This is a genomic window from Pseudomonas sp. HMSC067G02 (genome assembly GCF_001813485.1).
Taxonomy (GTDB): domain Bacteria; phylum Pseudomonadota; class Gammaproteobacteria; order Pseudomonadales; family Pseudomonadaceae; genus Pseudomonas; species Pseudomonas aeruginosa.
In genome coordinates this window covers 54,753-145,296 of sequence record NZ_KV812729.1, presented here as the reverse complement: position 1 = coordinate 145,296, position 90,544 = coordinate 54,753, and the positions used below count along the sequence as shown (strand labels likewise).

Below are 90,544 nucleotides of genomic sequence, written 5' to 3'. Positions count from 1 at the left end.
GAAGCCGACCGCATGCTCGACATGGGCTTCATCCACGATGTGAAGAAGGTTCTCGCCAAGCTGCCGCCCAAGCGCCAGAACCTGCTGTTCTCGGCTACCTTCTCGAAAGACATCGTCGACCTCGCCAACAAGCTCCTGCACAACCCGGAACGCATCGAGGTAACGCCGCCGAACACCACGGTCGAGCGCATCGAGCAACGCGTGTTCCGCCTGCCGGCGCCGCAGAAGCGCGCCCTGCTGGCGCACCTGGTGACCGTCGGCGCCTGGGAACAGGTGCTGGTCTTCACCCGTACCAAGCACGGCGCCAACCGTCTCGCCGAGTACCTGACCAAGCACGGCCTGCCGGCCGCCGCGATCCATGGCAACAAGAGCCAGAACGCGCGGACCAAGGCGCTGGCCGACTTCAAGGCCAACGACGTGCGCATCCTGGTGGCGACCGACATCGCCGCCCGCGGCCTGGATATCGACCAGTTGCCCCATGTGGTCAACTACGAACTGCCCAACGTCGAGGAAGACTACGTCCACCGCATCGGCCGTACCGGCCGCGCCGGACGCAGCGGCGAGGCGATCTCGCTGGTAGCGCCGGACGAAGAGAAGCTGCTCAAGGCCATCGAGAAGATGACCAGACAGCGTATTCCCGATGGCGATGCCCAGGGTTTCGACCCCGAGGCCGTGCTGCCCGAGGTGGCCCAGCCGGAGCCCCGCGAGGCGCCACAGAAGCAGCCGCGCCGCGACAAGGAACGGCGCAGCAGCCGCGAGCGCAAGCCGAAAGACGCCCAGGCGAGCAACCCCGACAGCAATGTCGCTGCGGCCCAGGACGGTACCGAGAAGCCGGCTGGAAAGCGCCGCCGTCGTGGTGGCAAGAACAAGGAAAACCGCGAGGCCGGCCAAGCGCAGCAGCCGCGGCAGAGCCGCGAAGCGCGTCCGGCCAAGCCCAATCGGCCGCCGGAAGTCGACGGTAATCGCGATCCGGAAGAGTTCCTCGACGACGACTTCGACAATTTCGGCAACCGCGCCGACTACGTCAGCCCCTACCAGGGTCAGGAAAACAAGGGACGCGGACGCCGCGGTGGCCAGCAGAAACCCCAGGGCGGCACCGGCCAGCAGGGTCGTGGCCAAGGCCAGGGCCAAGCTCGCGGCAAGAGCCAGGGCGCCGCTCAAGGTGGCGCTCGCGGTCAGGGTGCCGGCCAGGGCAAGGCGAAGAAACCGCGCGCCGGCAAGCCGCGCGGCCAGGGTCGCGAGAATGCCTCGCGGATGAGCGACGCGCCGCTGCGCGAGCCGTCCGAGTACGGCACCGGCAAGCAGCCGAGCCGCCAGCCGGTGGTGATCAACAAGCGCGACCTGGTGCGCATGGATCGCTTCCCCACCGCCGAGCAGCTCGACGAGCTGGAGCCGCGGCGCAAGGGCGAGCGCCCCGCACTGCTGACCCGCAACCGCTAAGGCCGAGCGGGTCCGTGACGCGGACCCGCCGACTTCCGCGAGGATAAAAAAACGCCGACCCTAGGGTCGGCGTTCTTGCATGGCGCGGAAGGCGATCAGGCCTGCGGATCTTCCTTCTTCGCGGTCTGCTGCTGGGTCACGGTCTGCTGGTTCCAGCCGCCGCCGAGGGCCTTGTACAGGTTGACCTCGCTGGTCAGCTGGTTGAGGCGGTTGGTGATCAGTTGCTGCTGCGCGGTGAACAGCGAGCGTTGCGCGTCGAGCAGGGTCAGGTAGTTGTCCACCCCCGTGCGGTAGCGCTTGTCGGCGAGCTGGTAGTACTCGTCGCTGGCCTTGACCAGATCGCGCTGTGCCTGCAACTGCTCGGTGAAGGTACCGCGCGCGGCCAGACCGTCGGCGACTTCCTGGAAGGCGGTCTGGATCGCCTTCTCGTACTGCGCGACGTTGATGTCCTTCTGGATCTTCGCGTAGTCCAGGCTGGCGCGCAGGCTGCCGGCGGTGAAGATCGGCAGGTTGATCGACGGCTGGAACAACCAGGAGCCCGAACCGGCGTCGAACAGGCCGGACAGCTGGCGGCTCATGGTGCCGGCGTTGGCGGTCAGGCTGATGCTCGGGAAGAACGCCGCGCGCGCGGCGCCGATGCTGGCGTTGGCGGCCATGAGCTGGTGCTCGGCCTCAAGGATGTCCGGGCGCCGTTGCAGCAGGTCCGACGGCAGGCCCGCCGGCACTTCGGTCAGCAGGGTCTGGTCCAGGCCCAGGCCTTGCGGCAGGTTCGCCGGGATCCCGGAACCCAGCAGCAGGACCAGTGCATTCTGGTCCTGGGCTACCAGGCGGGTGTACTGCGCCAGGGTCGCGCGGGCGCCTTCCACGGCGGTCTGCGCCTGGCGCAGGTCGAGCGCGGAGGCGACGCCGACGTCGTAGCTGCGCTGGGTCAGGTCGAAACTCTTCTGGTAGGTGCCCAGGGTGTCCTTGGTCAGTTGCAACTGCGCTTGGTCGGCCTTCAGCGTCAGGTAGGCGGTCGCCACGCTGGCCACCAGGGTGGTCTGCGCGCTGCGCTGCGCCTGTTCGGTCGCCAGGTACTGCTCCAGGGCCTGGTCGCGCAGGCTGCGCAGGCGGCCGAAGAGATCGAGTTCCCAGGCGGTAGTGCCCAGGGTCACCCCGTACTGGCTGGAAATCGCCGGACTGCCGGTGGTCGACAGGTCGCCCGGCAAACGCTGGCGGGTGCCGCTACCGTCCACGCCGATCCGCGGGAACAGGTCGGCCCGCTGGATGCGGTACTGCGCCCGGAAGGCCTCGACGTTCAACGCGGCGACCCGCAGGTCGCGGTTGTTTTCCAGCGCCACGCCGATCAGTTGCTGCAACTGCGGGTCGCGGAAGAACTCGCGCCAGCCGATGTCGGCGGCCGGAACGGCCGCCGCGCCGGTGTTCTGCCCGTAGGCCTGCCCTTGCGGGTAGGCCGCGGCTACCGGCGCCTCGGGGCGCTGGTAGTCGGGAATCAGCGAGCAGCCGGACAGAACGACAGCGGCTACCGCCAGAGAAAGGAAGGACCTTTTCATATCATTGCCCCTTTTCGACGGACGCTTGCTGCTTGGACGCCTCGTCCTTGAACAGCGTGCTGACCGCCACGTAGAACAGCGGTACCCAGAAGATCGCCAGGACGGTCGCAGTGACCATGCCGCCGATCACGCCGGTACCGATCGCATGCTGGCTGCCCGAGCCGGCGCCGGTGGAGATCGCCAGCGGAACCACACCGAGGATGAACGCCAGGGAGGTCATCACGATCGGCCGCAGACGCATGCGGCAGGCCTCGATGGCCGCCTCGACGATGCCCTTGCCCTGCTCGTGCAGCTCCTTGGCGAACTCCACGATGAGAATGGCGTTCTTCGCCGACAGGCCGATGGTCGTCAACAGGCCCACCTGGAAGAACACGTCGTTGGACAGGCCGCGCATGGACGTCGCCAGCAGCGCGCCGATCACGCCCAACGGCACCACCAGCATCACCGAGAACGGAATCGACCAGCTTTCGTACAGGGCCGCCAGGCAGAGGAACACCACCAGCAGCGACAGCGCATACAGCGCCGGCGCCTGCGAGCCGGACAAGCGCTCCTCGTAGGACAGGCCGGTCCAGGAGTAGCCAACGCCTTTCGGCAATTGCTTGACGATCTCCTCGACCGCCGCCATGGCGTCACCGGAACTCAGGCCGGGCGCCGGCTCGCCGAGGATCTCCATCGCCGGCACGCCATTGTAGCGCTCCAGCTTCGGCGAACCGTATTCCCACTTGCCGGTGGCGAAGGCGTTGAACGGCACCATCTCGCCCTTGTCGTTGCGCACGTACCACTTGCTCAGGTCGTCCGGGTTCATCCGCGCGTCCGGCCTGCCCTGCAGGTAGACCCGCTTGACCCGGCCACGGTCGATGAAGTCGTTGACGTAGCTGGAACCCCAGGCGATGGACACGGTGCTGTTGATGTCGGCGAGGGACACGCCGAGGGCGCTGGCCTTCTCGTCGTCGATCTCCAGCTTGTACTGCGGTTCGTCGCTCATGCCGTTGGGGCGCACGCGTTGCAGCGCCGGGTTCTGCGCGGCGAGCATGAGGAACTTGTTGCGCGCCTGGAGCAGGACCTCGTGGCCGACGCCCGCCTGGTCCTGGAGGAACAGGTCGAAGCCGGTGGCGTTACCCAGTTCCAGTACCGACGGCGGCGCGAAGGCGAACACCATCGCGTCCTTGAAGCTGAAGAAGTGCATCTGCGCGCGCTTGGCCAGCTCGAACACGCTGTTCTCGCCACCGGGACGCTCTTCCCAGGGCTTGAGCATGATGAACGCCATGCCCGAACTCTGGCCGCGGCCGGCGAAGTTGAAGCCGGTCACGGTGAACACCGAGCTGACCGAAGAGCTTTCCTTCTCCAGCAGGTATTCGCGCATCGAGTCCACCACCACCTGGGTACGCTCGGCGCTGGAGCCCGGCGGGGTCTGTACCTGGGCGAACAGTACGCCCTGGTCCTCGTCGGGGAGGAACGCGGTGGGAATGCGGGTGAACATCCAGATCATCCCGGCCACGATCACCACGTAGATCAGCAGGTACGGCGCGCGATGCTTGAGGATCGACGCCACGCCCCGCTCGTAGCCGTGGGTGGTGGAAAGGAACATCCGGTTGAACCAGCCGAAGAAGCCGCCCTTGTGCTCGCCATGGTCGCCTTTCTCGATCGGCTTGAGCATGGTCGCGCAGAGCGCCGGGGTGAGGATCAGCGCCACGATCACCGAGAGGGCCATGGCCGACACGATGGTGATGGAGAACTGCCGGTAGATCACCCCGGTGGAGCCGCCGAAGAACGCCATCGGCAGGAATACCGCCGAGAGCACCATGGCGATACCGACCAGCGCGCCCTGGATCTGGCCCATGGACTTGCGCGCCGCCTCCCTTGGCGACAGGCCTTCCTCGGCCATCACCCGCTCGACGTTCTCCACCACCACGATGGCGTCGTCCACCAGCAAGCCGATGGCCAGCACCATGCCGAACATGGTCAGGGTGTTGATCGAGAAGCCGAACGCGGCGAGCACGCCGAAGGTCCCCAGCAGCACCACCGGTACGGCGATGGTCGGGATCAGCGTGGCGCGGAAGTTCTGCAGGAACAGGTACATCACCAGGAACACGAGGAGGATCGCCTCGCCGAGGGTCTTCACTACCTCATGGATCGAGGCCGAGACCACCGGGGTGGTGTCGTACGGGTAGACCACCTTCATGCCCTGCGGCATGAACGGTTCCAGGTTGGCGATGGTCTGGCGGATCGCCTTGGCGGTATCCAGCGCGTTGGCGCCGGTGGCCAGCTTGATCGCGATACCGGACGCCGGGCTGCCGTTGAACTGCGCGTTGATGCTGTAGTCCTGGCCGCCCAGGCCGACATCGGCGACGTCCTTCAGGCGCACCTGGGAACCGTCGGGATTGACCTTGAGCAGGATGTTCTCGAATTGCTCCGCGGTCTGCAGGCGGGTCTTGCCGATGATGGTGGCGTTGAGCTGCTGGCCCTTGACCGCCGGCAAGCCGCCGAGCTGGCCGGAGGAAATCTGCACGTTCTGCGCCTGGATCGCGCTGCTCACGTCGCCGGGGGTCAGCTGGTAGCTGTTCAGCTTGGCCGGATCGAGCCAGATGCGCATCGAGTACTGCGAGCCGAACACCTGGAAGTCACCGACGCCCTTGGTCCGCGAGAGCGGGTCCTGGATGTTGGAAACGATGTAGTTCGACAGGTCTTCCTTGGTCATGCTGCCGTCGGTGGAAACCACACCGACCACCATGAGGAAGTTCTTCACCGCCTTGGTCACCCGGATCCCCTGGCGCTGCACTTCCTGCGGCAGTAGCGGGGTGGCCAGTTGCAGCTTGTTCTGCACCTGGACCTGGGCGATGTCGGGGTCGGTGCCCTGTTCGAAGGTCACGGTGATGGTCATGCTGCCGTCGGAGTTACTCTCCGAGGAGATGTAGCGCAGATTGTCGATCCCGTTCATCTGCTGCTCGATCACCTGGACCACGGTGTCCTGCACCGTCTCGGCCGAGGCGCCCGGGTAGCTCACCTGCACGGCGATGGCCGGCGGGGCGATGGCCGGGTACTGGTTGACCGGCAGACTGAGGATCGACAGGCCGCCCGCGAGCATGATCACCAAGGCGATCACCCACGCGAAAATGGGCCTATCAATGAAAAACTTCGACATTACGAATCCCCTTGATCAGCCCTTGCTGTCGGTTTTCGCCGGAGCGGCGTCGGCCTTCTGCGCGGACGCGACATTCTTCGCCGGCACGGTCTTCACCTCGACACCCGGCTGCACGAACTGCAGGCCTTCGGTAATGATCTTGTCGCCGGCGTTCAGGCCTTCGGTGACCAGCCACTTGTCGCCGATCACCCGGTCGGCCTTGATCACCCGCAGCTCGACCTTGTTCTGCGCGTTCACCACCAGCGCGGTAGCCTGGCCCTTGAGGTCGCGGGTCACGCCTTGCTGCGGAGCGAGGATGGCCTTCTGCTTGACGCCTTCCTGCAACTGCGCGTGAACGAACATGCCGGGCAGCAGCTCGTTGTTCGGGTTGGGGAACACGGCGCGGATGGTGACCGAGCCGGTGCCTTCGTCGACGGAAACCTCGGAGAATTCGAGGCGGCCTTCCAGCGGGTATTGGCTACCGTCCTCCAACTTCAGGGAGACCTTCGCAGCGTTGTCGCCGGCGCGCTCCAACTGGCCGCTGGCCAGTTCGCGGCGCAGGCGCAGCAGGGCGGTGGACGGCTGGGTGACGTCGACGTAGATCGGGTCGAGCTGTTGCACGGTGGCCATCGCGTTGGCCTGGCCGTTGGTCACCAGGGCGCCTTCGGTCACCGCGGAACGGCCGATGCGGCCGGAGATCGGCGACAGCACCTTGGTGTAGCGCAGGTTGATCCGCGCCTGTTCCACCGCCGCCTTGGACTGCAGGTAGGCGGCATTGGCGTCGGCGTACTGCTGCTTGCTCACGGCCTGGTCGGCGACCAGCAGCTTGTAGCGCTGGGCCTGCTCCTGGGTCGAGGCCAGGTTGGCCTGGGCGCTCTGGTAGTCGGCCTCGTAGGTGGCGGGGTCGATCTGGTAGAGCTGCTGCCCGGCCTTGACGTCGCTGCCTTCCTTGAACAGGCGCTTGAGGATGATGCCGTTCACCTGGGGACGCACCTCGGCGATGCGGAACGCATTGGTCCGGCCCGGCAGCTCGGTATTCAGGGTCACCGTCTGCGCTTCCAGGGTCACGATTCCGACCTCCGGCGTTTGCGCCGGCGGCGGCGCCTCGCTTTTTCCGCACCCGGAAAGGGCCGAAATCGCGACCAGCAGGGCCGGAACCAGTACACGCATGGCTGGCGTTCGTTGCATAGCGTTGTCCTCATGAGCGAAAGCGGCCGATGCAGCGTGAAGGCGCTGCACCGGCTCGAAGAAGGCAGGCAAAATACTTACATTCATAGGTGTTTGTAAACGTCCGAAAGCCTCGCGTGAAAACACCTGAAACGTTTTAGCTCGATGGCCGGTTATCCACCCGGCGCCATGGCCCATATTCAGAACCTGAAACAAGGTTGATAAGGTCAACTAAAATAAGCAAAATAGTTGACTGGATCAACCACATTTACATTAGGTTTACTCGGCCAAACCAATGAACTACCCCGTGAATCCCGACCTGATGCCCGCGCTGATGGCGGTCTTCCAGCATGTGCGGACGCGCATCCAGAGCGAGCTCGATTGCCAGCGACTCGACCTGACCCCGCCCGACGTCCATGTATTGAAGCTTATCGACGAACAACGCGGGCTGAACCTGCAGGACCTGGGACGCCAGATGTGCCGCGACAAGGCACTGATCACCCGGAAGATCCGCGAGCTGGAGGGAAGAAACCTGGTCCGCCGCGAGCGCAACCCCAGCGACCAGCGCAGCTTCCAGCTCTTCCTCACCGACGAGGGGCTGGCCATCCACCAGCATGCGGAAGCCATCATGTCACGCGTGCATGACGAGTTGTTTGCCCCGCTCACCCCGGAGGAACAAGCCACCCTGGTGCATCTCCTCGACCAATGCCTGGCCGCGCAACCGCTTGAGGATATTTAAGAACATTCTTTTCGAAGCACAATGAAAAACGCCGGCGATCGCCGGCGTTTTTCGTTTCAGGTATCCGCTTACTGGCGAATGCCTTCGACGGAGAGCAGCAGCTCGACTTCCTGGGATGCCGGGCCGAGGTCCATCTTGATGCCGAAGTCTTTCAGCTTCAGGGTGGCGCTGCCTTCGAAGCCGGCACGGTAGCCGCCCCACGGGTCGTCGCCCTGGCCGATCAGCTTGGCCTTGATGGTGACCGGCTTGGTCACACCGTTCAGGGTCAGGTTGCCGGTGATGTCGGCGCTGTCGCCGTTGGCCTTCACTTCGGTGGATTCGAAGGTAGCGGTCGGGTTCTTGCTGACGTTGAGGAAATCACCGCTGCGCAGGTGCTTGTCACGCTCGGCATGGTTGGTGTCCACGCTGTTGGTGTTGATGGTCACCTTGACCTTGTCGGCCGACGGGTTCTTCTCGTCGAAGGTGAAGCTGCCGTCGAAGTCGTTGAAGCGGCCGTACAGCCAGCTATAGCCCAGGTGCTTGATGCGGAACTCGATGAAGGCGTGCTGGCCTTCCTTGTCGATCTTGTAGTCCGCGGCCATTGCCTGGCCGGCGGTGAACAGTGCGGAGCCGAGCGCCAGCGCGGCAAGGGTCTTCTTCAGCATGGACATTCTCCTTAACGTGGTTGTTGATCATTCGACGAGCGACCGAGCATGCGCTTTAGGGTCGGGTCGCGGTCGACGAAGTGATGCTTGAGGGCGGCCAGGGCATGGAGGGCGGCGAAGACCACCAGCGCCCAGGCCAGGTAGAGATGGATTTCACCCGCGACGTCCGCCTGGTCGGGCAGCCCGCTGAGGGTCGCCGGCACGGAGAACCAGCCGAATACGCTGATCGGTTCGCCGTCGGCGGTGGAAATCAGGTAGCCCGCGACGATCACCGCCAGCAGCAGCCCGTACAGCGCGAGGTGGCCGAGCTTGCTCGCTACCCGCGTGAGCGGACCGTGGTTGACCGGCGCCGGCGGCGGCGGGCTGACGAAACGCCAGACGATCCGCACCAGCAGGGCGATGGCCAGCAGGATGCCGATGCTTTTATGCAGCGCCGGCGCGGGGTGGTACCAGGGGTCGTAATAGCTCAGTTCGCGCATCCACAGGCCCAGGCCGAACAGGCCGAAGACCACCAGCGCGCTGCCCCAGTGCAGGAACAGGCTGAATACGCCGTAACGGGATGAGGTATTGCGCCACTGCATGAAAAACTTCCTTGAAAAGCGAAGCCTCAAGACTAGCGGCAAATCCATCGAGTTAAAGCAGAAAATTCTGCTTTGAAACATCGATTCACAAGATAGGTTCGCAGGCTAAGAAAAAACCCTGGATTGCGCTGCGAACCGGGAAGCGCAAGGCGCCGGAGCTTCCGGCGCCGGCGAAGGGGATCAATCGAACAGGCGGGTGAACCAGGCGAACGGGTTCTTCTTCTCGCCGCCGGTCGTCGGTGCGGCTACCTTCTCGGCCTTCGCCACCATCGGCGCGCCCTCGATCACCGGCGTCTTGCCGGCGTACAGGTCGCGCACCTGGCTGGCGGCGCGCTTGCCGCTGCGCAGCGCCCCCTCGATGGTGCCGGGGTACAGCGCATCGGTGTGCTCGCCGGCGAAGGCGACCCGCGACAGCGGCTGTTCCCAGATCCGCCAGAAGCGCGTCACCTGGCCCGGACCGTAGGCCAGGTAGGAACCGCCGGTGCCCGGGTCGGCGCTGTAGCGACGAATTTCGTAGCCGGCGAAGGCACCGCGCATCTTCGGATAGAACTTGTTCATGCGGATCAGCACCTGGTCGACCATCTGCCGGTCGCCGAAAGCCTGCAGCACGCGGGCGTTGTCGCCGGACAGGTTGATCAGCACGTTGGCGCCGCCTTTCAGCGCCGGCTCGACCCAGATCATGCCCAGGCCCTGGTCGCTGAAGATCTCGCCGGAGAGGCGCGACTTGTCGTCCCACACCGGGCGCTTGAACTTCAGCAGGATCTGGTCGCGCCAGCCATAGTTGGTGCCCTTCAGCGCGGACATCTGGGTACCGCTCAGGGACGGGGTCATCTGGATCTGGCCGAGCGCCTTCAGCGGCACGGCGAGAACCACGTAGTCGGCCTTGTAGGTCTCGCTGCCGGCCTTGACGGCGACGCCGTCCTTGGCCTGGACGATGCTCGACACCTTGGATTTGGTCTTGATCGTCTTGATCTGCTTGACGAAGGCTTCCGCCAGCACCTGGCTGCCGCCGGGCAGGCGCGCCGCGCGCAGGTCGCGGTCATCGACGCCACGGTAGGCGCGGCCCTGCTGGGCGAGGTAGAGCAGCGACAGGCGCGACGGTTCGTCGTAGCGCGAGCGGATACGCTGGTTGACCAGCAGGCGCGCGGTCGGCGACAGGTTCAGCTTGTCCAGCCAGCGCGCGGCGTTCATCTGGTCGAGGGCGAACAGGGTATTGCTCGAGGCGGGGTTGAGCGGATCGGAGATCGATGCCGAGAGATCGTCCAGGGTCGACTCGAAGCGCTTGAGGTCGGCGGCGACGTTCGGCTGCTTGAGCGCGAGATCGCTGCTGCTGTAGTACAGGCCGTCGATCAGGTAGCTGGGGGTGCGGACGAAGTCCGGCGCCGGCACCGGCTTCAGCTTGAAGGTGTCCAGGTAGGCATTGAGCGTGGGCTGGACCTTCTGGTTGCCGACCCATTCGCTGGTGGCCAGGCCGGAACGCCCGCCCACCTGCGGCCGCGCCTCGAGCACCGTGACCTGCCAGCCGTTCTTCTGCAATTCGTAGGCCGCGCTCAGGCCTGCCAGGCCCGCGCCGACGACGATCGCCGTAGGCTGTTTATCCTTGCCCAGCGCCACCGCGCTGAACACCCCCAACATGAGAAACGCCGCGGCGCGCAGCCACCTTAACGACATACCGGACTCCCCAGGAAAAAAGCAAAGACGCAACGGCGCGCAGCATACGCCAGAGCCGTTTGGGCCACCATAGGAGTCCGTCGGCGGCTGCTGTCGGATGTGTCCCAACCCACCGGGTTGTTCATCTCACCCCCATTGCATAGGCTTTGCCGATCGATCCGAGGAGACAGCCCATGGGCCTTAACGCCGACTGGATGCAGCGCGACCTGAACGTACTCTGGCATCCCTGTACCCAGATGAAAGACCACGAACGCCTGCCGGTGATCCCGATCCGCCGCGGCGAAGGCGTCTGGCTGGAGGATTTCGAAGGCAAGCGCTACATCGACGCGGTCAGTTCCTGGTGGGTCAATGTGTTCGGCCACGCCAACCCGCGCATCAACCAGCGCATCAAGGACCAGGTCGACCAGTTGGAGCACGTGATCCTCGCCGGATTCAGCCACCAGCCGGTGATCGAGCTGTCGGAGCGACTGGTGAAGATCACCCCGCCGGGGCTCGACCGGGTGTTCTACGCCGACAGCGGCTCGGCGGGCATCGAGGTCGCGCTGAAGATGAGCTACCACTTCTGGCTCAATAGCGGCAGGCCGCGCAAGAAGCGCTTCGTCACCCTGACCAACAGCTACCACGGCGAAACCATCGCCGCGATGTCGGTGGGCGACGTGGCGCTGTTCACCGAAACCTACAAGTCGCTGCTGCTGGACACCATCAAGGTGCCCAGCCCGGACTGCTTCCTGCGTCCGGACGGCATGTGCTGGGAAGAACATTCGCGGAACATGTTCGCCCACATGGAGCGCACCCTGGCCGAAGGGCACGACGAGATCGCCGCGGTCATCGTCGAACCGCTGATCCAGGGCGCCGGCGGCATGCGCATGTACCATCCGGTCTACCTCAAGCTGCTGCGCGAAGCCTGCGACCGCTATGGCGTGCACCTGATCCACGACGAGATCGCGGTGGGCTTCGGCCGCACCGGGACGATGTTCGCCTGCGAGCAGGCCGGCATCGCCCCGGATTTCCTCTGCCTGTCCAAGGCCCTCACCGGCGGCTACCTGCCGATGTCCGCGGTGCTGACCAGCGAGACCGTCTATCGGGGCTTCTACGACGACTACCAGACCCTGCGCGCCTTCCTCCACTCGCACACCTATACCGGCAACCCGCTGGCCTGCGCCGCCGCCCTGGCGACCCTGGACATCTTCGAGGAAGACAAGGTGATCGAGGCCAACCGCGCGCTGTCCACCCACATGGCCAGGGCCACCGCGCACCTGGCCGACCACCCGCATGTCGCCGAGGTGCGCCAGACCGGGATGGTCCTGGCCATCGAAATGGTCCAGGACAAGGCGTCCAGGACGCCCTACCCCTGGCAGGAGCGCCGCGGCCTGAAGGTCTTCCAGCATGGCCTGGAGCGCGGCGCGCTGCTGCGCCCGCTGGGCAGCGTGGTGTATTTCCTGCCGCCCTACGTGATTACCCCGGAGCAGATCGACTTCCTCGCCGAGGTGGCCAGCGAAGGCATCGACATCGCCACCCGCGACGCGGTCAGCGTGGCGGTCAGCGACTTCCACCCGGACCACCGCGATCCGGGCTGAACGTCGCCGCCCCTTCGTCCCGAGGGGGCCGGTTCCAGCGCCCCGCGGCAGGCAGTAAACTGCGCGCCTGTCGCCACTACCCTCGAATCGCCATGCGCCTGTCCCGCTTCTTCGTCGACCAGCCCCTCGCCCTCGGCCAGCACGACCTGCCCGAGACCCAGGCCCACTACATCGGCCGCGTGCTGCGGCACGCCACGGGCGACGCCGTGCAACTGTTCGACGGCAGCGGCCGGGAATACCTCGGCGAGCTGGTCGAGGTCGGCAAGAAGAATGTCCGCGTCGAACTCCGCGAGCAGTTCGCCGGCCAGCCCGACTCGCCCCTGCGTATCCACCTGGGGCAAGGCCTGTCGCGCGGCGAGCGGATGGACTGGGCGATCCAGAAGGCCACCGAGCTGGGGGTGGCGGAAATCACCCCGATCGTCAGCGAGCGTTGCGAAGTGCGCCTGAAGGACGAGCGCGCCGACAAGCGCCTGCAACACTGGCGCCAGGTGGCGATCAGCGCCTGCGAGCAGTGCGGCCGTTCGAGCCTGCCGCTGATCCATTCGCCGCTGGCCCTGGAGGACTGGCTGCGCGGGCGGGACGATGACCTCAGGCTGGTCCTGCACCCAGTAGCCGCCCCCCTGGCCAGCCATGCGCCGCCGTCGCGCCTGGCCTTCCTGGTGGGTCCCGAAGGCGGCCTGAGCGATGCCGAGGTGGAGCAGGCGCAGGCGGCCGGTTTCCACGCCGCGCGCCTCGGCCCGCGAGTGCTGCGCACCGAGACCGCGCCGGTGGTGGCGTTGGCAGTGGCCCAGCAACTCTGGGGCGACTTCGCCTGATATCTCTCCCGCCGCTTTACAACGGCGACAGCCAGTGAATACCGTTGCGCAACCCACTTCGCAACGGATCGCACGCATGGACACGCCCGTTACCTTCGATTGGAAGATCCGCCTGCCCGACGTGCTCGGCGTACTCCGCCGAGACTATGCCGGACGCTTCCCGCAGTTGGCCTCCGCCGCACTGGAGACACTGCTGGAGCGCCTGCGCGACGACCTTCCCGAGGATTTCCTGCCAGCCCTCGGCCAGGAGCTGGAATCCCTGGGACTGGCGTTGGTGGAGCGCCTGGACGAAGACGACAGCCTGAACCTGTACGTGGTCGGCGCTCCCCACAGCCGGCGCCTCCTCGATGCGCTCGCAGCGCAGGGCCACAACGCCCGCACGCTGCGCCAGGAAGACGCCCCTGAGGGCGCCCGGGCGGCCCTCCCCGCCGCCGCGCCGGCCGGCCTGGCGCCGGCTTCGGCCTACATCTGCCTCGAACACGCCGAGCACCTGGCGCCCGGCCTGGCCATCGCCCGCCTGCCGGGCGAGGACAGCCGCAACCTGCTGGACCTGCGCCAATGGCCCAGGCTGCAACGCCTGCCCGATGGCGCGGAGGAAACCCAGGGCGCGTTGCTCTGCCGGGCCAGTTCGGCGGACGGCCTGCACGCCTGGGTCAGGATGACCCGTTCGGGAAGCCCCTACGCCTGGCTGCATCGCTCCCGCGACCTCGCCTCGTTGACGCCCGAACTACCGCCCTTGCCGCTGCCGCCGGCGCAGTCGTTGCGCCAACGCCGCACCCCGGAACTTGCCATCGGCCTGGCCGGGGACGACCTGCTCCTGGCCGACCGCGGCCTGTTCTTCCTCTATCCGGGCTTCGCCCAGGGCAACGACGAACCGCGGTTGCTCTTCGAGGTGCCGCAAGCGCGGCGCTCCATCGAGAATCCGCCGGCGGTCTTCACCACTCCGGACCAGCGCGTCTGCCTGCTCTCCCGCGGGCAGTTCTTCGAATGGCGCGAGGCACGCATCCAGCCCCTGCCGTTCCCCGTCGGCAAGGATCTGCCCGCCGATCCGGCGCAACCGACCTCGGCGGCGCCCGGGACCATCGTCTGGCTGGAGCGTGAAACGCTCTGCGAAGGCCGGCTCGACAGCGGCGAGATCCGCAGCCACTCGCTGGACGGCCTGGCCGAAGGCCCCTACCTGAAGCTCCAGGCCCTGGACGGAGGCTGGCTGCTCCTGGCGCCGTGGCTGGAACCGCATCGCTCGCGGGACCTCGCCCAGCTCTGGCACCTCGAATCCGGCCGGGCGCTGCGCATCCGCTACGGCGAACTGGACCTGGAGGGCGGACTACAGCACTGGGCGGAGCTGCCCGACGGCCGGATCGTCGTCGGCGACCATGCCCGGCATGTCGACCTCGGCAGGTTCGAAAGCCTGCGCCAACGCCTGCTGCGGCGGCGCCTGGCGCCGGCCTGAGGCGCGGCTACAGCCCGCGCAGCGCCAGTCCCGCCAGGCCGAGCAGGAGCACGCCGCAACCGGCGTAGCTGACGCGGTGCCAGAACAGCGAGGTGTTGCGCCGCAGCCAGTCCACCAGCGCCGCGCAGCAAAAGCACCAGATCAGCGACGAGAGCATGAAACCGGCGAAGAACACCAGCGACTGCGCCTGGTTCGGCGTGCCGTCGACGATCCCCGCCAGGGCGCTGCCGAGGGCGCCCCAATAGACCACGTTCTTCGGGTTGGACAGGGAGATCGCCGCGCCGGCGCCGAAGGCGTTGCGCCCCTGCTCGCCGGCATCCTCCGCCGCCAGCGGCGGACTCCAGGCGTCGCGCAAGCCTTGCACGCCGAGCCAGGCCAGGTAGGCGGCACAGGCCAGGGTCAGAGGAATCCGCACCTGTTCGTAGCCCAGCAGCAGCGCCAGCCCGGTGAGCCCGAGCAGGGCCCAGACGGCATCGCCGATCAGCGACCCCAGTTGCACCAGCAACGCCGGGCGGAAGCCGCCGGTCAAACCACGGCGCAGCGTTTCGCTGAACACCGCGCCAGGAGAAACATTGAAGGCGAAACCGAACAGCAAGGCCGCGAGGAAGATGGCGAGCATGGGACGACGACTCCGTGGGTGGGTCGTCGGATTATCCCGGCCGGCAGCGAAGCGGACTTGAACCGGATTGCGCAGTTCAGCCGCGCACAGCGCGCTGGTAGCGGCCCGGCGAAATGCCGTAGGCGCTGGTGAAGTAACGGGTCAGGTGGCTCTGGTCGGCGAAGCCCAGGGCGTGGGCCACCTCGCCCACCGCCAGGCCACGGCGCAACAGGCCGAGGGCGCGGCGGGTGCGCAGTTGCATGCTCCACTGGCGCGGGCTGAGCCCGGTGGCCTTCTTGAACGCCCGCAGCAGGTGGTATTTCGACAGGCCCACCTGCTCCGCCATCCCATCCAGGTCCGGCGGCTCGGCCAGGCGCTCGGCGAGCAGCGCCTGCAGGCGGGCGACAGCCGGGCGCCCAGGATCGGCCCTCTGCGGCAGGCGGGTGCCGCTCGCCGCCAGCAGGCGGCCGAGGAACTCCAGCAGGCGCTCCTCGCCCCGTTCGCGGGCGAAGCGGTCGCTGGCCAGCAAGGCTTCGATGCTGGCGGCCAACTCGCGGCCCAGCGCCGGATTGCGCAGCAGCGGGCGGTCGAACTCGACGGAGGAAAGATCCAGGCTGCTCGCCAGTTCGGCGGCAGGCAGATAGAGGCTGGCGAAGCGCCAGGGCTGGCCGTCGCGGACGCCGCCGCCCTGGATCTGCCCCGGGTTGTAGAGGGTCAGGTCGCCGCTGTCGGCCTGGAAGGTACGGCCATCCAGCCAGACATCTTCCAATCCGCAGAGGTTGGCGCTGATGACGAACTCGTCGTGGCTGTGCTTCTCGAAGCGGTGCCCGGCCAGGCTGGCGCTGGCGACCTCGAGGGAGGCGCCGATCCGCGCGTGCTGCAGGCCGGCCATGGACGGCTCAGATCAGGCCGGCGTCGGCGAGCTTCTCTTCGAGCCCGGCCAGGTCCGGAATCCGCGCGGTTTCGCCGCCGATGTCCACCGCCGCCAGTTCCAGCGCCGCCAGCGGCGCGGCGGTGCTCGCGAGATTGGCGTCCAGCCGCACCGAGCGCGGAATGCCCTGCACCAGCAGGGCGAGGAATTTCACATGGGGTCGTCCGCCGAGGGCGTTGATGACCACCACCCGCGCGCTGCTGCCGAGTACCGGCTGCTGTTCGCCGCTGGAGGCCGCCTCGAAGGACAGCAGCGGCAGGCGCAGGTCGCGCCAGGCCACCTGGCCCAGGTACCACTGCGGCACGCCGGCGGCGACCTGCGGGTTGCGATAGGCGATCAGTTCGGCCACGGCGACGTTGGGCAACAGCAGGGTGCGGTCGCTCAGCGGCAGGAGCAGCCCGGTGAGGCTGTCCGGGGTCGGGTTGGCTGGGGTGTTCCGGCTCATGCCATCCTGCTCGATCACGGCCTGGTTCATGTTTCGACTCCTGTCGGCGCGCAGCGTGCGGCCAGATGCTTGACCAATGCCTCGGCCAGTTCGCGGGGGCTGGCATTGAAACTGCTGTAACCGGCTTCGCGCAAGCTGTCCGGCATGCTCGAACAGACGCAACTGTCGGCGCGCTGGGTCCATACCTCGCCACCCTGGCGCCGCACGTAGGCGGCAGCGGCGCTGCCGTCGCTACCCATGCCGCTGAAGACGATCACCCCGCAGTCGGGCCCGAACTGCTGGGCCAGGTTGAGCATCATCTGGTCGATGGACGGGGTGTAGGGTTCCGGCCAGGGACGCTGGCTGCATTTCAGCCGCCCGTCGTGGTGGAAACCGAGTTCGTGCAGCACCGGCACCACCATGACCTCGCCGCAACGCAGCGCTTCGCCGTCGCGGACGTTCTTCACATGCCACTGGCTGTGCCGGCCGACTGCCTGCGGCAGGTTCTGCTCGAAGCTGGCGTCGATGTGCTGGGCATAGAGGAAGCCGATCGGCAGGCCGCCGGGCAAGGCGTCGAGAAATGCCTTCACCGCCGCCGGGCCGCCGAGCGAGGCCGCCAGCAGCCACACCTCGCGGGCCGCTTCGCCGGCCTGCAGCGGCATCGCCGCGAGGTCGCCGGGAATCTCCAGGCGCGGCGGACGCTCCTCGTCGAGCAATGCGCCGAGGCTGTCGCCAACGCCATCGCTGGGGTCGCCGATCAAGCGCTTCAGCTTGCCGATCAGCCGCCGCTCCCAGCGCGGGTAATGTTCGGTATGCCGCTCCGGTGCGTGGCCCTCGCCGAACAGCACCGGCGCACGGTCCTGCTCCAGCAGGCTGTCCAGCAGCGGCGAGTCGTCCTGCTGGGTCAGGTCCACCAGCCACAGGTCGGGCGCGCACTCCAGCGCGGCGTCGTCGACCCTGGCCGGGTCGGCGTTGAGCACCACCTCGTAGCCATGGCCGAGCAGCGCCTGTTGCAACACGTGGCGCTGCAACGAGGTGTCGGCGATCACCGCGACCCGTGGCGTGGCGCGCTCACTCATGCTGGCCGACCAGGGACTGGATGGCTTCGAGCAGCTCGGTTTCCTGGTAAGGCTTGCCGAGGTACTGGTTGACGCCGATGCCCAGCGCGCGCTCGCGGTGTTTCTCGCCGGTCCGCGAGGTGATCATGATGATCGGCAGGTTGCCCAGGCGCTCGTCGTGGCGCACCAGGGTGGCGACCTCGAAACCGTCCATGCGCGGCATCTCGATGTCCAGCAGGAGGATGTCCGGACGGTGCTCCTGGAGCTGGGCGATGGCGTCCACGCCGTCCTTCGCGGTCAGCACGTTCATGCCGTTGCGCTCCAGCAGGCGGGTGGTGACCTTGCGCACGGTGACCGAGTCGTCCACCACCATGACCAGCGGCGGCCGCTGCTGCTCGCTTTCGCTCGCCGCCATTTCCTGGCGCAGCGCCAGGCGTTCGCGACGGTTTTCCTGGCCGAGCAGCGCGTGCCGGGAGCGGATGGTCGCCAGCAGGTCGAGGATCACCACCACCCGGCCATCGCCGAGCAGGGTCGCCCCGGAAATCCCGGCGACCCCGGCGAACTGCGGTCCGAGGCTCTTCACCACGATCTCGCGGGAACCGGCCAGCGAGTCGACCTGCACCGCCACCGCATGCTCCGAGGAGCGCACCAGGATCACCGGCAAGGGCAGCGACTGGCCGACCAGCTTGGGTTCCTGGCCGTTGTTCAGCAGCTCGCCGAGATACTTCAGTTCGTAGGACTGCCCGGCGTATTCGAAGCTGGGCGTATCCAGCCCCGCCTCGCCGCGCTGGTCGTAGAGCGCCTCCAGTTCGTAGGGCGAAACCCGCACGATACCCTCGATGGTGTTCAGCGGCACCGCGTAGAGATCCTCGCCGGATAGCACCATCAGCGCCCGGTTCACCGACACGGTGAACGGCAGCCGCACGTTGAAGCGGGTGCCCTGGCCCGGCTCGGTCTGGATGCTCACCGAGCCGCCGAGCTGCTTGACCTCGGAGTTGGCCACGTCGAGGCCGACGCCGCGCCCGGAGATCTGGGTGACCTTTTCGGCGGTGGAGAAACCGGACTCGAGCACGAACTGCAGCACTTCACGATCGCTGAGGTCGCTGTCGGAGCTCATCAGGCCACGCTCGATGGCCTTGCGCCGTACCGCGTCGAGGCGGATGCCGGCACCGTCGTCGGAGAGGGTGAGGAGGATGTCGCCGCCCTCGCGGCCGATGTTCAGGCGGATCGTACCGTGCTCCGGCTTGCCCGCCGCGCGGCGCGTCTCGCCGGACTCGATGCCGTGGTCCACGGCGTTGCGCAGCATGTGCTCCAGCGGTGCGACGATGCGTTCGAGAACGGTACGATCCATCTCGCCGTCGGCGTTGCCGACCACGAACTCGACCTGCTTGCCGAGTTCGCCGGCCACCTGCCGGACGATCCGCCGCAAACGCGGTACCAGCCGATCGAACGGCACCATGCGGGTGCGCATCAGGCCTTCCTGGAGTTCGGTGTTGACCCGCGCCTGTTGCAGCAGCAGGGTCTCCGCGTCGCGGTTCTTCGCCGCCAGGGTTTCCTTCAGGTCGAGAAGGTCGGAGGCCGATTCGAAGAGTGCGCGCGAGAGCTGCTGCAACTGCGAATAGCGGTCCATTTCCAGCGGGTCGAATTCTTCGTAGCCGGCGCGTTCGGCATCGGCCTGGTGACGCGAGAGGATCTGCGCCTGGGTCTCGGTGTCGAGGCGGCGCAACTGGTCGCGCACCCGCTCGATGGTGGACTCCATCTCGCCGAGGGTGAAGCCGACGTCGCTCACCTGCTGCTCGACCCGGCCGCGGAAGATCGAGGTCTCGCCCGCCAGGTTGACCAGGTTCTCCAGCAGTTCCGCCGGCACCTTCACCAGTTCCTGCGGGGCACGCCGGGAAGCGGCCTCCTGGGCCGCCTCCTGGGCCTTGCGCACGAACGGCAGGGTGGTGGCCGGGGCAGCCGGAGGCGCCGCCTCGGCCGCCATGATCGCGCCGGCCGCCGGGGCCAGGCGGGTCAGCTCGGCCAGCGCGGAGGCCACCGCGCGGTCGGTATCGTCGGCCTGGACCAGCGCCTGGGCGGGCTCGGGCCGTTCACCGGCCTCGTCGTCCTCGGCCAGCCGCTCGCGCAACAGGTCGACCTGCCGCTGCAGGCCTTCCAGCCCCGACTGCGCATCCAGCAGCAGGCTGTCCGGCCACGGCGCGCCCTGTTGCTGCGCATCGGTGAGATGCTGCTCGAGGTCGTGGGCCAGGTTGCCCAGCTCGGTCTGCCCGGCCAGGCGCGCGCCGCCCTTGAGGGTGTGCAGGATCCGCAGCAGGTCGTCCAGCGGCTGGGCGTCGCCGTTGCCGCCGTCCCAGCGGCCGAGCGCCAGTTCGAGGTTCTCCAGCAGGTCGTCGGCTTCCTCGAGGAAGATGTCGAGGATCTCGCTCTCGTCGGCCGCCGCACCCTTCGCCGCCAGCGGCTTGAGGCTGACGCTGGTGGGTACGCTCAGTTGCTCGTCGGGATCGCTGCGCAGGCGCCTGATCTCCGCGATCAGCGCCTGCCCGTCGGGCAGCGTGCGATGGCCACGCACCGCCTCGAGCATCTCGGCCAGCTCGTCGTGGCAGCGCTGCAGCAGGCCGAACAAGGCCGGGCTGGCGCGCAGGCGTCCGCCGCAGAGGCCTTCGTAGAGGAATTCAAGCTCATGGGCGAGGTCGCCGATCTCGCCGATCTCGGCCATCCGCGCACCGCCCTTGAGGGTATGCAGGTCGCGCTGCAAGGCTTCCAGTTCGATGGTGTTGTCGACGTCGTCGATCCAGCGCTGCAACGCGGCGGCAGCGCTGTCGAGGATATCGAAGCCTTCCTCGAGGAAGATCTCCACCAGTTCGGGATCGCGCTCTTCGAACGCCTCCGCAGCGGGCGGCTGCGTCGCGGCAGGCGCGGCGGGCACCTCGACGGCCGGTGCAACGAGTTCCTCGACGGGGCTTTCCGCCTCGCCCGGTGTCGCGGCCTCGGCCAGAGGGCCCTGGCGGAACCGGCGGATCGCCTGGATAAGGTCGTGCGGGTCGGCCAGGGGCTGGCCGGCGCTCAACTGGTCGAGCTGTTCGGCCAGGCGGTCGTGACAGGCTTGCAGCAATCCGGCCAGTTGCGGGGAGTGCTGGTAACGGCGGTCGACCAGTCCTTCGTAGAGGGCCTCCAGCTCGTGGGCCAGGTCGCCGATCTCGGCGATCTCGGCCATTCGTGCGCCGCCCTTGAGGGTGTGCAGGTCGCGCTGCAGGGCGCTGAGCGAAGACAGCGCGCCCGGCTCGGCCTGCCATTGGGCCAGTGCCTGGCCGGCGCTTTCGAGGATGTCCACCGCCTCTTCGAGGAAGATCGACACCATTTCCTCGTCCAGCTCGCGGCCGGGAGCCGGTGCAGGCGCTGCCGGTACGGTCTCCTCGGCAGGCGTCCCGGCCTCTTCGAAGACCGCCTCGGGGAGGGCCAGCTCTTCGTCTTCCGGGGGGAAATCGTCGGCGCCGAGGCTCTCCGGGTCGATGAACGGAACGGCCTCGGCGGCGGGCGCTTCCAACAGTTCCTGCAGGGCCGCGACCCGCTCCGGACGCGGCGTGACCTGCAGGCCGGCGGCGACCTGGTCCATCATCCCGATCAGCGCCTCATGGGCCTGGCGGGCTTCCTCGAAGAACGCCGGGCTGACCGCCAGGCGGCCTTCCTCGACGGCATCGTAGAGCGCCAGCAAGGCCTGGCAGAGTTCTTCCACCTGCGGCAGCTCGGCATGCCGGGCGCCCTGGTCCAGAGCGCTGAGTTCCTCGCGCAGCGCGCTCAGCTCCTGGCGCTCCTGCGGATGCTCGTGCCAGCGCTCGAGCAAGTCCTCGGCGTCCAGCAGGATGTCCATGCCTTCGACGAGGAACGCCTCGATCAGCAACGGATCGCGGCGCTCGCCGGCATCGCTGTAGCGCTCGGCCTCGAGCGAGGCGATGCGCTCCTGGTGCAGTGCCTCGATACGCTCCAGCAGCGCATCGCTGCCGGGGATCGGGTTCAACGGCCGGTGCGCACCGACCTGTTCCAGGCCGATGCGGAACAGTTGCTCGGCGTCGTGCAGCAACTCGGCTTCGCGCAGGTCGAAGGCGAGCAGGTTGGACTTGTATTCCTTGACCAGTTTTTCCAGCGGCGTGGCGATCTCCGCGATCGGCAGGATGCCGGCCATGTGCGCGCTGCCCTTGAGGGTATGCAGGGCACGCTGCAAGGCATCGGTGACCGGCTGCGGCAGTTCGCGGGCGCAGTCGGCGAGGAAGCCGACCAGGGCCTCGAGATGGGTCTCCGCCTCGTTGGTGAAGATCTCCAGCAGTTGCGGATCGAGCAGTTCGACGTCGCTCTGCGCCTCGGCAGCGGCCTGCGGCGCGTCGGCCAATGGCGGCGCCTGGACGCCGTTCTCCAGGCTCGGCGGCTGCTCCGCCCCGGCCTCCGGCGGTACTCCGCCGTCGTCCGGCGCCGGCGGTTCCGGCAGCGGCTCGCCCTTGGCCAGGGCATGCGCGGTGGCCGCCAGCAGGTCGACATCGTCGCGCTGGCGCTGGGCATTGGCGGCGAACTCCTCGACCAGCTCCGGCAACAGGGCCACGACCTGGTCCACCACTCGCTGCACCGGCTCGCTGGCGGCGATGCTGCGATCGAGCACGCGGTTGAACAGGTTCTCTATCGACCAGGCCAGTTCGCCGATCACCAGGGCACGGACCATCCGTCCGCTGCCCTTGAGGGTATGGAAGGCACGGCGTACCTCGGTCAGCGCGTCGCGGTCGTCGTGGTCGGCTTTCCAGGCCGGCAGGTAGCGGCCGATGGTCTCCAGGACCTCGCCGGCCTCCTCGATGAAGACCTCGCGCAGTTCCTCGTCCACCGGCTCCTCGTCGGCCGGCGGCGGCAGCAGGCTGACCGGAACGTTCTGCGCCGGCGGGTTGATCGGCTGCACCGGCGCAGCCATCACCTCGGCCAGAGACAGGGCCGGCGCTGCGCTGGCGAGCGCCTCGGCGGCAGGCGGCGCCTCGGCCTCGGGCAATTGCACCTCGGGGAGATCGAGGTCGGAAAGATCCAGTTCCTCCAGGCTCGAGCCCTCCCAGGCGGACACCTCGCCCTCCACCTCCGGCAAGGCTACATCCAGCGGCAGCGGATCGAGCGCATCGAGAACCAGCTCCTGTTCAGCGGAGCCGTCGAAAGGCTCCAGCGCCGGCAACGGCTCGAGGCTTTCCAGCGGTGCGTCGAAGGACAGCGCCGGCTCCTCCAGGCTCAGATCCAACGTCTCGTCGGCCTGCGCCGGCTGCGCCAGGTCATCGCCGAGCCCCCACTGCTCCGGCAGCGACCAGTCCGCCAGGGCCGCCGGCCCGGAGGCCGGGGCCGCATCGGCGGGCAGGTCGAGGCCGGAGAGATCGATCTCGTCGAGGCTGAAATCGTCCAAGCTGCGGGCAGGCGCCGGGGTCGACTGCGGCTGGCCGCTCTCCTCGACCACCTCCGGCAACGCCGGCGGCACTTCGGCGGAATCGTCCAGCGGCAGGTCCAGGGCCAGGTCGAGGGACGGCTCGCCGGCGTCGGGCGCGACTTCGCCAAGGGTCCAGTTGTCGTCGCTGGCCAGCAGCGGGGCATCTTCCCTCGCCGCCTCGGCAGGAGCCGTGTCGGCGGGCGGTTGCTCCGCTGTCTCGGCGACCTCGACGACCGCCTCCGGCCTCACCGGCTCGGCAGCCGGGGACTCGATGGCAGCGGGCCCGGACAGGCCGGGCTCGGCCGGGGCCGACGAATTCGGTTTCAGCGTATAGCCGAGGTTCGCCAGGCTGTCCTCGGCGACGTCGAGGATCAGGTCGCTCTGGCTGGCATGGTCCTCGCTCAGGCGCTCCAGGTAATACTCGACGCTGGTGATGGCATCGGCCAGGGTATCCAGGCTCTGCCAGTCCGGCACCGCCTTGCGCGCCAGCAGCTGTTCCTGGATATAGCGGTTGCAGGTTTCCAGCAGGGTCGCGGCGCGCTCCAGCGGGATCATCGCCAGGCCGCCGCGGACTTGGGTCAGCAGCTCCGGCACGCGGGCCAGGTGCTCGTGGTTCCACTGCGAGGCGATGAACTCGATGATCGCGTCCTTGGCCTGCTCCAGACCGTTGCGCGCTTCCTTGATCACCAACTGGTGGATTTGCGCCACATCGGTGGTGGGCAGGCGGCTTTCCTCGCTGTTGCGCTCGTCGCCGGGACCGGCCATGCCGGCCAGGGTGGCCTCGACGTAGAGCAACGCGCCGGCGACGTCCATCAGGATCGCGTCGCTCGGCTCGCGGCGGCCCTGGGCCAGGGCGTGGATGACGTCCAACTGGTCGAGGATTACCTTGCGCGGTTGGCCGAAGCCGAGTACCGCCAGGGTATCGGCGATCTGCTTGAGCGGCGCCAGGAGGGCGTCCAGTTCCGAGGGGTGGCCACGGTCGCTGCGCACGAACAGGTCGAGGCTGTCCTTGATCCGCACCAGTTCCTCGCACAACGCACCGACCACCGAACGCATCGCGTCGCGGTCGGGTCCGGCGAGGCGGGCGCGCTCGGCATCCACCGTCTCGTGGTCGGGCAGCGCCTCGTCGAGGCGGTACTGTTCCTTCAGTGCGCGGATTCGCGGCGACTGCGAAGGCGCCTTGGCCACGTAGAACAGCAGGTTCTTCACCAGCTCGTCCGGCGCGGCCTGGTTCAGGCCGTCGGCGCCCTGCTCGACCAGGCGCTTGAGTTCGCGGTCGAGCTGGCGCAGCAGGGTGCGCACCGAGGCGCTGTTGACCACGCTACCGTTGGCCAGGCCCTCGACCAGGCCGGAAGCGATGCTCCACAGCGGCCCCAGCGGTGCCTCGCGGCACAGGCCCTCCAGGCGCGCATAGACACGCGCCAGGTAGCCGAGGCTGGTCGCCACGTCCTGGTTGCGCAGCAGGCCGACCAGGGCCATCTGCTGGGTCTGGCGCAGCTTGCGCAGCAAGCCGCCGAGTTCGTCGGTGCGCAGTTGCGCGATGGCCTCGCCGTCCAGTTGCGGCTGGCGCTGCGACAGGTCGGGCGCGAACAGGCTGGTTTCCGAGAGCAGCTTCTCGCCGCGCGCGGCGCGCAGGTCGTTGAGCAGCGGCAGGACCACCATCGGCAGGTCGCGCCGGGCGGTCTGGATCCGGTCGAGGTAGACCGGCAGTTGCAGGATCGCCTGCATCAGCACTTCCAGGGCCTCGCCCTGGTTCGGCACGCGACCGTCCAGCAAGGCCTGGACCAACTGCTCCATTTCCTCGGCGAGCAGGGCCGCGCCGTAGAACTCGACCATCTGCAGGGTGCCCTGCACCTGGTGCACGTAGGTCAGGCAGAACCGCATGCGGGTCGGGTCCTGCGGGTTCTCGACGAACGCTTCCAGCGCCTGGCGCGCCTGTTTCAGGGTTTCGGCGATCTCGCCTTTCACCCATTCCAGAGCGACGTAGTCGTGCCGGTCACCCATAGCCACTCCATTCATGTGCCTGAGTACCCCTTACGGGTAAAGGCCAGGACCCGCTCGTCGGCGACCGGCTCGAGCTCCGGATGGCTCCAGTCGACCACTTCGCCGACCCCGATCACCAGCAAGCCTCCCGGCGCCAGCCGTTCGGCCAACCGGTTGAGGATCTCGCGCCGTCGCCAGCGACGGAAGTAGATCAGCAGGTTCTGACAAAAAATCACGTCCATGCCGGACCAGGGCGCCTTCGCCAGGTCCAGCACATTCAGCCGGGCGCAGCAGACGCGCTCGGTCAGTATCGTTTTCACGCTGAAGCTGCCGTCGGCCTGGCGTTCGCAATAGCGTTCGACCAGTCCGGCCTCCAGTTGCTCCAGCTTGCGGGCCGGATAGTTCGCCTGCCGCGCCCGCTGCAGGGCGTGAAGGCTGATATCCGTCCCGGTGACGCCGAAAAAATCTTCCCGTTCCTGCCCGCGCAACGCCTGCGCGGCGCACATCGCCAGCGAGTAGGGTTCCTCGCCGCTGGAGCAGCCGACGCTCCACAGGGCCCAGGGCCGCGGCATGCCTTCGCGGCGCAGGCGCTCGCCCAGGTAGCGCTCGAGCAGCTCGAAAGACGGGGGATGACGGAAAAAACGGGTTTCCTGGACGGTCAGGCGGTCCAGCAGGGTCGCCCACTCCACTGCGCCACGCGGACCGTCGGTCACTTGGCGGTAGTAGCTGTGGTAGTCGCCGATGCCCAGTTCACGCATGCGCGCGGTCAGGCTGGCCTGCAGGAACGTCCGGCGCTGCTCGTTGAGCACCACGCCGGTGCGGTTCTCCAACAGGACCTGCCAGTCGCGGAACTCCGCTGCCGACATATCGGCCAGCGGCTGCAGTGACCAGACGCCGTTCGCCTGCATGCCGTGCCCCTCGTCCAAGGTGTCGACGCGGCGCCCGCCAGGCGGCCGCCGCGCCTATGCTCAGGCCTGCTCCACGCCCTCCGGCAGTTTGAAGCCGGATACCGAGTTGCGCATCTCGCTCGCCATCTTCGCCAGGTTGCCGATGCTCCGCGCGGTGGCGGTGGTACCGGCGGAGGTCTGCGAGGTGATCTCCTGAATGACGTTCATGGTGTTGGAAATGTGGCCGGCCGACGATGCCTGCTGACGGGCGGCGTTGGAGATGTTCTGGATCAGTGCCGCGAGGGTCTTGGATACCTTCTCGATCTCCTCCAGGGCCACACCGGCGTCCTGGGCCAGGCGCGCGCCGCGGACCACCTCGGAGGTGGTCTGCTCCATCGAGATCACCGCTTCGTTGGTGTCGGTCTGGATGGTCTTCACCAGCGCCTCGATCTGCTTGGTCGCCGCCGAGGAACGTTCCGCCAGTCGCTGTACCTCGTCCGCTACCACGGCGAAGCCGCGGCCCGCGTCCCCAGCCATCGACGCCTGGATCGCGGCGTTCAGGGCGAGGATGTTGGTCTGGTCGGCGATGTCGTTGATCAGGCTGACGATGTCGCCGATCTCCTGGGACGATTCGCCGAGGCGCTTGATTCGCTTCGAGGTGTCCTGGATCTGCTCGCGGATGTTGTCCATGCCGGTGATGGTGTTGTGCACCACCTCGTTGCCCTTGTTGGCAATGGCTACCGAACGTTCCGCTACCGCCGAGGATTCCGAGGCGTTCGCCGATACCTGGTCGATCGACACCGCCATTTCGTTGATCGCCGCCGAGGCGCCGGCGATTTCCTGCGCCTGGTGCTCGGAGGCTTCGGCCAGGTGCATCGCGGTGGACTGGGTTTCCTGGGCCGCTGCGGCCACCTGCACGGCGGTCTGGTTGATGGTCTCCACCAGTTCGCGGAGCTGGTCGATGGAGTAGTTGATCGAGTCGGCGATGGCGCCGGTGAAGTCCTCGGTCACGGTCGCGGCCACGGTCAGGTCGCCGTCCGCGAGGTCGGCGATCTCGTCGAGCAGACGCAGGATCGCGGCCTGGTTGCGGTCGTTCTTCTCAGCGGTCTCGGCCAGCCGGCGGTTGGTCTCGCGCACCATCACCAGGCCGATCAGGATGATCGAGGCCAGGGCCAGGGCGCCGAGGACGTAACCGGCGAACAGGTTGATGCTACGCCCGCCGGCCAGGTTCTCGAAGCCGTCGGCCAGTTGCGAGGCTTTGTCCAGCAGGGTCTGCGAAACGCTGAAGATGTTGTTCGCCGCTTCCCGGACCTGGAACAGGTCGGGCGAGGTCTCGAGGATCTCGTCCACCGAACCGGAGACGAACTCGAAGAGTTCGGCGATCTCGTTCAGGCGATCCACCGCCTCGGCGTTGGTCACCTTGGAGATGCTCATCGCCGCGTTGCCTTCCTGCATGCCCTTCAGTACGCGGCCGAACAGGCTGGCGTCGCGGCCGAAGCTGTCGGCGGCCTGCACCGAGTTCTCGTCGCCGGCCAGCACCTTGTTCACCGAGCCGAGGATACGTTCGGCGAGCAGCGACTGGCGCTGGGCGACCGCGACCTGGTCGGCCGGGGCACCGTTCTCCAGCAGGATGTCGACCACCTCTTCGTATTCCACCTGCAGCTGCGGGATGGTTTCGGCGAGGGTCGAGGCCACCTGGTGCAGGGACAGTACGGTCTGTTCGCTGGCGAGGATGGAGTCGGCGTTCTTGCGCAGGCCGTCCCAGTCCTGCTGCACCACGTCCATCTGCGGCTTCACCGCTTCGGGGCTGGGCGGCAGGGATGTGCTCTCGTCGCCGTTGACCAGGATGTTCCAGCGTTTCTCGAAGTCGTTGCGCGCATCCTTCAGGAGCTTGAACGCCTCGCCCTTGCCCGCCGCCGCTTCGGTGGCGTTCTTCGCGATCCGCTGCGACAGGACGCGCAGTTCGCCGGCATGGCCGATGTACTGCTTGTCATGGTTCGACTGGGTGTTGAGGTAGGCAAAGTTGGCGAACAGCAACACGATCGAGACGATGAGGACGATGAACAGCCCCGCGATCACCGAGCTGCTGCGCATGCCCGCGAAAAGATTGCCTGCGTTGATTTTCTTCATATTTGGCCCCCGCCCGGACCGACCACGATTACGATTTCCATGTCACGACACGGGCCGGCAGACCGGCCCAACCGGTGAAGCTGTTTATACGGCGACGTCGAGGAAGCCCTGGTGTTGCGCCAGCGCATGCGGGCTGAACACCAGCCACGGCTGCTCTCGATGGAAGACGCCATGAATGAAGGGTTGCAGTGCCGCTTCTAGTGGCGGCAGCTGTTCGCTGAAGGTGTCCACCGGGAAGTGCTGCATGCCGAACACCTCATCGACGATGAGGCCGGCGAACACGTCCAGGTGCTCCACCACCAGCACCCGCCGCTGCTTGCGCAAGGGCGACAGTTCGGTGCCGAGGAAACCGCAGAGGTCCATGATCGGCAGCAGGCGGCCACGTACGTTGGCCACCCCCTTGACCCAGGTCTTCACGCCCGGCAGCTGGGTGTAGCGCGGTTCGTGCAGGACTTCGCCGACCTCCCCCATGGGGGCGACGAAGAACCGCCCGCCCATGCGGAAGCCGATCCCGCTCCAGCTCTGCACCGCCTCCTGCTGGGCCGGCAGGCCGGCGGCCAGGCGTCGGCAGCGCTGATCGATGTCGACGAGGAGCTGGAAGGGGGTCTGAACGTCCGACATGCGGGGCCTGGTCTTTCCGGGGTCAGGGTGAGCGATGCGCTGCGACGGGCTCAGCCCGCCAGCACCGCATTGATGGTTTTCAGCAGGGTCTCTTCGTCCACCGGCTTGGTCAGGTAGTCGCGAGCGCCCTGGCGCTTGCCCCAGACCTTGTCGGTCTCCTGGTCCTTGGTGGTGACGATGATCACCGGGATGGCGCTGGTCTCGGCGTCCTTGGTCAATTGACGGGTCGCCTGGAAGCCGTTGAGGCCGGGCATGACGATGTCCATCAGGACCACGTCGGGCTTTTCCTGGCGGGCCAGGGCGACGCCGTCGCCGCCGTTCTCGGCCTTGAGTACCTGGTGACCATGCTTTTCCAGCATGGCGGTCAGCTTGTACATCTCGGTCGGAGAGTCATCAACAATCAAAATACGAGCCATGGGATCCCCATCACGAAATAAGCATCAACGGCCATGCGGCCGGATATCAGGAAACGGCGTCCACCGGGGTGAAGCTGGGTACGTGTGCCTTGATCGCGCCCAGCAGCTCTTCCTTGCTGAACGGCTTGGTGAGGTACTGGTCGGAGCCGACGATGCGCCCCTTGGCCTTGTCGAACAGGCCGTCCTTGGAGGACAGCATGATCACCGGGGTGGACTTGAACGCGCTGTTGTTCTTGATCAGGGCGCAGGTCTGATAGCCATCCAGGCGCGGCATCATGATGTCGACGAAAATGATGTTCGGATGGGTATCGGCGATCTTCGCCAGGGCATCGAAGCCGTCGATTGCCGTGATCACGTCGCAACCGACCTTTTTCAGCAGTGTTTCGGCGGTGCGACGAATCGTTTTCGAATCGTCGATCACCATCACTTTCAAACCGTCGGATTGCTGTTCCATGTTCGCCCTATATCGACTCGGTGAATCATTCTTCTGTGTTTTCTTCAGTGCGCTAACGCCCTGTCACCGACGGGCTGCGACCCAATCGCGGGCCTTTTTAGCACACTCGACGCAACTCTATCCATAATGCCCGGAACAGGCCGGCTTTTTCCTTGACCAAGCGCAAACGGGGCGCCAACCTGAGCGTCAAACCCGCTTGCCACGCGGCCTCCCCGCCGCGACCGGACAACCCACCCCCTTTCGGAGGAATTCCCATGAGCGTACGCCTCGGGATCGTCATGGACCCCATCGCGCGCATCAACTTCAAGAAGGACAGCTCGCTCGCCATGCTGCTGGCTGCCCAGGCCCGCGGCTGGTCGCTGTTCTACATGGAACAGCAGGACCTCTACCAGAAGGCCGGCGTCGCGCGTGGACGCATGCGCCCGCTGAAGGTCTTCAACGATGCCTCCCGCTGGTTCGAACTGGAAGCGGAAAGCGACCAACCGCTGCACGAACTGGACGTGATCCTGATGCGCAAGGACCCGCCCTTCGATAACGAATTCGTCTATTCGACCTACCTGCTGGAACAGGCCGAGCGTGCCGGCGCCCTGGTGGTGAACCGGCCGCAGAGCCTGCGCGACTGCAACGAGAAGTTCTTCGCCACGCAGTTCACCCAGTGCACTCCGCCGACGATGGTCAGCCGGCGATCCGATATTCTGCGCGAGTTTGCCGCCGAGCATCGTGACATCATTCTCAAACCCCTGGACGGAATGGGCGGTTCGTCGATATTTCGTCACCGCGAAGGCGACCCGAACCTCTCGGTGATCCTCGAGACCCTCACCCAGCATGGCAGCCAGCAGATCATGGCGCAGCGCTATCTGCCGGAAATCAAGGACGGCGACAAACGCATCCTGATGATCGACGGCGAACCGGTGCCCTACTGCCTGGCGCGCATCCCCGCCCAGGGCGAGACCCGCGGCAACCTCGCCGCCGGCGGCCGCGGCGTGGCCCAGCCGCTGAGCGAGCGCGACCGCTGGATCGCCGCCGAGGTCGGCCCGTACCTGCGCGAGCGCGGCCTGCTGTTCGTCGGCCTCGACGTGATCGGCGATTATCTGACGGAAATCAATGTCACCAGCCCGACCTGCATCCGCGAGATCGACCAGGCCTTCGACACCCGAATCGGCGACAAGCTGATGGACGCCATCGCCGCCCAGCTGGCTGCCCGCTGAATCGCGCGGGCGGGCCTCGGTCCGCCCGCCTCGGCCCGGCCGATGCGCCACGGCGAGCGACCGCGTGTCCAAGGCGCGGAGTGCGTCATAGACTTTTCCGCCCCCCATCGGCAGACTTCGCCCCACGCCAGCCACCACGATCCGCAATGAACGCCGCCGTCCTCAAGTCCCCCTCCGCCGCTGCCGGCGTCCGCCCGGCGGACCGTTTGGGCTTCACCCTGTTCATCGCAGCCATCCTGCACGTCGCCTTCATCCTCGGGGTGGGCTTCTCCATGCCCGCGCCGAGCCAGATCAGCAAGACCCTGGAAATCACCCTGGCCACCTTCAAGAGCGACAAGGCGCCGGAGAAGGCCGACTACCTCGCGCAGATGAACCAGCAGGGCAGCGGAACCCTGGAGCACAAGGCCGCGCCGAAGACCACCGAGGTCGCGCCGTTCCAGGACAACCAGGTGAAGAAAGTCGCGCCGCCGGCTACGCCGAAGCAGGCCAGGAGCGAAGAGGCGCCCAAGGCCGCGGTGACCACCACCCGCCAGCGCCAGCAGAAGGCACCGAGCAAGACCCAGGCACAGAAGGCCGAGCAGGTCGCCAAGCCGGCGCCGCATTTCGACTCAACCCAGCTGTCGGCGGAAATCGCCAGCCTCGAGGCCGACCTGGCCAAGGAGCAGCAGGCCTACGCCAAGCGCCCGCGCATCCACCGCCTGAGCGCCGCCTCGACCATGCGCGACAAGGGCGCCTGGTACAAGGAAGACTGGCGCAAGAAGATCGAACGCATCGGCAACCTCAACTACCCCGACGAGGCCCGCCGGCAGAAGCTCTACGGCAGCCTGCGGCTGCTGGTGTCGATCAACCGCGACGGCACCATCTACGAGGTGCAGGTGCTGGAGTCTTCCGGCGAGCCGATCCTCGACCAGGCCGCCCAGCGCATCGTCCGCCTGGCCGCGCCCTATGCGCCGTTCAGCGGCGACCTGGCCGACATCGACCGGCTGGAGATCATCCGTACCTGGCGCTTCGAACGCGGCGACCGGCTGTCCAGCAAGTAGCGCCGGCAAGGCTGGCTTTCTCGCGTCCGAAGCAGGACACTAGCGGCCATGAAACAGAGCAGCCCAACCTACCTCAAGCATCATTTCCTGATCGCCATGCCGCACATGGCCGACCCCAATTTCGCCCAGACCGTGACCTACCTGGTCGAACACAACGAGCAGGGCGCCATGGGCCTGGTGATCAACCGTCCCAGCGGCCTCAACCTGGCGGAAGTCCTCGAACAGCTCAAGCCGGACGCCCTGCCGCCGGCGCGCTGCCAGCACATCGACATCTACAACGGCGGCCCGGTGCAGACCGACCGCGGCTTCGTCCTCCATCCCAGCGGCCTGAGCTACCAGTCGACCCTGGAACTGGGCGAGCTGGCGATGTCCACCTCGCAGGACGTGCTGTTCGCCATCGCCGCCGGCACCGGCCCGGAAAAGAGCCTGATCAGCCTCGGCTATGCCGGCTGGGAAGCCGGCCAGCTGGAGGCCGAGCTGAGCGACAACGCCTGGCTGACCTGCCCGGCGGACCCGGCGATCCTCTTCGACCTGCCGGCCGAGGAGCGCCTCAGCGCCGCCGCCGCGCGCCTGGGCGTCAACCTCAGCCTGCTCACCGCCCAGGCCGGTCACGCCTGATGGCCAGCGACAAGCCGCTGCGCCTGCTGCTGGGCTTCGACTACGGCACCCGGCAGATCGGCGTCGCCGTCGGCCAGGCGGTGACCGGCCAGGCCCGCGAGCTGTGCGTATTGAAGGCGCAGAACGGCGTGCCGGACTGGAACCGGGTGGAAGCGCTGATCAAGGAATGGCAGCCGGACGCCATCGTCGTCGGCCTGCCGCTGAACATGGACGGCAGCCCAAGCGAGATGAGCGAGCGCGCGGAAAAGTTCGGCCGCCGCCTCAACGGCCGTTTCAACCTGCCGGTCTTTACCCACGACGAACGCCTCACGACCTATGCCGCCAAGGGCGAGCGCCTGGCCCAGGGCCAGCGCGACGGCTACCGCGAGCGACCGGTGGACGCCCTGGCCGCCGCCCTGCTGCTGGAAGGCTGGCTGGCCGAACACCCGGATTGACCCATGGCAGCCGGCACGCCGCCGGTTGCCATTATGCTTTCGCCACCGCGGGCGCCTCCCTACAGCGGGCTCTCCCGGCGGCCATCCCATCGATGTCAGCGAGGAGCCACCATGAGCCTACCCAATCCCGCCGAACTCCTGCCGCGCATGGCCAGCGACCTGCGCGCCCATCTCGCCGAGCGCGGCATCGAGCGGCCGCGCTTCGTCGGCATCCATACCGGCGGCATCTGGGTCGCCGAGGCGCTGCTGAGGGAACTGGGCAACCAAGAGCCGCTGGGCACCCTCGACGTCTCCTTCTACCGCGACGACTTCACCCAGAACGGCCTGCATCCGCAGGTCCGCCCGTCGGCGCTGCCGTTCGAGATCGACGGCCAGCACCTGGTACTGGTGGACGACGTGCTGATGAGCGGCCGCACCATCCGCGCCGCGCTCAACGAACTGTTCGACTACGGCCGTCCGGCCAGCGTGACCCTGGTCTGCCTGCTCGACCTGAACGCCCGGGAGTTGCCTATCCGCCCCGACGTGGTCGGCCAGACCCTGTCCCTGGGTCGCGATGAACGGGTAAAATTGGTCGGTCCCGCACCGCTCGCCCTCGAGCGCAAGGTCCTTTCCTCCGCTTCCTGATCCTCTTCACTAGGGCCTGCCCCATGCCGACAGACGCCAAGCGCCCGCTGCAGCTCAACGACCAGGGCCAGCTGCGCCACTTCATCTCGCTCGACGGATTGCCCCGCGAGCTGCTCACCGAAATCCTCGATACCGCCGATTCCTTCCTGGAGGTCGGCGCCCGCGCGGTGAAAAAGGTCCCGCTGCTGCGCGGCAAGACCGTCTGCAACGTGTTCTTCGAGAACTCCACGCGCACCCGCACCACCTTCGAGCTGGCCGCCCAGCGGCTGTCGGCCGACGTGATCAGCCTGAACGTATCCACCTCTTCCACCAGCAAGGGCGAGACGCTCACCGACACCCTGCGCAACCTGGAGGCGATGGCCGCCGACATGTTCGTGGTGCGCCACAGCGACTCGGGCGCGGCGCACTTCATCGCCGAGCACGTCAGCCCCAACGTGGCGGTGATCAACGGCGGCGACGGCCGCCACGCGCACCCCACCCAGGGGATGCTCGACATGCTGACCATCCGCCGGCACAAAGGGAACTTCGAGCAGCTATCGGTGGCGATCGTCGGCGATATCCTGCATTCGCGAGTAGCCCGTTCGAACATGCTGGCGCTCAAGACCCTGGGTTGCCCGGACATCCGCGTGATCGCCCCGCGCACCCTGTTGCCGATCGGACTGGAAGAGCAGTACGGCGTGCGCGTGTTCACCAACGCCGACGAAGGCCTGAAGGACGTCGACGTGGTGATCATGCTGCGCCTGCAACGCGAGCGCATGCAGGGTGGCCTGCTACCCAGCGAGGGCGAGTTCTTCAAGCTCTACGGCCTGACCGAGAAGCGCCTGAAGCTGGCCAAGCCGGATGCCATCGTCATGCACCCTGGCCCGATCAACCGTGGCGTGGAGATCGAGTCGGCGGTGGCCGACGGTGCCCAGTCGGTGATCCTCAACCAGGTCACCTACGGCATCGCCATCCGCATGGCGGTGCTGTCCATGGCCATGAGCGGCCAGAACACCCAACGCCAGCTGGAACAGGAGGACGCCGAATGACCATCAGTATCCGAGGCGCCCGCGTCATCGACCCGGCCAGCGGCCTGGACCAGGTCGGCGACCTCCACATCGAGGCTGGCAAGATCGTCGCCATCGGCGCCGCGCCGGCCGGCTTCAGCGCCCAGAAGACCCTCGACGGCGCCGGCCTGGTGGCCGCGCCGGGACTGGTCGACCTCAGCGTCGCCCTGCGCGAGCCGGGCTACGGACGCAAGGGCAACGTCGAAAGCGAGACCCGCGCCGCCGCGGCCGGCGGCACCACCAGCCTGTGCTGCCCGCCCTACACCCGGCCGGTGCTGGACACCCCGGCGGTGGCCGAGCTGATCCTCGACCGCGCCCGCGAGGCCGGCAACGCCAAGGTCTACCCCATCGGCGCGCTGACCCGCGGCTTCGGCGGCGAGCAACTGTCGGAACTGGTGGCCCTGCGCGACACCGGTTGCGTGGCCTTCACCAATGGCCTGCATGGCTTCGCCAGCAACCGCATCCTGCGGCGCGCCCTGGAGTACGCGGCGACCTTCGACCTGACGGTGATCTTCACCTCGCAGGACACCGATCTCGCCGAAGGCGGCCTCGCCCACGAAGGCCCGACCGCCAGCTTCCTCGGCCTCGCGGGGATCCCGGAAACCGCCGAGACCGTGGCCCTGGCCCGCAACCTGCTGCTGGTGGAACAGAGCGGCGTGCGCGCGCACTTCAGCCAGTTGACCAGCGCCCGCGGCATCGAACTCGTCGCCCAGGCCCAGGCCCGTGGCCTGCCGGTGACCTGCGACGTGGCGCTGTACCAGTTGATCCTCACCGACGAAGCGCTGGTGGGCTTCTCCAGCCTCTACCACGTGCAACCGCCGCTGCGCACCAAGGCCGACCGCGAAGCCCTGCGCGAGGCGGTGAAGAACGGCGTGGTACAAGCCATCGCCAGCCACCACCAACCCCACGAGGCGGACGCCAAGAACGCGCCGTTCGCCGCCACCGAGCCGGGCATCAGCGGCGCCGAGCTGCTGCTGCCGCTGGCGATGACGCTGGTGCAGGACGGCCTGCTCGACCTGCCGACCCTGCTCGCCCGCCTCTCCCACGGCCCGGCCCAGGCCCTGCGCCTGCCTGCCGGGCGCCTGGCGGTGGGCCAGGCCGCCGACCTGGTGCTGTTCGACCCGCAGGGTTCGACCCTGGCCGGTGAGAGCTGGTACTCGAAGGGGCAGAACAGCCCGTTCGTCGGTCACTGCCTGCCGGGACGAGTGCGCTACACCCTGGTGGACGGACACCTGACCCACGAGGGTTGATCCCTGCCACCATGAAAGAGCCCGCCATCCGGCGGGCTTTTTCATCTTCGCGTTCGCGATTCCGGGGGCGTATCCGTTGCCGGGGCGGGCGCCCTATCCCAGCCTCTGCCACCAACCCGCCTCAACGGCAGGGCGAATAACGCGGAGCGTTATCCGCCGAGGCATGCTCGCCGGGAACACCCGATGGCCGGCAGCCGTGCCGGTCGGCGCCGCTCCCTGCGGAGCCTCAGATCTTCGCCAGCGCCTGCGCGAGGTCGGTCTGCAGGTCCTCCAGCGCCTCGACGCCCACCGACAGGCGGATCAGTGAGTCACCGATGCCCAGTTCGGCGCGGGTTTCCGCCGGGATGCTGGCGTGGGTCATGATCGCCGGATGCTCGATCAGGCTTTCCACCCCGCCCAGGCTCTCCGCCAGGGAGAAGATCCGCACGTTCTCCAGGAAGCGCCGAGAGCCGGCCAGGTCGCAACGCAGGTCGAGGGAGATCATCCCGCCGAAGCCACGCATCTGCCGTTTCGCCAGCTCATGCTGCGGGTGCGAAGCCAGGCCGGGGTAGTAGACCCGCGCCACCTGCGGCTGGCGCTCCAGCCACTGGGCCAGGGCCAGGGCGTTGCTGCAATGGCGCTCCATGCGCAGCGCCAGGGTCTTCACCCCACGCAGGGTGAGGAAGGCGTCGAACGGCCCGGAGATGGCGCCCACCGAGTTCTGCAGGAAGCCCAGGCGCTCGCGCAGGTCCGGGTTGTCGCCGACGATGGCGATGCCGCCGATCACGTCGGAATGGCCGTTCAGGTACTTGGTGGTGGAGTGCACCACCACGTCGAAGCCCAGTTCCAGGGGGCGCTGGATGTAGGGACTGGCGAAGGTGTTGTCGGCCACGCTGATGATGCCGCGGGCGCGGCAGAGCTGGGCGATGGCGCGCAGGTCGGTGAGGCGCAGCAGCGGGTTGCTCGGGGTTTCCACCCAGACCATGCGGGTTTCCGGGGTCAGCGCGGCCTCGAAGGCCTGCAGGTCGGTCGGGTCGACGAAGCTGAAGCGATGCCCGGCGCTGCGCCGGCGGACCCGCTCGAACAGGCGGAAGGTACCGCCGTAGAGGTCATTGCCGGAAACGATGTGGGAACCGGCGTCGAGCAATTCCAGCACCGAAGAGATCGCCGCCAGGCCGGAGGCGAAGGCGAAGGCCTGGGCGCCGCCCTCGAGGTCGGCCACGCAGCGCTCCAGGGCCCAGCGGGTCGGGTTGTGCGAGCGGCCGTAGTCGAGCCCCTTGTGTACCCCGGGGCTTTCCTGGATATAGGTGGAGTTGGCGTAGATCGGCGGCATGATCGCGCCGGTCGAGGGATCGGGGGCCTGCCCGGCGTGGATGACCCGGGTCGCAAAGGCCTGGGCCGGGGCGTCGGGATGCTGGTCGTGCTGGCTCATGCGAGCTTTCTCCGCAAATGGTTCAACAGGTCGAAACGGGTGATCAGGCCGTGGAAGCCGCTGGCATCGGCAACGATCGCCACCAGGCCGCGGTCCAGGACCGCCTGCAACTGGGCCAGGCTGGCGCCGGGCGCGAGGGTCTCCGGCGCGGCGTTCATCGCGCTGCTTACCGCATCGCGGAAGCGTGGCGCGTCGGCGTGGACACCGAGCAGGATATCCGACTCGTCGATCACACCGACCAGTTTTCCATCGTCCAGCACCGGCAATTGCGAAACATCGGCCAGGCGCATGCGCTGGAAGGCGGTGAGCAGGGTGTCGTCCGGACCGACGCTGATCACCCGGCCCTCCTCGAAGCGCCGCGCGATGATGTCGCGCAGGTCGCCGTAGTGCTTGCGTTGCAGCAGGCCCTGGTCGGTCATCCACTGGTCGTTGTAGATCTTCGACAGGTAGCGGGTGCCGGTGTCGCAGACGAAGCTGACCACCCGCTTCGGCTCCTTCTGCTCGCGGCAGAAGCGCAGCGCCGCGGCCAGCAGGGTGCCGGTGGAGGAGCCGCCGGGAATGCCCTCGACGCGCAACAGTTCGCGGGCCATGGCGAAGCTTTCCTCGTCGCTGATGGAATAGGCATGGCGCACGCTGGAGAGGTCGGCGATGGCCGGTACGAAGTCCTCGCCGATGCCCTCCACCGCCCAGGAACCCGGCGTACCCAGGGTGCCGGAGCGGGAGTACTCGGCCATGATCGAGCCCTCGGGGTCGGCGAGCACCATCTCCAGCTCCGGCTGGACCTTCTGGAAGAACCGGGTAAGGCCGGTCAGGGTACCGGAGGAGCCGACGCCGACGACGATGGCGTCGAGATCGTGGCCGGTCTGCGCCCAGAGCTCCGGGCCGGTGCCGCACTCGTGGGCCAGCGGGTTGGCCGGGTTGTTGAACTGGTCGGCGAAGAATGCGCCGGGAATGTCCTGCGCCAGGCGCGCGGCAACGTCCTGGTAGTACTCCGGATGGCCCTTGCCGACGTCCGAGCGGGTGATGTGCACCTCGGCGCCCATGGCGCGCAGGTGCAGGACCTTCTCGGTGGACATCTTGTCCGGCACCACCAGCACCACCCGGTAGCCCTTGGCGCGGCCGACCAGGGCCAGGCCGAGACCGGTGTTGCCGGCGGTGGCCTCGACGATGGTGCCACCGGGCCGCAGGCGGCCGTCACGCTCGGCGGCCTCGATCATGGCGACACCGATGCGATCCTTGATGGAGCCGCCGGGGTTCTGCGATTCGAGCTTGAGGAACAGGGTGCAGGGGCCGGTATCGAAGCGCGTCACGCGAACCAGCGGGGTGTTGCCGATCAGGTCGAGCACGGCGGGGCGTGAGTCGGAAGTCATCTTTTCTCCTTTCGGTGTTTCCGCACGGAGCGATACGGTGCGCGGCCTCGTGAGCCATTGCACCTATCCGTTCTGGGGCTTGCAGACCATAGGGGCTGGCGCGCGCGGGCGCCAATAACCTACAGATAGAACGTTAGAACCTTTGGTTCCTTAAGTCCCGCCGGAGGAATTCCCTGCCGACCGCGGCGACACCCATGAAAAAGCCCGCCGGATGGCGGGCTTCTCGCGTCTGGCGACGAGCCTCAGATGCGCTGCGGCCCGTTGCGCTCGGACACCTGTCCGTTGAGGGTCCAGAAGTCGTAGAGCACGCCGAGGAAGAACAGGCCGCCGGTGAACAGGTAGATGATCCCGGTGATCCACTTGCCCATGTACATCCTGTGCACGCCGAGCACGCCGAGGAAGGTCAGCAGGATCCAGGCCACGTTGTAGTCCAGGTTGCCGCCCTGGAAGCGCCGGTCGGCCTCGCGGTCCATCGACGGGATGAGGAACAGGTCGATGATCCAGCCGATGAAGAACAGGCCGAAGGTGAAGAACCAGATCGTCCCGGTGATCGGCTTGCCGTAATAGAAGCGGTGCGAACCGGTGAAACCGAAGATCCACAGCAGGTAGCCGATGGCCTTGCTATGGGTGTCGTGCTGTTGAGTCATGCGTCCCCCCTCGTTCCGTGCGCGGCTGCGGCCGCGCCTGAGCCGCAGGTTAGCGGAGCGGCGGACGCCGCGCCAGAGCGGCCCGGCGCATGACAGTTTTGCAATTGCCTATCCTGTAGGCTGGTGCTGCCGCCACCGCCCCACAGGAGCCGCCATGAGCGCCGGACACGAGCACAGCTTCGCCCAGACCAACTCGACCCGCCTGAAATGGGCGTTGCTGCTGACCGGAAGCTTCCTCGTCGCCGAGGTCGTCGGCGGCATCCTCACCGGCAGCCTGGCGCTGATCTCCGATGCCGCGCACATGCTCACCGACGCCGTGGCCCTGGCCATCGCCCTGGCCGCGATCAACATCGCCAGGCGCCCGACCAACGATCGCCTGACCTACGGCTACCACCGCTTCGAGATCCTCGCCGCGGCGTTCAACGCCTTCCTGCTGTTCGGCGTGGCCTTCTATATCCTCTACGCGGCCTACGAGCGGCTCAACCAGCCGGCGGAGATCCAGTCCGTGGGCATGCTGGTGATCGCCGTGCTCGGTCTGCTGGTGAACCTGGCCAGCATGCGCCTGCTGGCGCCGGCCCAGGGCAACAGCCTGAACGTCAAGGGCGCCTACCTGGAGGTCTGGAGCGACATGCTCGGCTCGCTGGGGGTGATCGTCGCCGCGATCGTGATCCGTTTCACCGGCTGGGCCTGGGTCGACTCGCTGGTGGCGGTGCTGATCGGTTTCTGGGTCCTGCCGCGCACCTGGATCCTGCTGCGCGAGAGCCTGCATGTGTTGCTCGAAGGGGTGCCGAAGGAAATCCAGTTGGCCGAGCTGCGCGAAGCGCTGCTGGGGATTCCCGGCGTGACCGGGCTGCACGACCTGCATGTGTGGTCGATCACCAGCGGCAAGATCAGCCTGACCAGCCATCTGGTCTACGACCCGGCCCTGGTCGACGCCGAGGCGCTGCTGGGAACGGTGAAGGCGCTGCTGCACGACCGCTACGAGATCGAACACAGCACCCTGCAACTGGAAACCTCGGCCTGCGCCCAGGCCGAGGAGCCGCTGGCCTACTGAAGACGGTTCAGCGGAAGCGCCGGCCGGCAGGGTCGTCGTCGGTGATTTCCAGGCTCAGGCCCTGGGTCAGGTTCGACAGGTGGTCGGCGTCGCTTTCCGAACCGAGCTTGATCATCAGGCGCAGGTCGTTGGCCGAGTCGGCGTGGGCCAGGGCGTCCTCGTAGGTGATCTCGCCCTGGGTGTAGAGCTGGTACAGCGCCTGGTCGAAGGTCTGCATGCCCTGCTCGGTGGAGCGCTTCATCAGCGGCTTCAGCTCGTGCACCTCGCCCTTGCGGATCAGGTCGGCGGCCAGCGGGGTGTTCAGCAGCACCTCGATCACCGCCCGCCGCCCCTTGCCGTCGGGGGTCGGCACCAGTTGCTGGGCGACGATGGCCTTGAGGTTCAGCGACAGGTCCATCCACACCTGGCCATGACGGTCGGCCGGGAAGAAGTGGATGATCCGCTCCAGCGCCTGGTTGGCGTTGTTCGCGTGCAGGGTCGCCAGGCACAGGTGGCCGGTCTCGGCGAAGGCCACGGCATGGTCCATGGTCTCCCGCGAGCGCACCTCGCCGATCATGATCACGTCCGGCGCCTGGCGCAGGGTGTTCTTCAGCGCCACCTCGAAGGAGTCGGTGTCCAGCCCCACCTCGCGCTGGGTGACGATGCAGCCCTGGTGCTGGTGGATGTACTCGATCGGGTCCTCGATGGAGATGATGTGCCCGGTGGAGTTCTTGTTGCGGTAGCCGATCATCGCCGCCAGCGAGGTGGACTTGCCGGTGCCGGTGGCGCCGACGAAGATCACCAGGCCGCGCTTGGTCAGCGCCAGCTTCTTGAGGATTTCCGGGAGCTTCAGCTCTTCCAGGGTCGGGATGTTGGTCTCGATCCGGCGCAATACCATGCCCACCAGGTTGCGCTGGTAGAAGGCACTGACCCGGAAGCGGCCGATGCCGCGGGCGCTGATGGCGAAGTTGCACTCATGGTTCTCGGCGAAATCGCGGCGCTGCTGCTCGTTCATCACGCCTAGCACGGTCTCGCGGGTCTGCTCCGGCGACAGCGGCGTCTTGGTCACCGGCATCACCCGGCCGTTGACCTTCATCGACGGCGGTACGCCGGCGGTGATGAACAGGTCGGAGCCGCCCTTTTCCACCATCAGGCGCAGCAGCTTTTCGAATTCCATGATGTTCTCGCTCACTCAGGGGCGCGCCGCGACGGCGAGCCGGATGCGGGCGAGCGGGCGCTGGACGCGCTCGCCGGCAAGGATAGGTAGGAATGCGCCTACGGTACCGCTCTCCCGCTCTTGAATCCTAGACGCAGTTCCGGGATTCGGGCGAAGCGCGGCGGATCGGCGCCAGGATCAGAAGTTTTCCGGGATCTTCGCCTTCTCGCGGGCATTCTCGCGGCTGATCAGGCCCTTGGCGACCAGGCCCTTGAGGCACATGTCGAGGGTCTGCATGCCCAGCGAGCCGCCGGTCTGGATCGCCGAATACATCTGCGCGACCTTGTCCTCGCGGATCAGGTTGCGGATCGCCGGGGTGCCGATCATGATCTCGTGGGCCGCCACCCGGCCGCCGCCGATCTTCTTGATCAGGGTCTGCGAGATCACCGATTGCAGCGACTCGGAGAGCATCGAGCGAACCATGGCCTTTTCCTCGGCCGGGAACACGTCGACCACCCGGTCGATGGTCTTCGCCGCCGAGGTGGTGTGCAGGGTGCCGAATACCAGGTGGCCGGTCTCCGCCGCGGTCAGGGCCAGGCGGATGGTTTCCAGGTCGCGCATCTCGCCGACCAGGATGATGTCCGGGTCCTCCCGCAGCGCCGAGCGCAGCGCTTCGCTGAAGCCGAGGGTGTCGCGATGCACCTCGCGCTGGTTGACCAGGCACTTCTTCGATTCGTGGACGAATTCGATCGGGTCCTCGATGGTGAGGATGTGGTGGTACTTGGTGTTGTTCAGGTAGTCGAGCATCGCCGCCAGGGTGGTGGACTTGCCCGAACCGGTCGGCCCGGTGACCAGTACCAGCCCGCGCGGGACGTCTGAAACACGTTTGAACACTTCTCCCATGCCAAGCTCCTCCATGGTCAGTACCTTGGAGGGAATGGTCCGGAATACCGCCCCGGCGCCACGGTTCTGGTTGAAGGCGTTGACCCGGAAACGCGCGACGCCCGGCACCTCGAAGGAGAAGTCGGTCTCGAGGAATTCCTCGAAGTCCTTGCGCTGCTTGTCGTTCATGATGTCGTAGATCAGCGCATGCACCTGCTTGTGTTCCAGCGGTGGCAGGTTGATCCGGCGTACATCGCCATCCACCCGGATCATGGGCGGCAGGCCGGCGGAGAGGTGCAGGTCCGAAGCGCCCTGTTTGGCACTGAAGGCGAGCAGCTCGGTAATATCCATGGGACTCCCCAATTACAAGCAAGCAGGTAGAATGCCGCCAAAGCCGCCGTCTCGGACAAGGAAAACACCGGATGAACCAGGGTGCTTCCAGGACACGCGTGGTGTCCTGCGCCAGACGCGGAACCTCGACACTGGAACAGGAAGATGGCCATCGAGGCCGGCGGTTTCGAGGGCGTCTAGCCGACGCCGACCGCACTTCCATAGGGCGCAGGTAATGTCCACGATAGCAGAGAATATTGCAAAGGTTGCCGCACGCATCCGTGAGGCAGCGCAAGCTGCGGGGCGCGATCCGGCCACGGTCGGCCTGCTCGCCGTGAGCAAGACCAAGCCCGCCGCCGCGGTGCGCGAGGCGCACGCCGCCGGCCTTCGCGACTTCGGCGAAAACTACCTGCAGGAGGCCCTCGGCAAGCAGGCCGAACTGGCCGACCTGCCCTTGAACTGGCACTTCATCGGCCCCATCCAGTCGAACAAGACGCGGCCCATCGCCGAGCATTTCCAGTGGGTGCACTCGGTGGACCGGTTGAAGATCGCGCAGCGCCTGTCGGAGCAACGCCCGGCCGGGCTGCCGCCCCTGAATGTCTGCCTGCAGGTCAACGTCAGCGGCGAAGCCAGCAAGTCCGGCTGCGCCCCCGAGGACCTGCCGGCCCTGGCCGAGGCCGTGAAGCAACTGCCCAACCTCCGATTGCGTGGCCTGATGGCCATCCCCGAACCCACCGCCGAACGCGCCGCGCAACACGCCGCGTTCGCCCGCCTGCGCGAACTGCTGCTGGACCTGAACCTTGGCCTGGACACCCTGTCCATGGGCATGAGCGACGACCTCGAGGCAGCCATCGGCGAAGGTGCGACCTGGGTCCGCATCGGTACCGCCCTGTTCGGCGCCCGCGACTACGGCGCGCCGGCTTCTTGAAGGAATCCCCTATGAGCACACCCCGCATAGCGTTCATCGGCGCCGGCAACATGGCCGCCAGCCTGATCGGCGGCCTGCGCGCCCAAGGCGTGCCGGCGGCGCAGATCCGCGCCAGCGACCCGGGCGCCGAGCAACGCGCGAAGATCGCCGGCGAGTTCGCCATCGACGTGGTCGAGTCCAACGCCGAGGCCGTGGCCGACGCCGACGTCGTGGTCCTGTCGGTCAAGCCGCAGGCCATGAAAGCCGTGTGCCAGGCCTTGGCGCCGGCGCTGAAGCCGGAGCAACTGATCGTCTCCATCGCCGCCGGCATCCCCTGCGCCAGCCTCGAAGCCTGGCTCGGCCAGCCGCGCCCGGTGGTCCGCTGCATGCCCAACACCCCGGCGCTGCTGCGCCAGGGCGCCAGCGGGCTGTACGCCAACGCGCAGGTCAGCGCCGCGCAACGCGAGCAGGCCGGGCAGTTGCTGTCCGCGGTAGGCATCGCCCTGTGGCTGGACGACGAAGCGCAGATCGACGCGGTGACCGCGGTGTCGGGCAGCGGCCCGGCGTATTTCTTCCTGCTGATGCAGGCCATGACCGACGCCGGCGAGAAGCTCGGCCTGTCCCGCCAGACAGCCTCGCGCCTGACCCTGCAGACCGCCCTCGGTGCGGCGCAGATGGCGCTGTCCAGCGAGGTCGAGCCGGCCGAACTGCGGCGCCGGGTGACTTCGCCCAACGGCACCACCGAGGCGGCGATCAAATCCTTCCAGGCCAACGGCTTCGAAGCACTGGTGGAGCAGGCCCTGAACGCCGCCAGCCAGCGCTCCGCCGAGCTGGCCGAACAGCTTGGCCAATAAGGAGTAGTCGATGATCGGCCTCAACACCGCTGCTATCTATATCCTCCAGACCCTCGGCAGCCTCTACCTGCTGATCGTGCTGCTGCGCTTCATCCTGCAGCTGGTCCGCGCGGACTTCTACAACCCCCTCAGCCAGTTCATCGTGCGCGCCACCAAGCCGCTGCTGAACCCGCTGCGGCGGATCATCCCCGGCTTCGGCGGGATCGACCTGGCCTCGCTGGTGCTGGCGATCCTGATCCAGCTGGTGCTGATGATCCTGATCCTGATGCTGATGGGCTACGGCGTCGGCGGCTTCATCATGCAACTGCTGATCTGGTCGATCATCGCCGTCACCTCGCTGTTCCTGAAGGTGTTCTTCTTCGCCCTGATCATCAGCGTGATCCTTTCCTGGGTCGCCCCGGGCAGCTACAACCCCGGCGCGCAACTGGTGAACCAGATCTGCGAACCGCTGCTGATGCCGTTCCGCAAGCTCCTGCCGAACCTCGGCGGACTGGATCTCTCGCCGATCTTCGCGTTCCTCGCGCTGAAGCTGATCGACATGCTGGTGATCAACAACCTGGCGGCCATGACCGGCATGCCCCAGCAGTTGAGCATCTTCCTCTGAGCTTCTACCGCTGGGACGGCGAGGACCTGCTCCTCGATTGCCACCTGCAGCCCAAGGCGAGCCGCGACGAGTTCGCCGGGCTGCACGGCGAACGCCTGAAGATCCGCCTCACCGCACCGCCGGTGGAGGGCAAGGCCAACGCCCATCTGCTGGTCTTCCTCGGCAAGGCCTTCGGCGTGGCCAAGAGCCTGGTGAGTCTCGAAAGCGGCGAGCTGAACCGGCAGAAACGGGTGCGCATCCGCCGTCCGACCCGATTGCCGGAGGAACTGGGGATCGCCGCTCGACCCGCTTGACCGACCTTACGTGCAGGAATGTGAAGCAGGCCAATTGACGCTCCCCCGCTCCCCCGCATAATCCACGCCATCCTTCCCCCGCCGGTCCCGCGCCCTGGAGCCCCTGGATGAGCATGGAAAGACTCAGCCATCAAATCGACGCCTACGTCGCCTGGAAGCGCGAGCTGATGCGGGAAATCACCCGCTATCGCGGCTGGCTGGAGCGCAGCCGGCTGAACAGCCCGGCGGTCGAGGCCAAGCTCGAACGCGCCCTGCGCCAACTGCGCGCGGACCACATCACCCTGGCCTTCGTCGGCGAGTTCTCGCGTGGCAAGACCGAGCTGATCAACAGCCTGTTCTTCGCCGGCTACGGCCAGCGCATGCTGCCGTCCCACGCCGGGCGCACCACCATGTGCCCCACCGAGCTGTTCCACGATCCGCGCGCCGAGCGCAGCTACATCCGCCTGCTGCCGATCGAGACGCGCCTGGCCGACGCCAGCGTCGCCCAGTTCAAGCGCGTGCCGCGCCACTGGGTGAACATTCCGCTGGACACCGGCGACCCGGAGGGCATGGCCCAGGCCTTCGCCCAGGTCGCCAAGACCAAGGCGCTGCCGGTGGAACAGGCGATCCAGCTCGGCTTCCATCCGGATGCCCTGGAAGCCGCCGACGAACCCGACCAAGTGCGCGTCCCGGCCTGGCGCCACGCCCTGGTCAACTTCGACCACCCGCTGCTGCGCCAGGGCCTGCGGATCCTCGACACGCCCGGCCTGAACGCCCTCGGCAGCGAGCCGGAGCTGACCCTGTCGATGCTGCCCAACGCCCAGGCGATCCTGTTCCTGCTGTCCGCCGACGCCGGTGTCACCGCCTCGGACATGGAAATCTGGCAGAAGTACATCCAGCCACTGCGCGAGGACGGCCACAGCAGCCTGTTCGCCGTGCTTAACAAGATCGACGTGCTCTGGGACGACCTTTCCGGCGAGCGCTTCGTACAGAACGCCATCCGCCTGATCCAGGACGGCACGGCCCGCCAGCTCGGCCTGCAGCGCGGCGACGTGCTGCCGCTGTCGGCGAAGCAGGCGCTGCTGGCCAAGGTCCGCGGCGAACCGGCGCTGCTCGAACGCAGTCGCCTGGATCGGCTGGAAGCACTGCTCTGCGAGCGCATCGTCGCGCAGAAGGAAGCGCTGCTGGAGAACGCCGTGCTCGGCCAGGTCCTCGGCCTGCTGCACAACAGCCAGCATCTGCTGCGCCTGCGCCTGGAGAAGGTCGAGGAACAGCGCGCGCTGCTCGACGACAAGCAGCGCGACAGCGGCCAACTGCTGTTCGAACTGACCGCGAAGACCAAGGACGACCACGGCCGCCACCACCGCCGCCTGCTCAACCTGAAGACCAACCAGCGCCTGTTGCAGCACCAGGGCGCGACGCTGCGCGAGACGATCCGCAGCGAACGCATGGAACAGCACCTGCAGAAGGTGCGGCGCAACCTCAACGGCAGCCTGACCACGGTCGGCATCAACCAGGCGATCCTGGCGTTCTTCCGCGCGGTGGAGCACGACCTCGACAACCTCGAGCACGAGGCCGGCATGGCCAACCGCATGGTCGCCGCCATCTACCGCCGGCACAACGAGGAGAACCCGCTCTACGCCCTCGACGCGCCGCAGCTGCGGGTCCAGCGCTACCAGCGCGAACTGTTGCAACTGAAGAAGAAGGGCGACCAGTTCCGCCTGCAGCTGAAGACCGTGCTTACCGAGCAACGCCTGCTGACCCGGCGCTTCTTCGCCACCCTGGTGCAGGAGGTGGTCGGCCTGCACCAGCGCTTGCGCGAGGAAACCGAGCGCTGGGCCAACGACGCGCTGATGCCGCTGATGCAGCACACCCTGGAAAACAAACAGTTGCTCGAAAGCCACATGCTCCGCCTCAAGGGCCTGGCCCAGGAGACCCAGCAGGTACGCCAGCGCAGCCAGGCCTTCGCCGGGTTCGCCGAGGAATTGCAGGAACAGTTGCGCGAAGCCGGCGACATCCTCCGCCAGTTGCGCCGCCCCTCGCCCCTGCAGCGCCAGGCCAAGGTGGTCAACCTGCCCGGCTCGCAGCGCGCCTGACCCCGCTCCCACGGCGCGCGCCAGCGCGCTTGCCGCTGGGGGCGACGCTCTTTAGACTGGCGCCCTCCTTTGTTCGAGAGCAGGGTCGATGCCCACAGTCTTCCCCGACGACTCCGTCGGTCTGGTCTCCCCCCAGACGCTGCACTTCAACGAACCGCTCGAGCTGACCAGCGGCAAGTCCCTGGCCGAGTACGACCTGGTGATCGAAACCTACGGCGAGCTGAATGCCACGCAGAGCAACGCGGTGCTGATCTGCCACGCCCTCTCCGGCCACCACCACGCCGCCGGCTACCACAGCGTCGACGAGCGCAAGCCGGGCTGGTGGGACAGTTGCATCGGTCCGGGCAAGCCGATCGACACCCGCAAGTTCTTCGTCGTCGCCCTCAACAACCTCGGCGGTTGCAACGGATCCAGCGGCCCCGCCAGCATCAATCCGGCGACCGGCAAGGTCTACGGCGCGGACTTCCCGATGGTTACGGTGGAAGACTGGGTGCATAGCCAGGCGCGCCTGGCAGACCGCCTCGGCATCCGCCAGTGGGCCGCGGTGGTCGGCGGCAGCCTCGGCGGCATGCAGGCGCTGCAATGGACCATCAGCTACCCCGAACGCGTCCGTCACTGCCTGTGCATCGCCAGCGCGCCGAAGCTGTCGGCGCAGAACATCGCCTTCAACGAAGTCGCCCGGCAGGCGATTCTTTCCGACCCTGAGTTCCTCGGCGGCTACTTCCAGGAGCAGGGCGTGATTCCCAAGCGCGGCCTCAAGCTGGCGCGGATGGTCGGCCATATCACCTACCTGTCCGACGACGCCATGGGCGCCAAGTTCGGCCGTGTACTGAAGACCGAGAAGCTCAACTACGACCTGCACAGCGTCGAGTTCCAGGTCGAGAGCTACCTGCGCTACCAGGGCGAGGAGTTCTCCACCCGCTTCGACGCCAATACCTACCTGCTGATGACCAAGGCGCTGGACTACTTCGACCCCGCCGCCGCCCACGGCGACGACCTGGTGCGCACCCTGGAGGGCGTCGAGGCGGACTTCTGCCTGATGTCCTTCACTACCGACTGGCGTTTCTCGCCGGCCCGCTCGCGGGAAATCGTCGACGCCCTGATCGCGGCGAAAAAGAACGTCAGCTACCTGGAGATCGACGCCCCGCAAGGCCACGACGCCTTCCTCATGCCGATCCCCCGGTACCTGCAAGCCTTCAGCGGTTACATGAACCGCATCAGCGTGTGAGGACCCGATGCGCGCCGATCTCGAAATCATCCAGGAATGGATTCCCGCCGGCAGCCGCGTCCTCGACCTCGGCTGCGGCGACGGCGAACTCCTGGCCTGGCTGCGCGACCACAAGCAGGTCAGCGGCTACGGCCTGGAGATCGACCCCGACAACATCGCCCGTTGCATCGAAAACGGGGTGAACGTGATCGAGCAGGACCTCGACAAGGGCCTGGGCAACTTCGCCAGCGACAGCTTCGACGTGGTGGTGATGACCCAGGCGCTACAGGCCGTGCACTATCCGGACAAGATCCTCGAAGAGATGCTGCGGGTCGGCAAGACCTGCATCATCACCTTCCCCAACTTCGGCCACTGGCGCTGCCGCTGGTACCTGGCGCGCAACGGCCGGATGCCGGTCTCCGAGTTCCTGCCGTATACCTGGTACAACACGCCGAACATCCATTTCTGCACCTTCCAGGACTTCGAGCGCCTGTGCCGCCAGTTGCGCATGCGCGTGCTCGACCGCCTGGCCGTGGACCGTGACCACCGGCATGGCTGGGCCAGCCGGCTGTGGCCTAATCTATTGGGTGAGATTGGAATCTACCGGGTCACCGGACCCGGAGTGCAGACCCGCAACCTCGCCGTCTAGGAACGCGCCAGGCTGCGGGCCAGGGCCGGGCGCCCCTCCGCTCGTCCTCGGGAGAGCGCTGCCGAAGCCGGCCAAGGCCGCCGGCAGCAGACCATGGACAACGTCCATGCCACCTTTCAGGAGAAACCACCATGCGCCGCTTCACCGCTTTCGTCCTCGGCCTCTGCCTGAGCCTGCCGGTCCTCGCCGAGCAGGTGCAGCGCTTCGGCGACCTGGACGTCCACTACAACGTGTTCAACTCCAGCTTCCTCCAACCCAACGTGGCCAGCGCGGTCGGCCTGGTACGCAGCAAGGCGCAGGGCGTGATCAACGTGGTGCCGATGGAGAAAGGCAAGCCGGTGGAGGCCAGCGTGACCGGCTCCGCCAAGGACCTGACCGGCAAGGTCATCCCCCTGGAGTTCCGCCGGGTCAGCGAGGAAGGCGCCATCTACAACCTGGCGCAGTTCCCGATCAGCCAGCGCGAGACCCTGGTCTTCACCATCAAGGTCGAGGCCAAGGGCGAACCTGCGCAAACCTTCAGTTTCAACAAGGAAATCTTCCCGGACGAATGATCAAGCTCGAACAGCTGGTGCTGGCCAGCCACAATGCCGGCAAACTCAAGGAACTCCAGGCCATGCTCGGCGCCAGCGTGAAGGTGCGCTCGATCGGCGAGTTCAGCCAGGTGGAACCGGAGGAAACCGGTCTTTCCTTCGTCGAGAACGCCATCCTCAAGGCACGCAACGCCGCACGCCTCTCCGGCCTGCCGGCGCTGGCCGACGACTCCGGGCTGGCGGTGGACTTCCTCGGCGGCGCGCCGGGCATCTACTCGGCGCGCTATGCCGACGGCCGGGGCGACGCGGCGAACAACGCCAAGCTGCTGGAGGCCATGAAGGATGTCCCGGACGCCGAGCGCGGCGCACAGTTCGTCAGCGTGCTGGCGCTGGTGCGCCACGCCGACGACCCGCTGCCGATCCTCTGCGAGGGCATCTGGGAAGGCCGCATCCTTCGCGAAGCCCGCGGCGCCCACGGCTTCGGCTACGACCCGCTGTTCTGGGTGCCGGAACGCGACTGCTCCAGCGCCGAGCTGGCGCCCGAGGAGAAGAACCGCCTCAGCCACCGGGCCCGCGCCATGGCCCTGCTCAAGCAGCGCCTGGGCCTCTGAGCCGCAGCCGCCGGCGCCGCCCCCGGGCGGCGTCGGCACGGCGTTTCGTCCGGCCGCCTTGGAGGTTGGCCGAACTCATGCCACGATAGCGCCCCGAAACCGCCCCCACCCCGCCCCGCCCGTGACCCAAGCCACCCCGTTCCAGCTCCCGCCCCTGGCCCTGTACGTGCACATCCCGTGGTGCGTGCGCAAGTGCCCGTATTGCGACTTCAACTCCCACGCCGCTGGCCCGGAGCTGCCCGAAGAGGCCTATGTCGACGCCCTGCTCGCCGACCTGGAGCAGGACCTGCGCCATGTCCACGGCCGGCGCCTGGGTTCGATCTTCTTCGGCGGCGGCACGCCCAGCCTGTTCTCGGCCAAGGCCCTGGGCCGGCTACTGGAAGGCGTCGAGCGCAGGGTCGGCTTCGCCGACGGCATCGAGATCACCCTGGAAGCCAATCCCGGCACCTTCGAACAGGTCAAGTTCGCCGACTACCGGCGCCTCGGCATCAATCGCCTGTCCATCGGCGTGCAGAGCTTCCAGGCCGACAAGCTGCAGGCTCTGGGGCGCATCCACGACGGCGCCGAGGCAGTGCGCGCCGCCGACATGGCGCGCCAGGCCGGCTTCGACAACTTCAACCTCGACCTGATGCACGGCCTGCCCGGGCAGAGCCTCGACGACGCCCTGGCCGACCTGCGCCAGGCCCTCGCCCTGGCCCCCACGCACCTCTCCTGGTACCAACTGACCATGGAGCCGAACACGGTGTTCTGGAGCCAGCCGCCGGAGCTGCCCGAGGACGACATCCTCTGGGACATCCAGGAAGCCGGCCAGGCCCTGCTCGACGAGCACGGCTACCGCCAGTACGAGACCTCCGCCTACGCCCGCGACGGCCTGCGCGCCCGGCACAACCTGAACTACTGGAGCTTCGGCGACTTCCTCGGCATCGGCGCCGGCGCCCACGCCAAGCTGAGCGCGCCGGACGGACGCATCGTGCGGACCTGGAAGACCCGCCTGCCGAAGGACTACCTCAACCCGCAAAAGGCCTTCCAGGCCGGCGAGCGCCCGCTGGAAGCGGCCGACCTGCCATTCGAGTTCATGATGAACGTGCTGCGCCTGGTCGACGGCGTCCCCGCCGCGCTCTACCCGCAGCGCACCGGCCAGCCACTGGCGGCGATCGCCGATGCCTGCGCCGCTGCGCGCGACGCCGGGCTGCTCGCCGACGACCCGCAGCGCCTGCGCCCCAGCGAACGCGGCCAGCTGTTCCTCAACGACCTGCTGCAACATTTCCTGCCGTGACGACGGATGCACGCCCATCCGTGCCGGCAGGCAGGTAAACTCCGCCGACCGACACGCCGATTCGTTACAAGGAACCCTCGATGGATTACGCGCTGGACCTGATCGCCACCCTGTCGCGCTGGAGCCGCAGCCACCTGTCGGACATCTCCCTGGCCATCATGGCCACCCTGCTGGTGCTGTTCGGCCCGGCGATCAACGCCTGGGTACAGCAGCGCATCGGCAGCCTCAACTTCGTCTTCCGCACCCTGCTGTTCGTGCTGATCTGCGCGGTCGGCTACGGCCTGGCGATGGTCTTCGTCACCCCCTGGCTGGCCAAGGGCCTCGGCTACTTCAACAACTACACCCTGGCGCCCGTGCTCCTGCTAGTGTTCTTCGTGATCGGCATGATCGCCGATCGCAGCTGAGCCCCCGGTCTCCCGGCGGCCAGCACCGTCCCCAAGAGCGTCATGGCCTCCGGGAGCCCGCATGAAACCGATCAAGCACCTCTACCTGCATTTCACCGACGGCCAGCGCCTGTCGCTGCGCTTCCCGCGCCAGCAGGACGACCCGGCCGAGGTCGCCCGCAGCATCCGCCAGCAACTGGACACGCCCTATCTCAGCGTCGAGGTCGACGGCGACCTGCTGCTGATCCCGCGGGACAGCATCAAGTACCTGCAGATCAGCCCGGCGCCGGCGCGCCTGGACGACGACGGCACGCTGCGCGGCGCCGAGCTGATCGTCTGAGGGCCGTCCGCCTCAGTTACCCTCCCGGCGCAGCGCCTGCGGGGTGAAGTCGCGCGGCCCGACCTGTACGCCGAAGTCGTACATCGGCTCGTTGTTGTCCAGCCCATCGACGAAGTAGCGGCCGCCCTTGAAGTCGTAGATCGCTTCCAGGGTGCTGGAGACCAGCGGCACATCGTAGTAGTTGATCGGATGGACCTCCTGGGCCCGGGTCAGCACGCCATCCTTGTCGTAGATGTCGGCGGCGAGGATCTGCCAGCTGTCTTCGTCGAGGTAGAAGCGGCGCTTGGCGTAGGGATGGCTGAAGCCCTTGCGCAGGGTCGCCTCGACCACCCAGACGCGATGCAGCTCGTAGCGCAGCAGGTCGGGATTGATGAAGCGGCTCTTGAGGATGTCGCCATAGGCGAGGCCCTTCTGGTGCACCGCGTAGCTGTTGTAAGGCACCAGCATCTCGCGCTTGCCGAGCAACGCCCACTCGTAGTGGTCCGGTGCGCCGTTGTAGACATCCACGGTGTCCGCCGTGGCCATGCCGTTGGTATCCGGCTGCAGGCTGTCGTAGGCCAGGGTCGGCAAGCGCCGCACGCGCCGCTCGCCACGGTTGAAGCGCCAGGCCTTGCGGATCGACAGCACCTGGTCGAGGGTTTCCTGCACCACCAGCGCCGAACCGGCCAGGCGCGCCGGCGCGACCACCTTGTACTTGTAGTAGAACAACGTGTTGTCGAGGTTCTCCGGGATCATCCCCTCGCGGCCATAGACGAAGTACAGGTAGCGGTCGAGCTTGAGCAGGTTGTAGCTGCCGTTGGCCAGCACCGCCGCCTGGTTGGTCTGCAGGTGCAGTTGCTCGCCGCGGTAGCGCATGATGTGGTTCCAGATCGCTTCCTGGCCGCTCTGCGGCAGGGGGAAGGGCACGCCGGCGGCAGCGCCCTGCACGCCGTTGCCGTCGGCGATCAGCTCGGCGCGGCTGGCGTTGGCGCGGGTAGCGTCGTACAGGCGCTGCGGCAGGGATGCGCTGCGGCGGGTGGGGAAGACCCGCAGGTGGTAGTCCGGGTTGGCCTGCAGCAAGGCCTGGGTGCCCGGCGTCAGCAGCGCCTGGTAGGCGGCCATGTTGCGGCTGTCGACGACCAGGCGCGGACGATCGGCGGCGAACGGGTCGAGGTGATGCATGCCGGGCCGGTAGCCGGCCGGCGCCTGGGTGATGCCGCCGGTCCAGGGCGGGATGCTGCCATCGGCGTTGCCGGCCCGCTCCGCTCCCAGCGGGGTCAGGTCCTGGTCCAGGCGTGCGGCCTGGACTTCGTCTACCTTGGCCTGCGCCGCCCAGGCGCAACCGGCCCCGAGCAACAGGATGCCCAGTTTCTTCAACACAGCAGTCTCCTTTGCAGCCGGCCGAGCCGTGCCGCTCTTATTATTGGATCCGGCCGAAGCCGGGAAACGTGCAGCTTGAAGGTGAGGTCCGCCGGGTGTGCCCGGTCTGCTTGGAGTCCCGGCGCCGGTTCGGCGCCAGGGGTACGTCGCTGGTGCGGTGGGTCAGTCGATGCGCTCGAACTTGAGGTCCCAGACGCCATGTCCCAGGCGCTCCCCGCGCCGTTCGAACTTGGTCACCGGACGCTCTTGCGGGCGCGGTACGAAGCGGCCGTCTTCGGCCTGGTTGCGGTAGCCCGGCGCCGCGCTCATGACGTCCAGCATATGCTCGGCATAGGGCTCCCAGTCGGTGGCCATGTGCAGCACGCCGCCGACCTTCAGCTTGCGCCGCACCAGTTCGGCGAATTCCGGCTGGACGATCCGCCGCTTGTGGTGGCGCTTCTTGTGCCAGGGATCGGGGAAGAACAGCAGCAGCCGATCGAGGCTGGCGTCGGCCACGCAGTGGCGCAGCACTTCCAGCGCGTCGCAGCTATACACCCGCACGTTGCCCAGGCCCTGGGTCAGCAGGCCGTTGAGCAGCGCGCCGACGCCCGGCTTGTGCACCTCGACGCCGATGAAGTCGATGTCAGGCGCGGCGGCGGCCATTTCCAGGGTGGAATGGCCCATGCCGAAACCGATCTCGAAAGTCCGCGGCGCCTGGCGACCGAAGATCGCGTCGAAGTCCTGAACCTCATCGCTCAGTTCCAGGCCGAACTTCGGCCAGCCCAGGTCGAGGCCACGCTGCTGGCCTTCGGTCATGCGCCCGGCGCGCATCACGAAGCTCTTCACGGTGCGCATCGGCCGTGCTTCGTCGTGTTCCGCCAGGGAGTCCTGGGCCGGGGATTGCGGGGTATCGCTCATGGAAAAGAAAACCTTGCTAGAGACAGAAGGGCGGGCTGCCTGCCGGACGCTTCCCGCATCCGGCGGACAGCCCGCCCCAGGTAGTCGGTATCAGTCGATCAGGCCGTCCAGCGGCGACGAGGCGCTGGCATACAGCTTGCGCGGCATGCGTCCGGCCAGGTAGGCGAGGCGACCGGCGACGATCGCGTGCTTCATGGCCTCGGCCATCATCACCGGGTCCTTGGCATGGGCGATGGCGGTGTTCATCAGCACCGCCTCGCAACCCAGCTCCATGGCGATCGCTGCATCGGAAGCGGTGCCCACGCCGGCGTCGACCAGCACCGGGACCTTGGCTTCCTCGAGGATGATGCGCAGGTTGTAGGGGTTGCAGATGCCCAGGCCGGAGCCGATCAGGCCGGCCAGCGGCATCACCGCGATGCAGCCGATCTCGGCCAGTTGGCGGGCGATGATCGGGTCGTCGCTGGTGTACACCATCACGTCGAAGCCGTCCTTCACCAGTTGCTCGGCGGCCTTGAGGGTCTCGACGACGTTGGGGAACAGGGTCTTCTGGTCGGCGAGGACTTCCAGCTTGACCAGGTTGTGCCCGTCCAGCAGCTCGCGGGCCAGACGGCAGGTGCGCACGGCCTCGACCGCGTCATAGCAGCCGGCGGTGTTCGGCAGGATGGTGTAGCGATCCGGCGGGATCACATCCAGCAGGTTCGGCTCGTCGGGATTCTGCCCGATGTTGGTGCGCCGCACCGCCACCGTGACGATCTCCGCTCCGGAGGCCTCGATGGCCCGGCGGGTCTCGTCGAGGTCCTTGTACTTGCCGGTCCCCACCAGCAGGCGCGAGCCATAGGTACGGCCGGCGATGACGAAGGGGGTATCGGTACTGGATGCTTGGCTCATCGGATGACTCCTGGATGGAAAGGCTTGCGGGGCCGATGGAAGGGTTCGGGGGCCAGGCCTAGCCGCCGCCGATGGCGTGGACGATCTCCACGCGGTCGCCATCCTTGAGCGCGGTGCTGGCGTGCTGGCTGCGCGGCACGATATCCAGGTTCAGCTCGACGGCCACGCGGCGGCCGCCAAGCTCCAGGCGGGCCAGCAGGTCCGCGACGCTCTGCGCGTCGGGCAGCTCGAAGGGCTCGCCGTTCAGTTGAATCTGCATGGCTGGACGGTCACGAAAGTGAAAGGGAGCGGCATTCTAGCCCGATCCACCCCGATGACCAAGGCGCCTTGTCGACAAGTGCGCCGCCTGAGGCAACCGGTCTCAGGCGTTGCCCAGGCGCCAGGCGGCCAGCCCCAGGCACAGCCAGCCGGCGAGGAAGGAGACGCCGCCGAACGGGGTGACGATGCCGAGCTTGCCGATGCCACTGAGGGTCAGCAGGTAGAGGCTGCCGGAGAACAGCAGGATGCCCAGCGTGAACAGGCCACCCGCCGCGCTCACCAGGCGGCCGTCCAGGCGGGTGGCGAGCAGCGCCACGCCGAACAGCGCCAGGGCGTGGATCAACTGGTAGTGCACGCCGGTCTGGAATACCGCCAGGTACTCGGCGCTGAGCTGCTTCTTCAGGCCGTGGGCGGCGAACGCCCCGAGGGCCACGCCGGTGAAACCGAAAAATGCCGCCAACAACAGGAAGGGACGAAGCATGGACAAGACTCCGGTGATAGCATCCAGCCCGCTATAATGGCCGCCCCCTTCTTCCAAGCCAAGCCGCGCATGTTGCGATCCCTGTTCCGCCGCCTGTTCAAGTACCTGCTCTGGTTCATGGCCGCCAGCGTCGTGCTGGTCGCGGTCCTGCGCTGGGTGCCGCCACCGGGGACCATGGTCATGGTCGAACGCAAGGTCGGCTCCTGGGTCGACGGCCAGCCCATCGACCTGCAACACGACTGGCGCTCCTGGGAGCAGTTGCCGGACAGCCTGAAGGTCGCGGTGATCGCCGGCGAGGACCAGCACTTCGCCGAGCACCACGGCTTCGACCTGCCGGCCATCCAGCAGGCCCTCGCGCACAACGAGCGCGGCGGCAGTATCCGCGGCGCCAGTACGCTCAGCCAGCAGGTGGCGAAGAACGTCTTCCTCTGGTCCGGGCGCAGTTGGCTGCGCAAGGGCCTGGAGGCCTGGTTCACCCTGTTGATCGAGACGCTCTGGACCAAGCAACGGATTCTCGAGGTCTACCTGAACAGCGCCGAATGGGGGCCGGGCGTCTTCGGCGCGCAGGCTGCGGCACGCTATCACTTCGGCCTCGACGCCGAGCGCCTGAGCCGCACCCAGGCCAGCCAGCTCGCCGCGGTGCTGCCCAGCCCGCTGAAATGGAGCGCGGCCAAGCCGGGCCCCTACGTGCGCCAGCGCGCGGCCTGGATTCGCCAGCAGATGTGGCAGTTGGGCGGCGACGACTACCTGCTGCGCCTGGAGCGCTGAAAGCTCAACGCGGCGGTTTTTCCAGGGCCTGGCGCGGCACCGCGAGCATCAGTCGCAAGTCGTCGTCCGGCAGGTGCGCGGTCAGGCCCAGTTGCGGATAGACCCAGGCCTCGCCCTGGGCCAGTTGCAGGCGCAGGCGCGGCTGGCCGAGACTGGCCAGCAGCCGCTCGGCACCGACCCTGCCTTCGGGAATCATGCTCAGCGCCACGATCGGCTTGTCGCCCAACTGTCCTTCCAGCCCGGCGCTCAATGGCTGCGGCGCGCTGCCAGGCTGCAACGCGGATGCCCGCTGCAGGCTCAGTTGCTCCTCGGCGCTCAGGCCCAGCTCGCCTTCCACCTGCCAGGGGCCGCCGTCGCCCAGCAGGCGGCCACGGAAGGCCAGGCGCACGCCATCCAGGCGCGGGTCCACCCACAGCTCGCCATCCACCGCGTCGTGCAGCTGGCGCAGGGTCAGGGCGTTGTCCGCCAACGGCGCCAGCACCTGCTCCTGCCAGTCGGCCAGCCACGGCAACGGCCGTGCCGGTTCCGGCGTACGGACCAGCAGGCGCCGACGACGAAGGTCAGGACCGCCAGCGACAGGTAGAACAGCCAGCGGGTATTGCGCGGCATGGGATTCCTCCGGGCAGAAAAAAACCGCACCCTTGCGGAGTGCGGTTTTCGCGAGGCGCGGCGATCAGGCGAGAATCCGCCCTTTCAGCTTGCTCATGGCGTTCTTTTCCAGCTGCCGGATACGCTCGGCGGAGACGTTGTACTTTTCCGCCAGGTCGTGCAACGTGGCCTTCTCCTCGGACAACCAGCGCTGCTGGAGAATGTCGCGGCTGCGCTCGTCGAGGCCTTCCAGCGCCTCGTGCAGGTTGGCGCTGGAGCTGTCGCTCCAGTCGGCGTCTTCCAACTGGCGCGCCGGGTCGTAGCGGTGGTCTTCGAGGTAATGCGCCGGCGACTGGTAGGCGCTCTCGTCGTCCGCGTCGGCGGCCGGGTCGAACGCCATGTCCTGGCCGGTCAGGCGGCTTTCCATCTCGCGCACTTCGCGGGGCTCGACCCCCAGGCTCTCGGCGACGCGATGGACTTCCTCGTTGTTCAACCAGGCCAGGCGCTTCTTCTGGCTGCGCAGGTTGAAGAACAGCTTGCGCTGCGCCTTGGTGGTGGCGACCTTGACGATCCGCCAGTTGCGCAGGATGAACTCGTGGATCTCCGCCTTGATCCAGTGCACGGCGAAGGACACCAGGCGAACGCCCATTTCCGGGTTGAAACGCTTCACGGCCTTCATCAGGCCGACGTTGCCTTCCTGGATCAGGTCGGCCTGGGCCAGGCCGTACCCCGAATAACTCTTGGCGATATGAACAACGAAGCGCAGGTGCGCCAACACCATCTGCCGCGCCGCTTCCAGGTCTTGCTGATAGAAGAGGCGTTCGGCCAGTTCACGCTCCTGTTCCGGCGACAACAGCGGAATGCTGTTCACCGAGTGCACGTAGGCTTCCAGGTTTGCGCCTGGAACCAAGGCATGTACAGGTTGCAAAGAAGTGGTCATGCGAATCCTCCGATTCACGAAACTCGCGCAGTGTAGCACTCGGATATCTGACTGCAAGCGGGTGTATAAGTTCCTTTACAGCGACCCGCTGACCGGTCGTGATTCCCCTGTCCTCAGCGCGGCGCCAGCTCGCGCAGGTGGCGGGCCACAGCCAGCCAGGCGCCGACCCAGCCAAGCAGCACCGCGCCGACGGTGAGCGACAGGCCGTCGTCCAGCGGCACGCCCTGCAGGCCGAAGTCGCTGCCGTACAGCCCTGAAAGGTTGACCACCGAACCGTTCAGCCAGTTCAGCGAATAGGCCAGCAGCGCCCAGGACAGGATGCCCGCGCCCAGGCCGTACAACGCGCCCATGTACAGGAATGGCCGGCGCACGTAACCGTCCGTCCCGCCGACCAGCTTGATCACCTCGATTTCGTTACGGCGATTTTCGATGTGCAGGCGGATGGTGTTGCCCACCACCAGCAAGAGGGTCAGCACCAGCAGGATGGTCAGGCCGAAGACGAAGCGTTCGCCGAGCTTGAGGATCGCGCTCAGGCGCTCGACCCATACCAGGTCGAGCTGCGCCTGCTGCACATGAGGCAGCTCCGCGAGCTGCTGGCGCAGTGCCTCCAGGCCGGCCCGATCGATCTGCTTGGGCGTGACCGAGATCACCGGCGGCAGTGGGTTCTCCGGCAGCTCCTTGAGCGCTTCGCCCAGGCCGGACTGTTCCTGCAATTCGCTGAGCGCCTGCTCGCGGCTGATCAATTGGGCCTCGATCACATCCGGCAGGCGCTCGATCTGCTCGCGCAGGTCCTGGCCCTGGTTTTCGCTGGTCTTCAGGTCGAGGAACAGGGAGATCTGCGCGGCGCGCTGCCAGGAGCCGCCGAGCCGTTCGACATTGTTCAGCAGCAGCGAAAGGCCCATCGGCAGGCTCAGGGTGATACCCATCACCAGGCAGGTGAAGAAGCTGCCGAACGGGTGGCCGAACAACCGGCGCAGGCTGTCCACCAGGCTGGCGCGATGGCTTTCCAGGTAGGCGCTGAACGAGCCGCTCCAGTCGGTCTGTTCCTGGCTCGGTTTCTCGCGGGTCTTGCGTTCCGGTGCGCCCTCTTCGGGGCCACGGGGAAGATCGTTGGCGCTCATCAGGCCTCGTCCTCACGGTCAGCGATGATCCGGCCACGCTGCAGGGTCAGCATGCGATGGCGCATACGGGCGATCAGGGCCAGGTCGTGGCTGGCGATCAGTACGGTGGTGCCCAGGCGATTGATATCCTCGAACACGCCCATGATTTCCGACGCGAGTCGCGGGTCGAGGTTGCCGGTGGGTTCGTCCGCCAGCAGCAGGGCCGGCTGGTGGACGATGGCGCGGGCAATGCCGACCCGCTGCTGCTGGCCGGTGGAAAGGTCGGAAGGCAACGCCTCGCCCTTTTCCTTCAGGTTCACCCGCTCCAGGGCCGAGGCCACGCGCTTGGCGATCTCCGGCTTGGGCATGCCGAGGATCTGCAGCGGCAGGGCGATGTTGTCCGCCACCGTACGATCGGTGAGCAGTTGGTGGTTCTGGAACACCACGCCGATCTGCCGGCGCAGGAAAGGGATCTGCGCGGTAGTGATGCGCCCCAGGTCCTGGCCGCCGAGCAACAGCTTGCCGCTGGTCGGTCGCTCCATCGCCAGGATGAGGCGCAGCAGGGTGCTCTTGCCGGCGCCAGAGTGGCCGGTGACGAAGAGGATCTCGCCACGGTGCACGCGGAAGGACACCTCGTGCAGGCCTACGTGGCCGTTGGGATAGCGTTTGCCGACCTGCTCGAAGCGGATCATGCGTTCTCCCGCTCTGCGAAGAGTGCCTGGACGAAGGCGTCGGCCTCGAAGGTACGGAGATCGTCGATCCCCTCGCCGACACCGATATAGCGGATCGGCAGGCCGAACTGCTTGGCCAGGGCGAAGATCACCCCGCCCTTGGCGGTGCCGTCCAGTTTGGTCAGGGCCAGGCCGGTCAGCTCCACCGCGAGGTTGAACTGCTTGGCCTGGTTGATGGCGTTCTGCCCGGTGCCGGCGTCGAGCACCAGCAGGACCTCATGGGGCGCCGTCTCGTCCAGCTTGCCGATCACCCGGCGCACCTTCTTCAGCTCCTCCATCAGGTTGTCCTTGGTATGCAAGCGTCCGGCGGTATCGGCGATCAGCACGTCGATGCCGCGGGCCTTGGCGGCCTGCACCGCGTCGAAGATCACCGAGGCGGAGTCGGCGCCGGTGTGCTGGGCGATCACCGGGATGCGGTTGCGCTCGCCCCAGACCTGCAACTGCTCCACGGCGGCAGCGCGGAAGGTGTCGCCGGCGGCCAGCATGACCTTCTTGCCCTCGAGTTGCAGCTTCTTCGCCAGCTTGCCGATGGTGGTGGTCTTGCCCACGCCGTTCACCCCGACCACCAGGATCACATAGGGCTCGCGCGCGACGTCGACCTGCAACGGCTGCTCCACCGGGCGCAGCAGGCTGGCCAGCTCTTCCTGCAGCGCCTTGTACAGCGCGCCGCTGTCGGCCAGCTCCTTGCGCGCCACGCGCTTGGTCAGGTTCTGCACGATCAGGGTGGTGGCCTCGACGCCGACGTCGGCGGTCAGCAGGCGCGTCTCGATGTCGTCGAGCAGGTCGTCGTCGATTTCCTTGCGACCGAGGAACAGGCTGGCCATGCCTTCGCCGATGCTGGCGCTGGTCTTGGACAGCCCCTGCCGGAGGCGGGCGAAGAAGCCCGGCCTGGTCGCCGGCTCGCTGACTGCCGGAGCGGCGGCCAGCGGCGCAACGGGCTCGGGCTCGGGCTCGGGCTCGGGCTCGGGCTCGGCAGCCAGGATAGGCTCGGGTTGCGCGACGGGCGCCTCGGACCGGGGCGAATGCTCCTCGGCCGACGCTGGCTCGTCACCGGCGAGCGGCGCTTCGGCAACCGGCGCCGGCGCCGGCGGCTCGGCCGGCTCGGCAGCGGAGGGCTGCTGCCGACCTGGCTGTTCTGTCAGGGATTGCGCTACGTCATCGGCGGGCGCGCGCTGCTCGGCGGCCGCTGTCTCGGAGACCGGCTCGACAGGCTGATCGGCAGGCTGCTCGCCGGCTTGCGGCTTTTTCCGCCACCAGCCGAACAGACCTTTCTTTTCCCCGCCCTGCGGGGCCTTCTTGTCGTCGTTGGAACCAAACATGAATGCTTGTATCTCAAGGGAGCGGCACGGGACGTGGCCGCCCGGAAAACGGATGGGTATCCTAGCATCTCCTCGCCCGACGGGGCTAAGGGTCCTGCCCCGCAGTGACCTGAGACCCCGGTGGCGGCACGAAAGGTCCAGATCACCATGAAAACCCCAGCTCGCCGCCGCGTCGGCCTGCTCCTAGCCAGCCTTTGTCTCCCGCTTTTCGCCCAGGCGGCGGAAACCCAGCCCACCCACGAGTTCAGCCTCGACAACGGCCTGAAGGTCATAGTGCGTGAAGACCACCGCGCCCCGGTGGTGGTTTCCCAACTCTGGTACAGGATCGGCTCCAGCTACGAGACACCCGGGCTCACCGGCCTGTCCCACGCCCTCGAACACATGATGTTCAAGGGCAGCCGCAAGCTCGGCCCGGGCGAAGCCTCGCGGGTGCTGCGCGACCTGGGTGCGGAAGAGAACGCCTTCACCACCGACGACTACACCGCCTATTACCAGGTCCTGGCCCGCGACCGCCTGCCGGTGGCGCTGGAGATGGAAGCCGACCGCATGGCCCACCTGAGCCTGCCGGCCGACCAGTTCAAGAGCGAGATCGAGGTGATCAAGGAGGAGCGCCGCCTGCGCACCGACGACAATCCCAACGCCCTCGCCTTCGAGCGCTTCAAGGCCGCCGCCTACCCGGCCAGCGGCTACCACACCCCGACCATCGGCTGGATGGCCGACCTGCAGCGCATGACCATCGACGACCTGCGCCACTGGTACGAATCCTGGTACGCGCCGAACAACGCCACCCTGGTAGTGGTCGGCGACGTCACCGCCGACGAGGTCAAGACCCTCGCCAAGCGCTACTTCGGCGAGATCCCCTGGCGCCAGCTGCCGCCGGCGCGCAAGCCGCTGGAACTGGCCGAGCCCGGCGAGCGCCGGCTCAAGCTGTACGTACGCACCCAGCTGCCGAACCTGATCATGGGCTTCAACGTGCCCAGCCTGGGCAGTAGCGAGAACCCTCGCGAAGTCAACGCCCTGCGCCTGATCGGCGCGCTGCTCGATGGCGGCTACAGCGCCCGCCTGGCCTCGCGCCTGGAGCGCGGCGAGGAGCTGGTCGCCGGCGCCTCCACCTACTATGACGCGTTCAACCGCGGCGACAGCCTGTTCGTCCTCTCGGCCACGCCGAACGTGCAGAAGGGCAAGACCCTCGAGCAGGTCGAGGCCGGTCTGTGGAAGCAGCTCGATGACCTCAAGCAGAACCCGCCCAGCGCCGCGGAGATCGAGCGCGTGCGCGCGCAGATGATCGCCGGGATGGTCTACGAGAAGGACTCCATCGCCGCCCAGGCCAGCAGCATCGGCCAGCTGGAAAGCGTCGGCCTGTCCTGGAAGCTGATCGACCAGGACCTGGAGGCCCTCAAGGCAGTGACTCCGGACGATATCCAGAAAGCCGCCCGCACCTATTTCACCCCGTCGCGCCTGACCCTGGCGCAAGTGCTGCCTGTGAAGGCCGAGGAAAAGGAGGCCCGTCATGAGTGAGCGCACAGGGCTGCGTTATGGCCTGCTCGGCCTGATCGTCATTGCGTTGCTGGCCGCGCTGGCCTATTTCGTCGCGCGTCCCACCCAGACCCCGGCGGCGGCCCATGCCGCGGCGGTCGAGGAAAACCAGTTGCAGTCGCTGAAGGACGTCGCCAAGCAGCCGCCGGTCCATCGCAAGCTGGACATCCAGGAATGGAAGACCGCCGAAGGCGCCAAGGTGCTGTTCGTCGAAGCCCATGAACTGCCGATGTTCGACCTGCGCCTGACCTTCGCCGCCGGCAGCAGCCAGGACGCCGGCACCCCCGGCCTGTCGATGCTGACCAACGCCATGCTCAACGAAGGCGTGCCGGGCAAGGACACCACTGCCATCGCCGCCGGCTTCGAGGACCTCGGCGCCTCGTTCAGCAACGGTTCCTACCGCGACATGGCGGTGGCCGGCCTGCGCAGCCTGTCCGACGCCGACAAGCGGACCCAGGCGCTGAAGCTGTTCGAACAGGTGATCGGCCAGCCGACCTTCCCCGAGGACGCCCTGGCACGCATCAAGAACCAGGTCCTGGCCGGTTTCGAGTACCAGAAGCAGAACCCCGGCAAGCTGGCCGGGCTGGAGCTGTTCAAGCGCCTCTATGGCGAGCATCCCTACGCGCACTCCAGCGACGGCGACGAAAAGTCCGTTCCACCGATCAGCCGCGAACAATTGCAGGCGTTCCACAAGAAAGCCTACGCCGCCGGCAACGTGGTCATCGCGCTGGTCGGCGACCTCTCGCGGCAGGAGGCCGAAGCGATCGCCGCAGAAGTCTCCAAGGCGCTGCCCCAGGGCCCGGCGCTGGCCAAGACCGCCCAGCCGGAAACGCCCAAGCCCGGCCTGACGCACATCGACTTCCCCTCCGAGCAGACCCACCTGATGCTCGCCCAGCTTGGCATCGACCGCCAGGATCCCGACTACGCGGCGCTCTACCTGGGCAACCAGATCCTCGGCGGCGGCGGCTTCGGCACCCGCCTGATGGACCAGGTGCGAGAAAAGCGCGGCCTGACCTACGGCATCTATTCCGGCTTCACCGCCATGCAGGCACGCGGTCCGTTCATGATCAACTTCCAGACCCGCGCCGAACTCAGCGAAGGTGCGCTGAAGCTGGTCCAGGACATCGTCCGCGACTACCTGGCCAACGGCCCGACCCAGAAGGAACTGGACGACGCCAAGCGCGAACTGGCCGGCAGCTTCCCGCTGTCCACCGCGAGCAACGCCGACATCGTCGGCCAGCTCGGCGCCATCGGTTTCTACGGCCTGCCGCTGGACTACCTGGAAAGCTTCCTCAAGCAGGTCGAGGGACTCAGCGTCGAACAGGTCAGGACCGCCATGGCCAAGCACCTGGACGCCGACGCCTTCGTCATCGTCAGCGCCGGCCCGAGCGTGCCGCAGAAACCCCTGCCGCCACCCACCGCCAAGCCGGCCCAGCAACCCAGCGGCGTTCCGGAGCATTGATGAGCAAACCTACTGCGAAAGCCCCCGGCCGCCACGGCGGCCAGGGACAGCTGCGGATCATCGGTGGCGAATGGCGCAGCCGGCGTTTCGTCTTTCCCGACGGGCCCGGCCTGCGACCGACCCCGGACCGGGTCCGCGAGACCCTGTTCAACTGGCTGGCACCCTATGTCGAAGGCGCACGGGTGCTCGATCCCTTCGCCGGCAGCGGCGCGCTGTTCCTCGAGGCGTTGTCGCGCGGCGCCCGCGAAGGGCTGGCCCTGGATACCAACGGCGAAGCGGTGGCGGCCCTGCGCAACCACCTCGACGCGCTCAAGTGCGGCACCGCCCAACTGGTCCTCGGCGATGCCGTGCGCTACCTGGGAAACCAGGCTCCGAGCGCCTTCGACCTGGTGTTCCTCGACCCGCCGTTCCATCAGAACCTGCTGCAGGACGCCTGCCGCCTGCTCGAAACCCGCGGCTGGCTGAACCCCGACGCCTGGATCTATACCGAGAGCGAGAGCGTCCCCTCGTCCCTCGGCCTGCCCGGAAACTGGCGGCTGCACCGGGAAAAGAAAGCCGGCAACGTACATTACGCGCTCTGGCAGCGGGGAGCCTGAGGATGAGCCCGGCTTCCGCGAGCATTCGCCAACGCCTGCTGGCGCTTGGCGAGCCTTGCGCGGCGCAACCCGCCGCCGACTGGCAGGGCGATATCGCCCTGCCCGCCGAGCTGGAGCGTTTCTACCGCGAGGTCGGCCCGCTCGACTGCACCCTGGAGAGTGCCGGCAACCCATTTTTCCTGCCGTCCCTGGCCCGCCTCTGGCAGCGCCAGGCCGGCTATCGCTGGCACGGCATCAGCGGCGAGCGCCTGTCGGGCTGGCAGGACGACTGGCTGGTGGTGGCCGACCAGGGCGCCGACCCGTTCATCCTCGAGACCGGCAGCGGGCGCATACTCTTCGACCTGCATGGCGGCAGGGGCTGGGACCCGGCCCCGTGCTTCGACGACCTGTGGCAGATGGCGGCCAGCCTGGCCTGCTTCGGCGAGGTCTGGAGCGGCGCCGGCGAGGACATCCTGCTGGACGACTGCAGCGTCGCGCCCCGCTATCGGCAGCAGCTCGTCGACGAACTGCAACCGATCCTCGGTTCGCGCCAGCGGGCGGAGGACCTCGCCGACGAGTTCGGCTGGTAAGCTGGTGACCACACCACCACCGCCCATGACCTGCGCATGACCGCGTCCCCGACCTTCCAGCCCGCCTGGTGGCTGCCCAATCCGCACCTGCAGACCCTGTGGAGCCCGTTTTTCCGCCGCGGGCCGACCCTGGAACGGCAGCGCGAACGCCTGTGGCTGGCCGATGGCGACTTCATCGACCTCGACTGGGCCGGCCCGCACGATGCCGAAACCCCGCTGGTGCTGGCACTGCACGGCCTCACCGGGTCATCCTCGTCGCACTACATCCTCGGTCTGCAGCGCGCCCTGCTGGAGCGCGGCTGGGCCAGCGTGGCGCTGAACTGGCGCGGTTGCTCGGGGGAGCCGAACCGCCTGCCGCGCGGCTACCATTCCGGGGTCAGCGACGACCTCGCCGAGGTGGTCGCGCACCTGCGCGCCAGGCGCCCGCAAGCGCCGCTGTACGCGGTCGGCTATTCGCTGGGCGGCAACGTGCTGCTCAAGTACCTGGGCGAAACCGCTGGGGACTGCCCGCTGCTCGGCGGCGTCGCGGTGTCGGTGCCGTTCCGCCTGGACGAGTGCGCCGACCGCATCGGCCTGGGCTTTTCCCGGGTCTACCAGGCGCACTTCATGAAGGCCATGCTGGCCTACGTGCAGGACAAGCAGCGGCTGTTCGGCGAGCAGGGCCAGGCGGAAGGCCTGGCCGCCCTGCAACGCCTCGGTCCGCTGGAGGGCATGCGCACCTTCTGGGACTTCGACGGCCGGGTCACCGCGCCGCTGCACGGCTTCGCCGACGCCAGGGATTACTATCGGCGCGCGTCCAGCCGCTACTACCTGCCGGACATCCGCACGCCGAGCCTGATCATCCATTCCAGCGACGACCCCTTCGTGTTCGCCCGCAGCCTGCCCGATCGCAGCGAACTGGCACCCTGCACCGAGCTGGAACTGCACGCCCGCGGCGGTCACGTTGGCTTCGTCGACGGCTCTCCGCGCCAGCCCACCTACTACCTGGAACGACGCATCCCCGACTGGCTGGAGGCCCGCCTGCGGCAGCACTGAGCTGGCCGGCGTCCGGCGACGGGCGGCAGAATAGGAACAGGCTGAAGGAAAAAGGGGGGCGAATGGAACTGACGCTGCGGCACAACCCGATGCTCGACGACGCCGACTGCGAGGCGATCCTGGCGATCCACGCGGCGGTCGGCTGGGACCGGCGCATGCCGCCTGCCGAGCTACGCACGCTGTACCAGCATTCCGGCTATTCCCTGCTGGCCGCACGCGACGGCCGCCTGGTCGGCCTGCTGCGCGCCGAGGAAGAAACGCCGATTCGCGTCTGGCTGGCGGAAATCGCCGTGCTGCCCGGCGCACAGCGCAGCGGCGTCGGCGCAGCCCTGCTGCGGCGCTTCGCCGAGGATCACCGCGGCGCCTACCTGTTCACCGACGCCACCCTCGGTACCGAAGCCTTCTTCCGCCGCCACGGCATCCACATCCAGCAGGTGCTGGAGAAAACCCTGCGCGATCAGAGCGGCACGTAGAGCCGCTCGGAAATCCCGTCCACCGCATCCTGGGCCTGCGCCTCGATGTGCCCGCTCTCCAGCGCCAGCACCTGGTAGATGCCGCGACGCAGTTGCGCCTCGCTGAGGTCGCCGTCGAGATCGAGGGTGGTGCAGAGGAAGCGCACCCAGGAGGTGAGGATGATCCAGGCGTTGAGGGTCAGGGCCTCCAGCTGGGTCTCGTTCATCCGCAGGATGCCGGCCTCGGTGAAGCCCCGGTAGATCGCCTTGGCGTTGACCAGGCAACGCTGGGCGAAGGCGCGGTAGCGCGCCGCCAGCTCCGGGTCGCTTTCCAGCAGGTGCTCGAGGTCGCGGTGGAGGAAGCGGTAGCGCCACATCGCGGCCAGTAGCGCTTCCAGGTAGAAGGTCTTGTCGTCCACCGTCAGACCCCGCCCTTCGGGCAGGCGCAGGAAACTCTCGACGTGGCTTTCGTACTCGGCGAACAGCTCGGCGATGATCGCCTGCTTGTTCGGGTAGTGGTAGTAGAGGTTCCCAGGCGATATACCCAGGTGGGTGGCGATATGGTTGGTGGTGACGCTGCGCTCGCCCTGGGCGTTGAACAGTTCCAGGCTGGCCTGGGCGATGCGATCGCGGGTCTTGATGCGTGGTGCCATGGGGACGACGGGCTCGTTCGGGTAACAGTGCGGGGCGCGCCCCGCCGTGACAGCGTAGAAGGTACACAAAGCTGGCCGCCCGGGTCAGCCCCCGGGGTGGCGGCCGGCGACCGGCCCGCCTTTCGTTGGGTACGCAAGCGGCGGGCTGGCAGGCATGCTGTTTGACACTTTAGAGTATTTACTCTAGAAATCCAGCGACGTAGCGAAATTCATCGGACCGAGCCAGGTCCGCCATAACGACAGACGTGCGGCCACGCAGCCGCCCACGCTTCGCCGAGGAGCCAGCCCATGGTCGCCGATATCGCCTACCTGCAGCAGAGCCAGCAGGAAATCAACCAGCTCGAAGCCCTCTTCGCCCGCCAGCGCGCCGCCTACCTGGCGCAGCCGATGCCCGACGCCACGCAGCGCGTGCAGTGGCTGAAGGCCCTGCGCGAGCTGCTGTTCAAGGAGCAGCAGGCACTGATCGAGGCCATAGACCAGGACTTCAGCGCGCGCTCCGCCGACGAGACCCTGCTCGCTGAGATCATGCCCAGCCTGCACGGCATCCACTACGCCGCCAAGCGCGTGAAGAAATGGATGAAGCCCGCGCGCCGCGCGGTCGGCCTGCAATTCCAGCCGGCCTCGGCCCAGGTGGTGTACCAGCCGCTGGGCGTGGTCGGGGTGATCGTGCCTTGGAACTATCCGCTGTTCCTCTCCATCGGCCCGCTGACCGGGGCCCTCGCCGCCGGCAACCGGGTGATGATCAAGATGAGCGAATCGACCCCGGCCACCGGGCGCCTGCTCAAGGACCTGCTGGCGCGGATCTTCCCCGAGGACCAGGTCGCCGTGGTGCTCGGCGAGGTGGACGTCGGCGTGGCCTTTTCCAAGCTGCCGTTCGACCACCTGCTGTTCACCGGCGCCACCAGCGTCGGCAAGCACGTGATGCGCGCCGCCGCCGAGAACCTGACCCCGGTCACCCTGGAACTGGGCGGCAAGTCGCCGGCGATCGTCTCCGACAGCGTGCCGATGAAGGACGCCGCCGAGCGGATCGCCTTCGGCAAGAGCCTCAACGCCGGGCAGACCTGCGTCGCGCCCGACTACGTGCTGGTACCGAGCCGGCGCGTCGAGGAATTCGTCAGCCAGTACAAGGAGGTGGTCCAGGGCTTCTTCCCGCGCCTCCCGGACAACCCCGACTACACCGCGATCATCAACGAGCGCCAGCTCGGCCGCCTCCGGGGCTATCTCGACGACGCCCGCGAGAAGGGCGCGACCCTCGTCCCGCTGTTCGCCGAGGGCCAGCAGCGGCGCCTGCCGCAGACGCTGCTGCTGAACGTCAGCGACGACATGAAAGTGATGCAGGAGGAAATCTTCGGCCCGCTGCTGCCGGTGATCCCCTACGAGCGCCTGGAAGACGCCCTGGCCTATGTCAACCAGCGCCCGCGACCGCTGGCCCTGTACTACTTCGGCTACGACAAGGCGCAACAGCAGCGCGTGCTGCACGAGACCCACTCGGGCGGCGTGTGCCTGAACGACACCCTGCTGCACGTCGCCCAGGACGACATCCCGTTCGGTGGCGTCGGCCCCTCCGGCATGGGCCACTACCATGGCCACGAAGGCTTCCTCACCTTCAGCAAGGCCAAGGGCGTGTTCAGCAAGCCGCGCTTCAACGCCGCGCGAATGATCTACCCGCCCTACGGCAAGTCGATCCAGAAGCTCGTCTACAAGCTGTTCGTGCGCTGAACCGGGGCGCGTGCGGCGCCCCCTCATTCCTACGCTGCAGGTGACATAACAACAATGAGCGACACCACTCTCGAAAGCGCCGGCCTGTCCCGACGCAGCCTGATGAAAGTCGGCCTGATCGGCGGCGCGTTCCTCGCCACCGCGGGCGTCACCGCCAGCCTCACCGGCTGTTCGGCGGAGAAACCGGCGAGCGGCCTGGAAAAGGTCCGCGAATCCGACCTGCCGTTCCTCCGTGCGCTGCTGCCGGTGATGCTGCTCGGCGCGGTTTCCGCCGAGCAGATGCCGAAAGCCGTGGAGGGCGCGATCCAGAGCCTCGACCATAACCTGGCGCGGCTCTCCCCGGAGATGTTCAAGCTCACCCAGCAACTCTTCGACGTGCTCGCCCTGCCGCTCACCCGTGGCCCGCTGACCGGTATCTGGGGCAGTTGGGAGAACGCCAGCGGCGACGACGTGCGGGCATTCCTTTCGCGCTGGGAAAACAGCTTCATCGGCCTGTTGCGGATGGGCCACAGTTCGCTGATGCAACTGGCGATGATGGCCTGGTACGCCCGCCCCGAGGCGTGGCCCCATTGTGGCTATCCCGGACCGCCGAAGATCGCTTGAGCCGCCCCCGGAACAATACGAAGAGCCCGAAGCCGCCTAGCCTGAGAGTGCATTCATGCCTGTACCCGATCTGTTCGCCGAGGGCCTCGCCCGCGGCTGGAAAACCTACAACGGCTCGCGCCTGGACGACGACCTGGAGCTGGAGGCCGACGTGGTCGTGGTCGGCACCGGCGCCGGCGGCGGCACCACCGCGGAAATCCTCAGCGCCGCCGGCCTGAAGGTGCTGCTGGTGGAAGAGGGCCCGCTGAAGACCAGCAGCGATTTCAAGATGCAGGAGGCCGACGCCTACCCCGAGCTGTACCAGGAAGGCATCGGCCGGATGAGCAAGGACGGCGCCATCACCATCCTCCAGGGTCGCGCCGTGGGCGGCACCACCCTGATCAACTGGACCAGCAGCTTCCGCACCCCGGAACCGACCCTGCAGCACTGGGCCCAGGTCTACGGGGTCAAGGGCCACAGCGCGGAGGACATGGCGCCCTGGTTCGAGAAAATGGAGCAGCGCCTGCACGTGGCGCCCTGGGCGCTGCCGCCGAATGCCAACAACGACGTGATCCGCCTGGGCTGCGAGAAGCTCGGCTATCACTGGAAGGTCATCCCGCGCAACGTCCTCGGTTGCTGGAACCTCGGCTACTGCGGCATGGGCTGCCCGGTCAACGCCAAGCAGTCGATGCTGGTCACCACCATCCCGGCGACCCTCGACAAGGGCGGCGAGCTGCTCTACCTTGCGCGCGCCAACCGCCTGCTGCTGGATGGCGACAAGGTGACGGGCCTCGAATGCCTGGGCATGGATGAGCGCTGCGTGGCGCCCAACGGCCGCCGGATCAGGGTCCGGGCCAGGCACTACGTGCTCTCCGGCGGCGGCATCAACACCCCGGCGATTCTTCTCCGCTCGAAGGCGCCTGATCCGAGCCAGCGGGTCGGCAAGCGCACCTTCCTGCACACGGTGAATTTCAGCGCGGGGCTGTTCGACCGGGTGATCAACCCCTTCTACGGCGCACCGCAGTCGATCTACTCCGACCATTTCCAATGGGACGACGGTGTCACCGGACGCATGTCCTACAAACTGGAGGTGCCGCCGCTGCAACCGTCGCTGGCCTCGGTGCTGCTCGGCGGCTTCGGCAGCGACAACGCCCTGCGCATGGAACAGCTACCGCATACCAACATGATGCTCGCCCTGCTCCGCGACGGCTTCCACCCGGACAGCGCGGAGGGCTCGGTCGGCCTGCGCGGCGACGACACCCCGGTGCTCGACTACCGGATGACCGACTACACCTGGGACGGTATCCGCCGTGCCTTCCATACCATGGCGGAGATCCAGTTCGCCGCCGGCGCCCGGGAAGTGCGGCCGGTGCACAGCGACGCGCGTAGCGCGAAGAACCTGCAGGAGGCGCGCGGGATCATCGACGGCCTGCGCCTGGAGATCTACCGCACGCGCCTGGGCAGCGCCCACGTCATGGGCGGCTGCGCCATGGGCGAAGACCCGGCCGTGGCGGTGGCCGACAGCCTCGGCCGCCATCACCACCTGCGAAACCTGTCGATCCACGACGGCTCGCTGTTCCCCACCAGCATCGGCGCCAACCCGCAGCTCTCGGTCTACGGTCTTACCGCGCAACTGGCCAGCGCGCTGGCCGAACGCCTGGCCAGGGCCTGAACCGCCGCCGGGCCGGCCGCGCGCCGCGGCAGCCGGCCCGGCGCCATCAGACCTATGGGCTAAAGGCCGATGGCCCGTGCGTCTTGGCCGCACGGGCATCCCTGCGCTACCATCCGATTCCCTTACGAAACCCTGCCAGGACGTAGCGATGAACCGAGTGCTGTACCCAGGCACCTTCGATCCCATCACCAAGGGTCACGGCGATCTGATCGAACGTGCTTCACGGCTTTTCGACCATGTGATCATCGCGGTCGCCGCCAGCCCCAAGAAGAACCCCCTGTTCAGCCTGGAACAGCGGGTGGCGCTGGCCCAGGAGGTCACCAAGCACCTGCCGAACGTCGAGGTGGTGGGCTTCTCCACCCTGCTGGCGCACTTCGTCAAGGAGCAGAAGGCGAATGTCTTCCTCCGCGGCCTGCGCGCGGTTTCCGACTTCGAGTACGAGTTCCAGCTGGCCAACATGAACCGCCAGCTCGCCCCCGACGTGGAAAGCATGTTCCTCACCCCGTCGGAGAAGTATTCCTTCATTTCCTCGACGCTGGTCCGGGAAATCGCCGCTCTCGGCGGGGATATCAGCAAGTTCGTGCATCCGGCCGTGGCAGACGCCCTGGCGGAACGTTTCAAGCGCTGATCCGCGTCTCTTCGCCGGCCTCCCGTCGGCGCCCCGCGTGCACTGCGGGCGCCGATGCGGCACAATTCCGCTATTCCCGTTACCGATGCCGTGGCTGTCCGTCGCGGTTGGAGTTGTTAGATGTCCCTGAAAATCACTGACGATTGCATCAATTGCGACGTCTGCGAACCCGAATGCCCGAACGGCGCGATCTCGCAAGGCGAAGAAATCTATGTGATCGATCCCAATCTCTGCACCGAGTGCGTCGGCCACTACGACGAGCCGCAGTGCCAGCAGGTCTGTCCGGTGGACTGCATTCCCCTCGACGACGCCAATGTCGAGAGCAAGGACCAGTTGATGGAGAAATACCGGAAGATCACCGGCAAGGCCTGATCCCCGCCGGCGCCTGTCCTTCAGGGACGGTTCGCGCCCCGTCCGACGCGCTTTTGGCTATCCTTGGCAATCCAGTCTGAGGCGTTCGCGGTCCCGTCCCGCGAACGCCGCTGAACAGTGAGCCGCCATGTCCTTCCTGAACCTGCCCGTCCGTACCCTGGTCGCCGCCTGCTGCCTGTCCCTGCTCAGCCTCGCGGCGCATGCCGACAGCTTTCGCGGCGACGCCCACGCACCGCAGCAGGCCGCCGTCGCCACGCCGCATCCGGCCGCGACCGTCGCCGGCCTGGAAACCCTGGCCAATGGCGGCAACGCCTTCGACGCCGCGGCGGCCATCGCCGCTGCCCTGGCGGTAGCCGAGCCTTACGGCTCGGGACTCGGCGGCGGTGGATTCTTCCTTCTGCGCCAGGCCGGCGCGCAGCCGACCTATCGCTTCCTCGACGCCCGCGAGCGCGCGCCGAAGGCCGCCTACGCCGACATGTACCGGCGCAACGGCAAGGTCGACCCCAGGCTGTCCGTCGACGGCCCGCTGGCGGCGGCGATCCCCGGCTTGCCGGCGGCGCTGGTCGAATTGAGCGGCCGCTACGGACGCAAGCCCCTGGCCGACAATCTGGTGCCGGCGATCCGCCTGGCGGTGGATGGCGTATCCGTCGACCGGGTCTACCGCGACCGCGTCGCCATGCGCCTGGAAGCGATGCGCAAGGACCCGGAAACCGCGCGGATCTTCCTCGACAAGGGCGGAATCCCCGACGAATGGAACCTGCTCCGCCAACCGCAGTTGGCACGTACCCTGGAACGCCTCGGGCGCTACGGGCGGATCGGTTTCTACGAAGGCGAGACAGCGGACAAGCTGCTCACCGGGGTCCGCGCCGGCGGCGGCATCTGGAGCGCGGCCGACCTGCGCGACTACCGGGTGATCGAACGCCGCCCGCTGGAGGTGAAGCTGGCCAACGGCCGCGAACTGATCAGCGCACCGCCGCCCTCGGCCGGCGGCGTGGCCCTGGCACAGAGCCTGCAGATGCTGGAACAGCTGCCGTGGCAGAAGGCCGAGCCGGTACAGCGCGCCCATTACGTGCTGGAGGTCCTGCGCCGTGCCTACCGCGATCGAGGCCTGCTCGGCGACCCCGACTTCGTCGCCAACCCGCTACCCAGCCTACTGGCGCCGGACTACCTGAAGCGCCTTGCCGCCAGCATCGACCCGCGCCGCGCCACGCCCAGCTCGGCGCTGCCGGAGGCGCCGGCCTGGCGCGAAGGCGACCACACCACCCACTTCGCGGTGATCGATGCCCAGGGCAACGCGGTGGCCGCCACCCTCTCGGTGAACCTGCCGTTCGGCGCCGCCTTCACCGTTCCCGGTACCGGCGTGGTGCTGAACAACGAGATGGACGATTTCGCCGCCGACACCCAGGGCGCCAACAGCTACGGCCTGGCCGGCAGCCAGGCGAACGCGGTGGCGGCCGGCAAGCGCCCGCTGTCGAGCATGAGCCCGAGCTTCCTGGAAAGCCCGACCGACTTCGCCGCCTTCGGCACCCCTGGCGGCAGCCGCATCCCGAGCATGGTGCTGATCTCCATGCTGCAGTACTTCGACGGCCGCCCGGTCGGCCAATGGGTCGCAGCGCCGCGCTACCACCACCAGTACAAGCCGGACGTCGTCGAGTACGAACCGCGCGCCTTCAGCGATGCCGAGGCCGCCGAACTGCGCCGGCGCGGCTATCAGCTCAAACGCCTGGAGCGCAGCTACGGCAACCAGCAGGTGCTCTACTGGGACAAGCGCAGCGGCCGCGTCGACGCCGCCAGCGACCCGCGCGGGATCGGCTACTCGTCTCTGTCCCTGGAGGCGCAAGCGCAGCCTCGGCCGCACTGAACAAACGAGAGACAGCGCTCAAAAATGTTCGACGATCTCACCCAGATAGGCGCCGCGTAGGGATTTCGCCGACGAGTCCGGCTGGCAATCCAGGCGGCGGGCCTCACTGGCTCGCCGCTTCAGCCGCCTGTTGCGCATCCTCCGCACTGGCTTCCACCGCCTCCGGTTCAGACGAGGCGCCCTCCATGCCTCGGCCGGAGTGCCGGCGATCGGCGACACCGGAGCAGTCGGCGACGCCGGACAGCTCTCCATCCAGCGCAGCGTGAATCCAGTTTTCCAAACGGGTGTACCAGGCTGCGTTCGCGGCGCTCTCCAGCCAGGCGATGGCATCCGCATCCTGCTGCTGTGCGGCCTTTTCCAGCCAGAGCCGTGCTTGCAGCTTGTTCATCCCGGCACCGGAACCGTTCCAGTAGGCCTCGCCCACCTTGAACTGGGCACGGGCATCTCCCTGGGTCGCAGCCTTGCAGAACCACTGGAAGGCCTTTTCCCGGCTGCCGGCATAACGGTCCAGCAGGGCGGCTTCCTCGTCTGAAGTGGCGGAATAGACGCCTTGCGAGTCGTCCAGGTAGAACCATCCCAGATTGGTTTCGGCGTCTTCGCTACCGCTGGCCGCCGCACGTTCGAACCAGGTCCCGGCCTTCACCCGGTCCTGGTCGACCCCTTCGCCTCTCCAGTAGAGAACGCCCATTTCATTCTGGGCGGCGGCATCGCCCTGCTCCGCGGCCTTCCGGAACCAGCGTGCCGCCTCGGTCTTGTCCTGTGGCCCGCCGTCACCATCGCGATAGAGCATGGCCAGTTGGATCTGCGCGCGGACCATCCCCGCAGCGGCCGCCTTGCCCCACCATTCGCGCGCGCTGGCGTAGTTCTGTTGCTGGTAGAAGTAGGCGCCGAAATCGAACAGCGCCTGCGGCTCCCCCGTCTCGGCGGCCTGGCGGAGGCGGGTGAATTCGGCGAACAGTTCATCGCCGCGCTTGTCACCCTGCTCGGCCTTGGACTGCTCCGTGCCGAGGTCGGACGCCGCATCCTCCGCCCAGGCGAACGAGGGTACGGCAAGAGCAAGGACGGACAGGAACACCCACTGACTGAACATACGCGAAATCCTTATCTTGGTTGAGCCGGTCGGCCACCCCTGGTCGACCTTGTGACCTTGCTGGTCAGCAGGACACTGTCACCATCGGAGAATCCGATCAAGTGCCGCGAACGATCCGTGCGGAGCATCTGTCATCGGCCGATGCGGCGCTATAGCTGCCGCCTGCCGTGGCGGAAGAAAAGACTTAGCCCAATCTCCGTGCCCCCTGCAATGCATCGAGAAAACAAAAAGCCGGTCGATGACCGGCTTTTTTTCATTCCGTTGGAGACTCAGCTTTCGTCGTGGTTATAGCCGCTGGTGGTGCAGCCCAGGCAACGGACGAAGGCTTCCTTGCCCGGATCGACCACCAGCGCCTGGCCGGCCTTGCCGACGCTGCCGCTGGCCGCGGTGAACGGCAGGCTGACCACGAAGGCCACCGCCCCGACGGCCGTGGCGGCGATCAGGAAGGGACGGGCGATGAGCAGATCGCCGATCATGGCGTACGCGGGGGGCGCTTCGACGGTGTACATCGGGTCGCCGCTGGCGTTTTCCTGCACGGCATCCGCCAGCGCGGGCATGGACGAGAGCCCGGTGGTCAGCGCCAGCACGAGCGCGGTGGTGCGAAACAGGTTCATGGAGGCGGTCCTTTCTGGTTTTTGGTTGGGCAGATATCGCCTAACTATAACAGCGCTGCGGGTAGTGCCAGCGTGACCGCCTTCAATCGCCGAGGAATGCGTAGTGCGGCTTTTTCGGGATGAACGGCCGGTAGAAGCCAATCAGGCTGCACAGGTCGGCGTCCTCGTTGCCGGTCGGCCAGAAGGGTTCGCCGATGACGATCCGCCGGTTCTCGTAGTCCAGCGCCGCCGGCACCACCGGCACGCCGGCGCCACGGGCGATGTGGTAGAAGCCCATGCGCCAGCGGTCGACCTTCTTGCGCGTGCCTTCCGGAGCGATGATCAGCATGAACTCACGGTGCTCGCGGAAGGCCTGGATCGCCTGGTCCACGGTATTCAGCTTCAGGTGGCGCTGGATCGGGATACCGCCCCAGCGCCGCATCAGGCCGCCCAGCGGGCCGTTGAACAGGGTGTGCTTGCCGAACCAGCGGGCGTTCAGGCGCAGGACGAACTTGGCGGCAAGGAAGGCCACGAAGTCCCAGTTCGAGGTGTGGTGGGCGCCGATCACCACGAACTTGTCGAGCGCGGGCAATTGGCCCTCGATCTTCCAGCCGGAGAGTTTCAGCATGGCATGGCCGAGCGACTCGACCAGGGTGTTGCGAGGCAGGTAATTGCCGGACATCGTGCACCTTTCTTATGGCAGGCCGCTCACCGTGGCGGCCCTTCTTGTGGCGGTAGAGTATGCGCGGCGCGGCGCTTCAGCGTTGGCAGCGCGGGCAGTACACGCTGGCGCGCTGGCCTAGGCGGATCTCGCGCAGGGTGCTGCCGCAGACCTTGCAGAACTCCCCGCCACGGCCATAGACGAACAATTCCTGCTGGAAGTAACCGGGCTGGCCGTCGCCGCCGACGAAATCGCGCAGGGTGGTGCCGCCGCGCTCGATGGCGATCGCCAGGATCCGCTTGATCTCCTCCGCCAGGCGCAGGTAGCGCGCCTTGGAGATGCTCCCGGCGGGCTTGCGCGGATCGATGCCGGCGGCGAACAGCGCTTCGCTGGCGTAGATGTTGCCGACCCCGACCACCACCGCGTTGTCCATGATGAACGGCTTGACCGCCATGCTCCGCCCGCGCGACAGCTCGAACAGACGCTGGCCGGCGAAAGCGTCGGTCAGCGGTTCCGGGCCGAGGTTGCGCAGCAGCTCGTGTTCCAGTGGCGCCAGGCTCCAGAGCATGGCGCCGAAGCGCCGCGGATCGGTGTAGCGCAGGGCCATGCCCGAGGCCAGCTCGATGTCGACGTGCTCGTGGCGACTGGCCGGGGTGCCGCTCTCCACCAGCCTCAGGCTGCCGGACATGCCCAGGTGGCTGATCAGCGTACCGGCCTCGGCGCCCAGCAGCAGGTACTTGGCGCGGCGCTCGACGCTGACGATGCGTTGTCCGGACAGGCGCACGTCCAGGTCTTCGGGGATCGGCCAGCGCAGGCGCCGCTCGCGCACGATCACGCGCTCGACGCGCTGGCCTTCGAGGTAGGGGGCGATGCCTCGGCGGGTGGTTTCGACTTCGGGTAGTTCGGGCATGGCGGCAGCAATCCGGTTGACCGCGGCACCTTAGCAGGAAGCGCCGCGGCGCGGCCAGTCAGTAGCTGCCCTGACCGACGCCCAGCTCGAGAATCGAGCCCTTGAGGTTCTCGAAGTCGTAGTCGGTGAGCCCGACGTAGTCCAGCACCAGCGCGCCGATGCTGTTCCACTCGTGGTCTTCCGGCTGGTTGCCGAGAATCCGGTGCGAGCCGCAGATGTGCTCGGCCATCTTCAGGATCGCCAGCAGGTTCTTCAGCTGGGTGTCGCGGGCCGACTCGTCGCCGAAGATCGACAGCGCGTTGTGGTGGTTGGCGATCGCCTCGCAGACGTGCTCCGGCAGGCGCCAGGAACGCGCGGTGTAGTAGCCGACCACCGCATGGTTGGTGTTCAGCACGCGGTTCTCGGTGTCCACCACCCGGCGCTCGTCGCTGGCGGCGGCATAGGCCTCCTCCAGCACCGCCATATAGTGCGGGAAGCGCTTGAGCATCAGCGGAATGCCGCAGTTGTGGAACAGGCCGAGGGCGTAGGCTTCGTCCACCGACTCGTAGCCGACCCGCTTGGCCAGGCTCAGGCAGCTCATGGCCACGTCCTGGGCGGTGTCCCAGAAACGGTTGAGGGTGACGATGGTGTCGTCGCTCATCTCGCCCTTGATCGACTGGGCGTTGATCAGGTTGATCACCGAACGACTGCCCAGCAGGTTCACCGCGCGCTGGATCGAAGTGATGCGGTTGGCCAGGCCGAAGAACGGCGAGTTCACCAGTTTCAGGAGGGCGCCGGAAAGGCCCGGGTCCTGGCTGATCAGCCTGGCGATGTTCTTCAGGTCCGGATTGGGCATGACCTGCTCCATCTGCAGGTCGACCATGATCTGGGGTTGCGGCGGCACGCTGATGCCTTGCAGGGCCTGGCGGATCTGCTCGGCGGTGAGTTCTTGGACCATGAGGGCGGGGGCGAAAGTTGACGGTGTGCGCAGTTTACCCGGAGAACCCCGCCATGGGGCGGGCTTCTGCCGGAAAAGCGGCGCCAGGCAACGGGCATGGAACTTTTCCCGCAGCCGCCAGGGTCGGAATGAATACCCCCATCCGATATCGGGAGACACGCCATGACCCAATCCCTGCACGGCAAGGTCGTCGCCGCCCTGGTGACCGACGGTTTCGAACAGGTCGAACTGACCGGTCCGAAAAAAGCCCTGGAAGACGCCGGCGCCACGGTAAGGATTCTTTCCGACAAGGCCGGCGAGGTGCGCGGCTGGAACCATCACCAGCCAGCCGACGCCTTCCGCGTCGACGGCACCTTCGAAGACGCCAGCCTGGACGACTACGACGCCCTGCTGCTGCCCGGCGGGGTGATCAATTCCGACCAGATCCGCAGCCTGGCCAAGGCCCAGGAACTGGCGATCCGCGCCGAACAGGCGAGCAAGCCGGTGGCGGTGATCTGCCACGGCGCCTGGCTGCTGATCTCCGCCGGCCTGGTGCAGGGTCGTACCCTGACCAGTTGGCCGTCGCTCAAGGACGACATCAACAACGCCGGCGGCCACTGGGTGGACCAGGAGGTAGCGGTGGACGGAAAGCTGGTGAGCAGCCGCAAACCCGAAGACATCCCGGCCTTCAACCGTCGATTCATCGAAATCCTCGCCGGCTGAACGGCCCGCGTTCGCGCAGCGGCGAATCCCGTCGCTGCGCTATAATCGCGCTCTTTTGCCGGAGCCTTTCCCATGACCCTGCCCAGCTTGCGTCTCAAAGCCAACGCCGAGCGCCGCCTGCGCGCCGGCCACCTGTGGGTCTACAGCAACGAGGTGGATGTCGCCGCGACGCCGCTGAACGCCTTCGCCGCCGGCGACCAGGCGGTGCTGGAAATGGCCAACGGCAAGCCGCTGGGCATCGTCGCGCTGAGCCCGAACAACCTCATCTGCGGCCGCCTCATTTCCCGTGATACCAAGCACGTTCTCGACAAATCACTGCTGGTTCATCGCATCAACATCGCCCTCAGCCTGCGCGAGCGGCTTTTCGACAAGCCGTTCTACCGGCTGGTCTACGGCGATTCCGACCTGCTGCCCGGCCTGGTGGTCGATCGCTTCGGCGACGTGCTGGTGGTGCAACTGGCGTCCGCGGCCATGGAACTGCGCAAGGACGAGGTGCTCGCTGCCCTGCTGCAGGTGCTCAAGCCCGCCGCCGTGCTCTGGAAGAACGACTCCAGCGCGCGCGACGCCGAGGGCCTGGAGCGCTACGTGGCCAACGCCTACGGCGAAGTGCCGGAGTGGGTCGCGCTGGAAGAGAACGGCGTGAAGTTCGAGGCGCCGGTGCTGGCCGGGCAGAAGACCGGCTGGTTCTACGACCACCGCATGAACCGCGCGCGCCTGGCGCCCTACGTGCAGGGCAAGCGGGTCCTCGACCTATTCAGCTATATCGGTGGCTGGGGCATCCAGGCCGCCGCCTTCGGCGCCAGCGAAGTGATGTGCGTGGACGCGTCCGCCTTCGCCCTCGACGGCGTCGAGCGCAACGCGGCGCTGAACGGCGTGGCGGAGAAGGTCGCCTGCGTCGAGGGCGACGTGTTCGAGGCCCTGCGCGAGCTGAAGGCCGCCGACGAACGCTTCGACGTGGTGATCGCCGACCCGCCGGCCTTCATCAAGCGCAAGAAGGACCTGAAGAACGGCGAGGCCGCCTACCGCCGTCTCAACGAACAGGCCATGCGCCTGCTGAGCAAGGACGGCATCCTGGTCAGCGCCTCCTGCTCGATGCACCTGCCCGAGGACGACCTGCAGAACATCCTGATCGGCAGCGCCCGCCATCTCGACCGCAACATCCAGCTGCTCGAGCGCGGCGGCCAGGGCCCCGACCATCCGGTGCACCTGGCGATCGCGGAAACCCGCTACATCAAGAGCCTGACCTGCCGGCTGCTGCCCAACGGCTGAGCCCGTCCCGGCGGATGAGCGCCTGCGTTCATCCGCCCTACGGCCACCGCCTCTCGCGGCGCGACGGGCGGCGCAAGAGGCCAACCCTGGTCGCGACGCGCCGCTCCGCCGACCGCCAGCCTTCCCCATTCGCCCGCTCTGGGCTTAGAATCCGGGCATTCCTCGCCAATCATCCCCCGGCGGGCAGTGAGCCCAGGCCGTCGCCAATGGTGACCCCATTCAGACCCCGGCCAACTCCGTACACTCGGCTATTCCCCGTTTGCATCCGGTTCCTTCGACGCTCACGATACAGTCATAACCCGAACCTGATTAGCCGCAGGAAATCGTCATGCCCGATTACCGCTCGAAAACCTCCACCCACGGCCGCAACATGGCCGGCGCCCGCGCCCTCTGGCGCGCCACCGGGATGAAGGACGAAGACTTCAAGAAGCCGATCATCGCCATCGCCAACTCCTTCACCCAGTTCGTGCCCGGCCACGTGCACCTGAAGGACCTCGGCCAACTGGTCGCCCGCGAGATCGAGAAGGCCGGCGGCGTGGCCAAGGAATTCAACACCATCGCCGTCGACGACGGCATCGCCATGGGCCACGACGGCATGCTCTATTCGCTGCCGAGCCGGGAGATCATCGCCGACTCCGTGGAATACATGGTCAACGCCCACTGCGCCGACGCCATCGTCTGCATCTCCAACTGCGACAAGATCACCCCCGGCATGCTGATGGCCGCGCTGCGCCTGAACATCCCGGTAGTGTTCGTCTCCGGCGGGCCGATGGAAGCCGGCAAGACCAAGCTGGCCAGCCACGGCCTGGACCTGGTCGATGCCATGGTGGTGGCCGCCGACGACTCCTGCTCCGACGAGAAGGTCGCCGAGTACGAGCGCAGCGCCTGCCCGACCTGCGGCTCCTGCTCCGGCATGTTCACCGCCAACTCGATGAACTGCCTGACCGAGGCGCTCGGCCTGTCGCTGCCGGGCAACGGCTCGACCCTGGCCACCCACGCCGACCGCGAGCAATTGTTCCTGCGCGCCGGGCGCCTGGCCGTGGAACTCTGCCAGCGCTATTACGGCGAAGGCGACGACAGCGTGCTGCCGCGCAACATCGCCAACTTCAAGGCCTTCGAGAACGCCATGACCCTGGACATCGCCATGGGCGGCTCGACCAATACCATCCTGCACCTGCTGGCCGCCGCCCAGGAGGCGGAGGTGCCGTTCGACCTGCGCGACATCGACCGCCTGTCGCGCAAGGTGCCGCAACTGTGCAAGGTGGCGCCGAACATCCAGAAGTACCACATGGAAGACGTGCATCGCGCCGGCGGCATCTTCTCCATCCTCGGCGAACTGGCCCGCGGTGGCCTGCTGCACACCGACGTCCCCACCGTGCACAGCCCGAGCATGGCCGACGCCATCGCCCAGTGGGACATCACCCAGACCCGCGACGAAGCCGTGCACACCTTCTTCAAGGCCGGTCCGGCGGGCATCCCGACCCAGACCGCGTTCAGCCAGAACACCCGCTGGCCGAGCCTGGACGACGACCGCGCCGAGGGCTGCATCCGCAGCGTCGAGCATGCCTATTCCAAGGAAGGCGGGCTGGCCGTGCTCTACGGCAACATCGCTCTCGACGGCTGCGTGGTGAAGACCGCCGGGGTCGACGAGTCGATCCACGTGTTCGAAGGCAGCGCGAAGATCTTCGAAAGCCAGGACGCCGCGGTGAAAGGCATCCTCGGCGACGAGGTGAAGGCCGGCGACATCGTGATCATCCGCTACGAAGGACCGAAGGGCGGGCCGGGCATGCAGGAAATGCTCTATCCGACCAGCTACCTGAAGTCCAAGGGCCTGGGCAAGCAGTGCGCCCTGCTCACCGACGGACGCTTCTCCGGCGGCACCTCGGGCCTGTCCATCGGCCACGCCTCCCCGGAAGCCGCCGCCGGCGGCGCCATCGGCCTGGTGCAGGACGGCGACAAGGTGCTGATCGACATTCCCAATCGCTCGATCAACCTGCTGGTCAGCGACGAAGAACTCGCCGCACGCCGCGCCGAACAGGACAAGAAGGGCTGGAAGCCGGCCGCGCCGCGTGCCCGCCGCGTCAGCACCGCGCTCAAGGCCTACGCCCTGCTCGCCACCAGCGCCGACAAGGGCGCGGTACGCAACAAGGCGCTGCTGGACGGCTGAATCGTCCCGCGACGAAAAAAGCCCGGTCCCGCGCCGGGCTTTTTCATTCGCGCGTGCGCACGCCGAATGGCGGATAACCGCAAGCGGTCATTCGCCCTACCGCTCACCCACGCTCCAACCGTAGGGCGCATACGCCACCGGCGTTATCCGCCGACATGCGGCGCAGCCAGGCCTGGGCGAGACCGCGTTCGCCCAGTAAAATCGCGCTCTTTTTCCCCGGACCGCCACCATGAGTTCCCTGCAAAGCCCGTCGGACGCCAGCGCCCGCAACGACCTGGTCTATGGCCTGGACGACCGTCCCAGCGCTCCCATCGCCCTGCTCGCCGCCCTCCAGCACCTGCTGGCGATCATCGTGCCGATCGTTACCCCCGGCCTGCTGATCTGCCAGGCGCTGGGCGTATCGCCGCGCGACACCAATCTGATCGTGTCGATGTCGCTGGTGATCTCCGGCATCGCCACCTTCGTCCAGTGCAAACGCTTCGGCCCGTTCGGCGCCGGACTGTTGATCGTCCAGGGCACCAGCTTCAACTTCGTCGGCCCGCTGATCGCCGGCGGGGCGCTGATGGTCAAGCAGGGCACGCCGGTGGAAAGCGTGATGGCGGCGATCTTCGGCGTGGTCATCGCCGGCTCCTTCGTCGAGATGGGCATCTCGCGCATACTGCCGTTCGTCAAGCGGCTGATCACCCCGCTGGTGACCGGCATCGTCGTGCTGATGATCGGCCTGACCCTGATCAAGGTCGGCCTGATCAGCATGGGCGGCGGCTTCTCGGCGATGTCCAACGGCACCTTCGCCAACGGCGAGAACCTGCTGCTGTCCGGCGTGGTGCTGGGCATCATCGTGGTGCTCAACCGCATCCCGGTGGTATGGATGCGCAGTTGCGCCATCGTCATCGCCCTGGCCGTCGGCTACGCGCTGGCCGGCTACCTCGGCCGCCTGGACTTCACCGGCATGCACCAGGCCGAGCTGTTCCAGGTACCGACCCCGCTGCACTTCGGCCTGGACTTCTCCTGGCCGCTGTTCATCCCGATGCTGGTGATCTACCTGGTCACTTCCCTGGAAGCCATCGGCGACGTCACCGCCACCAGCAAGGTGTCGAAGCAACCGGTGGAAGGCCCGCTGTGGATGCAGCGGATCAAGGGCGGCGTGCTGGTCAACGGCGCCAACTCGTTCCTCGCCGGTATCTTCAATACCTTCCCCAGCTCGGTGTTCGCCCAGAACAACGGGGTGATCCAGCTCACCGGCGTGGCCAGCCGCTACGTCGGCCTGTGGATCGCCGCCATGCTGGTCCTGCTCGGCCTGTTCCCGAGCGTCGCCGGGGTCATCCAGGCGGTGCCGGAACCGGTACTGGGCGGCGCGGCGATGGTGATGTTCGGCGCGGTGGCCGCTTCGGGCATCAACATCCTCGCCGGCATCCAGCTGGACCGCCGCGCCCTGCTGATCATCGCCGTGTCCCTGGCCCTCGGCCTGGGCGTTTCGCAGGTGCCGGAGTTCCTCGCGCACATGCCCGCGGCGCTGCGCAACGTGCTGGAATCCGGGGTCGCCACCGGCGGCATCTGCGCCCTGCTACTGAACTGGTTCCTGCCGGAAAGCCCGGTCCAGAAGGCCGCACACTGATAGGCGCGGCGCCACCTCCGGGTGGCGTCGCGGTTTTCGCCGAAGGGTTTTCGTACCCGGCCAATGGTTGGGTATGATCGACGGCATGGCCATGCCCGTCGGCCACCCTCTTCCGTCCCGCAACCCGGACCCGCGCCCATGCCCCAGTCCCGCCGCCCGTTGCGCATCGGCCTGATCGCCGACACCCATGGCCTGCTTCGGCCCGAGGCGCTGGAACGGTTGCGCGGCTGCGACCAGTTGATCCATGCCGGCGACATCGGCAAGCCGGAAATCCTCGCCGAGCTGGAACGCCTGGCGCCGCTCTCGGTGGTGCGCGGCAACAACGACACCCAGGACTGGGCGGCGGACATCCCCGAGCGCCTGCTGCTGAAGATCGGCCGGCTGACCCTCTACGTACTGCACGACCTCAAGCGACTCGACCTCGACCCGGCCGCCGAAGGCATCGACGTGGTGGTCGCCGGACATTCGCACAAGCCGCTGAAGGAAGAGCGCGACGGCGTGCTCTACCTCAACCCGGGCAGCGCCGGGCCTCGGCGCTTCAGCTTGCCGATCGGGATCGGCGTGCTGGAAGTGGCGGGGAAGAAGATCGAGGCGGAGCTGATCACCCTCTGACCCCGCCTGGAACCGTCAGCGGCGCTCCCATACCTCGAAGGCGTAGGCAGGCGCATCGTCAGCCGCGGCGTGTTCGATGCTCGACGCCAGGCGCCAGGCCGCGCCATCGATCTCGGGGAAAAAGGCGTCGCCTTCCGGCGCCAGGCCCACCCGGGTCAGGTAGAGGCGCGCGGCGCGCGGCAAGGCCTCGGCATAGAGCTGGGCGCCGCCGATCAGCATCAGTTCGTCGGCGTCCTCCGCCTGCGCCCACGCCTCGGCGCGCGCCAGCGCGGCGTCCAGGCTGGCGAACACTTCCGCACCCTCCAGTGCCAGGCCGGCCTGGCGGCTGACCACCAGGTTGAGCCGGCCCGGCAGCGGCCGACCCAGCGAGTCCCAGGTCTTGCGCCCCATGATCACCGGCTTGCCGAGGGTCATCGCCTTGAAATGCTTGAGGTCGGCCGGCAGGCGCCAGGGCAGGCGGTTGTCGATGCCGATCGCGCGGTTCTCGCCAAGGGCGGCGATCATCGCCAGCGGTCGTGCCATGGGGTTACCTCATCGTGGAAGGACAAAGGCGCGAGGATAAACACTCGCGCCGGCGGACTCCAGGCCCGGCCTACAAGGGATTGGCATACGGCGGCACCTGCATGAAGAAGGTGCCATCCTCGTTGACCTGGGTGGTGCCGGTCGCCAGCACCTTGCGGTAGTCCTGCAGGTTGAAGGTCAGCACCTGGTCCGGGGTCTCGGTCTTCAGCAGCACCTGGGCGTAGGTGATGAGGATTTCGAAGATCTTCAGGTCGCCGGACTGGAGCCAGAGGAAGGATGGACCCGCCGCGGCCGGCGGGCTGAACACCGGCGACGGCTGGCCGGGCGCCTGGGAGAAACGCAGGTGCAGCCCCTGGTCGTCGAGCCAGGCCTCCTGCACGTGGCCGTCGATGCCCAGCAGCGGGAAGACCTTGCGGTAGTCCAGGCGCATGGCGCTGCCCACCAGGCTCGCCCCCGGCCGATCGAGGCTGACCAGCGCCGACATCGGCAGGCCGACCAGGCTCATCGCCCCGTACAGCGGCAGACCGATCACCTTCAACTGGTCGGGCCGATAGACCAGCGCGCCGCTGGCCGCGTCCACCTCCACGCCGCCGCCCAGCCGCAGCGGCAGCCAGGGCCCTACGCCGAGCGGACGCACCCGTCCCTCCACCTCCAGGCGTCCCGCCGCACTGCTCATGCGGAAGTCCTTCAACATGGTCCCGTCGTAGGCGAGGATGTGCTCGTTGAACAGGTTGGCCAGTTGCCGCGGGCTGAGCAGCACCTCGCCCTCCATCACCTGGAAATGCATGTCCTGCGGGCGGTCGAAGTCCACCGGCTGGCCGACCCGGTTCGGCACCAGCCAGCCCTTCACCTCGGGCACGTGGAAACCGATGTTGCCGCGCAGATACATGTCCACGTTGCGCAGCAGTATGCCGACGCCATCCTGGCCGGAATCCGCCGGCCCGGCCGTACGCATGGGCAGCGGCACCGGCGCCGGCGGGACCTGCCGGTACCAGCCCTCGCGCAGCAGGGCCAGTTCGCGCTGCTGCCGGTCGATGGCGCTTTCGGCCTGGGCCGCGCTGGCCGCCAACAGGCAACAGCCAAGCAGCACGCCCCACGGACGCCGGCTCACAGCCGTGCCTCCAGCGGCGCCGGCGCCTTCACCGGCGACACGGCGATCTGCACCATGCCGTCCTCGCGCAGGCGGATCACGCCGTTCTGCAGTTGCCGCCGGTAGTCGTAGAGATTGAACAGCAGCGGCTGCCCCGGGCTGAGGCTGGTGAACAAGGCGTAGGCCTTGACCAGCACGGTGCGCGCCATCTTGATATCGCCGCCCTCGATGAACATGTAGCTGTCCGGCGCCCGTAATGCCGGCCATTGCAGGTCGGCCAGGGAGTCGCCGAGGGCGAGTTGCATGCCGCCGTCCGCCAGGGCCAGGCGACTGACGCGGAAGTCCAGGCGCGGCGGCGGGAACAAACCGTCGAGGTCGACGCGGATGCGGTTGCCGACCAGCTCCATGTGCCGGGTCTTCAGCTTCAGCACCTCGGACATCTCGATCGAGGCCGCCGCCAGCGACGAAGTGACCTCGACCCCGTCGACGAAGATCCGCCGGGGTACCAGGGTCACCTCCAGCGGACCGCTCAGCTCGATCTCGGTGAGCATCCGCAGCGGCCGCCAGCGCCCCTTGCGCAACAACTCGCCACGCACTTCCTGGCCGTCCTTGCGGGTGTTCATCCTGAGGTTGCGCACGGCCGCGCGGGACGCGGCGAGGTCCTGGTTGAGCAGGGTCGCCAGGGTGGCGTCGCTGACGAATATCTCGCCGGCCTGGATCCGCGCCACCATCGCCGTCGGATCGTCGAGCGACAAGGGCGCGCCGGGACGAGTCGGTTCCATGCGGATCAGCATGCGCTGGATGAAGAAACCGATGTCGTCGTGCAGGCGGAAGTCGGTATCGGCGATCCACAGTCGCGAACTCGCCGATCCCGAGCCGCGGGCGCCGACGCTCGCCTCCAGCGTACGCGGCGGCACGGCGCTCATCAGGCTGTCCGGCTGGCGCCCCCAGTCATCGGTAGCGGCCGTCGGCACACGCGCTTCGACACGGGCCGGCGGCGCCACGGCCTGGCCGCCACCGTGGGCATCGAAGGCCAGCCAGGCGCCCAGCAACAGGCAGGCCAGTTGCAACGACAGGCAGGGAAACGCGGAGGCAGGTTGCGCGGAAGCCATCACCGATCCTCTTATTGTTATGCGAGCGCCGTCACCCTATACCCTGCCCCGGCCGTCCGCCCCTTTCGTTGGATTGGCCGGGAAAACGCCGACGTCGTCACGCTGGGGGCGATTGTCACGGGAATGTCGCGAAACGGGCAAAGAAGTATCACCTGGCTGCGTCACTCTGCTGGACTGGAACACTCCCGAACCGCCGACGAGGACCCGTCATGCAACCAGCCTTCCTGCGCCGCCACCTCGGCGCCGCCTGCCTGATGCTCGCCGCTGGCCTGGCCAGCGCCGCCCACGCCGACACCGGTAACGTACAACGCGCCATCGACTGGGCCCAGGGCCAGGCCTCCGTTCGCCACCCGGCCGGCCACGAACGCTCGCCGCTGGTCATCGCCCACCGTGGCGCCAGCGGTTACGTACCGGAACACACCCTGGGCGCCTACGCCCTGGCGGTGATGATGGGCGCCGACTACGTCGAGCCGGACCTGGTGATGACCCGCGACGGCAAGCTGGTCGCCCGCCACGACAACGAGCTGGGCCTGACCACCGATGTCGCCCAGCATCCGGAATTCGCCGACCGCAAGCGCACGCAGAAAGTCGACGGAGTGGAACTCACCGGCTGGTTCAGCGAAGACTTCACCCTCGCCGAACTGAAGACGCTGCGCGCCATCGAGCGCATCCCCACGATCCGCCCGGGCAATGCGCGCCTGGACGGCACCTTCGAGATCCCCACCCTGCAGGAGATCATCGACCTGGTGAAAAGCTTGCAAATCAGCCAGCAACGCACCATCGGCCTGTACCCCGAGATCAAGCACGGCACCCACTTCCAGCGCCTCGGCCTGGCCATGGAACGCCCGCTGGTGAAGACCCTGCACCGCAACGGCTACCTCGGTCCGCGCGCGCCGGTATTCATCCAGTCCTTCGAGGTGAACAACCTGAAGGAACTCAAGCGCCTCACCGGCATCCGCCTGGTCCAGCTCTACGGCAGCGGCCAGCCCTACGACCAGCAGGCCAGCGGCGGCAGCCTGACCTACGCCGAGATGGCCACCGCCAAGGGCCTGCGCCAGGTGGCGCGCTACGCCTACGGGGTCGGTCCGGACAAGAGCTACGTGATTCCTCGCGATGCCAACGGCAACCTCGGCCAGCCGACCCGCTTCGTCGGCGACGCCCACGCCGCCGGGCTGAAGGTGCATCCCTACACCTTCCGCGCGGAAAACAGCTTCCTTCCGGCGGAGTTCCGCAGCGCCGACGGCAACCCGCAGTCGCGCGGCGACCTGGCCGGCGAGATCAGGGCCTACCTCGACGCCGGCATCGACGGCCTGTTCAGCGACCAGCCGGACGTCGCCGTGCGCCTGCGCGAGCAGCGCTGACGCAGCCCGACCGGCGCTCGTACGCGGGCGCCGGCCTCATGGACACTCGATGTAGCCGTCGAAGGGCTGTGCCTTGCCCTTCTCCAGCGCCTGCCGCCTGATGTTCCGGCAGATCCGCCGATCGCGCTCGTGCATGGCGTCGATCGACGGGTTGCCGGTGGGTTCCACGCCCTTGTGGTCCTTGACGCCAAAGGTCACCAAGGGCTGCTCCGGCTCCACCCGGAAGCGCGACGGCGTTTCCTTCTCCTCCTTGCGCGACGGCGGATCCGCCGCCAGGGTCGGCAACTGGTCGGCCTGCACGCCATAGCGTTGCAGCAAGGAGCCATCGGGCAACTCGTCGGCCAGCGCGCCCGCCATCCCCAGCAACAGCGCCAGGGGGTATCGGCGTACTACCTTCATCTCAGTGTTCCTCTCGCTACCGGCGCCGAACGCTTTCGCCACGGCGCCAGTCAAAATCCCACACCCCGCCGCCAGCCGGCTGGCAAGCCAGCATGAGCCGCCGGGGCGCTTTTTGCTATGTTTGGCGCTGATCAGACGCCGTTGGCCGGGCACGATTCACGCTCGGCAGGGAAATCGACACAGGAGGTGACTTGAGTCACACGACGCATCCCGGCCTCGACGCCCTCTGGCTGACCGAGGCCGTTCGCCTGCGCGAGGAGCAGGCCGGTCCGCTGGAAGACAGCGAGGCGCTTCGCCAGGCGCTGGCCCAGGGCGGTTCCCTGCCGCGCCGTATTCTCACCCGCGCCCACTGGCTGGGCCGCCGCGAGGGCCTGCTGGACGCCCAGCGGACCTGGCGCCAGGGTTCGCGGCTGGCGCTGGCCCTGCTGCTGGTGCTGGCCCTGGCCAGCGGCGCCGGACTGGCCTTCGCCGCGCTCGGCGATGGCCAGCGCCCGGTCAACGTGTTCTGGGCGCTGGCCAGCCTCCTCGGCCTGCACCTGCTGACCCTGCTCGGCTGGGCC

The 90,544-nt window shown here is 67.4% G+C and carries 86 protein-coding genes (1 of these 86 running past the window's edge); 45 read left to right on the top strand and 41 right to left on the bottom strand.

Annotated features, from left to right (window positions below; genetic code table 11):
- Nucleotides 1-1,440 (top strand): DEAD/DEAH box helicase (locus HMPREF2914_RS29505; RefSeq protein ID WP_070702878.1); only part of this gene is annotated, 1,440 nt, incomplete at its 5' end.
- A 95-nt stretch (nt 1,441-1,535) separates the two neighbouring features.
- Here the strand turns inward: HMPREF2914_RS29505 and oprM are convergent.
- The 3 genes from oprM to mexA are packed head-to-tail and all read right to left on the bottom strand — an operon-like array spanning nt 1,536 to nt 7,302.
- Complete coding sequence (oprM, locus tag HMPREF2914_RS29500; RefSeq protein WP_023092313.1) at nt 1,536-2,993, bottom strand: multidrug efflux RND transporter outer membrane channel subunit OprM; 1,458 nt, start codon at nt 2,991-2,993, stop codon at nt 1,536-1,538.
- Between the two features lies 1 nt (nt 2,994).
- Complete coding sequence (gene mexB, locus HMPREF2914_RS29495; protein ID WP_003107312.1) at nt 2,995-6,135, bottom strand: multidrug efflux RND transporter permease subunit MexB; 3,141 nt, start codon at nt 6,133-6,135, stop codon at nt 2,995-2,997.
- Between the two features lie 15 nt (nt 6,136-6,150).
- On the bottom strand, nt 6,151-7,302 hold the full coding sequence (gene mexA, locus HMPREF2914_RS29490; RefSeq protein WP_003118819.1) for a multidrug efflux RND transporter periplasmic adaptor subunit MexA: 1,152 nt from the start codon (nt 7,300-7,302) through the stop codon (nt 6,151-6,153).
- 274 nt (nt 7,303-7,576) lie between these two features.
- Between mexA and mexR the strand changes: the two genes are divergently transcribed.
- Nucleotides 7,577-8,020 (top strand): effux pump transcriptional repressor MexR, encoded by a 444-nt coding sequence (gene mexR, locus HMPREF2914_RS29485; RefSeq protein ID WP_004365054.1) that lies wholly within the window; start codon nt 7,577-7,579, stop codon nt 8,018-8,020.
- Between the two features lie 68 nt (nt 8,021-8,088).
- On the opposite strand, the gene HMPREF2914_RS29480 is transcribed toward mexR, so the two are convergent.
- The 3 genes from HMPREF2914_RS29480 to HMPREF2914_RS29470 all read right to left on the bottom strand — a co-directional run bounded on the left by HMPREF2914_RS29480 (nt 8,089) and on the right by HMPREF2914_RS29470 (nt 10,916).
- Complete coding sequence (locus HMPREF2914_RS29480; RefSeq protein WP_003084626.1) at nt 8,089-8,664, bottom strand: YceI family protein; 576 nt, start codon at nt 8,662-8,664, stop codon at nt 8,089-8,091.
- 11 nt (nt 8,665-8,675) lie between these two features.
- Entirely contained in the window at nt 8,676-9,245 is a 570-nt protein-coding gene (locus tag HMPREF2914_RS29475) for a cytochrome b (protein ID WP_003111544.1), read from the bottom strand.
- A 180-nt stretch (nt 9,246-9,425) separates the two neighbouring features.
- Nucleotides 9,426-10,916 carry a flavin monoamine oxidase family protein gene (locus HMPREF2914_RS29470; RefSeq protein WP_021263112.1) on the bottom strand — a complete coding sequence of 497 codons (1,491 nt, stop codon included), beginning with the start codon at nt 10,914-10,916 and terminating at the stop codon, nt 9,426-9,428.
- Between the two features lie 173 nt (nt 10,917-11,089).
- Here HMPREF2914_RS29470 and HMPREF2914_RS29465 point away from each other — a divergent pair, with 173 nt between their 5' ends.
- The 3 genes from HMPREF2914_RS29465 to HMPREF2914_RS29455 all read left to right on the top strand — a co-directional run bounded on the left by HMPREF2914_RS29465 (nt 11,090) and on the right by HMPREF2914_RS29455 (nt 14,758).
- Nucleotides 11,090-12,493, top strand: coding sequence for an adenosylmethionine--8-amino-7-oxononanoate transaminase (locus tag HMPREF2914_RS29465; RefSeq protein ID WP_003117900.1), 1,404 nt, complete (start codon nt 11,090-11,092; stop codon nt 12,491-12,493).
- 92 nt (nt 12,494-12,585) lie between these two features.
- Nucleotides 12,586-13,308 (top strand): 16S rRNA (uracil(1498)-N(3))-methyltransferase, encoded by a 723-nt coding sequence (locus tag HMPREF2914_RS29460; RefSeq protein WP_019484394.1) that lies wholly within the window; start codon nt 12,586-12,588, stop codon nt 13,306-13,308.
- Nucleotides 13,309-13,342: 34 nt separating this feature from the next.
- Nucleotides 13,343-14,758: a hypothetical protein gene (locus HMPREF2914_RS29455; protein ID WP_023874833.1), complete on the top strand. Its 1,416-nt coding sequence runs from the start codon at nt 13,343-13,345 to the stop codon at nt 14,756-14,758.
- A gap of 7 nt (nt 14,759-14,765) precedes the next feature.
- Here HMPREF2914_RS29455 and HMPREF2914_RS29450 read toward each other — a convergent pair whose 3' ends face one another.
- The 10 genes from HMPREF2914_RS29450 to pilG form a co-directional block, all read right to left on the bottom strand.
- Nucleotides 14,766-15,377 (bottom strand): LysE family translocator, encoded by a 612-nt coding sequence (locus HMPREF2914_RS29450; RefSeq protein ID WP_003084610.1) that lies wholly within the window; start codon nt 15,375-15,377, stop codon nt 14,766-14,768.
- A gap of 76 nt (nt 15,378-15,453) precedes the next feature.
- Nucleotides 15,454-16,248, bottom strand: coding sequence for an AraC family transcriptional regulator (locus HMPREF2914_RS29445; protein ID WP_003128976.1), 795 nt, complete (start codon nt 16,246-16,248; stop codon nt 15,454-15,456).
- A gap of 7 nt (nt 16,249-16,255) precedes the next feature.
- A complete protein-coding gene (locus tag HMPREF2914_RS29440; RefSeq protein ID WP_003084602.1) occupies nt 16,256-16,762 on the bottom strand; it encodes a chemotaxis protein CheW in 507 nt (168 codons plus the stop codon).
- Nucleotides 16,759-17,790, bottom strand: a complete 1,032-nt coding sequence (locus HMPREF2914_RS29435) for a chemotaxis protein CheB (protein ID WP_003084598.1) — start codon at nt 17,788-17,790, stop codon at nt 16,759-16,761. Before HMPREF2914_RS29435 ends, HMPREF2914_RS29440 begins: the two co-directional genes overlap by 4 nt.
- Nucleotides 17,783-25,213 carry a chemotaxis signal transduction system protein ChpA gene (gene chpA, locus HMPREF2914_RS29430; protein ID WP_031692036.1) on the bottom strand — a complete coding sequence of 2,477 codons (7,431 nt, stop codon included), beginning with the start codon at nt 25,211-25,213 and terminating at the stop codon, nt 17,783-17,785. Before chpA ends, HMPREF2914_RS29435 begins: the two co-directional genes overlap by 8 nt.
- 11 nt (nt 25,214-25,224) lie before the next feature.
- A complete protein-coding gene (gene pilK, locus HMPREF2914_RS29425; protein ID WP_003084594.1) occupies nt 25,225-26,100 on the bottom strand; it encodes a type 4 fimbrial methyltransferase PilK in 876 nt (291 codons plus the stop codon).
- A gap of 60 nt (nt 26,101-26,160) precedes the next feature.
- Nucleotides 26,161-28,209, bottom strand: coding sequence for a chemotaxis chemoreceptor PilJ (gene pilJ / locus HMPREF2914_RS29420; protein ID WP_003084592.1), 2,049 nt, complete (start codon nt 28,207-28,209; stop codon nt 26,161-26,163).
- Between the two features lie 84 nt (nt 28,210-28,293).
- On the bottom strand, nt 28,294-28,830 hold the full coding sequence (locus HMPREF2914_RS29415) for a chemotaxis protein CheW (protein WP_003084590.1): 537 nt from the start codon (nt 28,828-28,830) through the stop codon (nt 28,294-28,296).
- 50 nt (nt 28,831-28,880) lie between these two features.
- Nucleotides 28,881-29,246, bottom strand: coding sequence for a twitching motility response regulator PilH (gene pilH / locus HMPREF2914_RS29410; protein ID WP_003084587.1), 366 nt, complete (start codon nt 29,244-29,246; stop codon nt 28,881-28,883).
- Between the two features lie 46 nt (nt 29,247-29,292).
- Nucleotides 29,293-29,700: a twitching motility response regulator PilG gene (gene pilG / locus HMPREF2914_RS29405; protein WP_003084583.1), complete on the bottom strand. Its 408-nt coding sequence runs from the start codon at nt 29,698-29,700 to the stop codon at nt 29,293-29,295.
- Between the two features lie 254 nt (nt 29,701-29,954).
- Between pilG and gshB the strand changes: the two genes are divergently transcribed.
- The 7 genes from gshB to HMPREF2914_RS29370 all read left to right on the top strand — a co-directional run bounded on the left by gshB (nt 29,955) and on the right by HMPREF2914_RS29370 (nt 35,920).
- Nucleotides 29,955-30,908, top strand: coding sequence for a glutathione synthase (gene gshB / locus HMPREF2914_RS29400; protein ID WP_003110019.1), 954 nt, complete (start codon nt 29,955-29,957; stop codon nt 30,906-30,908).
- A 146-nt stretch (nt 30,909-31,054) separates the two neighbouring features.
- A complete protein-coding gene (locus tag HMPREF2914_RS29395) occupies nt 31,055-31,948 on the top strand; it encodes a TonB family protein (protein ID WP_003084580.1) in 894 nt (297 codons plus the stop codon).
- A gap of 48 nt (nt 31,949-31,996) precedes the next feature.
- Nucleotides 31,997-32,566 (top strand): YqgE/AlgH family protein, encoded by a 570-nt coding sequence (locus HMPREF2914_RS29390; RefSeq protein ID WP_003084577.1) that lies wholly within the window; start codon nt 31,997-31,999, stop codon nt 32,564-32,566.
- Nucleotides 32,566-33,000 carry a Holliday junction resolvase RuvX gene (gene ruvX, locus HMPREF2914_RS29385; RefSeq protein ID WP_003084575.1) on the top strand — a complete coding sequence of 145 codons (435 nt, stop codon included), beginning with the start codon at nt 32,566-32,568 and terminating at the stop codon, nt 32,998-33,000. Before HMPREF2914_RS29390 ends, ruvX begins: the two co-directional genes overlap by 1 nt.
- Nucleotides 33,001-33,111: 111 nt before the next feature.
- The gene (gene pyrR, locus HMPREF2914_RS29380; RefSeq protein ID WP_003084574.1) at nt 33,112-33,624 is read left to right on the top strand and encodes a bifunctional pyr operon transcriptional regulator/uracil phosphoribosyltransferase PyrR; all 513 of its coding nucleotides are present in this window, start codon (nt 33,112-33,114) and stop codon (nt 33,622-33,624) included.
- A 23-nt stretch (nt 33,625-33,647) separates the two neighbouring features.
- Nucleotides 33,648-34,652, top strand: a complete 1,005-nt coding sequence (locus HMPREF2914_RS29375) for an aspartate carbamoyltransferase catalytic subunit (protein WP_003084569.1) — start codon at nt 33,648-33,650, stop codon at nt 34,650-34,652.
- Nucleotides 34,649-35,920, top strand: a complete 1,272-nt coding sequence (locus tag HMPREF2914_RS29370; protein WP_004365041.1) for a dihydroorotase — start codon at nt 34,649-34,651, stop codon at nt 35,918-35,920. The genes HMPREF2914_RS29375 and HMPREF2914_RS29370 overlap by 4 nt, the downstream gene beginning before the upstream one ends.
- 226 nt (nt 35,921-36,146) lie before the next feature.
- Here the strand turns inward: HMPREF2914_RS29370 and HMPREF2914_RS29365 are convergent, their stop codons facing one another.
- The 3 genes from HMPREF2914_RS29365 to HMPREF2914_RS29355 form a co-directional block, all read right to left on the bottom strand.
- Nucleotides 36,147-37,331 (bottom strand): cystathionine gamma-synthase, encoded by a 1,185-nt coding sequence (locus HMPREF2914_RS29365; RefSeq protein ID WP_023092310.1) that lies wholly within the window; start codon nt 37,329-37,331, stop codon nt 36,147-36,149.
- The gene (locus HMPREF2914_RS29360) at nt 37,328-38,701 is read right to left on the bottom strand and encodes a pyridoxal-phosphate dependent enzyme (protein WP_003084562.1); all 1,374 of its coding nucleotides are present in this window, start codon (nt 38,699-38,701) and stop codon (nt 37,328-37,330) included. The genes HMPREF2914_RS29365 and HMPREF2914_RS29360 overlap by 4 nt, the downstream gene beginning before the upstream one ends.
- Before the next feature lie 242 nt (nt 38,702-38,943).
- A complete protein-coding gene (locus HMPREF2914_RS29355) occupies nt 38,944-39,348 on the bottom strand; it encodes an NINE protein (RefSeq protein ID WP_003084560.1) in 405 nt (134 codons plus the stop codon).
- Between the two features lie 154 nt (nt 39,349-39,502).
- Between HMPREF2914_RS29355 and czcD the strand changes: the two genes are divergently transcribed.
- Entirely contained in the window at nt 39,503-40,402 is a 900-nt protein-coding gene (gene czcD, locus HMPREF2914_RS29350) for a CDF family zinc transporter CzcD (protein ID WP_003100957.1), read from the top strand.
- 7 nt (nt 40,403-40,409) lie between these two features.
- On the opposite strand, the gene pilU is transcribed toward czcD, so the two are convergent.
- The gene (gene pilU, locus HMPREF2914_RS29345) at nt 40,410-41,558 is read right to left on the bottom strand and encodes a type IV pilus ATPase PilU (protein ID WP_003110016.1); all 1,149 of its coding nucleotides are present in this window, start codon (nt 41,556-41,558) and stop codon (nt 40,410-40,412) included.
- A gap of 177 nt (nt 41,559-41,735) precedes the next feature.
- Nucleotides 41,736-42,770, bottom strand: coding sequence for a type IV pilus twitching motility protein PilT (gene pilT, locus HMPREF2914_RS29340; protein WP_003084552.1), 1,035 nt, complete (start codon nt 42,768-42,770; stop codon nt 41,736-41,738).
- A 214-nt stretch (nt 42,771-42,984) separates the two neighbouring features.
- Between pilT and HMPREF2914_RS29335 the strand changes: the two genes are divergently transcribed.
- The 12 genes from HMPREF2914_RS29335 (at nt 42,985) to HMPREF2914_RS29280 (ending at nt 52,478) form a co-directional block, all read left to right on the top strand.
- Nucleotides 42,985-43,677, top strand: a complete 693-nt coding sequence (locus tag HMPREF2914_RS29335; protein ID WP_003084549.1) for a YggS family pyridoxal phosphate-dependent enzyme — start codon at nt 42,985-42,987, stop codon at nt 43,675-43,677.
- An 11-nt stretch (nt 43,678-43,688) separates the two neighbouring features.
- Nucleotides 43,689-44,510: a pyrroline-5-carboxylate reductase gene (gene proC, locus HMPREF2914_RS29330; protein ID WP_023092309.1), complete on the top strand. Its 822-nt coding sequence runs from the start codon at nt 43,689-43,691 to the stop codon at nt 44,508-44,510.
- 10 nt (nt 44,511-44,520) lie between these two features.
- The gene (locus HMPREF2914_RS29325; protein ID WP_003084544.1) at nt 44,521-45,114 is read left to right on the top strand and encodes a YggT family protein; all 594 of its coding nucleotides are present in this window, start codon (nt 44,521-44,523) and stop codon (nt 45,112-45,114) included.
- Nucleotides 45,111-45,407 carry a DUF167 domain-containing protein gene (locus HMPREF2914_RS29320; RefSeq protein WP_023980267.1) on the top strand — a complete coding sequence of 99 codons (297 nt, stop codon included), beginning with the start codon at nt 45,111-45,113 and terminating at the stop codon, nt 45,405-45,407. Before HMPREF2914_RS29325 ends, HMPREF2914_RS29320 begins: the two co-directional genes overlap by 4 nt.
- A gap of 107 nt (nt 45,408-45,514) precedes the next feature.
- A complete protein-coding gene (locus tag HMPREF2914_RS29315) occupies nt 45,515-47,482 on the top strand; it encodes a dynamin-like GTPase family protein (RefSeq protein WP_003084539.1) in 1,968 nt (655 codons plus the stop codon).
- Nucleotides 47,483-47,570: 88 nt separating this feature from the next.
- Complete coding sequence (locus tag HMPREF2914_RS29310) at nt 47,571-48,710, top strand: homoserine O-succinyltransferase MetX (RefSeq protein ID WP_003084535.1); 1,140 nt, start codon at nt 47,571-47,573, stop codon at nt 48,708-48,710.
- 7 nt (nt 48,711-48,717) lie between these two features.
- The gene (gene metW, locus HMPREF2914_RS29305) at nt 48,718-49,338 is read left to right on the top strand and encodes a methionine biosynthesis protein MetW (protein ID WP_003084530.1); all 621 of its coding nucleotides are present in this window, start codon (nt 48,718-48,720) and stop codon (nt 49,336-49,338) included.
- A gap of 131 nt (nt 49,339-49,469) precedes the next feature.
- Entirely contained in the window at nt 49,470-49,889 is a 420-nt protein-coding gene (locus HMPREF2914_RS29300; RefSeq protein ID WP_003084528.1) for a DUF4426 domain-containing protein, read from the top strand.
- Nucleotides 49,886-50,479 carry an RdgB/HAM1 family non-canonical purine NTP pyrophosphatase gene (gene rdgB / locus HMPREF2914_RS29295; RefSeq protein ID WP_003084527.1) on the top strand — a complete coding sequence of 198 codons (594 nt, stop codon included), beginning with the start codon at nt 49,886-49,888 and terminating at the stop codon, nt 50,477-50,479. Before HMPREF2914_RS29300 ends, rdgB begins: the two co-directional genes overlap by 4 nt.
- 121 nt (nt 50,480-50,600) lie before the next feature.
- On the top strand, nt 50,601-51,755 hold the full coding sequence (gene hemW / locus HMPREF2914_RS29290) for a radical SAM family heme chaperone HemW (protein WP_003117893.1): 1,155 nt from the start codon (nt 50,601-50,603) through the stop codon (nt 51,753-51,755).
- A gap of 80 nt (nt 51,756-51,835) precedes the next feature.
- Nucleotides 51,836-52,159 carry a DUF3392 domain-containing protein gene (locus tag HMPREF2914_RS29285; protein ID WP_003084525.1) on the top strand — a complete coding sequence of 108 codons (324 nt, stop codon included), beginning with the start codon at nt 51,836-51,838 and terminating at the stop codon, nt 52,157-52,159.
- A gap of 61 nt (nt 52,160-52,220) precedes the next feature.
- Nucleotides 52,221-52,478 carry a hypothetical protein gene (locus tag HMPREF2914_RS29280; RefSeq protein WP_003084524.1) on the top strand — a complete coding sequence of 86 codons (258 nt, stop codon included), beginning with the start codon at nt 52,221-52,223 and terminating at the stop codon, nt 52,476-52,478.
- Between the two features lie 12 nt (nt 52,479-52,490).
- Here HMPREF2914_RS29280 and HMPREF2914_RS29275 read toward each other — a convergent pair whose 3' ends face one another.
- The 5 genes from HMPREF2914_RS29275 to HMPREF2914_RS29255 all read right to left on the bottom strand — a co-directional run bounded on the left by HMPREF2914_RS29275 (nt 52,491) and on the right by HMPREF2914_RS29255 (nt 56,361).
- Complete coding sequence (locus tag HMPREF2914_RS29275; RefSeq protein ID WP_003084522.1) at nt 52,491-53,837, bottom strand: DUF1329 domain-containing protein; 1,347 nt, start codon at nt 53,835-53,837, stop codon at nt 52,491-52,493.
- Between the two features lie 162 nt (nt 53,838-53,999).
- On the bottom strand, nt 54,000-54,671 hold the full coding sequence (gene trmB, locus HMPREF2914_RS29270) for a tRNA (guanosine(46)-N7)-methyltransferase TrmB (RefSeq protein ID WP_074198336.1): 672 nt from the start codon (nt 54,669-54,671) through the stop codon (nt 54,000-54,002).
- Nucleotides 54,672-54,824: 153 nt separating this feature from the next.
- Entirely contained in the window at nt 54,825-55,622 is a 798-nt protein-coding gene (locus tag HMPREF2914_RS29265; RefSeq protein ID WP_003084517.1) for a thiazole synthase, read from the bottom strand.
- A gap of 58 nt (nt 55,623-55,680) precedes the next feature.
- Complete coding sequence (gene thiS, locus HMPREF2914_RS29260) at nt 55,681-55,881, bottom strand: sulfur carrier protein ThiS (protein ID WP_003084514.1); 201 nt, start codon at nt 55,879-55,881, stop codon at nt 55,681-55,683.
- Between the two features lie 102 nt (nt 55,882-55,983).
- Entirely contained in the window at nt 55,984-56,361 is a 378-nt protein-coding gene (locus HMPREF2914_RS29255) for a DUF423 domain-containing protein (protein ID WP_003084513.1), read from the bottom strand.
- A 36-nt stretch (nt 56,362-56,397) separates the two neighbouring features.
- On the opposite strand from HMPREF2914_RS29255, the gene mtgA reads away from it, so the two are divergent.
- Nucleotides 56,398-57,129: a monofunctional biosynthetic peptidoglycan transglycosylase gene (mtgA, locus tag HMPREF2914_RS29250; RefSeq protein WP_023092307.1), complete on the top strand. Its 732-nt coding sequence runs from the start codon at nt 56,398-56,400 to the stop codon at nt 57,127-57,129.
- A 4-nt stretch (nt 57,130-57,133) separates the two neighbouring features.
- Here mtgA and HMPREF2914_RS29245 read toward each other — a convergent pair whose 3' ends face one another.
- The 5 genes from HMPREF2914_RS29245 to ftsY all read right to left on the bottom strand — a co-directional run bounded on the left by HMPREF2914_RS29245 (nt 57,134) and on the right by ftsY (nt 61,807).
- A complete protein-coding gene (locus HMPREF2914_RS29245) occupies nt 57,134-57,640 on the bottom strand; it encodes a hypothetical protein (RefSeq protein ID WP_177344138.1) in 507 nt (168 codons plus the stop codon).
- A 162-nt stretch (nt 57,641-57,802) separates the two neighbouring features.
- Nucleotides 57,803-58,657: an RNA polymerase sigma factor RpoH gene (rpoH, locus tag HMPREF2914_RS29240; protein WP_003084510.1), complete on the bottom strand. Its 855-nt coding sequence runs from the start codon at nt 58,655-58,657 to the stop codon at nt 57,803-57,805.
- A 113-nt stretch (nt 58,658-58,770) separates the two neighbouring features.
- The gene (gene ftsX / locus HMPREF2914_RS29235) at nt 58,771-59,778 is read right to left on the bottom strand and encodes a permease-like cell division protein FtsX (RefSeq protein WP_003084508.1); all 1,008 of its coding nucleotides are present in this window, start codon (nt 59,776-59,778) and stop codon (nt 58,771-58,773) included.
- Entirely contained in the window at nt 59,778-60,449 is a 672-nt protein-coding gene (ftsE, locus tag HMPREF2914_RS29230) for a cell division ATP-binding protein FtsE (RefSeq protein ID WP_003084505.1), read from the bottom strand. The genes ftsX and ftsE overlap by 1 nt, the downstream gene beginning before the upstream one ends.
- Nucleotides 60,446-61,807 (bottom strand): signal recognition particle-docking protein FtsY, encoded by a 1,362-nt coding sequence (gene ftsY, locus HMPREF2914_RS29225; protein ID WP_024007763.1) that lies wholly within the window; start codon nt 61,805-61,807, stop codon nt 60,446-60,448. Before ftsY ends, ftsE begins: the two co-directional genes overlap by 4 nt.
- A gap of 120 nt (nt 61,808-61,927) precedes the next feature.
- Here ftsY and HMPREF2914_RS29220 point away from each other — a divergent pair, with 120 nt between their 5' ends.
- The 6 genes from HMPREF2914_RS29220 to HMPREF2914_RS29195 all read left to right on the top strand — a co-directional run bounded on the left by HMPREF2914_RS29220 (nt 61,928) and on the right by HMPREF2914_RS29195 (nt 67,478).
- Nucleotides 61,928-63,325 (top strand): M16 family metallopeptidase, encoded by a 1,398-nt coding sequence (locus tag HMPREF2914_RS29220; RefSeq protein WP_003084498.1) that lies wholly within the window; start codon nt 61,928-61,930, stop codon nt 63,323-63,325.
- The gene (locus HMPREF2914_RS29215) at nt 63,318-64,805 is read left to right on the top strand and encodes a M16 family metallopeptidase (RefSeq protein ID WP_023092305.1); all 1,488 of its coding nucleotides are present in this window, start codon (nt 63,318-63,320) and stop codon (nt 64,803-64,805) included. The genes HMPREF2914_RS29220 and HMPREF2914_RS29215 overlap by 8 nt, the downstream gene beginning before the upstream one ends.
- Nucleotides 64,805-65,401 carry a 16S rRNA (guanine(966)-N(2))-methyltransferase RsmD gene (gene rsmD / locus HMPREF2914_RS29210; protein ID WP_003102864.1) on the top strand — a complete coding sequence of 199 codons (597 nt, stop codon included), beginning with the start codon at nt 64,805-64,807 and terminating at the stop codon, nt 65,399-65,401. The genes HMPREF2914_RS29215 and rsmD overlap by 1 nt, the downstream gene beginning before the upstream one ends.
- Before the next feature lie 2 nt (nt 65,402-65,403).
- The gene (locus tag HMPREF2914_RS29205) at nt 65,404-65,970 is read left to right on the top strand and encodes a hypothetical protein (protein ID WP_003084491.1); all 567 of its coding nucleotides are present in this window, start codon (nt 65,404-65,406) and stop codon (nt 65,968-65,970) included.
- Nucleotides 65,971-66,006: 36 nt separating this feature from the next.
- Nucleotides 66,007-67,005 (top strand): hydrolase, encoded by a 999-nt coding sequence (locus HMPREF2914_RS29200; protein ID WP_003084490.1) that lies wholly within the window; start codon nt 66,007-66,009, stop codon nt 67,003-67,005.
- Between the two features lie 62 nt (nt 67,006-67,067).
- Nucleotides 67,068-67,478, top strand: a complete 411-nt coding sequence (locus HMPREF2914_RS29195; protein WP_023092304.1) for a GNAT family N-acetyltransferase — start codon at nt 67,068-67,070, stop codon at nt 67,476-67,478.
- On the opposite strand, the gene HMPREF2914_RS29190 is transcribed toward HMPREF2914_RS29195, so the two are convergent.
- Nucleotides 67,463-68,110 carry a TetR/AcrR family transcriptional regulator gene (locus HMPREF2914_RS29190; RefSeq protein ID WP_003084488.1) on the bottom strand — a complete coding sequence of 216 codons (648 nt, stop codon included), beginning with the start codon at nt 68,108-68,110 and terminating at the stop codon, nt 67,463-67,465. The two genes, HMPREF2914_RS29195 and HMPREF2914_RS29190, sit on opposite strands and share 16 nt — an antisense overlap.
- Before the next feature lie 288 nt (nt 68,111-68,398).
- Here HMPREF2914_RS29190 and HMPREF2914_RS29185 point away from each other — a divergent pair, with 288 nt between their 5' ends.
- From HMPREF2914_RS29185 to ggt, 6 genes are all read left to right on the top strand, one after another.
- Nucleotides 68,399-69,829, top strand: coding sequence for a coniferyl aldehyde dehydrogenase (locus tag HMPREF2914_RS29185; protein ID WP_023092303.1), 1,431 nt, complete (start codon nt 68,399-68,401; stop codon nt 69,827-69,829).
- Between the two features lie 54 nt (nt 69,830-69,883).
- Nucleotides 69,884-70,432, top strand: a complete 549-nt coding sequence (locus HMPREF2914_RS29180; RefSeq protein WP_023092302.1) for a hypothetical protein — start codon at nt 69,884-69,886, stop codon at nt 70,430-70,432.
- A 55-nt stretch (nt 70,433-70,487) separates the two neighbouring features.
- Nucleotides 70,488-72,083 carry a GMC family oxidoreductase gene (locus tag HMPREF2914_RS29175; RefSeq protein WP_003102870.1) on the top strand — a complete coding sequence of 532 codons (1,596 nt, stop codon included), beginning with the start codon at nt 70,488-70,490 and terminating at the stop codon, nt 72,081-72,083.
- A 148-nt stretch (nt 72,084-72,231) separates the two neighbouring features.
- Nucleotides 72,232-72,711, top strand: coding sequence for a pantetheine-phosphate adenylyltransferase (gene coaD / locus HMPREF2914_RS29170; protein WP_003084466.1), 480 nt, complete (start codon nt 72,232-72,234; stop codon nt 72,709-72,711).
- Between the two features lie 120 nt (nt 72,712-72,831).
- Nucleotides 72,832-73,083 (top strand): YfhL family 4Fe-4S dicluster ferredoxin, encoded by a 252-nt coding sequence (locus tag HMPREF2914_RS29165; protein WP_003084462.1) that lies wholly within the window; start codon nt 72,832-72,834, stop codon nt 73,081-73,083.
- 127 nt (nt 73,084-73,210) lie between these two features.
- The gene (gene ggt / locus HMPREF2914_RS29160; RefSeq protein WP_023092301.1) at nt 73,211-74,944 is read left to right on the top strand and encodes a gamma-glutamyltransferase; all 1,734 of its coding nucleotides are present in this window, start codon (nt 73,211-73,213) and stop codon (nt 74,942-74,944) included.
- A gap of 103 nt (nt 74,945-75,047) precedes the next feature.
- On the opposite strand, the gene HMPREF2914_RS29155 is transcribed toward ggt, so the two are convergent.
- The 5 genes from HMPREF2914_RS29155 to HMPREF2914_RS29135 form a co-directional block, all read right to left on the bottom strand.
- On the bottom strand, nt 75,048-76,034 hold the full coding sequence (locus HMPREF2914_RS29155) for a tetratricopeptide repeat protein (RefSeq protein ID WP_023092300.1): 987 nt from the start codon (nt 76,032-76,034) through the stop codon (nt 75,048-75,050).
- A 269-nt stretch (nt 76,035-76,303) separates the two neighbouring features.
- A complete protein-coding gene (locus tag HMPREF2914_RS29150) occupies nt 76,304-76,648 on the bottom strand; it encodes a hypothetical protein (RefSeq protein WP_003084452.1) in 345 nt (114 codons plus the stop codon).
- An 82-nt stretch (nt 76,649-76,730) separates the two neighbouring features.
- Nucleotides 76,731-77,309 carry a lysophospholipid acyltransferase family protein gene (locus HMPREF2914_RS29145; RefSeq protein ID WP_003084450.1) on the bottom strand — a complete coding sequence of 193 codons (579 nt, stop codon included), beginning with the start codon at nt 77,307-77,309 and terminating at the stop codon, nt 76,731-76,733.
- Between the two features lie 76 nt (nt 77,310-77,385).
- Nucleotides 77,386-78,198: a bifunctional DNA-formamidopyrimidine glycosylase/DNA-(apurinic or apyrimidinic site) lyase gene (gene mutM / locus HMPREF2914_RS29140; RefSeq protein WP_003102876.1), complete on the bottom strand. Its 813-nt coding sequence runs from the start codon at nt 78,196-78,198 to the stop codon at nt 77,386-77,388.
- 58 nt (nt 78,199-78,256) lie between these two features.
- Complete coding sequence (locus HMPREF2914_RS29135; RefSeq protein ID WP_003128920.1) at nt 78,257-79,081, bottom strand: HDOD domain-containing protein; 825 nt, start codon at nt 79,079-79,081, stop codon at nt 78,257-78,259.
- Between the two features lie 216 nt (nt 79,082-79,297).
- Here HMPREF2914_RS29135 and pfpI point away from each other — a divergent pair, with 216 nt between their 5' ends.
- The 5 genes from pfpI to HMPREF2914_RS29110 all read left to right on the top strand — a co-directional run bounded on the left by pfpI (nt 79,298) and on the right by HMPREF2914_RS29110 (nt 85,500).
- Nucleotides 79,298-79,837, top strand: coding sequence for a protease PfpI (gene pfpI, locus HMPREF2914_RS29130; RefSeq protein ID WP_003110411.1), 540 nt, complete (start codon nt 79,298-79,300; stop codon nt 79,835-79,837).
- A 72-nt stretch (nt 79,838-79,909) separates the two neighbouring features.
- Nucleotides 79,910-81,106, top strand: coding sequence for a class I SAM-dependent rRNA methyltransferase (locus HMPREF2914_RS29125; RefSeq protein WP_003084438.1), 1,197 nt, complete (start codon nt 79,910-79,912; stop codon nt 81,104-81,106).
- Nucleotides 81,107-81,434: 328 nt separating this feature from the next.
- Complete coding sequence (gene ilvD / locus HMPREF2914_RS29120) at nt 81,435-83,273, top strand: dihydroxy-acid dehydratase (protein ID WP_003084436.1); 1,839 nt, start codon at nt 81,435-81,437, stop codon at nt 83,271-83,273.
- Between the two features lie 229 nt (nt 83,274-83,502).
- A complete protein-coding gene (locus HMPREF2914_RS29115; protein WP_003084433.1) occupies nt 83,503-84,888 on the top strand; it encodes a nucleobase:cation symporter-2 family protein in 1,386 nt (461 codons plus the stop codon).
- Between the two features lie 138 nt (nt 84,889-85,026).
- Nucleotides 85,027-85,500 (top strand): metallophosphoesterase family protein, encoded by a 474-nt coding sequence (locus tag HMPREF2914_RS29110; RefSeq protein WP_003102894.1) that lies wholly within the window; start codon nt 85,027-85,029, stop codon nt 85,498-85,500.
- Nucleotides 85,501-85,515: 15 nt separating this feature from the next.
- On the opposite strand, the gene HMPREF2914_RS29105 is transcribed toward HMPREF2914_RS29110, so the two are convergent.
- The 3 genes from HMPREF2914_RS29105 to HMPREF2914_RS29095 form a co-directional block, all read right to left on the bottom strand.
- Nucleotides 85,516-86,022 (bottom strand): dihydrofolate reductase, encoded by a 507-nt coding sequence (locus HMPREF2914_RS29105; RefSeq protein WP_003084430.1) that lies wholly within the window; start codon nt 86,020-86,022, stop codon nt 85,516-85,518.
- 70 nt (nt 86,023-86,092) lie between these two features.
- Nucleotides 86,093-87,133, bottom strand: coding sequence for a hypothetical protein (locus tag HMPREF2914_RS29100; RefSeq protein ID WP_003110413.1), 1,041 nt, complete (start codon nt 87,131-87,133; stop codon nt 86,093-86,095).
- The gene (locus HMPREF2914_RS29095) at nt 87,130-88,224 is read right to left on the bottom strand and encodes a hypothetical protein (RefSeq protein WP_003128916.1); all 1,095 of its coding nucleotides are present in this window, start codon (nt 88,222-88,224) and stop codon (nt 87,130-87,132) included. Before HMPREF2914_RS29095 ends, HMPREF2914_RS29100 begins: the two co-directional genes overlap by 4 nt.
- 209 nt (nt 88,225-88,433) lie before the next feature.
- On the opposite strand from HMPREF2914_RS29095, the gene HMPREF2914_RS29090 reads away from it, so the two are divergent.
- Nucleotides 88,434-89,585, top strand: a complete 1,152-nt coding sequence (locus HMPREF2914_RS29090) for a glycerophosphodiester phosphodiesterase (RefSeq protein WP_003110415.1) — start codon at nt 88,434-88,436, stop codon at nt 89,583-89,585.
- Nucleotides 89,586-89,621: 36 nt separating this feature from the next.
- Here HMPREF2914_RS29090 and HMPREF2914_RS29085 read toward each other — a convergent pair whose 3' ends face one another.
- The gene (locus tag HMPREF2914_RS29085) at nt 89,622-89,984 is read right to left on the bottom strand and encodes a hypothetical protein (RefSeq protein WP_003084423.1); all 363 of its coding nucleotides are present in this window, start codon (nt 89,982-89,984) and stop codon (nt 89,622-89,624) included.
- 191 nt (nt 89,985-90,175) lie between these two features.
- On the opposite strand from HMPREF2914_RS29085, the gene HMPREF2914_RS29080 reads away from it, so the two are divergent.
- Nucleotides 90,176-90,544, top strand: partial view of a DUF2868 domain-containing protein gene (locus HMPREF2914_RS29080; protein WP_023092299.1) — the 5' portion only. 1,017 nt of this gene lie beyond the right edge of the window; the window shows 369 of its 1,386 coding nt (coding positions 1-369); the start codon lies at nt 90,176-90,178; the stop codon falls past the right edge of the window.

What these genes read in the sequence shown, in the direction of transcription:
- oprM (WP_023092313.1), bottom strand. Translation starts at nt 2,993, where the DNA reads ATGAAAAGGTCCTTCCTTTCTCTGGCGGTAGCCGCTGTCGTTCTGTCC.
- mexB (WP_003107312.1), bottom strand. Translation starts at nt 6,135, where the DNA reads ATGTCGAAGTTTTTCATTGATAGGCCCATTTTCGCGTGGGTGATCGCC.
- mexA (WP_003118819.1), bottom strand. Translation starts at nt 7,302, where the DNA reads ATGCAACGAACGCCAGCCATGCGTGTACTGGTTCCGGCCCTGCTGGTC.
- mexR (WP_004365054.1), top strand. Translation starts at nt 7,577, where the DNA reads ATGAACTACCCCGTGAATCCCGACCTGATGCCCGCGCTGATGGCGGTC.
- HMPREF2914_RS29480 (WP_003084626.1), bottom strand. Translation starts at nt 8,664, where the DNA reads ATGCTGAAGAAGACCCTTGCCGCGCTGGCGCTCGGCTCCGCACTGTTC.
- HMPREF2914_RS29475 (WP_003111544.1), bottom strand. Translation starts at nt 9,245, where the DNA reads ATGCAGTGGCGCAATACCTCATCCCGTTACGGCGTATTCAGCCTGTTC.
- HMPREF2914_RS29470 (WP_021263112.1), bottom strand. Translation starts at nt 10,916, where the DNA reads ATGTCGTTAAGGTGGCTGCGCGCCGCGGCGTTTCTCATGTTGGGGGTG.
- HMPREF2914_RS29465 (WP_003117900.1), top strand. Translation starts at nt 11,090, where the DNA reads ATGGGCCTTAACGCCGACTGGATGCAGCGCGACCTGAACGTACTCTGG.
- HMPREF2914_RS29460 (WP_019484394.1), top strand. Translation starts at nt 12,586, where the DNA reads ATGCGCCTGTCCCGCTTCTTCGTCGACCAGCCCCTCGCCCTCGGCCAG.
- HMPREF2914_RS29450 (WP_003084610.1), bottom strand. Translation starts at nt 15,377, where the DNA reads ATGCTCGCCATCTTCCTCGCGGCCTTGCTGTTCGGTTTCGCCTTCAAT.
- HMPREF2914_RS29445 (WP_003128976.1), bottom strand. Translation starts at nt 16,248, where the DNA reads ATGGCCGGCCTGCAGCACGCGCGGATCGGCGCCTCCCTCGAGGTCGCC.
- HMPREF2914_RS29440 (WP_003084602.1), bottom strand. Translation starts at nt 16,762, where the DNA reads ATGAACCAGGCCGTGATCGAGCAGGATGGCATGAGCCGGAACACCCCA.
- HMPREF2914_RS29435 (WP_003084598.1), bottom strand. Translation starts at nt 17,790, where the DNA reads ATGAGTGAGCGCGCCACGCCACGGGTCGCGGTGATCGCCGACACCTCG.
- chpA (WP_031692036.1), bottom strand. Translation starts at nt 25,213, where the DNA reads ATGGGTGACCGGCACGACTACGTCGCTCTGGAATGGGTGAAAGGCGAG.
- pilK (WP_003084594.1), bottom strand. Translation starts at nt 26,100, where the DNA reads ATGCAGGCGAACGGCGTCTGGTCACTGCAGCCGCTGGCCGATATGTCG.
- pilJ (WP_003084592.1), bottom strand. Translation starts at nt 28,209, where the DNA reads ATGAAGAAAATCAACGCAGGCAATCTTTTCGCGGGCATGCGCAGCAGC.
- HMPREF2914_RS29415 (WP_003084590.1), bottom strand. Translation starts at nt 28,830, where the DNA reads ATGTCGGACGTTCAGACCCCCTTCCAGCTCCTCGTCGACATCGATCAG.
- pilH (WP_003084587.1), bottom strand. Translation starts at nt 29,246, where the DNA reads ATGGCTCGTATTTTGATTGTTGATGACTCTCCGACCGAGATGTACAAG.
- pilG (WP_003084583.1), bottom strand. Translation starts at nt 29,700, where the DNA reads ATGGAACAGCAATCCGACGGTTTGAAAGTGATGGTGATCGACGATTCG.
- gshB (WP_003110019.1), top strand. Translation starts at nt 29,955, where the DNA reads ATGAGCGTACGCCTCGGGATCGTCATGGACCCCATCGCGCGCATCAAC.
- HMPREF2914_RS29395 (WP_003084580.1), top strand. Translation starts at nt 31,055, where the DNA reads ATGAACGCCGCCGTCCTCAAGTCCCCCTCCGCCGCTGCCGGCGTCCGC.
- HMPREF2914_RS29390 (WP_003084577.1), top strand. Translation starts at nt 31,997, where the DNA reads ATGAAACAGAGCAGCCCAACCTACCTCAAGCATCATTTCCTGATCGCC.
- ruvX (WP_003084575.1), top strand. Translation starts at nt 32,566, where the DNA reads ATGGCCAGCGACAAGCCGCTGCGCCTGCTGCTGGGCTTCGACTACGGC.
- pyrR (WP_003084574.1), top strand. Translation starts at nt 33,112, where the DNA reads ATGAGCCTACCCAATCCCGCCGAACTCCTGCCGCGCATGGCCAGCGAC.
- HMPREF2914_RS29375 (WP_003084569.1), top strand. Translation starts at nt 33,648, where the DNA reads ATGCCGACAGACGCCAAGCGCCCGCTGCAGCTCAACGACCAGGGCCAG.
- HMPREF2914_RS29370 (WP_004365041.1), top strand. Translation starts at nt 34,649, where the DNA reads ATGACCATCAGTATCCGAGGCGCCCGCGTCATCGACCCGGCCAGCGGC.
- HMPREF2914_RS29365 (WP_023092310.1), bottom strand. Translation starts at nt 37,331, where the DNA reads ATGAGCCAGCACGACCAGCATCCCGACGCCCCGGCCCAGGCCTTTGCG.
- HMPREF2914_RS29360 (WP_003084562.1), bottom strand. Translation starts at nt 38,701, where the DNA reads ATGACTTCCGACTCACGCCCCGCCGTGCTCGACCTGATCGGCAACACC.
- HMPREF2914_RS29355 (WP_003084560.1), bottom strand. Translation starts at nt 39,348, where the DNA reads ATGACTCAACAGCACGACACCCATAGCAAGGCCATCGGCTACCTGCTG.
- czcD (WP_003100957.1), top strand. Translation starts at nt 39,503, where the DNA reads ATGAGCGCCGGACACGAGCACAGCTTCGCCCAGACCAACTCGACCCGC.
- pilU (WP_003110016.1), bottom strand. Translation starts at nt 41,558, where the DNA reads ATGGAATTCGAAAAGCTGCTGCGCCTGATGGTGGAAAAGGGCGGCTCC.
- pilT (WP_003084552.1), bottom strand. Translation starts at nt 42,770, where the DNA reads ATGGATATTACCGAGCTGCTCGCCTTCAGTGCCAAACAGGGCGCTTCG.
- HMPREF2914_RS29335 (WP_003084549.1), top strand. Translation starts at nt 42,985, where the DNA reads ATGTCCACGATAGCAGAGAATATTGCAAAGGTTGCCGCACGCATCCGT.
- proC (WP_023092309.1), top strand. Translation starts at nt 43,689, where the DNA reads ATGAGCACACCCCGCATAGCGTTCATCGGCGCCGGCAACATGGCCGCC.
- HMPREF2914_RS29325 (WP_003084544.1), top strand. Translation starts at nt 44,521, where the DNA reads ATGATCGGCCTCAACACCGCTGCTATCTATATCCTCCAGACCCTCGGC.
- HMPREF2914_RS29315 (WP_003084539.1), top strand. Translation starts at nt 45,515, where the DNA reads ATGAGCATGGAAAGACTCAGCCATCAAATCGACGCCTACGTCGCCTGG.
- HMPREF2914_RS29310 (WP_003084535.1), top strand. Translation starts at nt 47,571, where the DNA reads ATGCCCACAGTCTTCCCCGACGACTCCGTCGGTCTGGTCTCCCCCCAG.
- metW (WP_003084530.1), top strand. Translation starts at nt 48,718, where the DNA reads ATGCGCGCCGATCTCGAAATCATCCAGGAATGGATTCCCGCCGGCAGC.
- HMPREF2914_RS29300 (WP_003084528.1), top strand. Translation starts at nt 49,470, where the DNA reads ATGCGCCGCTTCACCGCTTTCGTCCTCGGCCTCTGCCTGAGCCTGCCG.
- rdgB (WP_003084527.1), top strand. Translation starts at nt 49,886, where the DNA reads ATGATCAAGCTCGAACAGCTGGTGCTGGCCAGCCACAATGCCGGCAAA.
- HMPREF2914_RS29285 (WP_003084525.1), top strand. Translation starts at nt 51,836, where the DNA reads ATGGATTACGCGCTGGACCTGATCGCCACCCTGTCGCGCTGGAGCCGC.
- HMPREF2914_RS29280 (WP_003084524.1), top strand. Translation starts at nt 52,221, where the DNA reads ATGAAACCGATCAAGCACCTCTACCTGCATTTCACCGACGGCCAGCGC.
- trmB (WP_074198336.1), bottom strand. Translation starts at nt 54,671, where the DNA reads ATGCGCACCGTGAAGAGCTTCGTGATGCGCGCCGGGCGCATGACCGAA.
- HMPREF2914_RS29265 (WP_003084517.1), bottom strand. Translation starts at nt 55,622, where the DNA reads ATGAGCCAAGCATCCAGTACCGATACCCCCTTCGTCATCGCCGGCCGT.
- thiS (WP_003084514.1), bottom strand. Translation starts at nt 55,881, where the DNA reads ATGCAGATTCAACTGAACGGCGAGCCCTTCGAGCTGCCCGACGCGCAG.
- HMPREF2914_RS29255 (WP_003084513.1), bottom strand. Translation starts at nt 56,361, where the DNA reads ATGCTTCGTCCCTTCCTGTTGTTGGCGGCATTTTTCGGTTTCACCGGC.
- mtgA (WP_023092307.1), top strand. Translation starts at nt 56,398, where the DNA reads ATGGCCGCCCCCTTCTTCCAAGCCAAGCCGCGCATGTTGCGATCCCTG.
- rpoH (WP_003084510.1), bottom strand. Translation starts at nt 58,657, where the DNA reads ATGACCACTTCTTTGCAACCTGTACATGCCTTGGTTCCAGGCGCAAAC.
- ftsX (WP_003084508.1), bottom strand. Translation starts at nt 59,778, where the DNA reads ATGAGCGCCAACGATCTTCCCCGTGGCCCCGAAGAGGGCGCACCGGAA.
- ftsE (WP_003084505.1), bottom strand. Translation starts at nt 60,449, where the DNA reads ATGATCCGCTTCGAGCAGGTCGGCAAACGCTATCCCAACGGCCACGTA.
- ftsY (WP_024007763.1), bottom strand. Translation starts at nt 61,807, where the DNA reads ATGTTTGGTTCCAACGACGACAAGAAGGCCCCGCAGGGCGGGGAAAAG.
- HMPREF2914_RS29215 (WP_023092305.1), top strand. Translation starts at nt 63,318, where the DNA reads ATGAGTGAGCGCACAGGGCTGCGTTATGGCCTGCTCGGCCTGATCGTC.
- rsmD (WP_003102864.1), top strand. Translation starts at nt 64,805, where the DNA reads ATGAGCAAACCTACTGCGAAAGCCCCCGGCCGCCACGGCGGCCAGGGA.
- HMPREF2914_RS29205 (WP_003084491.1), top strand. Translation starts at nt 65,404, where the DNA reads ATGAGCCCGGCTTCCGCGAGCATTCGCCAACGCCTGCTGGCGCTTGGC.
- HMPREF2914_RS29200 (WP_003084490.1), top strand. Translation starts at nt 66,007, where the DNA reads ATGACCGCGTCCCCGACCTTCCAGCCCGCCTGGTGGCTGCCCAATCCG.
- HMPREF2914_RS29195 (WP_023092304.1), top strand. Translation starts at nt 67,068, where the DNA reads ATGGAACTGACGCTGCGGCACAACCCGATGCTCGACGACGCCGACTGC.
- HMPREF2914_RS29190 (WP_003084488.1), bottom strand. Translation starts at nt 68,110, where the DNA reads ATGGCACCACGCATCAAGACCCGCGATCGCATCGCCCAGGCCAGCCTG.
- HMPREF2914_RS29185 (WP_023092303.1), top strand. Translation starts at nt 68,399, where the DNA reads ATGGTCGCCGATATCGCCTACCTGCAGCAGAGCCAGCAGGAAATCAAC.
- HMPREF2914_RS29180 (WP_023092302.1), top strand. Translation starts at nt 69,884, where the DNA reads ATGAGCGACACCACTCTCGAAAGCGCCGGCCTGTCCCGACGCAGCCTG.
- HMPREF2914_RS29175 (WP_003102870.1), top strand. Translation starts at nt 70,488, where the DNA reads ATGCCTGTACCCGATCTGTTCGCCGAGGGCCTCGCCCGCGGCTGGAAA.
- coaD (WP_003084466.1), top strand. Translation starts at nt 72,232, where the DNA reads ATGAACCGAGTGCTGTACCCAGGCACCTTCGATCCCATCACCAAGGGT.
- HMPREF2914_RS29165 (WP_003084462.1), top strand. Translation starts at nt 72,832, where the DNA reads ATGTCCCTGAAAATCACTGACGATTGCATCAATTGCGACGTCTGCGAA.
- ggt (WP_023092301.1), top strand. Translation starts at nt 73,211, where the DNA reads ATGTCCTTCCTGAACCTGCCCGTCCGTACCCTGGTCGCCGCCTGCTGC.
- HMPREF2914_RS29155 (WP_023092300.1), bottom strand. Translation starts at nt 76,034, where the DNA reads ATGTTCAGTCAGTGGGTGTTCCTGTCCGTCCTTGCTCTTGCCGTACCC.
- HMPREF2914_RS29150 (WP_003084452.1), bottom strand. Translation starts at nt 76,648, where the DNA reads ATGAACCTGTTTCGCACCACCGCGCTCGTGCTGGCGCTGACCACCGGG.
- HMPREF2914_RS29145 (WP_003084450.1), bottom strand. Translation starts at nt 77,309, where the DNA reads ATGTCCGGCAATTACCTGCCTCGCAACACCCTGGTCGAGTCGCTCGGC.
- mutM (WP_003102876.1), bottom strand. Translation starts at nt 78,198, where the DNA reads ATGCCCGAACTACCCGAAGTCGAAACCACCCGCCGAGGCATCGCCCCC.
- pfpI (WP_003110411.1), top strand. Translation starts at nt 79,298, where the DNA reads ATGACCCAATCCCTGCACGGCAAGGTCGTCGCCGCCCTGGTGACCGAC.
- HMPREF2914_RS29125 (WP_003084438.1), top strand. Translation starts at nt 79,910, where the DNA reads ATGACCCTGCCCAGCTTGCGTCTCAAAGCCAACGCCGAGCGCCGCCTG.
- ilvD (WP_003084436.1), top strand. Translation starts at nt 81,435, where the DNA reads ATGCCCGATTACCGCTCGAAAACCTCCACCCACGGCCGCAACATGGCC.
- HMPREF2914_RS29115 (WP_003084433.1), top strand. Translation starts at nt 83,503, where the DNA reads ATGAGTTCCCTGCAAAGCCCGTCGGACGCCAGCGCCCGCAACGACCTG.
- HMPREF2914_RS29110 (WP_003102894.1), top strand. Translation starts at nt 85,027, where the DNA reads ATGCCCCAGTCCCGCCGCCCGTTGCGCATCGGCCTGATCGCCGACACC.
- HMPREF2914_RS29105 (WP_003084430.1), bottom strand. Translation starts at nt 86,022, where the DNA reads ATGGCACGACCGCTGGCGATGATCGCCGCCCTTGGCGAGAACCGCGCG.
- HMPREF2914_RS29095 (WP_003128916.1), bottom strand. Translation starts at nt 88,224, where the DNA reads ATGGCTTCCGCGCAACCTGCCTCCGCGTTTCCCTGCCTGTCGTTGCAA.
- HMPREF2914_RS29090 (WP_003110415.1), top strand. Translation starts at nt 88,434, where the DNA reads ATGCAACCAGCCTTCCTGCGCCGCCACCTCGGCGCCGCCTGCCTGATG.
- HMPREF2914_RS29085 (WP_003084423.1), bottom strand. Translation starts at nt 89,984, where the DNA reads ATGAAGGTAGTACGCCGATACCCCCTGGCGCTGTTGCTGGGGATGGCG.